Source organism: Latilactobacillus parasakei, assembly GCF_049674265.1.
Lineage (GTDB): Bacteria > Bacillota > Bacilli > Lactobacillales > Lactobacillaceae > Latilactobacillus > Latilactobacillus sakei.
This window is the reverse complement of sequence record NZ_CP186861.1, coordinates 1,958,393-2,073,735: the sequence shown is the minus strand read 5'-3', so window position 1 is coordinate 2,073,735 and position 115,343 is coordinate 1,958,393. Positions and strand designations below refer to the sequence as shown.

Annotated in this window: 116 protein-coding genes, 1 tRNA gene and 1 other annotated feature (1 of these 118 cut by a window edge); of the genes, 42 read left to right on the top strand and 75 right to left on the bottom strand. The window is 39.9% G+C overall.

All coding sequences use genetic code 11. From position 1 onward, the window contains the following. Nucleotides 1-18 precede the first annotated feature (18 nt). On the bottom strand, nt 19-1,197 hold the full coding sequence (locus ACPBEH_RS10300; RefSeq protein WP_424349112.1) for an MFS transporter: 1,179 nt from the start codon (nt 1,195-1,197) through the stop codon (nt 19-21). 149 nt (nt 1,198-1,346) lie between these two features. On the opposite strand from ACPBEH_RS10300, the gene ACPBEH_RS10295 reads away from it, so the two are divergent. Then, nucleotides 1,347-1,721 (top strand): winged helix-turn-helix transcriptional regulator, encoded by a 375-nt coding sequence (locus ACPBEH_RS10295; RefSeq protein WP_424349111.1) that lies wholly within the window; start codon nt 1,347-1,349, stop codon nt 1,719-1,721. A 28-nt stretch (nt 1,722-1,749) separates the two neighbouring features. Here the strand turns inward: ACPBEH_RS10295 and ACPBEH_RS10290 are convergent, their stop codons facing one another. From ACPBEH_RS10290 to ACPBEH_RS10280, 3 genes are all read right to left on the bottom strand, one after another. Further along, nucleotides 1,750-3,102 (bottom strand): amino acid permease, encoded by a 1,353-nt coding sequence (locus tag ACPBEH_RS10290; protein WP_424349110.1) that lies wholly within the window; start codon nt 3,100-3,102, stop codon nt 1,750-1,752. 474 nt (nt 3,103-3,576) lie between these two features. Beyond that, a complete protein-coding gene (gene leuS / locus ACPBEH_RS10285; protein ID WP_424349109.1) occupies nt 3,577-6,000 on the bottom strand; it encodes a leucine--tRNA ligase in 2,424 nt (807 codons plus the stop codon). Between the two features lie 103 nt (nt 6,001-6,103). Continuing rightward, nucleotides 6,104-6,310: a binding site (T-box leader), on the bottom strand. A 23-nt stretch (nt 6,311-6,333) separates the two neighbouring features. Continuing rightward, a complete protein-coding gene (locus tag ACPBEH_RS10280; protein WP_424349108.1) occupies nt 6,334-8,328 on the bottom strand; it encodes a LysM peptidoglycan-binding domain-containing protein in 1,995 nt (664 codons plus the stop codon). A gap of 188 nt (nt 8,329-8,516) precedes the next feature. Between ACPBEH_RS10280 and ACPBEH_RS10275 the strand changes: the two genes are divergently transcribed. Continuing rightward, entirely contained in the window at nt 8,517-9,155 is a 639-nt protein-coding gene (locus ACPBEH_RS10275; RefSeq protein ID WP_424349107.1) for a phosphatase PAP2 family protein, read from the top strand. Between the two features lie 18 nt (nt 9,156-9,173). Continuing rightward, nucleotides 9,174-9,734 carry a class I SAM-dependent methyltransferase gene (locus tag ACPBEH_RS10270; protein WP_424349106.1) on the top strand — a complete coding sequence of 187 codons (561 nt, stop codon included), beginning with the start codon at nt 9,174-9,176 and terminating at the stop codon, nt 9,732-9,734. 62 nt (nt 9,735-9,796) lie between these two features. On the opposite strand, the gene ACPBEH_RS10265 is transcribed toward ACPBEH_RS10270, so the two are convergent. The 5 genes from ACPBEH_RS10265 to ACPBEH_RS10245 all read right to left on the bottom strand — a co-directional run bounded on the left by ACPBEH_RS10265 (nt 9,797) and on the right by ACPBEH_RS10245 (nt 14,033). Further along, nucleotides 9,797-10,426 (bottom strand): copper homeostasis protein CutC, encoded by a 630-nt coding sequence (locus ACPBEH_RS10265; RefSeq protein ID WP_424349105.1) that lies wholly within the window; start codon nt 10,424-10,426, stop codon nt 9,797-9,799. A 248-nt stretch (nt 10,427-10,674) separates the two neighbouring features. Beyond that, on the bottom strand, nt 10,675-11,511 hold the full coding sequence (locus tag ACPBEH_RS10260) for an undecaprenyl-diphosphate phosphatase (RefSeq protein ID WP_424349104.1): 837 nt from the start codon (nt 11,509-11,511) through the stop codon (nt 10,675-10,677). Between the two features lie 134 nt (nt 11,512-11,645). Then, on the bottom strand, nt 11,646-12,566 hold the full coding sequence (locus ACPBEH_RS10255) for an RluA family pseudouridine synthase (RefSeq protein WP_424349103.1): 921 nt from the start codon (nt 12,564-12,566) through the stop codon (nt 11,646-11,648). Beyond that, on the bottom strand, nt 12,556-13,362 hold the full coding sequence (locus tag ACPBEH_RS10250; protein ID WP_011375135.1) for an NAD kinase: 807 nt from the start codon (nt 13,360-13,362) through the stop codon (nt 12,556-12,558). The genes ACPBEH_RS10255 and ACPBEH_RS10250 overlap by 11 nt, the downstream gene beginning before the upstream one ends. Continuing rightward, nucleotides 13,359-14,033 (bottom strand): GTP pyrophosphokinase, encoded by a 675-nt coding sequence (locus tag ACPBEH_RS10245; protein WP_424349102.1) that lies wholly within the window; start codon nt 14,031-14,033, stop codon nt 13,359-13,361. Before ACPBEH_RS10245 ends, ACPBEH_RS10250 begins: the two co-directional genes overlap by 4 nt. A gap of 146 nt (nt 14,034-14,179) precedes the next feature. On the opposite strand from ACPBEH_RS10245, the gene ACPBEH_RS10240 reads away from it, so the two are divergent. Both ACPBEH_RS10240 and ACPBEH_RS10235 read left to right on the top strand, forming a co-directional pair. Next, complete coding sequence (locus ACPBEH_RS10240) at nt 14,180-14,761, top strand: CYTH domain-containing protein (RefSeq protein WP_424349101.1); 582 nt, start codon at nt 14,180-14,182, stop codon at nt 14,759-14,761. A gap of 86 nt (nt 14,762-14,847) precedes the next feature. Next, a complete protein-coding gene (locus ACPBEH_RS10235; RefSeq protein WP_424350070.1) occupies nt 14,848-15,483 on the top strand; it encodes a ClpXP adapter SpxH family protein in 636 nt (211 codons plus the stop codon). Between the two features lie 52 nt (nt 15,484-15,535). Here ACPBEH_RS10235 and ACPBEH_RS10230 read toward each other — a convergent pair whose 3' ends face one another. From ACPBEH_RS10230 to ACPBEH_RS10200, 7 genes are all read right to left on the bottom strand, one after another. Continuing rightward, nucleotides 15,536-16,510, bottom strand: a complete 975-nt coding sequence (locus ACPBEH_RS10230) for a competence protein CoiA (RefSeq protein WP_424349100.1) — start codon at nt 16,508-16,510, stop codon at nt 15,536-15,538. Between the two features lie 63 nt (nt 16,511-16,573). Then, complete coding sequence (locus tag ACPBEH_RS10225; protein WP_035145735.1) at nt 16,574-17,263, bottom strand: adaptor protein MecA; 690 nt, start codon at nt 17,261-17,263, stop codon at nt 16,574-16,576. A 173-nt stretch (nt 17,264-17,436) separates the two neighbouring features. Continuing rightward, nucleotides 17,437-17,835: a transcriptional regulator SpxA gene (gene spxA / locus ACPBEH_RS10220; protein WP_011375141.1), complete on the bottom strand. Its 399-nt coding sequence runs from the start codon at nt 17,833-17,835 to the stop codon at nt 17,437-17,439. Nucleotides 17,836-18,160: 325 nt separating this feature from the next. Continuing rightward, complete coding sequence (locus tag ACPBEH_RS10215; RefSeq protein WP_310572918.1) at nt 18,161-18,901, bottom strand: MBL fold metallo-hydrolase; 741 nt, start codon at nt 18,899-18,901, stop codon at nt 18,161-18,163. A gap of 129 nt (nt 18,902-19,030) precedes the next feature. After that, on the bottom strand, nt 19,031-19,816 hold the full coding sequence (locus ACPBEH_RS10210; protein ID WP_424349099.1) for a DUF975 family protein: 786 nt from the start codon (nt 19,814-19,816) through the stop codon (nt 19,031-19,033). Between the two features lie 17 nt (nt 19,817-19,833). Next, nucleotides 19,834-21,933: an FtsX-like permease family protein gene (locus ACPBEH_RS10205; RefSeq protein WP_424349098.1), complete on the bottom strand. Its 2,100-nt coding sequence runs from the start codon at nt 21,931-21,933 to the stop codon at nt 19,834-19,836. After that, nucleotides 21,911-22,687, bottom strand: coding sequence for an ABC transporter ATP-binding protein (locus ACPBEH_RS10200; RefSeq protein WP_424349097.1), 777 nt, complete (start codon nt 22,685-22,687; stop codon nt 21,911-21,913). The genes ACPBEH_RS10205 and ACPBEH_RS10200 overlap by 23 nt, the downstream gene beginning before the upstream one ends. Before the next feature lie 139 nt (nt 22,688-22,826). On the opposite strand from ACPBEH_RS10200, the gene ACPBEH_RS10195 reads away from it, so the two are divergent. The 3 genes from ACPBEH_RS10195 (at nt 22,827) to ACPBEH_RS10185 (ending at nt 25,854) form a co-directional block, all read left to right on the top strand. Then, a complete protein-coding gene (locus tag ACPBEH_RS10195; RefSeq protein ID WP_011375146.1) occupies nt 22,827-23,501 on the top strand; it encodes a response regulator transcription factor in 675 nt (224 codons plus the stop codon). Nucleotides 23,502-23,510: 9 nt separating this feature from the next. Next, entirely contained in the window at nt 23,511-24,578 is a 1,068-nt protein-coding gene (locus tag ACPBEH_RS10190) for a HAMP domain-containing histidine kinase (protein ID WP_424349096.1), read from the top strand. Nucleotides 24,579-24,687: 109 nt separating this feature from the next. Continuing rightward, the gene (locus tag ACPBEH_RS10185) at nt 24,688-25,854 is read left to right on the top strand and encodes a hypothetical protein (RefSeq protein ID WP_424349095.1); all 1,167 of its coding nucleotides are present in this window, start codon (nt 24,688-24,690) and stop codon (nt 25,852-25,854) included. Nucleotides 25,855-25,887: 33 nt separating this feature from the next. On the opposite strand, the gene ACPBEH_RS10180 is transcribed toward ACPBEH_RS10185, so the two are convergent. From ACPBEH_RS10180 to ACPBEH_RS10145, 8 genes are all read right to left on the bottom strand, one after another. Next, the gene (locus ACPBEH_RS10180) at nt 25,888-27,183 is read right to left on the bottom strand and encodes a PTS sugar transporter subunit IIC (RefSeq protein WP_085391509.1); all 1,296 of its coding nucleotides are present in this window, start codon (nt 27,181-27,183) and stop codon (nt 25,888-25,890) included. Between the two features lie 246 nt (nt 27,184-27,429). Then, nucleotides 27,430-28,011 carry an anaerobic ribonucleoside-triphosphate reductase activating protein gene (nrdG, locus tag ACPBEH_RS10175; RefSeq protein ID WP_104964389.1) on the bottom strand — a complete coding sequence of 194 codons (582 nt, stop codon included), beginning with the start codon at nt 28,009-28,011 and terminating at the stop codon, nt 27,430-27,432. A gap of 27 nt (nt 28,012-28,038) precedes the next feature. After that, nucleotides 28,039-30,255 (bottom strand): anaerobic ribonucleoside-triphosphate reductase, encoded by a 2,217-nt coding sequence (gene nrdD / locus ACPBEH_RS10170; protein WP_424349094.1) that lies wholly within the window; start codon nt 30,253-30,255, stop codon nt 28,039-28,041. A 200-nt stretch (nt 30,256-30,455) separates the two neighbouring features. Next, nucleotides 30,456-32,525 carry a heavy metal translocating P-type ATPase gene (locus tag ACPBEH_RS10165; protein WP_424349093.1) on the bottom strand — a complete coding sequence of 690 codons (2,070 nt, stop codon included), beginning with the start codon at nt 32,523-32,525 and terminating at the stop codon, nt 30,456-30,458. A gap of 2 nt (nt 32,526-32,527) precedes the next feature. Beyond that, the gene (locus tag ACPBEH_RS10160) at nt 32,528-32,968 is read right to left on the bottom strand and encodes a CopY/TcrY family copper transport repressor (protein WP_424349092.1); all 441 of its coding nucleotides are present in this window, start codon (nt 32,966-32,968) and stop codon (nt 32,528-32,530) included. Between the two features lie 149 nt (nt 32,969-33,117). Beyond that, the gene (gene ptsP / locus ACPBEH_RS10155) at nt 33,118-34,842 is read right to left on the bottom strand and encodes a phosphoenolpyruvate--protein phosphotransferase (protein WP_424349091.1); all 1,725 of its coding nucleotides are present in this window, start codon (nt 34,840-34,842) and stop codon (nt 33,118-33,120) included. Then, entirely contained in the window at nt 34,842-35,108 is a 267-nt protein-coding gene (locus tag ACPBEH_RS10150; RefSeq protein ID WP_004265632.1) for a phosphocarrier protein HPr, read from the bottom strand. Before ACPBEH_RS10150 ends, ptsP begins: the two co-directional genes overlap by 1 nt. A 142-nt stretch (nt 35,109-35,250) precedes the next feature. Continuing rightward, on the bottom strand, nt 35,251-35,442 hold the full coding sequence (locus tag ACPBEH_RS10145) for a hypothetical protein (protein WP_424349090.1): 192 nt from the start codon (nt 35,440-35,442) through the stop codon (nt 35,251-35,253). A 233-nt stretch (nt 35,443-35,675) separates the two neighbouring features. Between ACPBEH_RS10145 and ACPBEH_RS10140 the strand changes: the two genes are divergently transcribed. The 4 genes from ACPBEH_RS10140 to ACPBEH_RS10125 all read left to right on the top strand — a co-directional run bounded on the left by ACPBEH_RS10140 (nt 35,676) and on the right by ACPBEH_RS10125 (nt 40,096). Then, complete coding sequence (locus tag ACPBEH_RS10140; RefSeq protein ID WP_424349089.1) at nt 35,676-37,844, top strand: AAA family ATPase; 2,169 nt, start codon at nt 35,676-35,678, stop codon at nt 37,842-37,844. 107 nt (nt 37,845-37,951) lie between these two features. Next, entirely contained in the window at nt 37,952-38,248 is a 297-nt protein-coding gene (locus ACPBEH_RS10135) for a DUF1827 family protein (RefSeq protein WP_011375157.1), read from the top strand. 124 nt (nt 38,249-38,372) lie between these two features. After that, complete coding sequence (locus ACPBEH_RS10130) at nt 38,373-38,795, top strand: PPC domain-containing DNA-binding protein (RefSeq protein WP_076645404.1); 423 nt, start codon at nt 38,373-38,375, stop codon at nt 38,793-38,795. A gap of 215 nt (nt 38,796-39,010) precedes the next feature. Next, nucleotides 39,011-40,096, top strand: coding sequence for a MucBP domain-containing protein (locus ACPBEH_RS10125; RefSeq protein ID WP_424349088.1), 1,086 nt, complete (start codon nt 39,011-39,013; stop codon nt 40,094-40,096). A 110-nt stretch (nt 40,097-40,206) separates the two neighbouring features. Here ACPBEH_RS10125 and ACPBEH_RS10120 read toward each other — a convergent pair whose 3' ends face one another. From ACPBEH_RS10120 to ACPBEH_RS10110, 3 genes are all read right to left on the bottom strand, one after another. Continuing rightward, the gene (locus ACPBEH_RS10120; protein ID WP_424349087.1) at nt 40,207-41,784 is read right to left on the bottom strand and encodes a peptide chain release factor 3; all 1,578 of its coding nucleotides are present in this window, start codon (nt 41,782-41,784) and stop codon (nt 40,207-40,209) included. A 30-nt stretch (nt 41,785-41,814) separates the two neighbouring features. Next, complete coding sequence (locus ACPBEH_RS10115) at nt 41,815-43,155, bottom strand: hemolysin family protein (protein ID WP_424349086.1); 1,341 nt, start codon at nt 43,153-43,155, stop codon at nt 41,815-41,817. Between the two features lie 138 nt (nt 43,156-43,293). Next, on the bottom strand, nt 43,294-44,400 hold the full coding sequence (locus ACPBEH_RS10110; RefSeq protein WP_424349085.1) for an AI-2E family transporter: 1,107 nt from the start codon (nt 44,398-44,400) through the stop codon (nt 43,294-43,296). Nucleotides 44,401-44,527: 127 nt separating this feature from the next. Here ACPBEH_RS10110 and ACPBEH_RS10105 point away from each other — a divergent pair, with 127 nt between their 5' ends. From ACPBEH_RS10105 to ACPBEH_RS10095, 3 genes are all read left to right on the top strand, one after another. Next, complete coding sequence (locus tag ACPBEH_RS10105) at nt 44,528-44,959, top strand: GNAT family N-acetyltransferase (protein ID WP_424349084.1); 432 nt, start codon at nt 44,528-44,530, stop codon at nt 44,957-44,959. 75 nt (nt 44,960-45,034) lie between these two features. Next, nucleotides 45,035-45,508 carry a hypothetical protein gene (locus ACPBEH_RS10100; protein ID WP_424349083.1) on the top strand — a complete coding sequence of 158 codons (474 nt, stop codon included), beginning with the start codon at nt 45,035-45,037 and terminating at the stop codon, nt 45,506-45,508. Between the two features lie 163 nt (nt 45,509-45,671). Continuing rightward, nucleotides 45,672-47,372, top strand: a complete 1,701-nt coding sequence (locus ACPBEH_RS10095; protein WP_424349082.1) for a glycosyltransferase — start codon at nt 45,672-45,674, stop codon at nt 47,370-47,372. Nucleotides 47,373-47,438: 66 nt separating this feature from the next. On the opposite strand, the gene ntdP is transcribed toward ACPBEH_RS10095, so the two are convergent. The 4 genes from ntdP to ACPBEH_RS10075 all read right to left on the bottom strand — a co-directional run bounded on the left by ntdP (nt 47,439) and on the right by ACPBEH_RS10075 (nt 50,139). Continuing rightward, on the bottom strand, nt 47,439-47,975 hold the full coding sequence (gene ntdP, locus ACPBEH_RS10090; protein ID WP_011375166.1) for a nucleoside tri-diphosphate phosphatase: 537 nt from the start codon (nt 47,973-47,975) through the stop codon (nt 47,439-47,441). Between the two features lie 86 nt (nt 47,976-48,061). After that, nucleotides 48,062-49,165, bottom strand: coding sequence for an A/G-specific adenine glycosylase (gene mutY / locus ACPBEH_RS10085; RefSeq protein WP_424350069.1), 1,104 nt, complete (start codon nt 49,163-49,165; stop codon nt 48,062-48,064). Beyond that, nucleotides 49,152-49,958, bottom strand: a complete 807-nt coding sequence (recX, locus tag ACPBEH_RS10080; protein ID WP_016265510.1) for a recombination regulator RecX — start codon at nt 49,956-49,958, stop codon at nt 49,152-49,154. Before recX ends, mutY begins: the two co-directional genes overlap by 14 nt. A 1-nt stretch (nt 49,959) precedes the next feature. Next, nucleotides 49,960-50,139, bottom strand: coding sequence for a hypothetical protein (locus tag ACPBEH_RS10075; protein WP_104964406.1), 180 nt, complete (start codon nt 50,137-50,139; stop codon nt 49,960-49,962). 264 nt (nt 50,140-50,403) lie between these two features. Here ACPBEH_RS10075 and rlmD point away from each other — a divergent pair, with 264 nt between their 5' ends. Beyond that, nucleotides 50,404-51,795: a 23S rRNA (uracil(1939)-C(5))-methyltransferase RlmD gene (gene rlmD, locus ACPBEH_RS10070; protein ID WP_099713074.1), complete on the top strand. Its 1,392-nt coding sequence runs from the start codon at nt 50,404-50,406 to the stop codon at nt 51,793-51,795. Nucleotides 51,796-52,167: 372 nt separating this feature from the next. Here the strand turns inward: rlmD and ACPBEH_RS10065 are convergent, their stop codons facing one another. Together ACPBEH_RS10065 and galE are read right to left on the bottom strand one after the other, a co-directional pair. Then, nucleotides 52,168-52,929, bottom strand: coding sequence for a DUF4931 domain-containing protein (locus ACPBEH_RS10065; RefSeq protein WP_424349081.1), 762 nt, complete (start codon nt 52,927-52,929; stop codon nt 52,168-52,170). A gap of 29 nt (nt 52,930-52,958) precedes the next feature. Beyond that, nucleotides 52,959-53,951 carry a UDP-glucose 4-epimerase GalE gene (gene galE / locus ACPBEH_RS10060; RefSeq protein ID WP_424349080.1) on the bottom strand — a complete coding sequence of 331 codons (993 nt, stop codon included), beginning with the start codon at nt 53,949-53,951 and terminating at the stop codon, nt 52,959-52,961. Nucleotides 53,952-54,064: 113 nt separating this feature from the next. Here galE and ACPBEH_RS10055 point away from each other — a divergent pair, with 113 nt between their 5' ends. After that, nucleotides 54,065-55,021 carry a helix-turn-helix domain-containing protein gene (locus ACPBEH_RS10055; RefSeq protein WP_424349079.1) on the top strand — a complete coding sequence of 319 codons (957 nt, stop codon included), beginning with the start codon at nt 54,065-54,067 and terminating at the stop codon, nt 55,019-55,021. A 46-nt stretch (nt 55,022-55,067) separates the two neighbouring features. Here the strand turns inward: ACPBEH_RS10055 and ACPBEH_RS10050 are convergent, their stop codons facing one another. Further along, nucleotides 55,068-55,598, bottom strand: coding sequence for a DUF805 domain-containing protein (locus ACPBEH_RS10050; protein ID WP_424349078.1), 531 nt, complete (start codon nt 55,596-55,598; stop codon nt 55,068-55,070). Nucleotides 55,599-55,689: 91 nt separating this feature from the next. Between ACPBEH_RS10050 and ACPBEH_RS10045 the strand changes: the two genes are divergently transcribed. After that, nucleotides 55,690-56,160: a nucleoside 2-deoxyribosyltransferase gene (locus tag ACPBEH_RS10045; RefSeq protein WP_424349077.1), complete on the top strand. Its 471-nt coding sequence runs from the start codon at nt 55,690-55,692 to the stop codon at nt 56,158-56,160. Between the two features lie 86 nt (nt 56,161-56,246). Here ACPBEH_RS10045 and ACPBEH_RS10040 read toward each other — a convergent pair whose 3' ends face one another. Next, nucleotides 56,247-57,200 (bottom strand): alpha/beta hydrolase, encoded by a 954-nt coding sequence (locus ACPBEH_RS10040; RefSeq protein ID WP_424349076.1) that lies wholly within the window; start codon nt 57,198-57,200, stop codon nt 56,247-56,249. Between the two features lie 133 nt (nt 57,201-57,333). Between ACPBEH_RS10040 and ACPBEH_RS10035 the strand changes: the two genes are divergently transcribed. Together ACPBEH_RS10035 and ACPBEH_RS10030 are read left to right on the top strand one after the other, a co-directional pair. Beyond that, nucleotides 57,334-57,768, top strand: a complete 435-nt coding sequence (locus ACPBEH_RS10035; RefSeq protein ID WP_424349075.1) for a MarR family winged helix-turn-helix transcriptional regulator — start codon at nt 57,334-57,336, stop codon at nt 57,766-57,768. A 178-nt stretch (nt 57,769-57,946) separates the two neighbouring features. Next, nucleotides 57,947-58,189, top strand: coding sequence for a hypothetical protein (locus tag ACPBEH_RS10030; RefSeq protein WP_424349074.1), 243 nt, complete (start codon nt 57,947-57,949; stop codon nt 58,187-58,189). 769 nt (nt 58,190-58,958) lie between these two features. Here the strand turns inward: ACPBEH_RS10030 and ACPBEH_RS10025 are convergent. From ACPBEH_RS10025 to ACPBEH_RS10015, 3 genes are read right to left on the bottom strand one after another with little or no spacing between them, the layout of a single operon-like run. After that, nucleotides 58,959-60,128, bottom strand: coding sequence for a hydroxymethylglutaryl-CoA synthase (locus ACPBEH_RS10025; protein ID WP_424349073.1), 1,170 nt, complete (start codon nt 60,126-60,128; stop codon nt 58,959-58,961). A gap of 14 nt (nt 60,129-60,142) precedes the next feature. Beyond that, nucleotides 60,143-61,411 (bottom strand): hydroxymethylglutaryl-CoA reductase, degradative, encoded by a 1,269-nt coding sequence (locus ACPBEH_RS10020; protein ID WP_424349072.1) that lies wholly within the window; start codon nt 61,409-61,411, stop codon nt 60,143-60,145. Further along, a complete protein-coding gene (locus ACPBEH_RS10015) occupies nt 61,404-62,600 on the bottom strand; it encodes an acetyl-CoA C-acetyltransferase (protein ID WP_424349071.1) in 1,197 nt (398 codons plus the stop codon). Before ACPBEH_RS10015 ends, ACPBEH_RS10020 begins: the two co-directional genes overlap by 8 nt. Nucleotides 62,601-62,797: 197 nt before the next feature. Here ACPBEH_RS10015 and ACPBEH_RS10010 point away from each other — a divergent pair, with 197 nt between their 5' ends. From ACPBEH_RS10010 to ACPBEH_RS09995, 4 genes are all read left to right on the top strand, one after another. Continuing rightward, nucleotides 62,798-63,010: a hypothetical protein gene (locus ACPBEH_RS10010; RefSeq protein ID WP_424349070.1), complete on the top strand. Its 213-nt coding sequence runs from the start codon at nt 62,798-62,800 to the stop codon at nt 63,008-63,010. A 32-nt stretch (nt 63,011-63,042) separates the two neighbouring features. Further along, a complete protein-coding gene (locus ACPBEH_RS10005) occupies nt 63,043-63,264 on the top strand; it encodes a DUF2922 domain-containing protein (protein WP_112205987.1) in 222 nt (73 codons plus the stop codon). Between the two features lie 195 nt (nt 63,265-63,459). After that, nucleotides 63,460-64,284 carry a hypothetical protein gene (locus ACPBEH_RS10000; protein ID WP_424349069.1) on the top strand — a complete coding sequence of 275 codons (825 nt, stop codon included), beginning with the start codon at nt 63,460-63,462 and terminating at the stop codon, nt 64,282-64,284. Then, the gene (locus ACPBEH_RS09995; protein WP_085391513.1) at nt 64,271-64,570 is read left to right on the top strand and encodes a hypothetical protein; all 300 of its coding nucleotides are present in this window, start codon (nt 64,271-64,273) and stop codon (nt 64,568-64,570) included. The genes ACPBEH_RS10000 and ACPBEH_RS09995 overlap by 14 nt, the downstream gene beginning before the upstream one ends. Here the strand turns inward: ACPBEH_RS09995 and ACPBEH_RS09990 are convergent. Then, nucleotides 64,567-65,385, bottom strand: coding sequence for a sugar phosphate isomerase/epimerase family protein (locus ACPBEH_RS09990; RefSeq protein ID WP_424349068.1), 819 nt, complete (start codon nt 65,383-65,385; stop codon nt 64,567-64,569). The genes ACPBEH_RS09995 and ACPBEH_RS09990 overlap by 4 nt on opposite strands. 204 nt (nt 65,386-65,589) lie before the next feature. Here ACPBEH_RS09990 and ACPBEH_RS09985 point away from each other — a divergent pair, with 204 nt between their 5' ends. Beyond that, nucleotides 65,590-66,531: a diacylglycerol/lipid kinase family protein gene (locus ACPBEH_RS09985; protein ID WP_424349067.1), complete on the top strand. Its 942-nt coding sequence runs from the start codon at nt 65,590-65,592 to the stop codon at nt 66,529-66,531. 54 nt (nt 66,532-66,585) lie between these two features. On the opposite strand, the gene ACPBEH_RS09980 is transcribed toward ACPBEH_RS09985, so the two are convergent. The 3 genes from ACPBEH_RS09980 to ACPBEH_RS09970 all read right to left on the bottom strand — a co-directional run bounded on the left by ACPBEH_RS09980 (nt 66,586) and on the right by ACPBEH_RS09970 (nt 69,477). Further along, nucleotides 66,586-67,482, bottom strand: coding sequence for a DUF975 family protein (locus tag ACPBEH_RS09980; RefSeq protein WP_424349066.1), 897 nt, complete (start codon nt 67,480-67,482; stop codon nt 66,586-66,588). 98 nt (nt 67,483-67,580) lie between these two features. Then, a complete protein-coding gene (gene rfbB, locus ACPBEH_RS09975; RefSeq protein WP_424349065.1) occupies nt 67,581-68,588 on the bottom strand; it encodes a dTDP-glucose 4,6-dehydratase in 1,008 nt (335 codons plus the stop codon). Between the two features lie 55 nt (nt 68,589-68,643). Then, a complete protein-coding gene (locus tag ACPBEH_RS09970) occupies nt 68,644-69,477 on the bottom strand; it encodes an AraC family transcriptional regulator (protein ID WP_424349064.1) in 834 nt (277 codons plus the stop codon). A 144-nt stretch (nt 69,478-69,621) separates the two neighbouring features. Here ACPBEH_RS09970 and ACPBEH_RS09965 point away from each other — a divergent pair, with 144 nt between their 5' ends. Together ACPBEH_RS09965 and ebgA are read left to right on the top strand one after the other, a co-directional pair. After that, nucleotides 69,622-71,091, top strand: a complete 1,470-nt coding sequence (locus tag ACPBEH_RS09965) for an amino acid permease (protein ID WP_280102715.1) — start codon at nt 69,622-69,624, stop codon at nt 71,089-71,091. Continuing rightward, nucleotides 71,091-74,153: a beta-galactosidase subunit alpha gene (gene ebgA / locus ACPBEH_RS09960; RefSeq protein WP_424349063.1), complete on the top strand. Its 3,063-nt coding sequence runs from the start codon at nt 71,091-71,093 to the stop codon at nt 74,151-74,153. The genes ACPBEH_RS09965 and ebgA overlap by 1 nt, the downstream gene beginning before the upstream one ends. Nucleotides 74,154-74,229: 76 nt before the next feature. Here the strand turns inward: ebgA and ACPBEH_RS09955 are convergent, their stop codons facing one another. The 3 genes from ACPBEH_RS09955 to ACPBEH_RS09945 form a co-directional block, all read right to left on the bottom strand. Continuing rightward, the gene (locus ACPBEH_RS09955; protein ID WP_424349062.1) at nt 74,230-74,964 is read right to left on the bottom strand and encodes an amino acid ABC transporter ATP-binding protein; all 735 of its coding nucleotides are present in this window, start codon (nt 74,962-74,964) and stop codon (nt 74,230-74,232) included. Further along, nucleotides 74,964-76,400: an amino acid ABC transporter substrate-binding protein/permease gene (locus ACPBEH_RS09950; protein ID WP_424349061.1), complete on the bottom strand. Its 1,437-nt coding sequence runs from the start codon at nt 76,398-76,400 to the stop codon at nt 74,964-74,966. Before ACPBEH_RS09950 ends, ACPBEH_RS09955 begins: the two co-directional genes overlap by 1 nt. 205 nt (nt 76,401-76,605) lie before the next feature. Continuing rightward, nucleotides 76,606-77,040, bottom strand: coding sequence for a hypothetical protein (locus tag ACPBEH_RS09945; protein WP_424349060.1), 435 nt, complete (start codon nt 77,038-77,040; stop codon nt 76,606-76,608). A gap of 374 nt (nt 77,041-77,414) precedes the next feature. Here ACPBEH_RS09945 and ACPBEH_RS09940 point away from each other — a divergent pair, with 374 nt between their 5' ends. The 5 genes from ACPBEH_RS09940 (at nt 77,415) to ACPBEH_RS09920 (ending at nt 80,939) form a co-directional block, all read left to right on the top strand. Next, nucleotides 77,415-77,825: a peptide deformylase gene (locus ACPBEH_RS09940; protein WP_424349059.1), complete on the top strand. Its 411-nt coding sequence runs from the start codon at nt 77,415-77,417 to the stop codon at nt 77,823-77,825. A gap of 360 nt (nt 77,826-78,185) precedes the next feature. Further along, nucleotides 78,186-78,917, top strand: a complete 732-nt coding sequence (locus ACPBEH_RS09935; protein WP_424349058.1) for a LytR/AlgR family response regulator transcription factor — start codon at nt 78,186-78,188, stop codon at nt 78,915-78,917. Then, nucleotides 78,910-80,238 (top strand): sensor histidine kinase, encoded by a 1,329-nt coding sequence (locus ACPBEH_RS09930; RefSeq protein WP_424349057.1) that lies wholly within the window; start codon nt 78,910-78,912, stop codon nt 80,236-80,238. Before ACPBEH_RS09935 ends, ACPBEH_RS09930 begins: the two co-directional genes overlap by 8 nt. Before the next feature lie 16 nt (nt 80,239-80,254). Then, the gene (locus ACPBEH_RS09925) at nt 80,255-80,827 is read left to right on the top strand and encodes an accessory gene regulator B family protein (RefSeq protein ID WP_424349056.1); all 573 of its coding nucleotides are present in this window, start codon (nt 80,255-80,257) and stop codon (nt 80,825-80,827) included. After that, nucleotides 80,802-80,939: a hypothetical protein gene (locus ACPBEH_RS09920; RefSeq protein WP_158666984.1), complete on the top strand. Its 138-nt coding sequence runs from the start codon at nt 80,802-80,804 to the stop codon at nt 80,937-80,939. Before ACPBEH_RS09925 ends, ACPBEH_RS09920 begins: the two co-directional genes overlap by 26 nt. Before the next feature lie 76 nt (nt 80,940-81,015). Here ACPBEH_RS09920 and galU read toward each other — a convergent pair whose 3' ends face one another. After that, the gene (gene galU / locus ACPBEH_RS09915) at nt 81,016-81,918 is read right to left on the bottom strand and encodes a UTP--glucose-1-phosphate uridylyltransferase GalU (RefSeq protein ID WP_016265524.1); all 903 of its coding nucleotides are present in this window, start codon (nt 81,916-81,918) and stop codon (nt 81,016-81,018) included. Between the two features lie 192 nt (nt 81,919-82,110). On the opposite strand from galU, the gene ACPBEH_RS09910 reads away from it, so the two are divergent. Then, entirely contained in the window at nt 82,111-82,932 is an 822-nt protein-coding gene (locus tag ACPBEH_RS09910) for a hypothetical protein (RefSeq protein ID WP_424349055.1), read from the top strand. 204 nt (nt 82,933-83,136) lie between these two features. Continuing rightward, nucleotides 83,137-83,685, top strand: coding sequence for a sigma-70 family RNA polymerase sigma factor (locus ACPBEH_RS09905; protein ID WP_424349054.1), 549 nt, complete (start codon nt 83,137-83,139; stop codon nt 83,683-83,685). Nucleotides 83,686-83,965: 280 nt separating this feature from the next. Here ACPBEH_RS09905 and ACPBEH_RS09900 read toward each other — a convergent pair whose 3' ends face one another. From ACPBEH_RS09900 to map, 18 genes are all read right to left on the bottom strand, one after another. Next, a complete protein-coding gene (locus tag ACPBEH_RS09900) occupies nt 83,966-84,691 on the bottom strand; it encodes an acyltransferase family protein (protein WP_424349053.1) in 726 nt (241 codons plus the stop codon). A 112-nt stretch (nt 84,692-84,803) separates the two neighbouring features. Further along, complete coding sequence (gene tmk, locus ACPBEH_RS09895; protein WP_104964437.1) at nt 84,804-85,436, bottom strand: dTMP kinase; 633 nt, start codon at nt 85,434-85,436, stop codon at nt 84,804-84,806. Nucleotides 85,437-85,454: 18 nt separating this feature from the next. Further along, nucleotides 85,455-86,300, bottom strand: a complete 846-nt coding sequence (gene rfbD, locus ACPBEH_RS09890; protein ID WP_424349052.1) for a dTDP-4-dehydrorhamnose reductase — start codon at nt 86,298-86,300, stop codon at nt 85,455-85,457. Nucleotides 86,301-86,356: 56 nt separating this feature from the next. Further along, entirely contained in the window at nt 86,357-87,385 is a 1,029-nt protein-coding gene (gene rfbB / locus ACPBEH_RS09885; protein WP_424349051.1) for a dTDP-glucose 4,6-dehydratase, read from the bottom strand. Between the two features lie 14 nt (nt 87,386-87,399). Continuing rightward, entirely contained in the window at nt 87,400-87,981 is a 582-nt protein-coding gene (gene rfbC / locus ACPBEH_RS09880) for a dTDP-4-dehydrorhamnose 3,5-epimerase (RefSeq protein ID WP_076647911.1), read from the bottom strand. Nucleotides 87,982-87,993: 12 nt separating this feature from the next. Continuing rightward, nucleotides 87,994-88,863, bottom strand: a complete 870-nt coding sequence (gene rfbA / locus ACPBEH_RS09875; protein WP_424349050.1) for a glucose-1-phosphate thymidylyltransferase RfbA — start codon at nt 88,861-88,863, stop codon at nt 87,994-87,996. Beyond that, nucleotides 88,860-90,392 carry a lipopolysaccharide biosynthesis protein gene (locus tag ACPBEH_RS09870; protein WP_424349049.1) on the bottom strand — a complete coding sequence of 511 codons (1,533 nt, stop codon included), beginning with the start codon at nt 90,390-90,392 and terminating at the stop codon, nt 88,860-88,862. Before ACPBEH_RS09870 ends, rfbA begins: the two co-directional genes overlap by 4 nt. After that, nucleotides 90,382-91,452: a glycosyltransferase family 4 protein gene (locus tag ACPBEH_RS09865; protein ID WP_424349048.1), complete on the bottom strand. Its 1,071-nt coding sequence runs from the start codon at nt 91,450-91,452 to the stop codon at nt 90,382-90,384. The genes ACPBEH_RS09870 and ACPBEH_RS09865 overlap by 11 nt, the downstream gene beginning before the upstream one ends. Then, nucleotides 91,442-92,386 (bottom strand): glycosyltransferase family 2 protein, encoded by a 945-nt coding sequence (locus ACPBEH_RS09860; protein ID WP_424349047.1) that lies wholly within the window; start codon nt 92,384-92,386, stop codon nt 91,442-91,444. Before ACPBEH_RS09860 ends, ACPBEH_RS09865 begins: the two co-directional genes overlap by 11 nt. 4 nt (nt 92,387-92,390) lie before the next feature. Then, a complete protein-coding gene (locus tag ACPBEH_RS09855) occupies nt 92,391-93,497 on the bottom strand; it encodes an EpsG family protein (protein WP_424349046.1) in 1,107 nt (368 codons plus the stop codon). Between the two features lie 11 nt (nt 93,498-93,508). Then, nucleotides 93,509-94,351: a LicD family protein gene (locus tag ACPBEH_RS09850; protein WP_424349045.1), complete on the bottom strand. Its 843-nt coding sequence runs from the start codon at nt 94,349-94,351 to the stop codon at nt 93,509-93,511. A 9-nt stretch (nt 94,352-94,360) separates the two neighbouring features. Further along, nucleotides 94,361-95,227 (bottom strand): glycosyltransferase, encoded by an 867-nt coding sequence (locus ACPBEH_RS09845; protein ID WP_158666986.1) that lies wholly within the window; start codon nt 95,225-95,227, stop codon nt 94,361-94,363. A gap of 16 nt (nt 95,228-95,243) precedes the next feature. Next, on the bottom strand, nt 95,244-95,882 hold the full coding sequence (locus tag ACPBEH_RS09840) for a sugar transferase (RefSeq protein WP_424350068.1): 639 nt from the start codon (nt 95,880-95,882) through the stop codon (nt 95,244-95,246). Between the two features lie 79 nt (nt 95,883-95,961). Then, entirely contained in the window at nt 95,962-96,708 is a 747-nt protein-coding gene (locus ACPBEH_RS09835; RefSeq protein ID WP_011375206.1) for a CpsD/CapB family tyrosine-protein kinase, read from the bottom strand. Nucleotides 96,709-96,714: 6 nt separating this feature from the next. Further along, on the bottom strand, nt 96,715-97,455 hold the full coding sequence (locus ACPBEH_RS09830) for a YveK family protein (RefSeq protein ID WP_424349044.1): 741 nt from the start codon (nt 97,453-97,455) through the stop codon (nt 96,715-96,717). A gap of 85 nt (nt 97,456-97,540) precedes the next feature. Next, nucleotides 97,541-98,512, bottom strand: coding sequence for an LCP family protein (locus ACPBEH_RS09825; RefSeq protein WP_424349043.1), 972 nt, complete (start codon nt 98,510-98,512; stop codon nt 97,541-97,543). 146 nt (nt 98,513-98,658) lie between these two features. After that, complete coding sequence (locus ACPBEH_RS09820; protein WP_424349042.1) at nt 98,659-99,585, bottom strand: YihY/virulence factor BrkB family protein; 927 nt, start codon at nt 99,583-99,585, stop codon at nt 98,659-98,661. A 343-nt stretch (nt 99,586-99,928) separates the two neighbouring features. After that, nucleotides 99,929-100,726, bottom strand: coding sequence for a type I methionyl aminopeptidase (map, locus tag ACPBEH_RS09815; protein WP_089535148.1), 798 nt, complete (start codon nt 100,724-100,726; stop codon nt 99,929-99,931). A gap of 262 nt (nt 100,727-100,988) precedes the next feature. Here map and ACPBEH_RS09810 point away from each other — a divergent pair, with 262 nt between their 5' ends. The 4 genes from ACPBEH_RS09810 to ACPBEH_RS09795 all read left to right on the top strand — a co-directional run bounded on the left by ACPBEH_RS09810 (nt 100,989) and on the right by ACPBEH_RS09795 (nt 103,673). Then, the gene (locus ACPBEH_RS09810) at nt 100,989-101,441 is read left to right on the top strand and encodes a flavodoxin (protein ID WP_424349041.1); all 453 of its coding nucleotides are present in this window, start codon (nt 100,989-100,991) and stop codon (nt 101,439-101,441) included. A 400-nt stretch (nt 101,442-101,841) separates the two neighbouring features. Then, nucleotides 101,842-102,324 (top strand): GtrA family protein, encoded by a 483-nt coding sequence (locus ACPBEH_RS09805; protein ID WP_424349040.1) that lies wholly within the window; start codon nt 101,842-101,844, stop codon nt 102,322-102,324. After that, nucleotides 102,317-102,739 (top strand): GtrA family protein, encoded by a 423-nt coding sequence (locus ACPBEH_RS09800; protein WP_280102742.1) that lies wholly within the window; start codon nt 102,317-102,319, stop codon nt 102,737-102,739. The genes ACPBEH_RS09805 and ACPBEH_RS09800 overlap by 8 nt, the downstream gene beginning before the upstream one ends. Nucleotide 102,740: 1 nt before the next feature. Further along, nucleotides 102,741-103,673 carry a glycosyltransferase family 2 protein gene (locus ACPBEH_RS09795; protein ID WP_424349039.1) on the top strand — a complete coding sequence of 311 codons (933 nt, stop codon included), beginning with the start codon at nt 102,741-102,743 and terminating at the stop codon, nt 103,671-103,673. Nucleotides 103,674-103,718: 45 nt separating this feature from the next. Here ACPBEH_RS09795 and ACPBEH_RS09790 read toward each other — a convergent pair whose 3' ends face one another. Beyond that, nucleotides 103,719-104,276: a TetR/AcrR family transcriptional regulator gene (locus ACPBEH_RS09790; protein ID WP_424349038.1), complete on the bottom strand. Its 558-nt coding sequence runs from the start codon at nt 104,274-104,276 to the stop codon at nt 103,719-103,721. Nucleotides 104,277-104,440: 164 nt separating this feature from the next. Between ACPBEH_RS09790 and ACPBEH_RS09785 the strand changes: the two genes are divergently transcribed. The 4 genes from ACPBEH_RS09785 to ACPBEH_RS09770 all read left to right on the top strand — a co-directional run bounded on the left by ACPBEH_RS09785 (nt 104,441) and on the right by ACPBEH_RS09770 (nt 107,246). After that, nucleotides 104,441-105,673: an aminopeptidase gene (locus ACPBEH_RS09785; protein ID WP_424349037.1), complete on the top strand. Its 1,233-nt coding sequence runs from the start codon at nt 104,441-104,443 to the stop codon at nt 105,671-105,673. Next, nucleotides 105,673-105,864, top strand: a complete 192-nt coding sequence (locus ACPBEH_RS09780) for a hypothetical protein (RefSeq protein WP_424349036.1) — start codon at nt 105,673-105,675, stop codon at nt 105,862-105,864. Before ACPBEH_RS09785 ends, ACPBEH_RS09780 begins: the two co-directional genes overlap by 1 nt. A 209-nt stretch (nt 105,865-106,073) precedes the next feature. Next, nucleotides 106,074-106,784, top strand: a complete 711-nt coding sequence (locus ACPBEH_RS09775) for a VIT1/CCC1 transporter family protein (protein WP_025016249.1) — start codon at nt 106,074-106,076, stop codon at nt 106,782-106,784. 141 nt (nt 106,785-106,925) lie between these two features. Beyond that, nucleotides 106,926-107,246, top strand: a complete 321-nt coding sequence (locus ACPBEH_RS09770) for a DMT family transporter (protein WP_424349035.1) — start codon at nt 106,926-106,928, stop codon at nt 107,244-107,246. Nucleotides 107,247-107,277: 31 nt separating this feature from the next. On the opposite strand, the gene ACPBEH_RS09765 is transcribed toward ACPBEH_RS09770, so the two are convergent. The 10 genes from ACPBEH_RS09765 to ACPBEH_RS09720 all read right to left on the bottom strand — a co-directional run. Next, nucleotides 107,278-107,622: an iron chaperone gene (locus tag ACPBEH_RS09765; RefSeq protein ID WP_424349034.1), complete on the bottom strand. Its 345-nt coding sequence runs from the start codon at nt 107,620-107,622 to the stop codon at nt 107,278-107,280. 101 nt (nt 107,623-107,723) lie between these two features. Next, nucleotides 107,724-108,587, bottom strand: coding sequence for a class II fructose-1,6-bisphosphate aldolase (gene fba / locus ACPBEH_RS09760; RefSeq protein ID WP_011375222.1), 864 nt, complete (start codon nt 108,585-108,587; stop codon nt 107,724-107,726). A 349-nt stretch (nt 108,588-108,936) separates the two neighbouring features. Next, nucleotides 108,937-109,010, bottom strand: a tRNA-Arg gene (locus ACPBEH_RS09755). Nucleotides 109,011-109,066: 56 nt separating this feature from the next. Then, nucleotides 109,067-110,263, bottom strand: coding sequence for an MFS transporter (locus tag ACPBEH_RS09750; RefSeq protein WP_424349033.1), 1,197 nt, complete (start codon nt 110,261-110,263; stop codon nt 109,067-109,069). Between the two features lie 72 nt (nt 110,264-110,335). Continuing rightward, nucleotides 110,336-110,863 (bottom strand): transcription repressor NadR, encoded by a 528-nt coding sequence (locus ACPBEH_RS09745; protein ID WP_076645485.1) that lies wholly within the window; start codon nt 110,861-110,863, stop codon nt 110,336-110,338. 90 nt (nt 110,864-110,953) lie between these two features. Next, nucleotides 110,954-112,402: a glycoside hydrolase family 1 protein gene (locus ACPBEH_RS09740; protein ID WP_424349032.1), complete on the bottom strand. Its 1,449-nt coding sequence runs from the start codon at nt 112,400-112,402 to the stop codon at nt 110,954-110,956. Nucleotides 112,403-112,417: 15 nt separating this feature from the next. After that, nucleotides 112,418-112,840: a DUF3284 domain-containing protein gene (locus tag ACPBEH_RS09735; RefSeq protein ID WP_424349031.1), complete on the bottom strand. Its 423-nt coding sequence runs from the start codon at nt 112,838-112,840 to the stop codon at nt 112,418-112,420. Between the two features lie 26 nt (nt 112,841-112,866). Then, nucleotides 112,867-113,202, bottom strand: coding sequence for a PTS lactose/cellobiose transporter subunit IIA (locus ACPBEH_RS09730; RefSeq protein WP_016265558.1), 336 nt, complete (start codon nt 113,200-113,202; stop codon nt 112,867-112,869). 303 nt (nt 113,203-113,505) lie between these two features. Further along, complete coding sequence (locus ACPBEH_RS09725; protein ID WP_254681460.1) at nt 113,506-114,852, bottom strand: DEAD/DEAH box helicase; 1,347 nt, start codon at nt 114,850-114,852, stop codon at nt 113,506-113,508. Nucleotides 114,853-114,864: 12 nt separating this feature from the next. Beyond that, a protein-coding gene (locus ACPBEH_RS09720) for a Gfo/Idh/MocA family protein (protein WP_129584070.1) crosses the window boundary here: on the bottom strand, nt 114,865-115,343 show its end. It continues 520 nt past the right edge of the window; 479 of the gene's 999 nt are visible here — the last part of the coding sequence; its start codon lies off the right edge, out of view; it ends in the stop codon at nt 114,865-114,867.

Here is a 115,343-nt window from a genome sequence, read left to right as displayed (position 1 = left end):
ACTTATGCCACACTCTGTTTATTTTGTTTTCGTTGTTTGTTTAATCAAGTACCATGTTAATAAGATACTGATGAACACCATGATGCTCCCAAAAATTGGTGTACTCCCCAATCCCCAAGCGGCAGAAGCTTGACCGCCGACCAATGAGCCAATCGTAATCCCAATGTTAAAGGCTGAGATATTCAAAGCCGATGCCAAGGGAATATCGTTTGGTGTGAACTTTTCAGCCAGTTGGACAATGTAAAGTTGCAAACCAGGCACGTTCATGAAGGCGAAAAAGCCCATCAATAAGACGTTCATTAAACCAAACCAATGTGAATTCAATGTTAGCATGAACAACATGAGGGTCACTAGTAATCCAATAAACATTCTCAATAATGCCAACAAAGGTTTGTGGTTAGACCACTTACCACCTAATGTATTCCCTACGGCAACCATTAAGCCATAAATAACTAAGATAATAACCACCGCACTTGGTGACCAGCCCATCTTCGTTTGTAAGATTGGTGTCACGAAAGTATAAACGGTGAATGTGCCACCATAGCCAAGGGCTGTAATTAATAAGGCAATCACGATTGCTTTATTTTTGAAGACCCGAATAATCCCACTAAATTGGCTTGGTTGACCCAATGGTAAATCGTTTGGGACCAAGAACCAGTTAGCGATTAAGCCCAAGACACCAATGCCCGCAATGAAAATAAACGACATGTGCCATGTTGAAATTTGACCGATGAAAGTCCCCAGCGGTACCCCAGTAACCGTTGCGACGGTTAAACCAGTGAACATCACGGCAATCGCACTTGCCCGGCGTTCGGGTTCCACAACATCCGCCGCAATCACTGATGCGATTGACATAAAGATCCCGTGTGATAACGCTGAAATAATCCGACCGATTAAAACAACTGAGAAAACTGGGGCAAAGGCCACCGTTAAGTTCCCAATGATAAAGACAATCATAATCCCCAACAATAAATTTTTCCGGGGCCAACGACTAGTTAAGATGGCCAAAATGGGCGCACCAATCGTAATCCCCAAGGCGTACATTGAAACGGTTAAGCCGGCTTGGCTCATTGTAATCCCAAAATCTTTAATCATCAACGGCATTAAGCCAACACTGATGAATTCTGTTGAACCAATCGCAAAGGCACTAATCGCCAATGCTAATAAAGTTAAGTTCGCACGTTGCTTTTTACTCATTTTCCCACACTCCTAATAGACTTTTTAACTGATGTACTATATTATTCAATAGAAGCGTCATTTTCACAATCACGCACTTTTTAGTCAGTAGGTTACTGAAAAGTAATAATTGAGTCTTATCACAATGAAAAGGTGAATCAAAATTAAAAATGAATGAGAAAACTTATAACATTGGTGTTGAAGCCACGATGGAAATCATCGGTGGTAAATGGAAACCCGTCATTTTATGCCACTTACGGAATCAACCACTCCGCTCAAGTGAACTCTTACAAAATATCCCTAAGATCTCTCAAAAAGTTTTAACGCAACAATTGCGCGAACTCGAAGCCGACGGGATTATCAATCGGAAGATCTATCAAGAAATTCCGCCGCGGGTTGAATACAGCCTCTCTGACTACGGCCAATCACTCAATAAGATTTTGAACCTACTCTGCTTATGGGGTGAAGATAATATCGACCGCCGCCAATCAGCCGGTGAATCGATCAACGTCTTGCACCGTGATCAAATTAATCCAATCTACTAAAAAAGCAGCCCAAATCGGCTGCTTTTTTTTATTGTTTTTGACGCCCAAACTTTATGAAATAAATAACAATCATCAGGACTAAAAAGATTAATCCGACAATTAATGAGATCCGTGTTTCTGGGTTAATAAACATGAATACTAGTGTTAAGCACAACATTGCCAACGTAATGTAATTAGAATATGGTGACCATGGCATTTTAAACGGATGGGTCGCCATCTTTTCGGCGTGTTGTTTTCTAAAAGCGATTTGACTAATTAAAATCACAAACCAAGGTACCATTCCTGGTAAAACACTTGAACTATAAACAAGCACGAAAATATTGCCGGCTTGTGGATAAACTAATGGTAAAATGGCATTTAAAATCACACCGATTAAAATCCCTAATGAAATCGCACCAACCGCGTAAAATGGCACGCCATGTCGGTTGAGTTTCAAGAAACGTTTTGGTAATTGACCGTTAGTCGCCAATGTAAACGTCATTCGGCTCGCACTGTAAATCCCAGAGTTAGCGCCTGATAGAGCCGCTGTAATGACAACGAAATTGATAATTGAAGCCGCCGCAGTGATGCCAATTTTAGCGAAGGTTTGAACGAATGGTGACCCCACTTGGCTGAGTTCATTCCAAGGATAAATACTTAAAATAACGAAAATAGCACCAATGTAGAAAATGAGGATCCGAGCAACGGTCGATTGAATCGCTTTAACTAATGTTTCTTGCGGATTTTCAGCTTCCCCAGCCGTAATCCCGATTAATTCAATCCCTTGATAAGAAGCCAGGACAATCGCAAGTGCGAAGACAAAGCCTTTGAACCCACCCGTGAAGAAACCATGAGTCCACAAATTACTAATCCCAACTGGATGCATGTGATTCCCAATCCCAAAGATAATTAATCCGAGACCAGCGACAATCATTAACACAATTGTCACTACTTTAATCAGCGCAAACCAAAATTCTAGTTCACCAAACATGCTGACCGATATGAGATTAGCAGCACATAAGAACGTAATCGCGACTAACCCTGGGACCCAACCTGGCAGATTCGGCCACCAAAATTCTAGATAGCCACCGATTGCAATCATTTCACTCATCCCAACGACCACAAATTGGAAAACGTTACTCCAAGCTGTCAAATAGCCAAAAATGGGGTGCATATATTCCGTTGCAAATTTCGCAAACGAACCTGTATCTGGATCAACGTACAACATTTCCCCCAAAGCACGCATGATTAAATACAATAATAACCCGGCAATGCCATAGGCGATTAAGACAGAAGGTCCTGTCCATTTAATCGTTGTATTGGCCCCCATAAACAAACCGACCCCGATTGTCCCACCTAATGCAATCATCTGCATCTGGCGGGCATTTAAATTTCGTTTCATTCTCCTCAAACCCTTCTATCTAGGCATCCCCGTTGTTGGTTAACCCGACAATCTAAATTTACTTATCATCGTATAATAAAAAAAGAGGAAAATCAATATCTTTTCTCATCTTTTTATCATTTTAAAATGTTGATAAACAAGGTTTTGAAGGTCAATAGTATTTGTTAGGTTCCTAACTATTAACTTTAGATAAGAAAAAGGACAGACAAAATTGAATTTGTCTGTCCTTTTTGAAACGTGCTTTTTCAGGTATATCGTTGTGGTTAGCTACGTCCCGCAAATAATCGACTTTGTCGATTATCCACGAGCCTAGGCTAATCCTCACGATATAACCACCTGAAACACACTCTTTTTTGAAACGTGCTTTTTGGTTGCAACAACTTCCGCTTAATCTAAAATTGCAAATAATCCTAAAACCTGGATTATTTGCAATTTTTTATTAATGCTCAGTTGCTGACCGCAACCAAACGCACTCTAATTTGCGACAATATTTACCAATTTGTTTGGAATGGCAATCACTTTGCGGACTGTCTTGTCTGCGATAAATTCAGCTACTTTTTCGTTTGCCTTTGCCATCGCTTCTAATTCTTCCTTCGGTGTATCTTTCGCCACTGTTACTTTGGCCTTTAATTTGCCGTTAACTTGGAAGATAACTTCCACTTCATTAGCAACCAATGCTGCTGGGTCAAATGTTGGCCAATCAACATAGCTGATTGAATCATCATGACCAAGCATTGCCCATAATTCTTCCATCATATGTGGTGCGATTGGGGCTAATAATTTCACAAAACCTTCAGCATATTCACGTGGGAATGTATCTGCTTTATAAGCATCGTTGATAAAGACCATCAATTGTGAAATCGCCACGTTAAAGTGCATGCTTTCAAAATCTTCTGTCACTTTCTTAACGGTTTCGTTATAAACTTTCTTCAATTGATCGTTGTTGTCAGCGACAATCTTGCTTGAAAGTTGGTCGTTTTCGTCGGTATCTTCTTCTGTGTATAAACGCCATACACGATCCAAGAATTTACGAGCGCCAGCTAAGCCCTTTTCACTCCATGAAATTGAAGCATCTAATGGACCCATAAACATTTCGTATAGACGTAATGTATCAGCACCAAAACGATCAACAACATCATCAGGGTTAACAACGTTCCCTTTTGATTTAGACATTTTTTCGTGGTTATCGCCTAAAATCATCCCTTGATTGTATAGGTGTTGGAATGGTTCCTTCGTTGGGACGACACCGATATCATACAAGAATTTGTGCCAGAAACGAACATATAGTAAATGAAGAACAGCATGTTCTGCACCACCGATATACATGTCAACTGGTAACCAGTCTTTCAACTTGTCAAAGTCAGCCAATTTATCGGGATTCTTAGGATCAATATAACGGAGATAATACCATGAGCTACCAGCCCATTGTGGCATTGTATTTGTTTCACGACGGCCTTTACGACCATTTTCGTCCGTCACGTTTAACCAGTCCGTTAAGTTCGCAAGTGGACTTTCACCAGTACCAGAAGGTTTGATATCGCTTGTTAATGGTAATTCAAGTGGTAATTGCTCTTCTGGAACGACAGATGTTGTGCCATCTTCCCAATGAATAATTGGAATTGGTTCACCCCAGTAGCGTTGACGTGAGAATAACCAGTCACGTAATTTATAACTGATTTGTTCATGACCCACTTTGTGTTCAACCAACCATGGAATCATCTTGTCGATAGCAGCTTGCTTGTCTAAGCCATCTAAGAAATCCGAATTAATCATTACACCAGGTTCTGTGTGAACAGCTTCTTCAGGGTTACCGCCTGAAACAACTGGTTTCAATGGTAAACCGAATTTCTTGGCAAATTCCCAATCGCGAGGGTCATGTGCAGGAACGGCCATGACAGCACCAGTCCCGTATGACGCTAAAACGTAATCTGAAATCCAGATTGGTAAACGTTCGCCGTTCACCGGATTGATGGCATAAGCACCCGTAAAGGCACCTGTTTTGTCCTTCGCCAAATCAGTCCGTTCAAGATCACTCTTGTGTTCAATTTCTTTTAAATAAGCTTCAACAGCAGCTTTTTGTTCAGGCGTTGTGATGTCGGCCACTAATTTATGTTCTGGGGCCATCACGATGTAACTAACACCAAACATTGTATCGGCACGCGTTGTGAAGACATCGACCTTAGCGTCGTGGTTTTCAACAGCAAATGAAACTTCGGCACCTTTTGAGCGACCAATCCAGTTACGTTGCATATCTTTGACACTTTCAGGCCAATCAACCAGGTCTAAGTCATCGATTAAACGATCAGCATAAGCCGTAATCTTCAACATCCATTGACGCATTGGTTTCCGGTAAACAGGGTAACCACCACGTTCAGTTTTACCGTCGATCACTTCTTCGTTGGCCACAACTGTCCCTAAATCTGGGCTCCAGTTAACAGCAACTTCGGCTTCATAAGCCAAGCCTTTTTCGTACATTTTTTCAAAAATCCATTGGGTCCATTTGTAAAAATCAGGATCCGTTGTATTCACTTCGCGATCCCAATCGTATGAGAAGCCTAATGAATTGATTTGACGTTTGAAAGTGTTGATATTTTTTTGCGTGAAATCAGCAGGGTTATTCCCCGTATCTAACGCATATTGTTCAGCAGGTAAGCCGAATGCATCCCAACCCATTGGGTGCAACACGTTGAAGCCTTGCATCCGTTTCATCCGGGCCAAGATATCAGTTGCCGTATAGCCTTCAGGATGGCCAACGTGCAACCCTTGTCCTGATGGGTATGGGAACATATCTAATGCGTAGAAATTTTTCTTATCTTTATCTTCTGTTGTTTTAAAAGATTTATGTGATTGCCAGTAGGCTTGCCACTTTTGTTCAACTGCGCGATGATCGTAAGTCATATCAAACACTCCTTATTTTTAGCGTACTTTCAAAAGTATAGACACTTTTGACGCACTCTTTTTTAATCCACTTAACGTCAAAAAAAGTCCTATGGTATAAATACCATAGGACGAATTGACCGCGATGCCACCTAAGTTCTGCCCAGTTCAAACTGAGCAACTCTCTGGCCGTAACGTGGCTGACGTTTCTATCTACTTGATTTCAATAGAAAACTCAAAGGTGAGTTCGCTAAGTTCAACGACGTGTTCGCACTAACCACACGCTCTCTGGACGTTTCACTTAACTACTAATCCCTCTCAACGTTAAATAATTGTTCTTAGCATACCAAACTCTTACTTCAATTTCAAGACTTGGCCAACTAAGATTAAATCTGAGCGTAAATTATTGGCAGTCTTCAATTGGCTAATTGTCGTGCCATTTTTTTGAGCGATTGACCATAGGCTATCACCTGATTTAACGGTATAAGACTTTGTTTTATTAGGCGTCGTTTGATTGTTATTGTTAGTTGTTGTTTTACCAGCACTGACTTTTAACACTTGACCTGGATAAATAAAATTATTTTTAATGTTATTTAAACGAACCAATTCAGCCATTGAGATTCCTGATTGTTGTGAAATCCGCCATACTGAATCACCAGCTTTGACCTTGTAGGTTTTAGCGGTTGTCGTTGTTGAGCCATTGTTATTATTACTACTGCTATTGTTGTTGTTATTTGTTGGAGGTGTTGTTTGTCCCGTTGATTTTTGACCAACAATTAATTTTTGACCAGGATAGATGAAGTTATTACGGATATTATTCCACTTCACCAAGTTCGCCATTGAAACACCATAACGGTTTGAGATTGCCCAAACTGAATCGCCAGACTTAACCGTGTAAGTTTGGTTATTCGCCGGTGTTGTTGGGTTCGTTGGATTTGTCGGTTTAGTTGGATTCGTTGGTGTTGTTGGGTTTGTTGTTTGTTTAGCAGAAACAATCAACACATCGCCCGGGTGGATCATGTTATTTTTAATGTTATTCCAGCTAATTAACGTATTCATTGAAATACCGTAACGCTTAGCAATGCCGTAAACTGAATCGCCGGCTTTAACTGTGTATTTTTCACCATTTGTTGGTTTAGTTGGATTGGTTGGTGTCGTCGGATTCGTTGGTGTTGTTGGTTTGTTAGCCGAAACAATTAAGACATCACCAGGATGAATCATGTTATTTTTAATGTTATTCCAACTGATTAAAGTACTCATTGAAATTCCATAACGTTTAGCAATGCCGTAAACTGAATCGCCGGCTTTAACCGTGTATTTTTCGCCATTTGTTGGTTTGGTTGGCGTTGTTGGATTGGTTGGGGTTGTCACTGTCCCGCCACCATTGTTACCACTTGTCGCAGGTGTGTCATATTGTGTTAAATTATATTGTTGGATCAGACGATTTAAACTAGCCGCATAGTTCGTAGCTGTTGCATAGCGACCTTGAAGATATTGTGTCGCGTTTTGGTAGCTTGTTGTGTGACTCTTAAAGGCGCCTTGATAATAAGGTGTTGATCCAAAAGAAGTATTCTTCAAAACATGCACGTAATCTTGTAGTGATTGGTAGTATGAAGGATATTTACGGAAAGCAGCGTTGATTTGGTAAAGATTACCATGACCATCATCTTCGTTTGTTAGCATGTAGACAGAGCTACCGTTGTAACTCCCTTTAACACCGAATAAGTTGTAGTTAGGGGCTTTGCCTAAAGCACTATTCCCGAAACCTGATTCAAGAGACGCTTGGGCAATCATCACTGAAGCATACAAATCATTTTCACTTGCCAATTGACGTGCTGAGCTAGCAATTGAATTGATGAAAGTTGATGCACTGGTTGATGAATAAGCCATAATCGCTTGGGCTGTTGCGATATTAGCACCCGTATTTTGTGTGCCAACAACTGGTTGTGCTTGTGTTGGTTTAGGTTGAGCTGTGGCAGCTTTATTGGCATCATTTTCAGTCACTTGCGGCTTCACAACTGGTTGTGATTGGCTTTGACTACTACTTGTCGTTTGGCTTGATTGACTCTGACTACTACTTGTTACTTCAGTTGTACTGCTTGTCGTGCTATTAGCAACACTACTTGTACTTGTTGTTGCTGTATTAAGGTTTGTTTCACTAGCGCTGACTGTCGCAACAGCCGCCTTCGCTTTACCGCTTACGAGACTAGGTGCAACCGCAGATCCCATCAAGAAACTAGCCCCTGCAAAAGTCGTCATATGCCGTACTTTCTTATTCCGTAGTTCCTTTTTTTGACGGTTCAAAATTCTTTTTTGGATCGCGATTCTTTGTTTTCTAGTCTCTTTCAACGTAAAAACCTCCATATAATTTTTTCTAAAGTAATAGCTTTCTTTATTAAGTTTATCTAAAATATATTATAATATTAATAATCCTATAAAACAACGTATATGTTACAAGTGGTTAATAATCGTTTTAAAAACATTTCAAGAATAGCGAACATTAACGTTGTCATTATAGACTTTGAAAGGGGTTCACTATGTCTCATCAAAAGCAACAACTCACGTCAGTGATAGTGGGCTTTTCACTATTTACAATTATTTTAGTCGGTCTACTAAACCATGCAGCTTGGATTAACATTGTCGACAGCACTATCAGCCAGATGGTCCGCAGTGTCGCATCACCACTAACAACCACCCTCGCAGTCGCAGTCACAAGCATAGGTAATCCTTATAGTATGCTGGGATTAACAGTCGTAGCAACACTCACACTACTCTTCATCCGCCAAACAAACGCCGCCCTCTTTTTATTAGTCAATATGGCGGTTTTCAGCAGTTTAAACCACATCATTAAAGAATGGGTTGCTCGACCCAGACCTAACGCACATCATTTGGTCGTCGCCAACGGTTTTAGTTTTCCCAGCGGGCATTCTTCCGGCGCGCTATTATTTTTTGGCTCATTGAGCATTATCGCCACCTACCTGATAAAAAAACGCTATTGGCGGTACCTGTTAATTAGTGTTTGCTTAATATTCACGTTACTAATTGGCGTTAGTCGCATCTACGTTCAAGTGCACTACCCAACCGATGTCTTTGCGGGGTTCATGCTTGCCCTAATCGGATTAGGTCTTTCGTGGTATTATTTTGATAGCTACCATCTATTGCAGCGAAAATCGTAATTAAAGGGGATTTTTATCATGCTACTTGATCAGCCAAGTTCTTTTGCCCATTTTCTATTGGACCAAGCCGTTCGACCAGGCGATGTTGTGATTGACGCCACCGTAGGTCATGGTGATGACACTTTATTTTTAGCAGAAAAGGTTGCCGATTACGGCCATGTTTATGGTTTTGATATCCAAAAAGAAGCACTCGCTACTTGTCAAAAACGATTAACCACTGCCAATCTCAATCAGCAAGTTTCCCTCATCAATCAAGGTCACGAGCGAATCATCACCGCTCTCCCCGCTGATTTAAAAGTGCAAGCGGCCATCTTCAGTCTTGGCTCGCTCCGATCGGAAACACCTCAAAGTGTCACGCTACCCAATACGACAATTTCGGCCTATCACCAAGTCTTGTCTCGCCTCAATCGAGGTGGGATGTTACTATTTATCATCGATAATCGTTTCTTTCAATCAGAAGAAGAAATCCACTATTTGGTCGCAGATTTAACGCGATTGAACCCTGAACGCTATGCCGTTCGTCATTTCCAAGGGGTCAACCAAGATGTCGGTCAATTACTGACCGTAATCAAAAAATAAAAAGGTTTCCGGATAAAAGTTATTTTTATCCGGAAACCTTTTTTGATTGCGCAATTTTTTATTTAACCAACGATTTTAGTGCCGTGTGCTTCTGTCACGTTTAATCGTTCAGTAATACCTGCGACGTTTTCAGCTGTAATACCACCGCCTGGTAAAATACCTAAGCGACCATCAGCTAAGCGCACAAGTTCTTGAAGCCGTTCTTCATTTAACGGTGCCGTTAATGGGCCACCATGCGTTAAAATGCGTTTAACGTCGTGTTCAACTAGCCAGTCGATTGCTTCGGCTTGGTCAGCTGCTGCTAATTCGTCAAAAGCCATATGGAAAACAACTTGCATCCCATTGGCAGCCCCAATTAGCATTTCCATTGCTTCATCATCAATCTTATTGTCAGGCGTTAAACAACCCACGACAATCCCGTCGGCGCCTAATTCTTGTGCTGAAAAAATATCAGCTTCCATGATTTTTAATTCTTGATCATTATAGACAAAGTTGCCACCACGAGGGCGAATCATGACCATTACTGGCACATCATGTTCATGTGCGTAACGTACTGATTCAGCCATAACACCACGACTAACCGTGGTACCACCAACAGCTAAGTTGTCATTTAATTCAATTCGTTTGGCACCATTACGAATGGCAGCCGGAATTTCGGTGAAATTTTCGACACAAACTTCTTTGATTAACATGGGAAAACCTCCAATTTTTATTTTAAACGTGCTTTTTGGGTTGCAACAACTTCCGCTTAATCTAAAATTTCTATTAATGCTCAGTTGCTAAGCGCACCCAAAAGCACTCATATCCAAACGTACTTTTTATTGGCAACTTTCTGTGCCTAGTTCTATCCGTCAAATCACCGACGCTGTCGGTAATTCGCCGGATTGACTAGTGCTCAGAGTCAAACCGCTTTAAACGCACTTTGCACTCAAACGCGCTCTTATAAGAACATTGCACCTAATACCAATACCCCTAGGATAATCCGGTACCAACCGAAGACCTTGAAGTCGTTTTTCTTGATGTAACCCATCAAGAACTTGATTGAGATAATTGAAATGATGAATGAAACGACCATCCCGACCAATAAAATGATTGATTGATCCCCGGTAAAGGTATTACCTTGATAGAAGAACTTACCAATCTTCAAGATGCTGACCCCAATCATCGTTGGAATTGCCATGAAGAATGAGAATTCAGCCCCAACAAAACGTGATGTCCCAATTAAAATCGCCCCTAAAATCGTTGCTCCTGAACGTGATGTCCCAGGAATAATTGATAAGGCTTGGAAACAGCCAATCCAAAAGGCAGTTAACCAAGGTAACGTATTTAAATCTGCAAATTTGGGTGTGCGTTGTTTATTGCGGTTTTCAATAATGATAAATAAAATACCATATAAAATTAACATACTTGCGACAACCCAGTTTTGCATTAAATGTTCGTCCATCCAATCATTCAATGGGAAGCCAATAATCACTGACGGAATAACCGCCAAAATAACCTTAAACCATAAAGTCCATGTTTGCTTTTGCTCTAATTGATTCTTCTGCGGTGAAAATGGGTTCAATTTATGGAAGTATAAAACGACAACGGCCAAAATAGCCCCAAATTGAATGACGTAATTAAACATATCCATAAAGGCTTTTGATTCGCCCATTTTTAAAACACTACCTACTAAGACTAAATGGCCCGTTGAACTAATCGGTAACCATTCCGTAAAACCTTCGACAACCCCTAAAATAATTGCCTTAATCACATTTAAAGTTAACACAATCTCCATCCCTCCATGAAACGTAGTCGTTCTCTAGTATACTAATTTCAAATCTAGAATGCGACTTAAATTAGAAGTTTAAGGTTTTTTTATTAAAATTAAACACAAAAAAAGACCGCTAAATCACGGCCTTTTGCTTATTTTTAGAGTGTTGTTTCATCAAAATCAAACTGACGTTGCGCTAAAACAGCACTAAAATCAGCTGGCACTGGGCTTTTCACCGTAATTGTTCGTTCTTCAAATGGATGATAAAACGTCAATTGGCGGCAATGAAGCGCTTGGCGTGGCAATAAATCATCAGATTCACCGTAGAGGTTATCGCCAATTAGCGAATGCCCTATCGACGCAAAATGAACTCGAATCTGATGCGTCCGGCCTGTTAGTAACTTTAATTTAACGAGTGTCGCACCATCACCGTGAGCGGCTTGCCAATATTCGGTCAATGACCGCTTACCACCTTCACCGACCACCCGGCGCATATAGAATTCTTCCGAGCGTTTAATCGGACGATCAATCCACGCATGTTGCGGTAAATCCTCGCGCATATCACCACTGGCAATTGCGATATACGTTTTTTGTAATTCTTTCGACTGTAACTGCCGATCCAACAAACTATGTGCAAACCCATGCTTAGTGAACATCATCAAGCCGCTCGTATCACGGTCCAAACGCGTGACGACATGGACCGCGAGGCTTTCAGCTTGTTCATCAATTAAATACTGCTTCACAAAGTTAGCCATCGTATTATTCGGATGGTTGGGTGCTGGCAGCGAAGCCACAAAAGCCGGTTTATCAACAATCAAGAAGTGATCATCTTCATAGGCAATTTTTAAATCACCCTTGACAGGGATCACGTGTTCCACCGCAACCTCTGGCGCTAGATAAACCGTCACCACATCATTTTGAACTAGTCTAATATTGGTATGGGCTTCCTGACCGTTCACCAGAATCTGCCCACCTGAGAACTTAATCTTCGATAGCTGACTTCGAGAAATCTCATGTCGTCTTAAAAAATTGCGTAAAATGCAGCCTTCGCTGTCTGTGTATTGCCACTCAAATTTCATGTTTTGACCCAATAAATGCATCTTCGACGCGATCCCAGAAATGGGTGTGTCGGTAACGTGCAAATTGTATTCTTTCTTTTGCAATTTTAAATTGCATTGATTCAATTGGTCGATCCTTAAACGTAAACTGATCAATCGTCACAACGTAATCGCTGGTGCGTGAAGGTTTTAAAAGTAACCACTCATCAGAAGGCAACACAATTGGTGCGGCCAGTGTTCTGTAAACACGATTATTAATCGACGCAATTTCAGTTAATTGCATCGCTTCTAAGCGTGGATGCAAGACCGCCCCACCAATTGATTTGCCGTAAGCCGTTGAGCCAGTTGGTGTCGAAACACATAGCCCATCGCCCCGGAAGCTTTCAAAAAAGTTCTCTTTGATATAAACATCAGTCCGCAAAGTTGCCGCATAACGCCGCAACGTCACTTCGTTCAACGCCAAGAAGTGTTGGACTTCATTGGTATCAGCATAGGTAATCTTAACTTCGAGTAACGGATAACTAATACTCTGACCCAAATCTTCTTGTAAAGCGACTACTAAATCATCAACTTCAAAATCCCGCCAATCCGTATAAAAACCCAGATGCCCTGTATGGACCCCGATAAAGCGGATTTGATCTAGCGCATCAGCATAGCGGTGAAAAGCAGATAGTAACGTCCCATCGCCACCAACTGAAATCACCACTTCTGGTGTTTGTGCGTCCATCGTAAAACCGTTGTTAATTAACTTATTGGTTAGTTTATCAGCCACTTGTCGAGAAGAGCTGCCGTCATTGCTATATACCGTTATTCTCAATCTGGGGCATCTCCTTCAGACTCATTTTCAGTCGCTTTTTCTAAAGCACTCTGCCACTTACCGTATGAAAAGAGCTGTTGTGCTTCTTGAATTTCTTCGCGAATTTCAGACATTTCTTTATCTAACATAAATGATGCTTCGGCTGCCCGTTTTAAACGTGCCTTCAATGTTTCAGGGAATTCCCCTTGATATTTATAATTGAGTGAATGTTCAATCGTTGCCCAGAAATTCATCGACATTGTCCGAATCTGAATTTCTGCCAAGATTAATTTTTCACCGCTGATCAGTTGCACTGGGTATTCAACCACAATATGATATGAGCGATAACCGCTGGGTTTAACGTTTGAAACGTAGTCGCGTTCCTCGATAATCTTCATATCGGTTCGTTGGTGTAATAAGCCCACAATTTCGTGGATATCTTCTACGAACTGACACATAATCCGTAACCCAGCGATATCTTGCATATCTTGTTCCAATAAATCCTCTGTGATATACCGCCGCTGCATTTTTTCTTTGATACTATCTATCGGTTTGACCCGGCCCGTTACAAATTCGATTGGGGCGTGTTCATTATTTTGTTGATATTGTTTACGCATACCACGTAATTTTATTTTCAATTCACTAACGGCTTGTTCATAAGGCATCAGGAATTTTTTCCAATTTTCGACCATAATAACCCCTCATTCAATCTGTCACATACAGCATTATTTTAACATATATTGGAAAAGAATAGATAGGATTCCTCCCAAATCAAATACAATTACAACTTTTCAAATTTATGCTAGGATAGTCTTATTCTCAAAAGGCAGGTTATTAAATGACACAGACCATTGAACGTGAATTTAAAGTCAGTCTCACTGAACAACAATTCAATCAACTGCGGGCCGCCTATTCATGGCCGACACCTTTTACCCAGACCAACTATTACTACGAGCTACCGCAAAATGGTTTGTACCAACGCCATATGGGGTTACGTACGCGCCTCTACCAAGAACAGGCAGAACAGACCTTAAAAGTACCCCAGACTGGTGCGACACGCACCTTGCTGGAAATCACCGATACAATGCCGTTAGCCAGCGCACAGCATTTGATTGATCAACAAACTATTCAGCCTAATCAGCAAATTGCTAAGTACCTAGAAGCAATCGGGATTGATTGGTCAGCCCTTTTCATCTGGGGACAAGCGACTACCAATCGGCAAGTTTTAACACTGCCTAGTGGTCGCTTGACATTAGATCAAACAACCTACCCGGATCAGACAGCTGACTATGAATTAGAACTGGAATTTGACGACGCGACACTCGCCCAACCTTTCTTCCAAGGCATCGTTTCGCGTTTTAAATTAACACAAACGACACCACTCAACAAGATTCAACGTGCTAAAAATCATCAAAGCTAATTAATTGCAAATCCAAAAAAATTTGTTAAAGTAAGACAAGAGCTTTCAATACGAGACTTAAGTTTGGGGGAACCATTTTGTTAGAAGTGTTTTTATATATTAACCCGATCGGCCAACGTTGCTTACACTCCGAAAAGGCACTTTTAAAAATTATCGACGAGGCTGATATGAACATCCATTTCAAGTTCATACCCGTCCTCAACCTACAAAACGTTGAACGTTACATGCAATTTCAAAATTTAAATCGCCGTGACTTAGATTTAAGAAACCACGTCTTTAGTACGATCTATGAAGCAGTCCTAGCTTATAAAGCAGCGACCTTCCAAGGAAGTAAGAAGAGCCAAGCCTTTTTAATGGAACTTCAACAAGTTTTCCAACAACCAGATACCACGCTTGATACTAAATTGGTTTTATCAATTGCTGAAAAAGTTCATCTAGACACCGAAATGTTACTTGAAGATTGGCACAGCGATTTAACCAAACAGGTTTTTGATTCCGATCAACAATTAGCGTGTGAAATGAATATTAAAATGACACCTTCTGCAGTTGCCTTTGACTATTCTAAAGATGACTCAGAAGCGGGCCTATTGATTGAAAATTGTGATTCTTACGACCTCTTGAAAGAGGTTTGTTCTCAGGGAGTGAGTCCTGAAGACACGTACCAAAAATTACAAAAACATAAAGCTAATGTGACTAAAATCGCCTTTCGCGTACTGTCGTAATCCGTCATTCAGCACTTAATAAGCGCCCAAGATTTTAAACAGTCTTGAACGCTTATTTTTTAGCTCGCAAAGCCTGTTGCAGCCTGCAGGTTGGCCAATCTCGAAAAGCTTGTTGGCCAATTAACGGTTGATTTAAGGTGGGACAAAACTGCGAAAATGTTGTTACGGGTTGCTCAGCCAGCCACCACTTTAAGCGACTTTCAAACTGATTCTGCTGATAAAGTGGTGGCACTACCGATTGATAAAAACACCAATCAGGGGCTTTTTGGAGTAACGTTCCTTGTTGGTAACAAAACTGTTGCAAGCGGACAAAGCGCTCATCACGTAGATTTAGTCGTTGCATCAGCCGCGCTCGTTGCCAATTAATCGGCATATTCTGAATATTGTTCGGTTTTAACAAATGATTTTTATTTAAAAATGCGACTAGTTGATGTGATTTAAAGTATTGTGTTTGCCACTGATAGCCTTGAAATTCAAGCGCAACGACGTGATGTTGCAAGACCCAACGGTGCAATTGCGTGCTGTAACAAAATAGATAAAAGCCCCATGCCGGGCAATAATTTAAAAAAGCCAATTGTTGCCGACTAAGATGGCGGGATTTAAAACGGAACCGATCACCAACTATCCAAGTGACCGCCAAACCACTTGCATGATACCCCTGCGTTCGTTTTAACAATTGCGCCGGCGTCAACGGACTACATTGATACTCAATCACTTGTGACTCACAACTGGGCTTTGTTAAATAAACATCGGCCCTCTGCTCAGGATTAACAACCAACTCAAAATCCGCCTGCCACCCCAGCGCATTAGCAAGTGCTGCAATCGCCACCTTACCAGTTTGATGGGCGTCACTTTCACCGCCGCCACCCACCGCTTTGGTTTGATGCGCAAAATAAGGAACAGTCTGCTGACCGCCTTTGAGTTGAACTGGCTTTTGGCACCGCGGGCAAAAATACTGACCGCTTCCAAGTAAGAAGGCATCTCCAGCAGACACCAACTGACCAGCAAGATTCAAAGCCACTTTCATCAAAACACCCCAAGAAAAAATACGCAAAAAAGCCAGTTGATTATTCATCAACTGGCTTTTTAATTAATCTTTAAAATAGTAACGTGTTAATTCCAATGCGCTATTTTCCATTACTCTCTGACCATATTCACTTAAGAAATCAGCAGTGTAATTTGTTTTATGACCAAATTCATTAGCGACCGCTAAATCATCTTGGACAAATGTTTCCGTTGTATTTTCTAAAAAGAAAACTAGTTGTGCATAATATTGATGTTTGTAGACAAAAAGGTTCGAAACACCGCTTTCGATATGCAACTGTTGCGCAAGTGCAATCCAATCTTCAAACGTATCAAATCCTAAAACAACTTGTTTGGTTGGATTATCGGCTTGATTTAAATAAGATTCGATTTCGTCTTCTTCTTCGTCGTCTTCAGAAGATGCCGTATCCCGTTTTAATAGTTGATCCTTAATATATTCCGTAATGCCGTCTTTACCTTGAACCATTTCTGATTGTGCTTTGTTCAAATCGAGATTAGATAAATTCTTACTAATTAATAATTCTAACCCCTGTTCATTAGGTAATACTTGGAAAGTAACCGCGTCATTATTGGCAAAGACGTGATCTTGATCAACTTCTTCTAGAATTGAGTAAAAGAAGCGCTCGATTTTCTTATGATTACTCAATAAATCAAGTCCAGTAATACCCCGTTCTTCTAGATCATCATTTTCCAATAAAACACGAATTGTGTTTTCATCGATTTTTTCCATTCTCATGGGACAACGCCCCTTTCTCTTAGACTATATAGATAGCCTACACAGTATCCTACTCTTTGCTTTACCATACCAGTATCGGACACAACATTCAAGTATCAAACCATTTCCATTCAAAAAAAGATAAGGATTTCGTTTGCTACTAAAAAAGTCGAGGTATCCACCTCGACTTTTCGTTAGAATCCTGCCATTAATTGTGCTTGTTGTAATTCAAGTGCCCGTACTTCGCGTGGTAAGAAACGACGAATTTCATCTTCATTGTAACCAACTTGAAGTCGTTTTTCATCCAAGATAATTGGTCGTCTTAATAGACCAGGATTTTCTTGAACAAGATCTAATAATTCATTAACAGATAAATCATCAATTTTAATATTTAGTTGTTGGAAAATCTTAGAACGTGTTGAAATGATTTCTTCAGTGCCGTCCTCAGTCATTCGCAAAATGGTTTTAATTTCATTTTTATTGAGAGGCTCCGAAAAAATATTGCGTTCTTTAAATGGAATGTTATGTTCCTTTAACCACGCACGAGCTTTACGACAAGATGTACAACTTGGTGAAGTATATAATGTAACCATATGTCTCTCTCCTTTACCTTTTATGAAAGCGGCGATGAATAACTCATCTCCGTCTCATTCTCTCTCTTACAAGAACTTATTATACGCGAAACGACTACTAAAAACTAGTTAATTTCCTTAATTTCTAATTAAATATTAATAATCCCTATTAGACTAATAGTTCTATAATGTACAATAAAAGCGTTTCACTCCGCTCATATCACACTTTACACCTATTACCTCTTTTTTAAAATTATCTTTACCATTTAAAAAAAATTATATTAGCATATTGTTCTCATGATATTTAACTTATTTTTTGTAAGCTAACAACATGACCTATTCTAACCTAGTCTATTTTAATTGTCAAACCCTGTTCGGCAATTGTGATCGGAATTGTCGTTATCACTGTTTTAGCTTGCGCCAATAAAGTCTCTGGTGAGACAGCTTGTGGTAAATGTGTTAGCAATAATTGCTTAACGCCACTGATCTGTGCCAGGTTTGCTGATTGCGTCGTCGTCATGTGCGCCATCTTCCCTTTACGATCGGCCAAGAAGTTAGTGTCAGTCATCAATAAATCCGCACCCTGACAGAACTCAGCTAATCCTGGGAAGTAGGCTGTATCCGCTGTGAAGACCAAGACCTTACCTGTTGTTTCTTCTTCAATTCGAACAGCAAAGGCTGGTACTGGATGTTCAGTCCGCTTAAACGTCACCTTCAAAGGCCCGAGTTGTAGTGTCGTATCTTCCTGATAACCAAACCCCTGCGTTACATTTGGTAAGGTTAAGCTACCAAAGTGCAGTGGGTCTTGTAAATGCCCATAGATTGGCAAGATGGGTTCTTTCTTTTGACCTGCTTGTAGTTGCCAGTAATATTGTAAAACCCCGACATCTGCAATGTGATCATGGTGATAATGCGTCAATAAGACGGCATCTAATTGGAGTGGATCGAGTTCTTTTTCGAGTGCCAAGAGTGCGCCGCTCCCGCAATCGAGTAATAAATGATAATCGCCACTCGTTAAGAGATAACTACTTGTGCCGACCCCCGCGTATGGATAACCGCCATAATAACCTAAAACTGTTAATTCCATTTTAATGAACCACCTTTCTATCTTCCTCTATAGTAGCTCACTAGCCAATTATATTGCACCCTTGTTTTTAAATATTTAGCGTTTTTTAAGCAGCAAAAAAGGATTGGCATGTTAGCCAATCCTTTTTTGCTATTGAATAATTTGAATGCGTTGTTGCTTGATATCTTGGTAAAAGGCCGTCACACTGACGATTAAATATGGATAGAACCAGATAAACCCAATGCCAGCCGTCAAGTAGACCAACAATTCCCAGCCAATAAATGATAACCCTAATCCTAATAATTTCAGCCAGTGGCCTTTTAAAATCAGGACTGACAAGGATAGTAGCATCCGCATTGAAACCTGTGGAAAATCAAATTTAATTAGCACTAAGATTTGATAATACATCAAAATTAATGGTTGCAAGAATGTGATTGCTAGAATCACCAACAAGAATGCTAGCACAGCCGTATATTGTTTTGGATTCTGACTAATCTGCATAATATAAGGTGCCATTGACGTGATGCCATTATACGTGTAACGGAAAACCCTCTGCCAGCCGATTAACTGGTGAAACGGTGCTAGGCCAATCAGTGTTAAGGCCCAATTAAGTAACTGTTGAATGAAATTCAAAATCACTAGATGCGTATAAAACGGTGGTCGGAACAATACGAATGTATCACTGAGACGCGTTTCTTTTTTAATCGTTAATTTATAAGCCGCTAAAAAGACGGCGTTTAAAAAGATAAAATAGAATAAATAGTTGGCAAACGTGTTTAACATTTGATAACCAAATGAATTGGTCTCGAATAAGCCTTGTAACAATGCATCGGTTCCCATTTCGACTAATAGCCAGATGATTACTAAAGTGGCCATCATCTGCCAGTGGCCTTTTAATAGTTGCCGCGCAGTTGCACGATAAGTTCTCAATTGCAAAAAATTTTCCTCCGAGCTTAATATAGTGCATCGTCATTTAACGGTATGTTGACGATACGATTGTAGATTTCAGCAGTCACAAGATAGAATACAAAATAAATCATGATAAAAATGCCACACACAATATAGACTAATTGTAACCCAGGATTATCCAAAAACAAACTCAATAATCGAATCGCAAAAACTGCGTGCAAGGTCCCCAGAATAATGGGTAGTAAAAAGATAATCAGGATTTGGAAATAAATCGTCCGCTTAATTTCCGAATAGGTCATCCCAATTCGTTTTAAAGTCTTATACTGTAAAATCTCCTCCTGAGCTTCTGATAACTGCTTCAGCATGATAATACTTCCGGTCGCCAGCATAAATGTCAACGCAATAAATAAGGCAATATACATATAAAACCCAAAGTTGGCATTCGCACGGTCCTGATTAGGTTTGCGTAATAATAAATCAGCTCGCTCAATGCCATTTGAACCTGCTTTTGTTGTCACCCGGTAGCGTTTGAAGCCATTTTCATTTCTAGTAGTTGTCAGATAACTCTGTTTTTTAGTGTCGTGCGATAAATTAAAAAAGGCACGCATCAATTGCTTATTCCGCCGCTGTTTAGGTGTTAAGTCTATTGCATAAACTTTATCAATCGCCGCTGGCTTAATTTGTTCATAGTATTGATCCGGGACAACTGCCATGTTTAATGCGCCGTAAAAATTGACCGGTACCCCATTAGGATATAGGCGTCGGATATGAATAATTCGCAATTGCGGTATCTCTGGCTGTTTAATTTGAAGTGGAATCCCTTGTTGACTTGCAGATGCCAACCGGTTTCGATGCGGCATCTTAATCATCGTTAAGGGTAAATCAATCATCGCAACAGCCTCGTTAGGCCGCAATTGCGTTGCTGGTAACTTGAATTGGCGCGCCATCAACATATTATACCGCGATAGTGGTAAGACACCGGTCGCACCAGCTTGCATGACCGAATCATTTATCCACGGTGTTGCGACTTCGAATTGTGCGTCGACAATCTTATACGTCGTCGTTGTTATTCGTTTTGGTGTTACTTTTTGCTCACGTAAAATCTGTTCAACATCTGCTTTTTGAAATCTAGAATAAATAATATCCGCAGGAATATTTTCACGTATCGTCTTCTGATTAAAGGTGTAGATCATGGCAGCACTCCCCAGTGCCGTGATGGTAACAGCGCTCAAAATGGTAATCATCCACAGTGTCTTCGCATTTTTCTTAAAGCGGTAACTCAAATTCGTGACACTTAATAAGTGTGTTCCCCGGTAATAGAGTCGCTTCCACCGGCGTTCAAGACGGAGCCAAATCTGCGTATAGGCTTGAAAAAAGGCTAACGTGCCAATAATTTCAAACCACAGGATCATGCCTAGATAGGCAAAATCAATCCCATAACCATAACGCTTTTCAAAATAGGGCATCAAAGTCAAAATATGCTCCGCTAGATAATAACCACTAACAATCAGCGCAACACCTATCAAACCCCAAATCGTCGTCAACCAATTAGGTCTGCGCGTCTTGCGGCTAAATTCGGTAGGGTGTAATAAATTGACCAGTTGATAGCGAAAAATTAAACTACTATTTAATAGGCCAGTTAATAAGAACAGCAAACCAAAAGTAATCGTCGTCTGCTTAATGGCTCCCCAAGAAATCAAAAACGGGATTGCGACGCTGATGCCCATCATCCGTAATAGCAACATCCCAAATAACTTCGATAAAAAGATTCCGAAAAACAGACCAATCAACAATGCAATCGTCCCGATTACTAAACTTTCGGCGAAAAATATCACACTTATTTGTAGCCGCGTAACCCCCATCACGCTGAGCATTCCGACTTCCCGCCGCCTTTTTTTCATAAAAAACAAGTTCGCATACGCCAGAAAAAAGGCTGCAAATAAAATGATAATGATGCTCGCAATTTGAATCGTCCCACCAAAAATTAAACGTTCGCCCGCCGATTTTAGTTTGGACAACACCGGATCAGTTTTGATAGCTGTAAAACAAAAGTAAACAACAATCGCCATAATACAGGCCATCAAGTACGCAGCGTAATCGCGGGCCCGATTAATCGTACTTCTAACGAGGAGTCGTAACAGCATTGTAGCGACCTCCCCCACCAATTGTCGCCTGCATATCAATGATTTGGTTGAAGAATTGTTGTCGATCACCACTGCGGACAATCTCAGAAAAGAGTTGGCCGTCCTTGATGAAAAGAATCCGCCGACAATAACTAGCCGTAAATGCATCATGCGTTACTAATAAAATCGTCGTTTTTTCCTGATGATTAATTTCCGTTAAATACCGTAAAAGTTCGGTTGCTGATTTTGAATCCAAACTCCCCGTCGGTTCATCAGCCAACAATAAAGTCGGATTGGTAATCATCGCCCGACCACACGCAACCCGTTGCCGTTGCCCAATTGAGATTTCATCTGGATAGCGGTCTAATAAACCACCAATTCCAAGAACTTGTGTCACTTGCGCGAGACGTTTTTCAATTAAAGCCACGCTCATTTTATCCAGCGCTAACGGCAATAAAATATTTTCTCTGACCGTCAATGAATCCAATAAATTAAAATCTTGAAAAATAAAGCCTAAGTCATGACGTCTAAAATTAGCTAACTTAGCTTCACGCATTTTCGTCACGACTTGATCCTTAATCATCACCTGCCCATGAGTCGGGCGATCAATCGTTGCAATCATATTTAAAAGCGTCGTCTTACCAGCCCCTGAAGGTCCCATAATACCGACGAATTCCCCTTCTTCAATTTCAAAGGAAATATTATTTAATGCATTCACCAGATTAAACCGATGGCCATAAACTTTAGAAACTTGTTGAACGGCTACCACTGTCATTTTGTCACACTCCCGGATTAACTTGCTTTACATTTTAGCAGAGTTTTACCAAAAAACCCATTTAATCAGACCTTAGTTGGTTGTCTTTTAACTTAAAAATCGGTACTATGAACATAATTATGTCTGAGGAGCGCTTATTATGTTTGAAATTATGATTGTTGAAGATGATCCTACAATTGCTAACTTGATTGCTGAAAACTTAGAGAAATGGCAGTTAAAAGCCATTATCCCCGATGATTTCGATACTATTTTTGATCGTTTTTTAACGGACAAACCCCACTTAGTCCTACTAGATATTAATTTGCCCGTCTATGACGGTTTTTATTGGTGTCGTAAAATTCGTGAAGTTTCTAAAGTGCCTATTATTTTCATCTCTAGCCGTAGCACTAATATGGATATGGTGATGTCGATGAACATGGGCGGGGATGATTTCGTTAACAAGCCCTTTTCAATGGAAGTCTTAATCGCTAAAATCAATGCGCTTTTGCGCCGGACCTACAACTATGTCGATCAAAATACCGACGTTATCGAGCATAACGGCCTCTTGATTAACTTACAAAGTGGTGGGGCACAAGTTGGTGACACTGTCGTTGATCTTTCTAAAAATGAATATAAGTTACTCCAATTTTTGATGCGCCAACACGGTCAAATTGTCAGTCGTGAAAAACTCCTACGGGCGTTATGGGACGACGAACGTTTTGTCGATGACAATACATTAACCGTCAATATCAATCGGCTGCGTAAGAAAATCGAACAAGCTGGTCTAGAAGACTATATTCAAACTAAAATCGGCCAAGGCTACATCATCCCATAAGGAGTAATTATGACCTTTAAAAAATTCATCCGCGATCACCTATTTCACATCGTTTTCTTCTTTGGCGGCATGTTCGTCTTGGACCTTGTCTTATGGCTAGATCCTCACATGCGGCTGGCCAAAGAAACGCTGATGTACCTCGATTTCCTATTAACAATTTTCTTTTGCGCCTTTTTAATTGGCCTTTATCTCTACCATCGCAAATGGTTTCGAACAATCCAGATGCGCCTCAACGCTAAAGAAGAGGCACTCAACTGGCCACTAACCGGCGCTACCTCAGCTGAAAAACAATACTTTCAAAAATACGTTAATTCACTGTTGGACTACCATCAACAAAGCATCGAACGTTTGATGCACGCTCAACAAGACCAAAAAGACTTCATTGACGGCTGGGTTCATGAAAGCAAAGTGCCACTTGCCGCAACGCAATTGTTGGTTGAATCGATTGAAGATCAAATTCCAGAGGAGAAATTTAATCAACTGACAGACGAACTCGTTCAAATCGAACACTATGTCGAACAAGTTCTCTATTACTCTCGGCTCGATAGTTTCTCAAAGGATTATCTAGTTCAAGAATATGCCTTGAAACCGCTCGTCAACCAAACCATCCGCCAAAATCGGAACTACTTTATCCAAAACCGGATTCAATTCAAATTAACCGGTGAGGAGCAAACCGTACTGACAGATGCAAAATGGTTAGTCTTCATCCTGAATCAAATCGTCTCCAATGCTTTGAAATACACGCCTCAAAATGGGCAAATTACAATTGATTTGGCGCATGATGAACAAGGTGTCTGGCTTAGTGTCAGCGATTCTGGTATCGGTATTCCCGCTGAAGATTTACCGCGCGTCTTCGATAAAGGCTTCACTGGCCAAAATGGGCGTCAATCCAATCAGCGCTCAACTGGCCTAGGCCTCTATCTCGCTAAATCGCTAAGTAACAAGCTTGGCCACGAACTTTATGCCAGCTCAACGCCCGGAAATGGTGCAACTTTCAAATTACTCTTTCCCTTTTTAAGTTACTATAATGATCCAGATGGTGAACGTTTGATGGGCAAAGAAAATCATTTTAGATAAATATAATCGGCTGGTTCCCCTTTTTGAAGGTGGTACTAGCCGATTTTTTTATTCACTGACTCGCGCAACTGTTATAATAAGCACATTAACCAGCGAAAGGAACCAACGCATGCGCAAAACAATCATCTTAACACTCACTTCACTACTCCTGCTTACCGGCTGTGGTGTTCAAGCTAAAAAAACGACCCAGTCAACCAAAAGTACGAAACAAGCAACCATCACTAACGTCAAACCAACCACAGAAAAAATTGTCCAAGGTGCCACTCAAACTTGGACCTTCAGCAAAAGGGTTGGTTCACAACAAACAACCAAAGGTGTGTCTGAGCAATTAACCATCTCGCCAACCACCAGAAGCGATGCCCAAATTAACTGGACAACCGGCCAAGGTCAAATTTCTGGTAATACAGTGGTCTACAATCAAGTATCGTTTAAAACCTGGTCTCGGAAAACACGACAAAGTGTTACTAAAGAAGGTCAAGATGATCTTCATTTCATGTCGGTTACCCAAATTAACCAGACACTCAAAAAATTAGGCGCCAACTTCAAAATCGGTAGTTTAAATGATCTTATTTATCTAGAAACAAAGACTAAAACGATGGTTCTTCCTGAAGCAGTCATTGCCAAAGACGACCACCTATACACTATTAATATCGAATACATTACGACTGATCACACCCAAACCCTAGAACGTGGTGAAGTCTTCAATAGTACCGCAACCCAACAAAAAACAACGCAAGTCCCCTTAACGCAGTTAAATGGTACTTGGACTGCAGCCGGCACAACGGCCAGCGCTAACGATAGCGGCAAAGTACTCGTCAAAGACGGCTACCTCTATCAACAACGCTATGACAGTTATGAACGCTCCGCAATTCAATCGCTGGCTTCCGAATCGGCCGCCGCCCTTAGAAAAAGCGCGATGTTCACCGATCAGCAAAGTTCTGCAGCCAAAGCTGGCTACCAACTCACTGGTAAATCAGTTGCCAGTGGCGATAGTATCGGGTACCTCTACCTCTTTGTTAACAATCAAAAATTAGTTCGCATTGGCGAAGGTCTTGCGACCGACTACCAAAAAACAAGCGACCAAGTCTCTGAAAAAGAGTTACCGCAACAAAGTATCACGATTTTCAAGCAAATGGATGCCAAATATCCTGGCGAGGTTGCTTCAACAATCACCACTAAAGCAGATGCTCCAATCGTCGGTATGAGCGCTAGTATCAACTATTTGACGGATGTTACTGCCGGTCAAATTACGGAAAATAAATCAGTTACAAACTAAAAAAAGGAAGACGCTTAGCGTCTTCCTTTTTTATTAGGCAGCTTCTTGTTGTTCGCGAGCAGCTTCTTCTTTTAATGCCATTGATGTGGCAATCTTGATAAATGGCAAGTAGATAATCGTTGAAACGAGTAAGTTAACTGCGGCTAAAACCCCGCCTTGCCAACTAACAGTTGCCATAATCCCGCCGATAATTGGTGGTGTTACCCAAGGTGGCATGATGGTTGCTGCTGGCACTAACCCTGTGCTCGTTGCAAAGTAAGCAATTGTCACTAAGACCATTGGTGTCACAATATATGGAATGAATAGAATTGGATTTAACACAATTGGTAAGCCGAATGTTAATGGTTCGTTGATATTGAAAACGCCAGGTGCGGCACTTAAGTTACCAACAATCATGTATTGTTTGTTCTTGCGACCAACTAACCAGATTGCGAAAATCAAACCTAATGTTGCGCCTGTACCACCTAAGTTAACAAATGAATCAAAGAATGGTTTGTTAACGATATAAGGGGCCACTTTACCTGCTTTGATTGCTGTGATGTTAGCTGTAATAGCAGGTGCATTGATGGTTTGCATGAATGGTTCGATCATATTGGCACCGTGTAACCCGAAGAACCACAAGAATGGTGTAATGAATGCTAATAATAAAGCTGAAGGATAGCTGTTTGCAAGCCCTTGGAATGGTTCTTGAACGGCTTTGTAGAATGATGTCACGATATTTTCGATACCAAAACCTAATAAAATTGTTGCGAATAATGCAAAAATAGAAATTGTAATCATTGATGGTAATAAAGCAGCGAATGATTTAGCAACTGCAGGTGGTACCCCATCAGGCATCTTGATCACTAAGTGTTTGTTACCTAATAAGCGTCTGAGGATTTCAGTTGAAATCATTGCGACAATTAAGGCCACGAATAAGCCCATTGAATCCATGCCAGCCAAGCCACCAACAGCAAAGAAAGAACCTAATGCTGTGACACCTGATGCTAGTGGATTAACATCGTAAGACTTACCTAAGTTATAGGCAACTAGGAAAACGATGAAGACTGACAAGATAGCAAATGTCCCGCTCCAAGCGTTCCCCCCAAATTTAGTCCAAATATAAGCTTTGTCCGCGCCGGTACCAACTGTCTTTGAGAAAACACTATTCATGAAATTGGTATATGCCGGAATTGGTAAGTTATTGAGTAAGGTCGCAAAGGCACCTAAGATCATCAACGGCATTGTTGTCACAAAGGCATCCCGAATGGCAATTAGGTGTCTTTGGTTCCCAACTTTAGCGGCAACTGGTAAGAATCGTTTCTCCATGAAACTGATAAATGAATCCATAAATCTCACTCCCTGTCCTGTTATTTAAAAGCCTGTATAATTGCTATTACAAGTATTATCATAACGGCTTATGTAAGCGTTGTCAAATAATAACCATACTAAAAAGCTTAAATTAGAAAGGTTTTCACTAATAACCAAAAGAAGCACCAACTCACTTAAATCCTGAGTTGATGCTTCTTTTTTAATTTATACGGTATATACCATTCTCTTAAAATAAAATGTTATTTTTTTATTAGTGATGCATCGTTAACGGACTAATTTATCCCAAATAACGGGCTTACCAGCAACCAATGATTTCGGTACATCGATAATACGTTGGTTACTGCTGCCTCTAAACTGTAAGGTTAAATCCATCTTATCTTGCATAAAACGACCGTCCACTAGAATATCGATTTGCGATAACAATTCCAGTTTATCGGGTGACTCGAGCATTAATTCTTCCCAAGTATAACCAGTCCACGACCAAATATCCTTGGTTTGACCGTACGTCTCATGAATACGGTCAACCAATGATAAACACGTTTTTGTATTTAAGAAAGGTTCGCCCCCCAGTAACGTCAACCCTTGAACATACGGTTGACCAAGATCGTCAATGATTTGGTCTTCCAACTCTTTGGTATAGGGCCGACCGTATTTAAAATTCTGGGCGATTCGGTTGTAACACCCTGGGCAGGCAAATAAGCAGCCACTGACATACAAACTACAACGGACACCTTCACCATCAACAAAATTAAATGGTTTGTAATCCGCAATATAATCCTGACTTAGTTCTTCAGATAACCATTCTTGTGGTGCTGGGTTCTTAGGCCCGCGTTTCGTATTTCCCATTGAACAAACTCCTCAACTCAAAACCGTTTATTGTCTTGCAACGTTATTATTATCATTACCAATCGTGATGTGCATATGTTTGACACGACTTGAGATTTCCTTATGACGACCGTGAACCATTGGCCGTTGTTGTGGGTTCCCTAAATAACCGCAGGTCCGTTTAACAACGTCACACGTTGCTGGATCCGTGTTACCACATTGTGGGCATTGGAAGCCCCGTTCAGTTGGCTTAAAGTCGCCCTTGAAACCACACTTGAAACATTGATCAATTGGTGTGTTAGTCCCTAAATAGCCAACACGATCATAAGCATAATCCCAAACGGCTTCTAGGGCCTTAGGATTTTGACGTAGATTTGGGTATTCACAATAGTGAATAAAACCACCGGCACAATATTTAGGATAATCTTTTTCAAAGTCTAACTTTTCAAATGGGGTTGGTGCCTTACGAACATCATAATGGAAACTATTCGTGTAGTATTCCTTATCCGTAATGTTTTCGACAATCCCAAATTTTTGCGTGTCTTTTTGGCAGAAAGTATTCGTTAAACTTTCAGCAGGTGTACTATAAACTGAGAAGTGATACCCGTATTCCTTTTCCCAATCGACACAGTGGTTATAGAGGTCCTTAACCACGTCTAACGTAAATTGCTTAGCAGTTGCATCCTTTTCCCAATCTGGGCCGAAGAAGGCTGCACCGACTTCGTAGAGGCCAATATAGCCCAATGAAACTGTTGCGCGTGAATTCTTGAAGACTTCATCAACACTGTCCGTTTTCTTCAAGCGTTTGCCAAAAGCACCGTAACGATAAAGAATTGGGGCGTTTTCAGGTTTAGCTTCCTTAGCACGTTCCACTTTGAAGACAAGGGCTTCCTTGCAGACCTTCAAGCGTTGTTCTAGGATTTCCCAGAACTTAGCTTGATCGCCAGCCGCTTCAAGCGCAATCCGTGGCAAGTTAACTGTTACAACACCCAAGTTCATACGGCCACTGTTGACCTCTTGTCCTTGTTCGTTCTTCCAGCCTTGTAAGAAACTCCGACACCCCATTGGTGCCTTAAATGAACCTGTTAATTCAACTAACTTGTCGTACATTAAAACATCAGGGTACATCCGTTTAGTTGCACATTCAACAGCTAGTTGTTTAATATCATAGTTTGGATCAGTTGGGGCTAAGTTTAAACCACGTTTAACAGCAAAAACGAGTTTAGGGAAAATAGCCGTTCTCTTTTCCTTACCTAAACCTTCAATCCGAATTTCTAAGATTGCTTTTTGAATGGCACGTTCCATCCAACTTGTCCCTAAACCAAAGCCAAGTGTTGTGAATGGTGTTTGGCCTTGTGATGAATATAAAGTATTAATTTCATATTCCAATGCTTGCATCGCATCATAAATATCTTTTTCAGTCTTAGTTTGGGCGTACGCTGTTTGTTTGGCTTCGCCATCAATCCAGTTTTGAGCATCTGCTAAATGCTTGTCATAGTTCTTCTGTGCAAAAGGTGCCAATAATTCATCAACTCGATCAGCTGAACAGCCACCATATTGACTAGAAGCAACGTTGGCAATGATTTGTGACATTTGGGCCGTAGCTGTTTGGATTGAATGTGGGGCTTCAACTTCGGCATTCCCAATTTTAAAGCCATGATTCAACATTTCTTTAAAATCAATTAAACAACAGTTGGTCATTGGGCTGTAGGGTTGGTAATCCAAATCGTGCCAGTGAATTTCACCTTTTAGATGTGCATTGGCAACCTTAGGTGGTAACATCTTAAGCCCCATTGCCTTAGCAACAGTGCCAGCCGTTAAGTCCCGTTGTGTATTGAATACTTGGCTATCCTTATTGGCATTTTCATTGACCACGGTTTGATCCTTAGCCAATAATTTTTGAATCGTAAAATTGATATCAGTTGCCTTATTGCGGGCAAAATCCCGTTGCGTCCGATAATTAATATATTCCTGGGCAATGTCATATTGATGATGTTCTAATAGTTTATGTTCAACAATATTTTGGATTTCATAGATTTTAACGTCTTTATCAAACCGCGCACCGACTTCACTCACGACATCGGTTGCCACTGAATTTAAAATTTGATAATCAAGTGGTTCTAATTCAGTTTTAACGTTTTTAGCTGCTTTGATAACCGCTTGTTCAATTTTATCCGCTGAAAAGGGTAAAATACGTCCATCTCGTTTGACGACTTTAATCTCTAAAGCCATTTTTGGTTCTTGTTCTTCACGTATTTCCAACATTGCACCAGTCTCCTTTAAAAAATCACTATCCCCATCATAGACGAATTTAAGATGCCAATCAACTATATATAGTGTATTGGACATTAAAAAAGGCGTACACCAACTGTATGTTGTATACGCCAATTGCGCACAACTTTTTCTTTCCCGCGCCCTTATCAGGATTAGCCTGACCGGGTTAAAAAAAGGATTGACAAGTTTGCTTAGTTTTTTAATTTTAATGTCATCGCATTAATCGCTACGACAATTGTTGAAAGCGACATCAAGATGGCGCCAATGGCTGGACTTAAAATTAAGCCCCAAGCGGCAAATAAACCACCCGCCAATGGAATCGCTAAAATGTTGTAGCCAGCTCCCCACCAAAGATTTTGCGTCATCTTCCGACTAGTAGCATGCGCTAAATTCAAGAAGTGCATAATATCATTTGGGTTACTCTTGACCAAGATTACATCTGCGGAATCAATTGCGACATCCGTGCCCGCACCAATCGCAATCCCAATATCAGCTCGCGTCAAACTTGGCGCGTCGTTGACACCATCACCAACCATTAGGACCACTTCGCCCTTTGCTTGATAATCTTTAACTAGCGCTTCCTTATCTTCTGGCTTCAAATTGGCTTGAACCATCATGCCACCTAATTGTTGCGCTACCTTTTCGGCAACCTGCTGATTATCACCCGTCAACATTACCGGTTGAATATGCCGTTTTTTCAACGCCTTGATGAAAGTCAGTGCTTCTGGTTTCAACTGATCACCTTGCGCGACCAATCCTAAGACAGTTTGGCCTTGAATTAAATAACTAATGGAATTACCCTTAGCCGCTAACGTTTCAAAGGCTGCCATATCAAATACGATTTGCTTTTCTTGCAGATAATCGGCCGTAACAATTTGATAGGATTGGCCTTCAATTTCGCCCGTCAGCCCGACCCCTTGAATCGTTTGTACGTTTTCAGCTTGAGGCATCGTAATTTTTTCAGCGTCATTATAAGCCAAAATTCCGGTTGCCAATGGATGACTTGAATGTCGTTCCAAAGCACCCATATAAGCCATCAATTGGTTTTTTGACATCTCGCCAGTTGGTTGAACTGCATTGACCTTAAAAGCCCCTTGCGTCAACGTTCCTGTTTTATCCATTAAGACCATCGTAATTTGATCCGCAACTTCAATGGCTTGACGGTTACGAATTAATAAGCCGTTAGTGGCTGCAATCGCTGTACTCCGAGCAACAACTAATGGAATCGCTAAACCAAGTGCATGCGGACAAGCGATGATGAAGACCGTCACCATTCGTTCAAACGCAGTATTTAAATCAGCTAAGAAAAACCAACTGATAAAAGCAATAATACCAGCCACTAACGCTGCGTAGAAAAGATATTTAGCAACCTTGTCAGCTAAGCCTTCGACTTTTGATTTTTCTTGTTGCGCCTGTTTGATCAACTTCATCACTTGGGCTAAATAACCACTCTCACCAGTCCCCGTGACTTTAACGGTTAATGTCCCGTCGCCATTGACTGTCCCACCAATCACTTGGTCGCCAGTCTTTTTAGCGACTGCTTTGGCTTCACCAGTCACCAATGATTCGTTCACCTGACTTTGACCATTCACCACAAGACCATCTGCTGGGACTTTTTCGCCTGCTGCCACCAACACGGTTTGGCCTTCTTGTAAATCCTTCAAATCAACAGCGTGCTGCTGGCCATCTTGGTCAAGGACTTGGGCTTGACCGGGTAATAAGGCGGCCATCTTCTCCATCGCACTCCCAGCGCTCATGACGGCGTTCATTTCAATCCAGTGACCTAACAACATGATAACGATTAACGTTGCCAGTTCCCAGAAGAAATCCATCACGTGCGTTTGTGGTGCCAAGAAATGGTTGGCAATAAAGGCGTATAAACTATAGCCATACGATACCGTAATCCCCATCGCAATCAACGTCATCATCGCTGGGTTCTTCTCGGCCAATTCGCCCTTTGCGCCTTTTAAGAAGGGTGCCCCACCATAAAAGAATAGGAAGGTTGCTAATAAGAGGACTAACCAATCCGAACCAGGGAACGTGGTTTGAAATGGTAATTTAATCCCCATAAAAGGCGATAATATAATAATCGGAATTGTTGCGACTAATGAGACCCAGAACTTCTGTTTCAAATTACCCATGTGCATCATATGTCCACCATGCATCATCATATCGCCGTGATCATGATCCATATCATGCATATCGTGCATGTCCATTTCCCCCATCTCATGATCGTGCATCTCCATATCATCGTGTTTCATCGCTATTCCTCCTTTTCACAGTCACATTTATTTGGCAAACAGTCGCAAGCCACTTTTTCTGGTGCAGTAGCTGCTTTGGCTGTTAGTAGTTCTTGTAATTGTAAAATATCCGTCTGACTCAAAGTCGTTTGTTCAATTAGAGCGGCTAACGTCTGCCCTTTTTTCATACCACACAAGTGTTCAAAAAGGCTCTGCGTCGCATTGTCCATCGCTTCAATTTCAGGAACGGTTGCCGTGTAATTAAAACGTCGCCCTTCCTTTTCTGTCTTTAAGAAGCCCTTTTTAACCAAACGGCCAATCAATGTTTTGATGGTTGAATCTTGCCAATCACGCTTTTGTTGAAGTAAATCAATTAAATCACGACTATTGACTTGCCCAAGTGACCAGACAATGCGCATCACTTCCCATTCGGAAGTCGTAATTTCATTTGTATTTTCTGCCATCTCGTTCACATTCTTTCGTTTACATTTGTAATCATGAATTCAGTTTACAATCCAGAAACACTTCTGTCAATCATTAATACTTTTGGCTATCAAAAAAGGGTGTTAAGACAAAAGTAATTTTGTCTTAACACCCTTTAAAAAGTTTAAGCCTAACGATCTTTCATAAAATCTTCGACTAATTTTTGATTTTCTTCGTTGCTTGTATTGACGTTAACAGCTGTTTCAACTAAATCAGTTAATTCAGTTGTGTCTAAACGTTTCATCAAACTACGAACTCGTAACACAGAAGTTGCGCTCATTGAGAATTCATCTAAGCCCATCCCGACAAGGAGTGGTGCCATGATTGAATCTCCGGCAGCTTCCCCACACATACCAGTCCACTTACCTTCTTTATGAGAAGCGTCAATGACGTTCTTAATAAGACGTAAGATTGCTGGATTATAAGGTTGGTAAAGGTATGAAACACGTTCGTTCATCCGATCAGCAGCCATTGTGTATTGAATCAAGTCGTTCGTCCCGATACTGAAGAAATCAACTTCTTTAGCAAATTGGTTAGCCAATACGGCGCTGGCTGGAATTTCAACCATCATCCCAACTTGTAAATCGTCAGATACAGTTTGACCTGCAGCAATTAATTGTGCTTTTTCATCTTCGAGAATCCCTTTAGCTTGACGGAATTCAGCAACAGTTGCGATCATTGGGAACATGATCCGTAACTTACCATAGTTAGAAGCACGTAATAAGGCGCGCAATTGTGTTCTGAAAATGTCATCACGATCTAAACTAATCCGAATTGCTCGGTAGCCTAAGAACGGATTCATTTCTTCTGGTAATGGTAAGTAAGGTAATTTCTTATCCCCACCGATATCCATTGTCCGCACAACAACTGGTTTGCCGTCCATACCTTCTAGAACTGATTTATAAGCTTCGAACTGGTCATCTTCACTAGGTAACTCAGCTGAATCCATATATAAGAATTCTGTCCGATATAAACCGATTGCTTCAGAGCCATTTTCAAGAACACCAGCTAAATCTTTAGGTGTTCCGATATTAGCAGCAACCGTGAATGTTTTGCCGTCTTTAGTAACGGACTTTTCATTCTTTAGTTTTTCCCATTCTGCCTTTTGATCAGCAAAGGCTTGGGCCTTCACATCATATTCAGCAATATCAGCATCTGTCGGATCTAAAACAACATCACCGTTAATACCATCGACAATTAATAAGTCGCCAGCTTTAACATCTTGTGTGACTGTTTCAGTCCCAACAATTGCAGGAATTTCTAAAGAACGTGCCATAATGGCAGAATGTGACGTCCGACCACCAACATCAGTTACAAAAGCCTTAACGAATTTACCGTTTAATTGGGCTGTGTCACTAGGTGTCAAGTCATGAGCAATCACAATTACTTCTTCATCAATTAATGCTGGGTTAGGGAGTGTTACCCCTAATAAATGACTGAGAACTCGCTTCGTAACATCTTTGATGTCAGCAGCACGTTCTTGCATGTATGCGTTATCAGTCATAGCCTCAAAAGTGGCCACGAATAAATCCGCGACCTCTTTCAACGCTTGCTCAGCATTAACCTTGTCATCATTGATTTTACCTTCGATAGCGCCGGTAAATTCTGGGTCTGCTAAAATCATCATGTGAGCGTCAAAAACTTGTGCTTCTTCTTCTCCTAATGATTCAGCAGCAATCTTCCGAATGGTCTCTAGATCACTCGTAGAATCTTGTAAGGCCTTATGCAAACGATTAATCTCTTTTTCTGAATCTGAAATAGTTGATTTCGAAAATGACAAATCGGGTTGCACTAACATGTAGGCTTTCGCAGTAGCGATACCATCACTGGCAGCAATCCCTCTTAGTTTAGTCATTATTCAGATAAACCTTCCTTTTTCATTGTTTCTTCAATTGCGTTGATTGCGTCTGCTTCATCAGCACCTTCAGCAGAAATTGTAACGTCTGCGCCTTGGCCAACACCAAGTGACATAACGCCCATGATTGATTTCAAGTTTACAGATTTACCTTTGTATTCTAAGTTGACATCTGAGTTAAATTTGCTTGCTGTTTGTACCAATAATGTAGCTGGACGTGCGTGGATACCTGTGTCTGCTACTACGTGAAAATCGCGTTTTTCCATGTTAATCGATCCCCTTTTATCTAATTATAGATTTATTTTGGCCGAAATAAGTAGTCACTGATGGTGTCTACCCTTTCGAATATTAAGATTACCATTTTTTGAAAAATACTACAACAGTTTCGCTAACAAAATTAATGGTAGTCTACACTATACCGCTTTCAGCACAGCGGTAAATCACCTGCCCATTTCGTTGGGCAGCGCCTACAATTTCTTTTCGATGGTTGTAATTGACCCATACTTTCTGAAAGTCTAAAAACTCATCGTGTTCAACAACGATAGTTTCTTTTTCGTGATTTAACAAGGCATCCATCTCTGCTAAAAAATCTCTTGCCATCTGAATCACTCCTTTATCACGTCTCGATAATTATTTTTAGTGACCCTCTTTTCATTTATTAAGTGGCGTCACTGCTTCCAATTGTACGCAATTTTGACCCACAAATAAAGTTTTATTTTCGAGTTCGATTACTTGCAACTTTTTTTAGAGATGATTATAATTTATTTAAGGTCAAAGATAGTCAAACAAACTTTGACGTTACATTTAATAGGCGAAAGGTTGTGACAGATTAAATGCTTTGTCAAAATTGTCAAAAAAATCCAGCAACAATCCATCTCTACACCAGTGTCAATGGTCAAAACCAAGCCATTAACCTTTGTCAAAACTGTTATCAAGCACTAAAACAACAAGGAATGAGTGGTCAATACAACGATCCATTTGGTTTTAGTAATCTTGATGAACTCTTCAATGCCATCAATAACCCAAATGCTGAACGTCAATCAGCTGCCAACCAAGGCCCCCAAACACAAGGCGGTCGTAATGGCGGCGGTAATAACGGTCAAAATGGTGAAAGCTTACTCAGCCAATTTGGGGTGAACCTCACCAACCTCGCTAAAGGTGGTCAAATTGATCCGGTCATTGGCCGCGACAAGGAAATCGCACGTGTCATTGAAATTCTCAATCGGCGTACCAAGAACAATCCGGTCTTAATTGGTGAAGCCGGTGTTGGTAAAACAGCTGTTGTCGAAGGTTTAGCACAAAAAATTGCCGACGGCGACGTTCCTGCTAAATTGAAAGACCGCCAAGTCATTCGCTTGGATGTCGTTTCATTAGTACAAGGGACTGGTATTCGCGGTCAATTTGAGGAACGGATGCAACAGTTGATCACTGAACTCAAACAAAATAAGCAGATTATCCTCTTTATCGATGAAATTCACGAAATTGTAGGGGCTGGCAACGCTGAAGGCGGCATGGACGCCGGAAACGTGTTGAAACCCGCCCTTGCGCGTGGCGAACTACAACTTGTTGGTGCCACAACTAATAATGAATTCCGTCAGATTGAAAAAGACGCAGCCCTTGCACGTCGTCTTCAACCGGTCGCAGTCAACGAACCATCTGTTGACGAAACCGTTCTAATTCTCAAAGGGCTTCAAGATAAATACGAAAGTTATCACCACGTTCACTATACGGATGAGGCGCTTAAAGCAGCAGCGGCGCTTTCCAGTCGTTACATCCAAGATCGTTACTTGCCTGACAAGGCTATCGACCTTTTGGATGAAGCAGGTTCTAAGAAAAACTTGACGATTACCTTGATGGATCCTAAGGAATTAGAAGCCAAGATTAAAACTGCAGAAACGCAAAAACAAGAAGCCCTCAAACAAGAAGATTACGAAAAAGCAGCTACCTATCGTGACCAAGTCACACAGCTCTCCGAAATGAAGGCTAATAATTCAGTTGAAAAATCCCAAGAACCAACAATTACCGAAAAGGATATGGAAAAAATCGTCGAAGAAAAAACCCATATTCCAGTTGGTGAATTGAAGGCTCAGGAACAAGCACAACTTAAAAATTTGGCCCAAGATCTCGAATCACGTGTCATTGGTCAAGATACCGCAGTTGATAAAGTCGCTCGTTCAATTCGTCGTAGTCGGATTGGTTTCAATAAATCCGGCCGACCAATTGGTTCCTTCCTCTTTGTTGGCCCAACTGGGGTTGGTAAAACAGAATTAGCCAAACAAATTGCCAAAGAACTATTTGGTAGCACTGATGCGATGATTCGTTTCGATATGAGTGAATACATGGAAAAATTCAGTGTGTCGAAATTGATTGGTTCACCTCCTGGCTACGTTGGTTATGAAGAAGCCGGGCAATTAACGGAACAAGTTCGTCGTAACCCTTATAGTTTGATTCTTTTGGATGAAATCGAAAAGGCTCACCCTGACGTTATGCATATGTTCTTACAAATTCTAGATGACGGTCGTCTAACCGATTCACAAGGTCGGACTGTCAGCTTCAAAGACACAATCATTATCATGACGTCTAACGCTGGGCAAACTGATGCTGAGGCTAACGTTGGTTTCGGTGCAGCTGTCGCTGGCCAAACCCATTCAATTCTCGATCAGTTAACGAACTACTTTAAACCAGAATTCTTAAATCGTTTCGACGATATTATTGAATTCCAACCATTAAGTAAAGATAATCTATTGAAGATTGTCAGCTTAATGCTTGATCAAACTAACGCGATGATTGCCGACCAAGGCCTCCATATCGCTGTGACGGATGACGCTAAATCTAAATTAGTTGATTTGGGCTACAACCCTGAAATGGGCGCTCGGCCACTACGCCGTGTTATTCAAGAACAAATTGAAGATCGCGTTGCCGATTATTATTTAGATCATCCAGAACATAAGCAATTAAAAGCGCAGTTAATTGATGATCAGATTCAAATTGTGCAAGGATAATAGCAAATATTAAGATTTATTATCATATTTTAAGATTAAATCCGTGTTATATAAACCGCTTTCAGTTATACTATTAGTAGGACTTAAATGATTAGGGAGTGATTAGTATGAGACTCATTAATATTACAAATTCTTATCACCGTTTAGTAACACAACAATTAGCAACCACTAAAGCCGACTATGTGAGCGTCTATTCGCTTGGCAAAACAACAGTCCTTTTCACCCGCTCATCTAAAACGCGTGAAATTCTTCTAAAAAATGACAAGCGACATATTCAACAAGCTGAAATTGATTTTGTACTCAAGGAATTAGTCGATATTGATTCAACCGACGATGTTGAAATCCTAAACGATGGCTCATTAGTTGAGATTACCATTCCAACCCCTTCTACTACCGCCTCTTAGACGGTTGAAAGCAGGCCACTACCGATAACTTTGGTAGTGGCTTTTTGTGTGCAATCAAAATAATAGCAATTCGATATGCCGTATCGTATAATACCCATTAAGCTTATTGAGGGAGGATTTTACGATGCAAACTGTTCAAAAAGGGCAACAAATTATTTGTCGTTTAGAAGTTGGCGATGAACTCATCACCGAATTGAAATATTTAGCCGCTACTTTACCGGACCAATTAGGTGCCATCTCAGGAATTGGTGCCTGCAATGATGTCACTGTCAGTGTTTACTCACCAGACAGCGACAGCTACGTTGAAACGCGTAGCCAAGAACAGGTCGAACTCTTATCACTGAGTGGTAACGTTGAAAATGCGGATGGTAAGATTTCAACTCACTTGCACGCCAGTTTTGCCCGCTTAGACACAAGCGTTTTTGGCGGCCATCTTGAACGCGCCGTCATTTCCAGAACTGGTGAACTCGTCATCTCAATCGTCCCCCTTGCTGTTGGGCGTATCTTGCATCAACCAACCCAATTACAAGTACTCGATTTATCATAAAAGATGATTAAAAGGGATTAAAAGGGATTAAGGCAAATAAAATTTTTGCCCTAATCCCTTTTTTTGCTAGCCAAATTAGTCAGCGGATAATAATGTCCTCTAGGTGTACGCTTTTTATTTAAAATTCTAGTCAAATTAGTGACGATTATAAACCACTCTTTTTCTAATTTATGATAGACTAGTATTAAGTAAATAACGTTCCACAAGGAGTCCGTATGAATTTTATTAACCTGATTCAATCGTTATTTAGACGGCGGCCAAAGCCCCCAACCATTCAACCAGAGACGCACTTTAATCAAGCTACTCCTGAACCAGAAAACACAAATCAATTCTTCGAGACAGCTGATCAATTTGAAAAAGAACCCCAAGCGCAGCAAACTGAACATTTGGTTACGACACCTGTCCAACCACGAAAAAGTTCAGTAACAATCCACTACCTCAACCAAAATCGAATTCCACTGCGACCTTCGATTACACTTTCTGGGGTAGTTGGCGCTACGCTTGATTTACCGTGGTTAAAATTTCCTGGCTACTATTTAGCCGAAATTACAAATTTAAAACAACATTTCCATGAAGACCCCACTAACATTTGGCTTTTTTATAAACCCCAACTAGCGGCACCAGTCATGGTGCTTCATCAGGATTTAGAGGGTGGTTTGCTAATTAAACCCCAATTTTTACTTGGTGCTTTGAATGAACATTATCAAGCTAATCCGTTAGAAGGCGGTGTGAACTTTATCTATCGCACTTCTAGTAATCAAACGGGACGCTTCAGTGCTGAAACGCAGCTAGTACGGTTCCAATATGATCCACTCAATCTAAAATACAGCGATGCTCCTGATAAACCGTTCATCGAGTTAACCGCATCTGTTGATACTTATAAACGACCAACAGAAGAAGCACTAACAACCACCCGATTGCCAAAATATGCGATTTGGAAGATTTATAGTTGTGCTACCGCAACTTCTGGGCAACAGTGGTTTAACCTTGGTAGTTTCTGGATTTCACCCAAGCATTATGAACTCCATGCAACTAATCCTAAGGCAACAGCCGACTATCAAGTGCCCAAGTTTACCAATCAATATACCGTGATTGAAACCACACCCCTTAATTTAGATGCCACTTTGAATAATACAACGGCAACGTTATGGGCCGCCCCTTACGAAAAACCGGCTACCTATCGTCTTACTTTGAAGACTCGCGTGCACGTCAAGCAAGTGATTGCGCTCGACAATCTCAGTCGTTGGTGTGAACTTGAAGGGGGCCAATGGCTATTAGAATCACTACTAACTTTTGACTAAAAAAACATTTTTCATCGCCGCATAAAAAGAGGTCTTCTGACAAAATCGATTTTGTCAGAAGACCTCTTTTTGATTGTTTAAACGTGCTTTGCCACTAAGAATGCACGCTCTTATAATTTAGCTGTTAATTTAACTTCTGGATACTTATCTTGGAACCAGCGTTCTGCAAATTTATTTTCAAATAAGAAGAGTGGTTGGTCGTGAATATCTTTTACAAGTAAGTTCCGTGATGATGACATACTTTGATCTAATTTTTCAGGATCGATCCAACGGGCTGTTCGTGAGCCGATTGGTTCCATGATCACTTCAGAATTATATTCATGTTGCATCCGATATTGGAAAACTTCAAATTGCAATTGACCAACAGCGCCTAAAATATAGTCGCTTGTTGTGTATGTCTTGTACAATTGGATGGCCCCTTCTTGAACCAATTGTTGAATCCCTTTATGGAATGATTTTTGCTTCATCACATTTTTAGCAGTGACGCGCATAAATAATTCTGGTGTAAATTGAGGTAATTTTTCAAATGAGATTGCTTCTTTACCAGTATGAATCGTATCACCGATTTGGAAGTTCCCCGTATCATATAGCCCAACAATATCACCGGCAACCGCACTCGTTACTTGTTCACGAGCATCGGCCATAAATTCAGTTGAGTTATTCAAACGCATCTTCTTACCAGTCCGAGTTAACGTCACATCAATTCCACGTTGGAATTCGCCTGAACAAACCCGTACAAAGGCGATTCGATCACGATGGGCTGGATTCATATTAGCTTGAATCTTGAAGATGAAACCTGAGAAATCTTCATTTGTTGGTTCAACTTGTGTTTCTTCTTGTGTTTGATGCGCTTCTGGTGCTGGTGCCATATCAACAAAGGCTTCTAAGAAAGTCTTAACCCCAAAGTTCGTTAAGGCTGAACCAAAAAAGATTGGTGTTTGATCACCGGTAGCAATTTTAGCAGGATCATAAGCATTACCCGCTTCACCGATCAATTCAATATCATCTAGTGCTTGTGTGTAAACAGAATCTTCCTTCAAAGGATTATCGCCAGCAATCTCACCATTTTCATCTAAAGCAAGATAAGGATTGGCTTCATCTTCTGGGCGATACATTTCAATTCGTTTGTTAGCAATATCGTATAGGCCCCGTAAATCTTTACCCATCCCGATTGGCCAGTTCATAGCACAACCTTCGATATCCAATAATTCTTCCAATTCAGCGATTAAATCGAGTGGTTCGCGACCATCACGATCTAATTTATTCATAAATGTGAAAATAGGAATGCCACGCATCTTGCAGACTTTGAATAATTTCTTAGTTTGAGGTTCAATCCCTTTAGCGGAATCAATCACCATGACAGCGGCATCCACCGCCATCAATGTCCGGTAAGTATCTTCTGAGAAATCTTCATGCCCAGGCGTATCCAAGATATTAATCCGTTTGCCAGCATAATCAAATTGCATCACAGAACTCGTAACAGAAATCCCACGTTGCTTTTCAATATCCATCCAGTCAGATTTCGCAAACTGGCCACTCTTTTTCCCCTTAACGGTTCCGGCTTGACGAATGACGCCCCCGAATAATAAGAGTTGTTCAGTGATTGTTGTTTTCCCAGCATCCGGATGGGAAATAATTGCAAAAGTCCGCCGGCGTTCAACAGCCGTTTTTAATTCAGTTGGTGTCATTGTTAAATCCTCTCTTTAGTGCCAAAGTCATTAGGCCTCAGACGCATCATCTTTGGTAGCGACCGTCGTTGGTAATGTTAGTTTCAAATCTAATAAACGTGAACCGACCACCGAACCAGTTGTTAAAACAATGCCGTTCGGTAAATCAATTGATTCTGGATGACCACTGACAGGAATTGCACCAATCTCAGTAATCATAAACCCAGCAATCGTATCAACATCAGCGATTTGAATATCTGTCTGAAAGGCATCGTTGAATTCATTAATTGGCATCCGGCCCATTACCTTGTAGTGGGTCTCGTCAATCTTCTGATACAACACATCCGCCTTATCGGATTCATCTTCAATCTCGCCAACAATTTCTTCTAATAAATCTTCAATTGTCACTAGCCCAACAACCCCACCATATTCATCCAACAAAATGGCCATCTGGAGTTGGGTACGTTTCATTTCAAATAATAAGTCATCAATCACGATTGTTTCAGGCACAAACAAGGGTTCTTTCATGACCGTTTCCAATTGTGTTTCTGAAAAACCCTTCACACGCGCTTCTCTTAGTAGGTTTTTGATGTGGACAATCCCTACAATTTGATCTTTATCATCCCGATAGACTGGGATTCGTGAAAATGGTTGTGCCAAGATAGCATCGATATTTTGATCATTGTCCGCACAGATATCCACCATAAAGGCGTCCGTTCTGGGAACCATGACCTCTCTGGCCATCTTCTTATTAAGGGTGATAATCCCTTCTAACATTTCGTACTCATCAGATTCTAAGACCCCTGCACTTTTCCCGGATTCAATCATATGAACCATCTCTTCACGGGTTAGTTTGGGTTCCGTCTCAGAAAAATCAATTGGCGTTAACTTCATCAAAACTGTCGTTGACGCTGATAGCAACCAAACAAACGGCCGCAATAAAACGCCAATGAAGCGAATCGGTTGAACTGCCGCCTTGGCAATCGCTTCTGAGCGATGCAAGGCAACTTGCTTAGGATATAATTCCCCAAAAACAAGTGAGATATAGGATAAGACAATCGTCACAATTAATACGGCTGCTTCCTTTGTCCAAGCCGCATTTCCTAAAAGGGGTGCTAATCTACCCGCAATGGTTGTGGCAGCACTCGCTGAAGATAAGAAACCAGCAAATGTGATGGCTACTTGAATCGTTGCTAAGAAATTATTGGAGTGACTTAAAACCTCCACTAATACGCGCGCCTTCTTATCGCCATTTTCTGCTTGGTTCTCCATCTTCGTGCGACTCAGTGATACTAGCGCAATTTCTGCCGCGGCAAAAAAAGCATTCACTAAGGTTAAAATTAAAATCAACAGTAACTGTCCCCACACCGGACTTCCAGGGTCAGGATTCATCGTCACATCCACTACCTTTCATCTTATAAATTATCGTATTGAGCCGATTAAGACCTACTATGCAGTATAGCATAGTCAAAAATGGAAATTCAACCCAGTAAGAGTCGTTAAAATCGCCTTCAAATCAGTCTTGTGCGATTATAATTTAGTCGCTTTATCGACTTTGGTGCGTAAGGCTTGAATATCGTACAAATAAACGACAACCGTTTTGGTAACGGCGTAAAACGGAATTGCTAAAATCATCCCCAAAATACCGTAGATATTACCGGCAACTAACAAGATAATGATAATCGTTAATGGGTGAATATCTAGGGAACGACCAATCACATTAGGGTAAATCAAGTTACCGTCAATTTGTTGCACAATGATGACCACGACAATCACCATGATTGTTTTCGGAATTGAAATCGATAAACTAATAATTAAAGCAGGCGCAATCCCAATATAAGGGCCCAGATATGGAATAATGTTGGAAACACCGGCGATAAAGCCCAATAAGTAGGCATATGGCATCCCAATAATCAGGTAACCAATAAATGTAAACACACCGACGAATAAACATTCTAGCGCTTGCCCGCCGATATAAGCTGAAATGGTTGCGCCCATCTTACGTAATAAATCAGCGACTTGGTCGTTATAACGATCTGGTAACATTTTTTGGATATTTGGAATGAGTCGATGACCGTCTTTTAACATATAAAAGAGCATGATTGGTACTGTAAAGACACCAATTGTCACACTCGTCACGGCACCAATCATGCTGCCAAAACCACTAGTAAAGCTCTTCATGATGTTTTCAGCAATCTTAGAAGGTTTTAGGTCTAGTTGGTTAACGTATTTATTAACATCAATATTCTTTAAATGCGGATTCGATGAAATTTTATCAATCATGTCCTGCAAGCGATGCACGTAATCTGGTAGATTCGTGACCACTTGTGTCACTTGGTGGATTAATTGTGGAATCGCTAAGGCCACAATGAAGATAATCCCGCCGAAAAAGACGATGAAAATAATCGCAATTGCCCATTTCCGCGATATTTTTAGCTTACCTAGTAAATTAATCAATGGATTAAATAGGTAGAATAATAATCCTGCCCCAATGATTGGTCCAAATAAGGTTGAAATAAAGGTTCCTATTGGATCAAATAAGAAACTAATTTTAGTACAAACAAAAATCAAAACGGCTAAAATTAATAGTTCAATTGACCAAAACAACAATTTTGATTGACGCAAACGCTCAAACATAAACATTCCTCCACTTGACTTCATCGAAAATAACGCCTATTTGTGCTATTATAAACGCAAAGATTATTTTTATTGTACCAAATTTCATTGTAAAGCTACATAAATTCAAACGATTGGTGGTTTTTTCATGCAAATTAAACAAACTCGTGATTTAACAAGTCCTTACTATCAAGACGGTCTCGCTATTCGACAAGCTGTTTTTGTTGATGAACAAAAGGTGCCTGCTGAATTAGAAATCGATGAATTTGAAGACCAAGCACTCTACTTCACAGGTTATTTAGATGAACAACCTGTTGCCACATTACGCGTATTGACCGAAGGCAACTTCTACCACGTGCAACGCGTTGCTACCATGAAAGCCTACCGGTACCGAGGACTGGGGTTAGAACTAATGCAAGCAGCTGAAGAATCCGCCAAAAAAGCCGGTCATAAAGGCCTCATTTTAAATGCTCAAGTCACAGCCGTCCCATTTTATGAACGCTTAGGCTACCAAGCAACTGATAAGGAACGTTTCTTGGATGCCGGTATTTTACACCAAGAAATGATTAAGATCCTATAAACCGTTGGCATTCTAAGAACCTTTAACCTATAATAAATATTAAAGTCTGACCATGTTTGCAAAGAGAGGTTTATTATGTCTAAACAAAAAACATTTTTCGTTAATCTATTTTTCTTCGTTATCCCTTATTTACTAGTCGTTACAATTGCTGCCATTGCTTATGACAGTTTGGTTGTCCACAGTGCTACTTGGGATCGCACGATTTTTGGCGGGCTCGTTGGCGCAACACTGATTTCCTTTACAAAAGTGCCACTTGAACGCCCACTCACCATCATGGCCGAGCAAACTAAGAATCCTATTATGCACGCTGTTTTGAACTTCTTCATTATTAGTCGTTCAACTACTTATAAAATTGGCAACTTTGTTTTAGACTTCGCACTCTTTTGCCTAGCAACTTATTTACTAAGAAATTTCCTTTCATTATCGTTTATTGCTGGTAGCTTACTCGGCTGGTGTGTCATCGCAATTTTAATCTCGATTAGCATTGCAACGGCCCTCGGTTTCAAGACACTAACAATCCAACAAGACACATCGGTAGAAAATGATTAGAGTGCTAGTCAAAGTGCTTTGACTTTGAGCATTAAAATCGTATTAAACCTAATTTTATCAGTCATCCTGTTCCTTGAGGATGGCTTTTTTTATGCGCTAATCAGCTAATTTTACAAGGCTTTTAGCAACTTGTTACACTTACTTATAAAGAGTGATGAAGGAGATGAGTGCCATCAAAACAATTGCTATTATGGTAGCTGCTGACGAGCAATACACCGATCAACTGCTATTAACGCTTAAATCAATTCGAGAACATTGTGCTTTAGAAACCGCTGTTGATTTATTTGTTTTGAGTAGTCACCTTTCCCAAACGACTAAATCTGCAGTTAACCGGTTAATGACGCTGCCCCACCACGTTTTATTTATCGCCATCAATCCTCGCCGTATTAAAAATTTCCCAGGAAATAATCATTTCGACCAAACCGCGTATTATCGAATTCTCGCCCCACAGATTCTCTTAGCTAGAAATATTGAACGAGTACTTTATCTCGATCTTGACACACTTATCCGAACCGATTTAACGCCTTTATACGACAGCGATTTAGAAGGCAATATTATCGGTGCGGTCATCGATCCCGGTAAAGCACTGACCTTAAAAGGCCTCGGTGTGCCTCAATCACAAGCCAATAATATTTATTTTAATGCCGGCGTTATTCTGATTGATACCGTTCTTTGGGAAACGCACCACATCAGCCAGAAGATTCTTGCAATGATGGTGCCTTACCCCGGTCGCCGCATTAATGATATCCAAGATACATTGAATGTTATTCTAGCGGGACGCACTAAACTGTTAGCCCCTCAGTGGAATGTGCAAAATGCGATTTTATTTAAATCGTATGAGCCAATTAATAACGAGTACGCTCAGCTCTTTAAACAAGCTATCAAAGCCCCCAAAATCATCCACTTCACCACTGAAAAGAAACCATGGGAGGTCTTCTTAGATCATCCTTACATGCCTGAATATCAAACCTATCTTGCACAATTACCTGCTGACAAACGTGATCAAATCAATATTGTTTCTGCGGCTAATTCTAATTTCGTTGAACCACTTGCCATTTTATACGCTTCAATCCTGAATAATAACGATGATAACCGCCATTATGCTTTTTTTGTTTTAAGCGATCAGCTCACCGCTCGTGACCGAGCAACCATACGCCAAATCACTGAAAGTTTTAATGCCGAGTTAACGTTTATTGAAGTCGACGAAGACCCACTAGCAGCGGCCATTCAAGATGACCAAGTTTTAAAAACTACCTATTATCGACTATTAATTCCCGATTTACTTCCCGAAATTGAACGCGTTCTTTACTTAGATTGCGATACACTGTGCCTCGAAAATCTCGCACGCTTGTGGGACGTCGAACTGGGTAACACGCCAGTGGCCGCTGTTGAAGATGCCGGCTTCCATAATCGGTTGGCACAAATGAAAATTGACTACAAGAGTATTCGCTACTTCAATGCCGGTGTTTTATTAATGAATCTGACCATCTGGCGCCAACAAAAACTAACGGCAAAAATGCTGGCCTTTATTAAAGAATACCCTCAAAAATTACGATTTCACGACCAAGATGTCTTAAATGCGATTTTACATGATCGTTGGATTCACTTGCACCCCAAGTGGAACGTTCAAACCAGCGTTCTAATGGACTTTATTATTGCACCAACCGAACGGATTAACCGTCAATTCCTAAGTGCGCAAAAAGAACCGGGACTCATCCATTTTTGCGGCGCCGAAAAACCTTGGGATAAAACCTCAACGCATCCTTATACACCTCAATATCGCTTTTACAAAAGCCGATTCCTTGAAAATAACGATCCGGTGCCTTTTAAACCAAGCACCACTTATGGTGAATATCACTCTTAAAAAGCATCAAAAAAAGAAGGCCACACAATGTGTGGCCTTCTTTCGTTATTAAGACTAAATAGTGTTCTAACGGTGGTGAGCCAATTCTTGATAGCGGTTATACCAGATATCAATATATTCCTTCGAAAATGGCCCTTTGCCATTGTTGATCCAATCTACCAAAACTTTGACATTGGCTTTCAATATCCGATCAGTTTCGGCAGAATAGTGCCACTTCGCACTATGCGCTTCATATTCATCGACGTCTAGTAGGCGTTTCTCCCCATTTGGAAAGACTTTTACGTCCAAATCATAGTCGATATACTTCAACGCTTCTTGATCCATAACGTGTGGCGATGCCAAATTGCAATAATATGAAACGCCACCTTCGCGAATCATGGCCACAACGTTAAACCAATACTTCTTATGGAAATAAATAAGTGCCGGCTCCCTCGTGACCCACTTTCTGCCGTCTGATTCTGTAACTAAGGTATGATCGTTACAACCAATGACTGCGTTCTCGCTGGTTTTCAAAACCATCGTGTCGCGCCAAGTTCGGTGTAAACTCCCATCGTGTTTATAACTTTGAATCGCTATATAGTCGCCTTCTTTAGGTGCATTCATCGACCTACCTGGCTTTCCAAGGTTATTATTCATAATCACCTATCATTATAGCAAAGACTCTCAAAATTACCTAAAACTTTCTACCGCTAAAGTGAGTCAAATCGTTGCGCCATTTTCTTTTGAACCGTTGGCATCGCAATTTCTGCTAGAGCCGCTTTTGAATACCATTCACCTGGGAAAAAGGCCAAGTCACTGTCCGCCGCAATCGTCGCCGATAACAACGTAATCGTCCACTTCAAATGGGTGAAGACGTGCGTCACCGGTTTGACAGGAACCGGTTTTAAATGCGCTAACGTTAAACCGTACGCTTCTTTGAAGTAGGCTTCAATTCGAGTCATTTGCTCTTCTGGCGTTAATAACTCAGACTCATCATCCTGTAAATCTTCTGCCATCACCAAAGGATAGGTCGTCAAATTTGCTAGCAAACCCGCGCTAGGCCGTTTTTGAAATAAAAAACCTTTTTCGGATTCTATCACGACCGCAAAGAGCGCGACTGGTTTGGGTTTGGCCTTCTTCGTTTTAACCGGATAATCCAACAATGTTCCATCTTGATAACTTCTGAAAAATGGGGCTAATTCGGTGTCCCCAACTGTTGGATTTTTAGCTGTACAAACTTGCGAGCCAAAATCCATGACAGCCTGGTTGAAATCGCCAGGTCTGTCTTTGGGAATTAACGGTAAAATAGCGTCGTAAAAAATGATACGATTCTTCGGATTCGCAATATCAGCGTCAATTTTTAATAACCGACTGAAGACCCGAAAAGCATTCCCGTCGATTGCGGGAACCACTTCGCCAAAACAGATACTGGCGATGGCGCCTGCTGTATACGGGCCGATGCCGGCTAATTTTTCTAACTCAGCAGATGTTTGCGGCCATTTGCCCTGATAGTCATCAACTACTTGCTTAGCCGCTTTTTGTAAATTACGCGCCCGTGAATAATAGCCTAGTCCTTCCCAAGTTTTCAAGAGCAACTCTTCTGGGGCAGCTGCTAGGTCTTCAACAGTTGGGAAAGTCGCTAAAAAGCGTTCGTAATACGGAATCACCGTTTGAACTTGCGTTTGTTGGAGCATAATTTCAGACAACCAGACCCGGTAAGGTTCTTGATTTTGACGCCAAGGTAAATCGCGACGATGTTCGTCGTACCATGCCATAAAAGCAGTCTGAAACGCATCACGTTCACTCGGTGTCATCTGATACTTCTTGGTCGTCGATGAAACGGTTGATTGCATCAATATTAAATCCTTTCCGGTAAAGTGCTTGTTGCATCTTCATCCGCCGCTCGCGCGGTTCTAATAGGCGATAGCGGCGCCATTTTTTTTCGCCAAGGGCTGCCAATGCATCTGCTTCACTATCACTGTCTTCTTCAAGCGCTAATTCGTCAATAATCCGACTTAAATTATCGCCACCAAAGCCCTTTTGCATCAAGCCTTGTTTAATCTTTTGTTGTTGTTCGAAGAACGAACTGTGGCGGTACTTCTTCGCTAGCTTTTGGGCAGTTGCTAAGCCGACTGTCACTTGTTCTTCATCTGTATATAGCGTCAACGCTTGATCGATATGATTAGCACTAACCCCTTTTTGAATCAATTTTTGTCGAACCACTTTAGGCCCCTTATCTGAAGTATTAATCACCGTTCTAACATAACTGTCCGCGTAATCCTGATCATCCAAATAATGTAGTTCGCGTAATTTTGTCAAACTGGTTTCAATGCCTTCTGGCGTAATTTCATGATCACGCAAGTATTGTGTTAATTCTTTTTCCGTTCGTAATTGGTGACTTAAATAATTCAAGGCCAGTTGATAGGCCTTGGCATTGTCGTCTTCTTTTTGAATGTCGCGTTGTAAGCTACTATCGATTTCGAGCCCTTTTGCAAGCCGAAACTTGATTAAGACACTTTCAGTCACCCCAAAGGCAAACTGCTCGTCGATAAAAATGTTATAGCGCCCTTTTTGTTTTTGTGAGGTAATTTTAGTAATCTGTGGCATCTTATTTTCTCCCGTTGCGTGTCGCTTTGACGTTCAGATAAATCTTAAAGCCAATCACGACCACCGCTAAAATCAGGGTGCCAATGATTAATGGCAAACTCTTCGCTTGAAAAGCGTAGATCCCAATTACAAGGACTACCACCATCGCAATTAAAAATTGATTTCGTTCCCAAAAGTTCATCGTTATTCGCTCCTTCATGGGGAGTTAGTACTAATCCCCGGCTACTGACATACTTCTTATTTAAATGCATTTCATCAATTATATCCTCAGGACATAACCGACTTGCATCACACTCTATAGAGTAGCATAAATCACAACGCGCAACAAAATCGAACGCTGTTAGTTTCCGATTAGAATATCCGCTTTTTCTAACTCGGTTCTGTTATAATAGGGTACAGCAAATTTCGTGCTATTTACAATTTTAACAATATAGGAGTTAATTAAATGCCAGAACAAACAACTACTAATGAAGTCGAAGTCGGCCAACGTTTCCCACTGACCATCAAGCGAATTGGGATTAACGGTGAAGGGATTGGTTATTACAAACGCAAAATTGTTTTCATCCCCGGTGCCCTCCCTGAAGAAGTCGTGATTGCCGAAGTCACAACTGTTGCCCCCCGCTTCATCGAAGCTAAGGTCCACAAGATTCGTCAAGAATCACCACAAAGGGTCACACCTAGAGATGCCACTTACGGTCAAGTTGGTGGCATCGAATTGGAACATCTCAGTTATCCTGGCCAACTCGCCTTTAAAAAGGATATGATGATCCAAGCCTTAGAAAAATTCAAACCCCACGGCTATAATGGCTATCAAGTCACTGAAACCGTTGGCATGGAAAATCCATGGCATTACCGGAATAAGGCGCAATTCCAAGTACGTCAATTAGGCGATCATTTAGGCGCTGGGTTATACGCCCCAAGCAGCCATACTTTGATTGACCTTCCAGAATTCGCAACCCAAACCGATTTAACAATGCGGATTATCCGGACTGTTTTAAAATTGGTTGAAGACCTTGGCATCCCCGTCTTCGATGAAGAAAAGAACGCCGGTATCTTAAAAACAATCGTTGTGCGTGAATCTTTCTCAACCGGTGAAGCACAACTCACCTTCATCACCAATTCACCCAAACTACCAAAGAAATACGCGCTAATCACCGCCATTCAAGCTGAATTACCCGAAGTGGTCTCAATTATGCAAAACGTCAACAAGGGAAAAAACGTCTTGGTATGGGGCGACCAAACAATGCACCTTGCCGGTCAAGAAACGATTATGGAAAACCTCAACGGCGTTCAATTTGAATTGACTGCTCGCGCCTTTTTCCAACTCAATCCAATTCAAACCGCTAAGATGTATAACTTGGTTAAAGAAGCACTCGATTTAACCCCTGAAGATCGCTTAGTTGATGCTTACTGTGGTGTCGGCACTATCGGATTAAGTCTTGCCAACCAAGTTGCTGAAGTGCGCGGTATGGATACAATTGCCGACTCAATCGAAGCCGCTAAACATAACGCAGAAATCAACGGCATCGACAATGTGGACTATGCCGTTGGTGCGGCTGAAGACCTCTTACCGGAATGGCTAGATAACGGCTTTGTCCCAACAGCCCTTGTCGTTGATCCACCACGGACTGGTCTTGATCCAAAATTAATCGACGCAATTCTCGACAGCCGGCCCCTTAAATTCGTTTATGTTTCATGTAACCCTTCAACGCTCGCACGGGATCTTAAGACATTGGTTCACACCTACCAAGTTGAAAAAATCCAACCGTTAGACATGTTCCCACAAACGGCTAGAGTAGAAGCAATTGTCACAATGAGATTAAAAAGAAATCTATAAAAAATGAGTGCTATTCATAGCGGTTATACTCTGAGGACTAGCCTAATCAGGCGAATAACCGATGCAATCGGTTGTTTGACTGATGTCGCTAGCCACAAGAGTATGCTATGAATAGCACGTTATGATCCGAGTGCTTTCAAAGGCGATTTACTACCGAGCACTAGCATAGTGTCGTGAATAAGCGACGCCAGTCGATTATTTGCGATACGGCGCTAGGCACAGGGAGTTACCTTTAAAAGCACGTTATGTATCCGAGTACTTTCAAAGCACGATATCAGCCAAGTTTCATCCCTAATCTAAACACAAAAAAACACCCTCAGAAGACTTCAATTCTAAGGGTGTTATTTTTTTACGCTATAATCCAGAACAAATTTACCGATTATTACAATAAGCAAGATACTCCTGTTTAATAAATGCCACGTAATCCGCATTAAAGGTTTGTGCTATTTTATAACCTACAAAATACGGCGATGCGGTAAATCTCGGTACAATTTTGCAAATATATCGCGCATCGCTTTTATAAAAAAAGAGATTGTAGGACTGACAGCGTCCTTGATAATATTGATTCAATAGATAACTAACGACGTTTTGAATTTCTTCAGCCGCAATCCGCAATTGATTATCGGTACGCCATATAACGTTAATTTCAAGAAATCCCATGATTGGAAATTTCGATATGTTAACTGTCACACCACTCTGTGCCGCCAACTTGATTCCTATAAAATTTTTCTTTCGAATTTCAGTATAACCAGCTATGTTTTTTAAACCAATCAGCTGCATATGCGGATGTTCCTGAGACCCACCTGACTCTGGTCCAAAGTTTTTATATAGCAAAACACTTCTATACGCCTTTGATTTCAATAACGCTTCCCAGTTATCAATAGCGTATTGGAGAATCGCAACCCATTCTTGCTTTCCATAGTTTGAAACATCCCCATCATGGCGATCCGATTCAATTAATACTAACTGCTCCGTATTCTCCAACGTTGTATATTTATTCTTTAATAAAATCTTTTCACCCTGCGAATCGATAACATCCCTCAAATCAGCAACGTTACAGAACGGACACCTCTGCCTGATTTTAGCTTTTTGAAGACCAATTGTTGCAATAAAAGATAAGCCATTTTCTACCATCTAAGCACCTCAATCACTCATGACAATCCTTATTCTCGATAGCCATTAGGTTTATTTTGCTGCCATTGCCAAGCAGTTTGAATGATGTCATTGACGCTCTCATATTGTGGTTGCCAGCCGAGTATCTCTCTAGCTTTGGTGCTGTCTGCCACTAATATATCTGGATCGCCGGGACGCCGAGGGGCTACAACTGTTGGGATAGGCATTTTAGTTACCGCTCTCGTTGCCGCCAGAATTTCTTTAACAGAGTAGCCATGATTCGAGCCTAAATTAAACGCGGTACTTGGCTTCCCAGCCTTCATATAATCCAGCGCTAAAATATGGGCTTCTGCTAAATCTAAGATATGAACATAATCTCTAACGTTAGTACCGTCCGGCGTTTGATAATCATCGCCATATATATGAAACTTAAGGCTATCATCAGCGGCGACCTTTAAAATATTAGGGATTAAATGTGTCTCGTTACGATGCGCTTCCCCAATTAGGCCATTTGGATGAGCGCCGGCTGCATTAAAGTACCTGAGCGCAACATATTTAATCCCATCTGCCTGATCCACCCAATGCATAATTCGCTCCATCATCAATTTACTATCACCATATGGATTAATCGGCTGTTTAGCGCTCACTTCTTTTACATATTCAGCTTCAGGAATACCGTAAACCGCCGCAGTAGTTGAAAATACAATTCGGTTAATCCCATATTCCTTCATTACTTCTAGTAGTGAAATCACACCGCCAACGTTATTATCAAAATACTTTAATGGTTCTGCAACTGATTCTGGCACAATCGAATACGCATCCATATGGATGACCGCATCAATCTTTTCTTTGCTAAATAAGGCGGTTAAGAAAGTTTTATCCCTAGTATCACCTTGGTAGAAGCGCGCTTTTGGGTGAATTGCCTCTCTAAAACCGGTAGAAAGATTATCGGCAACCACCACGTCAAATCCTTTATCGATTAAATGATATACCATATGTGAGCCTATATAACCAGCTCCACCAGCAACTAATATTATTTCCATACTAATTCTCCAATCCCATAATTGTACTCGCATAACAAATGATTCACATAACGAGTATAATTAACTGGTAAGCATTCATCATATTACAATCGTCATAATCTAGGAGCATCTATATGAATATCGGTGAAATTATTAGTTTCTATCGGAAATATCAAAATTTAACACAGAGCGAATTAGCCGACGGTATTTGTACCCAAGGTAATATTAGCTTAATTGAAAAAGGATTACGGATTCCTTCAGTTGAAATTGTCACAATGATCAGTAATAAACTGGGTATTTCTCTCGACGTCTTTGAGAAAAATAACTTTTACGAGGAACAAGAACGCTACGTCACAACGATTTTAAATCAACTAGAGGCGTTCGTTAATTATCGGCAATACGCACAAATGTCATCATTATTATCAGACGATATTTTAAACAAATATTGCAATAACCCAATTACTAAACAACAATTTTTATGTTATAAAGGCATCTACGTCAATTACTATGAAAAAAAGCCGCGTAAGGCACTTGAAATCTATCGACAGGCCTTACAAGAAACCAACGTTACGGCATTCAACACTATTTTTGACTTACCCAAACATAAGAAACAGTTTTCTAAAATTGAAACGCTCTTACTCTCAGGTGCCGCCAGTTGCTATTATCTAACCGCTAAATTTGAAAAAGCAGCTATTTTATTTGATATTGCACGCCGTAATATAGCGCACATCAAACTACAGCTCTCAACGCAAACCCTGGGCACAATTTACTACAATGCTTGTAAAAATTTGAAAGCCTTAAAACGCTATGATGAGGCCATCGAAATTGCTCAAAAAGGCCTTTTATTTGAAACCAGTCGTAAAACAATCTACCGTTCAGCAGAAATCTTCTTCGAACTAGGCGAAATATTAACCTTGCAAGGTAATTTGGCCCAAGCTGAAAAATATTATATTCGTTCGATGTACTTATCACTTACAACAAACAACAATCATTTTTTACGATTACTACTAATCGCCTTAAAACAAAAGCAAAACTTGCGACTACTGCAAGAAAATATCACGATGCTTGAGAAATCTTTTAATAACATCTAAAAAAATAAGCAATCAGAAATATATTCTGACTGCTTATTTTTTAGCTTTAATCCTTTTTCACTTTAGCTCTCAAAAAGAACGTAACAAGTGGATTATCACTGTTTGTTTCTAACTGATTTGTTTTTAATAATGCCGTAATCAACAATGCTAACCCAATAACAGCCGAAATGAAGGCCCAACCGCGCGATTGTTGGCTATAACTGGATGCAAGCCCGTTTATAATCCAAAGCGTAACGGCGCCCCGACCATTTAATCCCGCATCTCGGTATCGACGAATCGTCAGTGCTAACGTTGGTATAAATAGTGCTAGCGCAATAATAACAACTAAATATGAAAAGCCTAATCCTAATTGACCTGATTGCGCCACAGCCGTCCCCACTTGCCCCGCTACCTTCGCCATCAAAAATTGACCAAGTAAAATGAATCCAGGTATAAATAGAAATAACATCACAATGATCATTACCCACCAATAACCTGCACGCGTACTTCGGCCCATAAAATCAAAATAACCTTTAAAGTAATCCCGAAACGCTGTCTTAATTGTCACTTTACCAGGTACTTCTTGAATTTCACGCATTCTTTTTTCCTCCAGTTAACTACTATTCATTAATTGTACCGCATTTAGACTACAATTTGATACAATAGTAAAAACACATTGGAGGCTCATTATGAAAATTTATTTTGCAAATGCACTCTTCTCACAAGCTGATTTTGATTACAATATGCGCGTTATCGCTGCGCTACGCCAAGCAATGCCAACTTTAGATATCTATTTGCCTCAAGAAAACGCAGCGATCAACGATAAAGAAGCCTACGCTAATTCTGAAATGATTGCCCAAGCCGACACAGAACAACTTGTCGCTAGCGACTTGGTGATTGCAGTCTTAGACGGTCCAACAATTGATGTTGGTGTTGCCAGTGAAATTGGTGTCGCATATGCCCGCAACATCCCAATTATCGGGCTTTACACAGATAGTCGGCAACAAGGCGCCACGAATTCACAAAAAGTAGCCGCTTTGCAAAACATTGCTGAAAATCAATTCCATTACCTCAATCTCTATACGGTGGGCTTAATTAAATTAAATGGCACAATCGTTAACTCAATCGAGACTTTAATCGAAACTGTTCAAAAATACTAAAAAATAGCGGCCACTAGTGCCGCTATTTTTTTGGATTAAATTTCAAATGATTAATAAGATTATCAGTATCTCTGTTTGATGACGTATTATTTGTTATTTTTTTGCATAATCCAAGCCGTCGATAAGTCCATTGCTGCTCTTGTTGCATGAGTCTTGTCTAAGGCGTTAACCATTACAAAATCATGGATCATCCCTTGGAAGCGTACCTGCTTTACATCAACGCCTGCTTCTCGTAACTTGTTAGCATATGCTTCACCTTCGTCACGTAGAACGTCAGCTTCACCGTTTAATATCATTGCATCTGGAAGGTCTTTCAAATCCTCTAGGCTTGCTCGTAATGGTGAAGCCGTGATTTGAGCACGTTCTTGCGGATCAGTTGTGTATTGGTCCCAGAACCATTGCATCCCTTCTTTTGTGAGGTAGTAGTTATCTGCAAACTGATTGTATGACGGTGTATCAAAGTTAGCATCTGTTACTGGGTAGTAAAGTAATTGTTGATTGATATGGATACCTTGACGTTGCTTGGTCATTAACGTCATTACGGTTGCCATGTTACCCCCAACGGAATCGCCAGCAACGGTCAAACGATTAATATCAAGGTTCTCACTAGCAGCTAATTTCGGTAATTGTTGTAATGCTGCATAATTTTGTTCAATGGCAGTTGGGTATTTAGCTTCAGGTGAAAGCGTGTATTCCGGAAAAACAACAACGGAATTTGTGCGTACAGCTAATTCTCGTACCAATTTATCATGGGTGTGAGCACTACCAAAGACCCAACCAGCACCATGAATATAAAAGATAACGGGTAATTTAGCATAATTACCTGCTGGCCGAATGATGCGCACATTAATTGCTCCCCATTTGCCAGTATCAGTAAGCTTATCTTTAATATCTACATTATATTTTTCAATTGATGAAGATTGAACCTTTTCCAATAAATCTCTTCCTTCAGATGGTTTTAATTCATAAATCCGAGGATGTGGTGCATTTGCTTCACTGAAATTTTTGGCTGCTGATTCTAAAGTAATTTTATCTGACATACTAAACACTCCTATATTTATGTTATAATTCAACAAGTAAATCGTGCACAACTTACTTGATGTGATTATTATATCGCACACGATATTGTTGTCAACGATTAATTTTTATTTTTTCAGAAGGGTTATGAATTTAATGTCAGCAGAAAACATGCGTACTTTAGAAGACCATTTTTGTTTTTCAGTTTATGCTACGTCCCATGCCATTCAACGATTATATAAATCAGAACTGGTAAATCATGATTTAACTTACCCCCAATACCTTGTCCTCGTTGTTTTATATGGACAAGAAGGCATGTCAGTAAAGAAAATTGGCCAACAGTTAAACCTAGGGACTGGGACCATCACACCATTACTCAAGCGAATGGAAAAACTGGATTTAGTGATTAGAAAAAGAAATCCTGATGACGAACGTGGCACACTAGTTGCATTAACCTCAAAAGGAAACCATGAACGGCTTGCATTAGAAAAGCTTCCCAGTTTATTAGTCGATAGCACTACGCTAACAGATCAAGAATGGAACCAACTAACAACTTTAACAAATAAGTTGATGAATGAACTTATTCCCTGAAACCAGGACTATTGTGCTAGTGACCAAAAACTTTATAGTCTGTTAAAGATGCTAGCGCATTTTATATCAAAAGTTTTACTCAAAATGACCGTTAACTAGCTAAAGTCGAAACGGTCTTTTTGGGGTTCCTATTTTTAAATAAAGGCGTATGCTAGTCATCAAAAGGAGCTGATTTAATATGTATGATCAATCAACCAAAGAATATCGCTGTAATATTTGTCAACAAACAATCGCTGTCAACGAGCACTGTTGGACCAATATCCAATTACCACCGAGTCGTTTCATGAACGGCTATATGGACATTCGCGAAACTTTGAAAAATACTAATGCGTCGATTATTTGCCAAAGTTGTGCCCAACTTATCAACAAGTCAATCGATTTAGATCAGATTCGAGCTCAAGCCTTAGAGACTAAATCATGACAATCAAAAAAGGATTCAAAGTTAATTACTTTGAATCCCCTCTATGTCGAGGTAGATAGCTTGGTTGATGCTTGCTGATTCTGTTGTTTACTCTGGATAATGTTACACCTCAATACTATATTCAATTGTGATTAATCGTTTATTCTAACCTACTGCTTATCGTATTACTCGATCTAGTTTAGTCGTTTCTTGGTGATTGACTCTGCGTGCAGCTTCAGCGATAACGATTAACTTTGCGTTTGTTACTGCTACGATATTCTTTAACAGACATCAGCCTCCGATATACTCGCACTTATACGCTTTGGTCTTGCAATTAAGTTGTCATTGGACCCACTTCCTAGCAATCACTTAGTGTACTTTTACCAATCTTATCTTGCGATGTGTTGTTGTTATTTGGTTCTAAAGCTTTAACGATTTGTAACGCTTAATACTTAGTACCTGACAAATACGGTGGTGCCTAACAAATGTGGTTCACTTGGTTTTATTCTACCAAGCTATCTTTCCTCACCATTAATATACCACCTTATGTAATCGGTTACAACTAAAACACCTCGAAATTTTGAATTAATTTTAAAAAGTTTTAAAACGTTGATATATCAGCATTTTAACTCAAAATAAAAAGGCGATTCGGATAAGATTAACTTATCGGAATCGCCTTTTTGAAACGTGCTATTCCAAGCAACTTCTTCCGTTTAGCCACATCAGCCCAACAACCGATTAAATCGGTCATTGAGCTGATTAAGCTATACTCAGAAGTTAAACGCTTGGCCTAGCACTCTCTATCTTCATATATTCTTTCATGGTCCTTCACGCCTTTTAGGATAATTGGGGCGTTATCCATTGTAAGGTCAATTTCGTATTCACTACCATCTTCTGGTAGTTCCGTTTGGAATTGTGTTTCGTATTCAACCATCGTGAGTTGGCGACGGTTGGCCAATAGATCAGCATGTTTTTGCTTTGCTAATTGTTTTTCGAAACCTGGTTGTAAAATCCCCGTGAAAAATTCGCTAATGGCACCTGATCCGTAACTGAAAAGACCAATTCGATCGCCAGCTTCTAGATTAGTTGAGTGTTCCAATAATGAGAGGAGGCCTAAGTATAGTGCACCCGTATAGATATTCCCGATTTGACGACTGTACAAGGTACTTTCGGCATACCGTTCTAAGAGTTGTGCTTGTTGTGCCTCGCTGCCTTCATCTAGAATCGTCCGCAATGCTTTTAGCCCCATCTTAGTATAAGGTAAGTGGAAAGCTAAAGCCTTGAAATCAGCGATTGTCCGGCCCGTTTTAGCACGGTAATCAGCCCATGTCTTTTGGAAGAATTCGATGTATTGTTCTGTTGAATATTTGCCTCGTGCAAAGGCTTCTTTAGAATAGTTTGGTCGCCAGAAATCTTGAATGTCTTCACTGTGGACACTTGTTTCTGGTTCAAGAACCATCAAACGTGGTTGGGCACTGACCAACATGGCAACGGCACCGGCACCTTGTGTCACTTCACCCGGTGTTTCTAAACCATAGCGCGCAATATCAGAACCAATCACCAATGCCTTTTGATCAGGATGAGCCGCAACATAATCATAGGCTGTCATTAAACCAGCTGTTGCACCGTAACAAGCTTCCTTAATTTCAAAAGTCCGTGCATTACTGAGGCCTAATAAGCGTTGAATATAGATAGCGCCAGCTTTAGATTGGTCAATGCCTGATTCAGTGCCTAAAATTAACAATGAAATATTGTCGCGTGATTCGCCTTCTAATAAATCCAAAGCAGCATTAGCGCCCATTGTGACACTGTCTTGGCTTAATGGCGCAATCGCCATTTGATCTTGGCCAATCCCAATTGTAAATTTATCAGGGTCAACACCACGCGCGTTTGCTAACATTACAAGATCTAAATAAGTATTTGGGGTAAAAAGACCCAATTTATCAATTCCAATTTGCATAATAAACTTCCAATCTATCTGTTTTCAGCACGGATTTGACTTAATAAAGTCGTCGCTGTTTCAGTATTTAAGTGTGGTGCTTTTAATAATTGCGGTAATAAAGTGGTTAACTCGCTAGCTGTTGCGCCAACTGCAATTGCGAGTGATTTAGCTTGGAGTGCCATGTGACCTTTTTGAATCCCGTCTGAAACGAGGGCTTTCAAGGCCGCTAAATTCTGACCTAACCCGATGGCCGCAATCACACCAGCTAATTCTTCGGCCGTTTCGATGGTCAGTAAACGCTGGGCAACTTGAACTGTCGGTAAAATACCGATTGAACCACCGACAATGCCGACTGGCAATGGGACCGCAATTTGCCCGCGCAGTTGATGATCAGTGGTCCATGACCACTCCGTTAAAGGTTGATAGTGTCCGGTGCGTGCGGCATAACTATGCGCACCAGCTTCAATCGCCCGCCAGTCATTACCAGTTGCCATAATCACAGCATCAATCCCGTTCATAATGCCTTTATTGTGCGTTGCGGCCCGAGCTACATCAAACTGAGCAAACTGAGTCGCATCAATTAGCCGTTGTGCTACTGCGTCACCCGTTAAGGTTGCCGTTGCTAAAGTCGCCGGATTAAGCGTCACTGATGCTTTAACAACGGAACCAAAGGCAGCGTTCGTCAAAACGCTCAACAAAATAGTCCCACCTAAAGTCGATTGAACAGCATGGGCAATCGACTCACAAATGGTGTTTACAATATTAGCGCCCATCGCAGCCTTGGTATCAATTTCAAGATTTAATTTCAGAAAACGATTTTCAACGATTGTCGTTGTGATTTTCTGCAAACCGCCACCTCGTTTTACAATTGACGGATGTGCTTTTTGAGCAACCTCTTGCAAAATAGCAAAATGGTTATCCACCCATTTTACAGCATCTGCTAGCTGAGGTAAATCGATTAAAACGACTTCACCAAACATCACACGTTGACTATTTTCGATTGTGACACCGCAATTTAGGCGCATCATCTTTGCTGCGTTATTAGCCGCGGCAATCACTGATGGTTCTTCGATTGCCATCGGTACTTGATAAACCTTGCCAGCTACCATAACATCTTGCACAATGCCTAATGGTAAGTGATATTGTCCGATATAATTTTCAATCATACTATCGGCTAATTCATCTGCTAAAGGTTGCCCTTGTGCTAAAAATTGTGCGTCTTTTTCTGAAAGTTGATTAGCGTTAACCAAACGTGCTAACCGTTCTGATTTTGACAGTTGGTAAAACTTTGGACTAGTCATTTAGCCACGCCTCGTTTAGTTGGATTTCATAAGCAATCCCTAAGCCGCCACCAATACACAATGAGGCAACCCCAGTTGTTTGGTTGGTCCGTTTTAATTGGTGCAATAAGGTCGTCATAATTCGTGTGCCCGAAGCCCCGATTGGATGCCCTAAAGCAACCGCACCACCAGCAACGTTCACTTTGGCAGTGTCTAACGCTAAGCCGTTTTGAACAGCCACGCTGGAGGACGCAAAAGCTTCGTTGATTTCAAATAAATCAATATCAGCGAGGGTTTGAGCTTGCTTAGCCAATAATTGTTGAATAGCAGGTACTGGTGTGTACCCCATGTAATTAGGATCCATCCCAACTTCTTGATAACCAACCAATGTTGCTTGATAAACAAGACCGAGTGCTTCTGCTTTTTCTTTAGACATCACGATCATTGCCGACGCACCATCGTTGATTCCTGAAGCATTGGCCGCTGTAACGGTGCCGTCTGCTTGGAAGGCTGGTCGTAATTTACCCATTGTTTCAAGCGTTGTATCTGGACGAATCCCTTCGTCTTGACTCACTTCAAAAGTTGCGCGTCGTTGTTTCACAGTTACAGGCACGATTTCAGCATCAAACCAGCCGGCTTGTGTTGCATTAGCCGCTTTTTGATGTGATTCTAATGCGAATGTATCTTGCATCAAACGTGTGATGCCGTATTTAGCAGCCACATTTTCAGCCGTAATCCCCATTGGTTTATTGGTGAAGGCATCATTTAAGCCTTCACTACTGATACTATCGACAACGGTTTGATCACCAAACTTGCTGCCAAAACGCATCCCTTTATTCAAATAAGGCGCTTGTGACATGCTTTCAGTTCCACCAACTAAAACAACATCAGCATCGCCCATCACAATCGCACTTTGTGCAAGACGGATGGCCTTCAAACCAGAACCACAAACTTCATTCACGGTCATCGCAACACTCGTTTGTGCTAAACCGCTATTTAATGCGATTTGACGAGCAACGTTTTGCCCTGAACCAGCTTGTAAGACATTGCCAAAAATAGCTTGATCAATTTGGTCAGCTTCAATACCAGCTGCTTGAATGGCTGCTTTAGCCGCGATTGTCCCCAAATCGACTGCGGTTAAACTGGCTAATTGACCGCCAAACTTCCCGATTGGTGTTCGTTTGGCACTCATAATAACTACTTCTTTCATAATATCCCTCTTCACTTATAAGTCTAATTATTACTATAACTAAAAATCTGGTGATTGTATGCTTAATTTACTTTTCTTTAACTAATTTTTAGGATTAATCTAAAAATAAATTACCATTTTAACGGCCAATTGGTTTACTCATTAACGTAAGCGATTCACCGGTGACCTTACAATTAAAAAACTTGGAGGTTTTCAATATGCAAACAACATGGTTAACATCAACAATTGCGTTCGAATTACAAAACGAGGCTTATGAAGACGATCATCTCATGCGGCGTTTAAGCGCAGTAAAAGAAAACGTACAAGCTGACGAAATCCAAGCAGTCGGCGAAGCCCTTGCTAGCCTACATGACAACGATCAATTCATCATGGCAGAACTAACAACTAAATCAGTTTATAACGCTAAGTAAAAAACATACCAATTCTTTAGGAGGAATTCAAGATGAAAGAACTTAATTTAGAATTTAAAACGAGTATTAATAAGAGCAAAACATTACGCCTACGCCAAGTTAACGAATCCTTAACCCCTGAAGTGGTTAAAGCAGCGATGACTAAAATCGCTAACGCCAATCTCTTCGAAAAAGATGACGTTCAACTCTACAAAACACCAGTCGCAGCCAAGTACGTTGAACGAATTGAAACACCAATTTTTTCGGATAAATAAGTCTGTGTATCAGTTGGGGATATCCTGAGGATTCACAAAAGTTCGACTATAAAAAAAGCGTCCGGGACAAATTCAAATTTGTCCTGGGCGCTTTTTTTGTCTTTAGATGTTCTTTAAATTTTAAGTTGTTCGCTTGTCACCATCCTTGACTTAGGTGTACGATGACCCTTATTAAGTTATTAAGGTAGGTTTAGCATGTCACTTTCAAATACACTAACCATTGACTGGCAACAACTACTGATTGCCATTATGCGCAACTGCGCACTATTAATTTTAATGCCACTGGGCTTTGCCGCCTTATTGACGGTGATCAACCGCTCCACGAAAACGCGCTTAGCACGTTGGTGGCCCCGCTCACAGATTGTAATAGGTGGCCTCGGCACCATTATTCATGAACTGAGCCACGCATTATTTTGTCTGATCTTCAACCATCAAATTACTGATATGCAACTACTCAATCGCAACTTAAATGATCCTAACGACCACTCCCTTGGGCACGTCGAACACCGCTACCGTTCTGGCCGTCTGTGGCCAACAATTGGTAACTTCTGGATTGGCCTAGCACCTATTTTTGGTTGTTCAGCCGCTATCTTGGGCCTCACTTGGCTACTAGCCCGCAACACCTTTCAAACCTGGCTGACATTTGCCGGAGAACCAACTTGGCAATGGCAGGCAATCAAACCCTTATTCAGTCAACTCTTGATGACTACTAAACCGAGCTTCCTATTTATCTGGTTGATCCTCTGTGGCATGATTGCTATCGGTGGTTTTGACTTATCAAAGGCTGACTATAAAGGGATGATTCCCGGGATTATCGCCACCCTGATCGTTATTATCGGGGGCACTTTCATCGCTAGTTTATTCAATCAAACTACCGGTGGGACCAGTTGGCTACTAACTATTCTGACACCATTAATGGTCATTTTAACAATCGTCGTCTTACTCTCATTGATTAGTTGGCTGATTGTCGCCGCACTACTTAAATTGACGCAAAGGAGTCGATATCATGCGCGTCATTGATTTATTACAATTACTCGCCGATACACCGCGCAACGCACTCATTTTTTTCGAAGGCTCTGATCAAAATTGGCCGATTGCCGACTTTGAACAAGATATTCACAATGAACAACCGCGTCTGTTATTACAGACGGTTGCCAAGAAACCGCATCCCCTCAAGCAATGGGAATTCAGCCTCCTCTTAAATCATCGCGAATACTATCAACACTATGTCTACGTTAATCAGGATGATCAAGCTTACCCACTATTCGGCTTCCGCGTGGCCCAGAATAAAATTCTGCTCGGTTAATGCTGCCGGTCAGCCGCCAAAGCGGTTAAATACTGGTGACTTGCAACCATTTCCCGCGCATTATTTTGATCAGCCAACTGAACTTCATAGATGTTCGTCGCTGCCGAATTTAAAACCGGCACAACCCGGCGCCAATCAATGCGGCCGGTCCCGAGTTCTAACCCATCATGTTTAAGTCCTAACGAATCCACCAGATGGTAATGGGCAATCGCTGGTTTTAGCGTCTGTAAGCTCTGAACTAACACGTCATTATCGCCATGGTACTTAATAAAACAGTGACTCGTATCAAAAGCTAACCGATAGCCCTTCGCTAAAATGGCTTGGTCCAAATCTGGATTACCGTAATAAAAGAGTGGCGAAATCGAATTTTCGAAGAATAGATGATCATGACCAATCTTGTTAAGATAGTCCATCCGCTTAAAGAGCACCTCAGCCGCTTCAGCGAGATTGCGATAACCAACTGTCAATTGCTCGACTGGTTCATCATACGAACCGTGGACTAACAACTGAACGTTTTCCGCTTGGGCCAGTTGCAATAAGTCCAACGTTGACTGCCACAAAAAGCGATAGCGGGCTGGTGCACTGGCCTCACTCATCGACAGCTCAAGATGGCCGCCTTCAAAATTCATCGGATGATGTAGGACAATGTGCTGCACCCCTTGGCTACGGACAAACTGAATCTTATCGCGCAGTCTTTTTAAGCCAGCACCCGAGACATCTTCCTCCGTAAGGTGAAATTCAAATACGCTGGGATGATATTGTAAACGATCCATAATTTGACGGTCATTCACACCCGCCTTTAATCCTAGTTGCATAGCCTGACCTACTTTCATAATTGCCGTTAACCTTATTTTAACACTTACAAAAGCCGCTAATCAGTTATCAGCTTATCAAAAAAAACAAAGTCTCGTGGCTTTGTCTTTTTTTGATACTCAGCCGCCCCCACACCAGTTCGTTTTCAATGCTTATTCATGGGATTCTTGCTATGCTTAGGTTAATTAATAAAGGAGGTCTTTTTTATGGATCGTTATGCCATTATTTATAATCCTCATTCTGGCCAAGATCACGGCGAGTCAGTTGGTCAAAAAATTGAACAAGCCCTTGTTGAAAAACAACAAACGGTTGAACTAATGCCCACGAAAGGCCCCAAAGATGCGACGCGCTTAGCTAAAAAAGCGGCTCAAGCACAGTTCGATATCGTGGTGGCCGTCGGCGGCGATGGGACCATTAACGAAGTCGTCAGTGGTCTAGCGCCTTTGGAGCAGCCACCCCATTTAGGAATTGTTCCGGCTGGTACCGTCAATAATTTGGCGCGGGTTCTACAAATCCCATTAGATATTGACGACGCGATTGCCAATCTCCTGCAGGGTCATCTTCAACCACTAGACGTCGGTCAAGTTAACGACGATTATTTAATCAGTACCATGACACTTGGGATTTTAGCCGATGCTGCTTTAAACGTTACCCAAAGCGAAAAGCAAAAGTGGGGCCCACTCGCGTTCTTAAACGAAGGCGTCCACGCACTAGCCAAGCACCAACATTATCCCCTAACAATTGAAACACCCCATCGCCACTGGCAAAAAGATACGCAGTTTTTACTCGTCACACTCACTAATTCCGTTGGTGGTTTTACAAACTTCAATCCCGAAGCCAAACCCGACGATGGTTACTTCCACGTCTTCGTTGCCCCCAAGATGTCATTGGCTCGCTCTGTGCGCTTTTTCCCATATTTTCTAACGGGTAACTTTAAGAAAATTCCGGGGATGACCTACTTTAAAGCTAGTGAAATCAACATTACCACCGATAATCACCAAAGTGTACAAACTCGTATTGATGGTGATCCAAGTACCAAATCTCCCTTAAAAATGCGGTTGTTAGCACACAAATTACAAGTCATCACCCCTAATCCTGACACGACGAAAAGCCCCTTAGAACAATTAAAAGCGCAACTTGATTTATAAGCCTATTTTGACAAGCCATAAAAAAAGACAAAGTCTGGCGACTTTGTCTTTTTTCTATTTCGTTTCGTTTTCTTGATAACGTTGGTAAAGTGATTCTAAGAATTGGATCTCAGTCACATTTTGATAAGGGAGCACGTAGAAATTAGCGAGACCATAAGTCACACCAACCAATAATTGCCAGAAATAAAATGAATATTGCATGATTAAGAATTCCAATTTATAGCCGTGCATGATTTTACGACTCATGTTAATCGCTTCGCTAGCAGTCATTTCAGGATTCTTTTCTAATAGGACATTGGTCATTGCATATGAGGCCCCCTTGACAACCCCCGGAATAACGAATAATAACGACCAACAGAATTGATAGAACGTGGTTAAAACGTTTGCTTTTAACACCCGGTTCTTTTGCGCTTTTACTAAGTAGTTAAAAATCTTCAACCCATCAGCGCGTTGTCCCCGTAAGGTAACGATTGCGCACCATTGTAAAACGGGTTTGCGTAAACAAACGATTAAGAACAGCGCTATTAAGAAAATAATAACCACTAAAAACCATAAAAATGCCGTAAAGCCTGTCGGACCTTGGTCAGAGTAAAGGTTCCCCAAAATCGTCATTTCAATGGCCGCCATCATTCTACCAAAACTCATTGCCAAAAAGAATGTGACAACAATCATCCCAATGACCAACCACAAGATGGTCTTCATCCATTCGCCATAACGCCCTGATAATTTACGTTGAGCTTCCTTTTTGATGTCAGCCCGCGTCATATTTAACCCCTCGACTTGGTCTAACTGGAGTGCCATTTCTTCATCCGTTTTTAATTTTTCAAAACGGCTCTTCATACTGTCGCCTGTGGCGTTTGGATTGGTCATTTGTTCGATGTTAAAACCACATTTAGGGCAAAACTTAGCCCCCTCCTTGATCTCCGAACCACAATTTGGACAAAACTTCATGATTATCTTCCCCCCACTACTTAATATTAACTCTCTTTTATACTACTATTATTAACTTCTTTTGAACAGGAGGTTAATTAAAATCACATATTATTCGATTATTGTTTATTGCGCGCATATTTTGCTTCTACCTTGGCTTTATCCGCTTGCCACCATTTCTCATGATGCCGATACCAATTGATTGTCTGTTGTAACCCAACTTTAAAATCGGTTAATTGCGGTTGCCACCCGAGTTCCTCTTGGAGCTTGCTCGCGTCGATGGCGTACCGCAAATCATGCCCTGGTCGATCCTGAACTTGATCATATGCATCCTTGGGTTGCCCCATCAATGTTAAAATCATTTCCAAAACAGCTTGATTAGTGCGTTGTCCATCAGCACCAATCAAATAGGTCTCGCCAATTCGGCCACGTGTCAATATTGTCCAAACAGCGCTAGAGTGGTCATCCGTATGAATCCAATCACGAATATTTTGGCCAGTGCCATATAACTTAGGGCGCCTACCACTTAAAATATTAGTAATCTGACGTGGGATAAATTTTTCGATATGCTGATATGGGCCATAATTATTCGAACAATTTGAAATCGTTGCGCGTAGGCCAAATGACCGCACCCATGCCCGCACTAATAAATCAGAACTCGCCTTAGAAGCGGAGTATGGGCTGCTAGGATTGTATCTTGTTTCAGATGTAAATTTCGCATCACCTACTAACGGTAAATCACCGTAAACCTCATCTGTAGAAACATGATGATACCGCACATGATATTGTCGACAGGCTTCAATTAACGTATAGGAACCCATAATATTAGTTTGAATAAACGGCGTTGAATCCTGCAGCGAATTATCATTATGACTTTCAGCTGCATAGTGCACCACCGCATCCACCTTTTGAACTAATTGTTGAACCAATGGTGCATCACAAATATCACCAACTACCAACGTCACTCGCTCTGCTGGTAAACCGGCTAAATTAGCGCGATCGCCAGCATACGTTAACTTATCCAAAACAGTTACATGGACTTCTGGGTGTTGCTCAACCACATAGCGAACAAAATTAGAACCGATAAAACCGGCACCACCGGTTACAAGAATATGACGCACACTCATTTCCTCCTCAAACATTATTCATAATAGCATCTTACAACTTTATCCCGTCACTGCGCTATCCTTTTATCACAAACCGATTGCGATACTGAATTGGTTTCATCCCCATATTACTTTGAAAGAATTTTGAAAAATATGAAGATGATGTAAAGCCACATTCATAACTAATATCCGTAATCGATAACGAACTTTTTCTGAGTAATGAACACGCCTTTTGTAGTTTTAAATTTTGAATATAGTGACTTGGCGTTGTTTTCTTATACTTCTGGAATAACTTAAAAAGATATGAACGATCAATATTATGGGCCATCGCAACTTCAGTTACTGACAAGTTTTCCGAAAAATGCTTCTTAATATAGCTGATGATCGTCACTAGTAATGCTTCATTTGGATTAATCTTCTGTGTAAGCGAATCCTTAGTCGTTAAATATTCTAGCAACTCAAATGTTGCCCCTAAGGTCCCAAATAACCGACCACTCTTTGATTGCTGGTATATCTCTGTAAATAGTTGATCGAGCAACTGATCGTAGGCATCATGAATCACAAATTCACTCACTGATAACTGACATTTAGCTAACAACGATTGCACTACCGCCCCTGATATACCAACCCATCGATACGACCAAGGATTATTTCGTTTGGGATAGTAACGATTACCATGGTGTGCCGGAATCATAAATATATCACCAGCCTGAATATGTTCTTCTGGTGTTCCCGTTAGCGAAAAATAGCCTTCACCGCTGATACAATAATGAATCACCCAGTAATCAATTGGCACATATTCAACCGGTTTAGTATCGCGGCAATGCTCAAAACCCACCTCACAAACATGAAAATCAGACGAAATCAGATCATTATTTACTAAAATATCTGCTTCTTCAGTTTGACCCATTCCAGCACATCCTCTCATCAGATTAATGTAAACGTTATCACATAATCAACATAATTACAAAAAAGTGGCAACATCTTGTATGTAATCAATTACTAATAAGGCTTATATTTAGGTTGTTAAATACAAGTACAGGAGATGAATATCATGGCTGAATCAAAATCGCGTGAACGAATTGGCTCTGTTGCTTTAATGTTGATGACCTTCTCGGCAGTGTTTGCTTTTCCAAGTATTGTCAACAACAGCATCCAAATCGGTCTCGCCACTATCCCCGGTTATATTTTCGGAACCGTCTTTTATTTTTTACCGTTTATCCTGATGATTGCGGAATTTGCATCTGCAAATTCAACAAAGGAATCCGGTGTTCATAGTTGGTTAGAAAGTGTCCTAGGTCCCAAGTGGGCCTTTCTAGGCGCTTGGTCGTATTTCTTCGTTAATCTCTTTTTCTTTTGTTCATTACTACCGAATACCTTAATCTATGGTTCTTATGCATTCTTTGGGCAAAATTTGTTCGAAAGTGCAAACGGTACAAAAGTGATCGCTATTATTTCAATTTTACTTTTTTGGATTATGACTTGGGTTTGTATTAAAGGTGTTTCCTGGATTTCAACTGTTACAAGTCTAGCTGGTAGTGCCCGCTTATTCATGGGCGTCATTTTCGTTGTACTAGCCTTCGTCGTTGTTTTTATCTTTGGCAAAGCACCTGCACAAGAATTTTCAGTTGCAACAATCAAACCTAATTTCAATTGGACTTTCTTCATGACAATGGCGTGGATTTTACAAGCTGTCGGTGGTGGTGAAAGTATCGGTGTTTATATTAAAGATGTTAAAGGTGGCAATAAAACCTTCGTTAAAACGATGATTGGTGCGACTTTAATTGTTGGCCTAATGTATATTCTCGGCGCGATTGCCGTTGGTTTAGTTGTCCCAGAAGCTGTCTTAAAAGGAAATTACTCTAACGGTATTTTTGATATTTTCAAGATTCTGGGCACTCACTTCCACATTCCTGGCGGTGTTATGTCTCGTCTAGTTGGCGTCATTTTATTCTTAGGGAGTCTTGGTTCTCTTGCACTATGGACCGCAGCCCCTGTTAAAGTTTTCTTCTCTGAAATTCCAGAAGGTGTATTTGGCAAATGGCTCGTCAAAACTAATGACGAAGGTAATCCTACCAACGCACTGATGGTACAAGGGATTATCGTAACAGTACTCTTAATCATCCCTGCACTTGGCATTGGTGATATGAATAGCTTCCTTGAAACCTTAATTAACATGACTGCTTCAACATCCCTCTTACCAGTCTTATTCTTATTAATTGCTTATATCGGATTACGTTTGAAAAAAGACGATATGCCCCGCGATTTTAAGTTTGGTAATCGTACTTTCGGTTTAATCGCAGGTATCGTATTGCTCTTAGTTTTCATCTTCGTCTTCTTCATGTCGACCGTCCCAGATCCAAAACTGATTGTAGCTGAATTACACGGCACATTGCCAAAAGGAACTGCTAGTCCGATTGGTATGTTGATTTACAACGTTTTAGGTTTAATTATCTTTATGGGATTTGCTTGGATATTCTGGGCACGTTACGAAAAAAAACAAAAAAAGGTGGCTGAATCATAATGAAATTATGGGAAAATTATCAACTCGATAGCATTAATCGTGAACCAGCGCGTGCACACTTTTTAACATTTCCATCTAAAGAAGCGGCGCAACTCAATCAAAATAAGTACACACATGCTTTCAAAAATCTTAATGGCAATTGGCAATTCTTATTCTTACAGGCCCCTGAATATAGCCCTAACAACTTCTTCAAACCTGACTTTGATACTTCAGGAATGACAACTATTACCGTTCCGGGCTCATGGCAAGTGCAAGGATTTGGTAAGATGCACTATTCTGATTTGTGGTATAACTTCCCCATCAATCCGCCTTTTGTACCAACGATTAACCCAACCGGCATTTACAAACGGTCTTTTACAATTGATGAATCCTTCAACAATCAAAAAATCATTTTGCGTTTTAATGGCGTTGATTCAGCCTTTGAGGTCTGGGTTAATGGCGAATCGGTTGGTTATAGTAAAGGTGCCCGCAATGAGGCAGAGTTTGATATCACTGATTTTGCTAAAATCAATCAAACAAACGACGTTACTGTCCGCGTTTATCAATGGTCTGATGGTACTTATTTGGAAGATCAAGATATGTGGTGGCTCAGTGGTATTTATCGGGATGTTGAATTACTAGGTGTCCCTCAAAACGGTATCAACGATCTAAGTGTCGTTGCTGATTTAGATGCTAATTATCAAAATGGCTTATTATCTGTAGAAACGACATTCCGTCAACAAGCCAATCAAACTGTTACTTTTGAACTTCGGAATCCTGCTGGTAAAGTCGTTTTAGAGGCTAGCCAACAAGTTACTAATGCAAAAGCGACCCTCGCTGCTACTATTAATGTCGTTGATGCCTGGACTGCTGAAACTCCAAATTGTTATGATTTAACGATTAGTGTTTATCAAGCTGATCAATTAATTGAAGTCATCCCACAAACAGTTGGCTTTAGAAATATTCATGTCGAAGGTGAAACATTCCTAGTCAACGGTGTCGCTATTAAATTCAAAGGTGTTAACCGCCATGACTATAATCCACATAATGGCCGTGTCGTTTCTAAGGAAGAAATTGAACAAGATATTATTCTCATGAAGCAATTTAATATCAATGCAATTCGTACTAGCCACTACCCTAATGCCTATTACCTCTATGATTTATGCGACCAATATGGCATGTATCTGATTGCTGAAGCTGATGTTGAGTGTCATGGTTTTGAGTTAACTCAAAAATACGATTGGATCACTGATGATCCAAAATGGGAAACAGCTTATGTATCCCGTTTAACACGGATGATTAACCGTGAAAAAAATCATCCTTCAATTCTATTCTGGTCACTTGGAAATGAATCAGATTTTGGTCATAATTTTAAAAGAATGGCCGCTGTCGCAAAAGAAATGGACCCAACTCGCTTAGTGCATTATGAAGGCGATTTTGAAGCTGAAGTTGTTGATGTGTATTCCACAATGTATACCTGGCTTGAACATCCTACTAAAAAGCCGCTCATGAAAGACGTCATCGAAAATAGTAAAAAACCTCATCTCTTATGTGAATACGCCCATGCAATGGGCAATGGTCCTGGTAACTTAAAGGATTATCAAGATTTATTCTACGCTCACGATAAACTCCAAGGCGGTTTTATCTGGGAATGGTTCGATCACGGTATTGAGACGCAGACTGCATCTGGTGAGACCTATTACCGCTATGGTGGTGATTTTGGTGATGACCCAAGCAATCGTGACTTCTGTATTGATGGGCTCCTAATGCCTGATAGAACCCCATCTCCTGGCTTATATGAATACAAAAAAGTCATTGAACCTATCAATACATCTGTTATTAATTTAGATGCTGGAGAATTCGAGTTGCTTAGTCGATTTGATTTTGCTAACCTCAATCAATTCCAACTCGTTTATACTGTGATGGCAGATGATACCGTTCTTCAAAGTGGCACCTTAGCACTCCCATCAATCCCAGCCCGCCAAAAAGCAACAATTCAAGTACCAATTGATCTCGACTTTACTGCTCATCCTGGCACCACCTACCTATTGAATTTCTCTTATCAATTAGCAAGCAATACCCCTTACGCACCAGCTGGTCACGAAGTTGCAACGGCTCAATTTGAACTACCAATTCATCAAATCGGACTTTCTGTTAAACCAGTTGGAACACTCACAACTCAGGAAGATGGTGCATTTCTTCAAGTAGCTGGGGCCAACTTCACGCTCACTTTTGATAAGGTACTGGGGGCCATTACGAGCTTAACGCGCGACGGTATCGAACTCATGTCAAAAGGACCACACTTCACTTTCTGGCGAGCTCCAATCAGTAATGATATGGAAATCGTGGATGAGATGAAGAAAAAGCAATTCCTTCACTTAGAACACGAAACCGTTCAAAATTTTGACTACCATCAAAATGGCCAACAACTGATCGTAACGGTTGAGACGTTAAATGGGACAACCAATAGCGCTTGGCATTATGATTGTCGTTATCAATACACCATCTATCCAAGCGGCGATATTCAATTCAATCTAAGTGGCACACCAGGTGGGAAATTAAACATGGCACCTGAAATGCTTCCAAGATTAGGTGTTGTCTTAAATCTGAACCAATCACTCGAACAAGTTCGCTACTTCGGCCGGGGGCCTCATGAAAACTACGCTGATTCAAAAGAAGCTGGTTTATTAGGTGTCTACACTAACACCGTCGATAATCTCTTTACAAACTATGTTGTCCCACAAGCTAACGGCAATCACATGGATACAAAATGGACTGCTTTTACTGATGATCGTGGCCAAGGGGTTGTTATTTCAACAGACCAATCATTTAACTTTAGCACCTCATTCTACGATGAAAAAACAATTGATAAGGCACTACACACAACAGACTTAGTGAAAGCTGATCATATTGTCGTTAATGTTGACTACAGTCAAAATGCAATTGGTAGCTTCTCATGCGGACAGTGGCAACTCGATAAATATCGAACAAAAGTCACACCATTTGAACTCTCATTCAGATTGACACCGTTTAATAGCAAAGAAGCTGTTGATAAAGAAATTGCCCACGAAAGACTAATTTAATACACTAGCAAAAAGGCCCTAAGACAAAAATGATTTTTGTCTTAGGGCCTTTTTATATAGTTCAAACGTGCTTTTTCTAAACATTCAATACCTTATTCAAGAAGTCCTTTGTTCTGTCATTTTGTGGGTTGCCGAAGACTTCTTCTGGGGCACCTTGTTCGACAATATGTCCGTCTGCCATGAAGATGACACGATCGGCCACTTCTTTGGCGAAGCCCATTTCATGGGTAACAACGACCATCGTCATCCCTTCTTTGGCCAAGCGCTTCATTACTTCGAGCACGTCGCCGACCATTTCTGGATCCAACGCTGATGTTGGTTCATCGAATAACAGAATATCGGGTTTCATCGCCAAGGCGCGCGCAATGGCGACCCGCTGCTTTTGACCACCTGACAGTGACCCCGGTTTGGCATCGTACTTATCCGATAAGCCAACTGTTTCCAAAAGATGTTTGGCGGTTTCTTTGGCTTCTTCCTGCGTCATTTTACCCAGTTCAACAGGTGCCAACATAATATTTTCCGCAACAGTGAGATTTTTAAAGAGGTTAAAGTGTTGGAAGACCATCCCAATTTTTTCCCGAATCTGATTCAAGTCGCTCTTACGATCATTAAGATTATAACCATCGACGATGATTTCACCGCTCGTTGGTTCTTCCAAACGGTTCAAACAGCGGAGAAAAGTACTCTTCCCAGAACCGGAGGGCCCAATCATAACAACCACTTCATTGTTGCCAACGGTTAAATCCAAATCCTTCAAAACTTCATTGCTACCATAATTTTTAATGAGGTGGGACACTTCAATTCTATTCATTAGTTATTCATTCTCCTCTCGATGTACTTCGATAACCATGTCAATAATGTAATCACAATCAAGTAAATCAACGCGATCATTCCCCAGATTTTGAAGCCTTCTAGGTTTCTGGCGATGATAATCTTGCCGGCTTGCGTTAATTCAACAATGCCGATAATTGATAAGATTGATGTATCCTTCAATGTGATGATGAATTGGTTAATAAAAGATGGCACCATAATCCGAATCCCTTGTGGTAAGATAACGCGACGCATTGCTTTGCCATATGGTAAGCCTAAACTGCGGGCTGCTTCCATTTGACCAGCGCTGACGGCCCCAATCCCACCTTTCACGAAGGCGGCTGTATAGGCCCCTTCATTGAACATCAGCGTAATCACACCAGCGACCATTGCGGGGATCTTTTGCCCCGTCAAACTTGGAATCCCAGTGTAGATGAATAAGGCTAAGACTAACAGTGGTAAGCCCCGGAAGATATAAATGACTGTATCCGAAACGCCCCGTGCAAATTTATTCGGTAGCACGCCGAGTAATCCGAAGAAGACACCGAAGATGGTTGCGAAGAAAATCGCGATGACCGTTAATAGTAATGTTTGGCCTAAGCCATCTAAGATTGCACCCTTATTTTCTTTTAATAACCCGAAGAAACTGTGATCAGCTTCTTTTTTGCTAGTTGCTTTAGTGTTTAAATATTTTGCTTGAATTTTGGCGTATTCACCACTGTCTTTTAACTTCTTCAAGCCCTTGTTAAATTTTGCGACTAACTCTGGGTTAGCCCCCTTCTTAACAGCGAAACCATAGTCGCCGCCTTGTGCTGGCTTGGTGACAATCTTCAAGTTCAAACCAGTCTTAATCCCGTATTGCATCACTGGTTGATCTTCGAAACAGGCCACTGAATTGCCGTTGACAACATCATTGTACATATTGTCAGAATCATCAAAAGTGACTGTCGTAAAGCCGTATTCTTTGGCCTTTGATTTTGCATAATCACCTGCGGCCGTCCCGGTCTTAATCGCAACGCGCTGGCCCTTTAACCCTTTTAAACCGGTAATCTTGCTGTCTTTTTTAACCGCCATAACAACCCCGGTGTGATAATAAGGATCCGCAAAATCAAATTTTGCTTTCCGTTCATCCGTAATTGTCATCCCGGCAATCACACCATCAATCTGTCCTGATTGAACCGCTTGAACGGCGGCATTAAAGCCGAGAGGTTGGATATTCACTTTGAAACCTTCTGATTTTGCGATGGCCTTCATGATATCAATATCAATGCCGACATACTTATTATCCTTATTCGCAAATTCAAACGGTGGATAAGTGACATCAGTTCCGATTTCATAAGTCTTCTCAGCCGCTTGTACTGACTGCACCTGTTGGCTGCCAAATACAAACAGTCCTAGTAACAACAAACTACTCAAAAACAACGTTATTTTCTTCATTGTGAATCCTCCTCTATACCCTCTTACCGGTCATTAAAATTAGAACTTAATAAGCTTCGTTATAATGCTATACTCATAATTATAATCAAAAGCTCATACTTTGTCGAATTTTTATTCATTTTATGTCCAAAAGATAAAATTTTTATTTGTTCTAAATGCTAAAAAAGGCCATTAACCTTTTCGGTTAACGGCCTTTTTTTAAGGACTAGCCTAGTTTAACGACATCTGCTAGAGCCTCATTAATTTGATGACAATAATCCTTTTGATTTTGTCGAATTTCTTTTAATTTTTCTAATATCAATGAGTCATTCTCTGTTTCAATGATCGATAACATTTTTTCAACACTACCAACATATCCTCTGAAAGCCTCTTTTAATCGCTGGTTAGTTTCAGCAAAATAACTTGGTGGATTGATGCTTTCAATCAATTGCACAAAATGTAGTAAATTAACTAAATTCTTCTGGAAATACTTTTTCAAGGAATGCAGATTCTCATTAACTAAACATCTGCCCAATACAATATTGCGGCAGGTTTGGGTATATTCATTAAAGACCGTATCAAATACTAATAATTTTTCAATGACTTGATTGCAGCGCATGATATAAGTAACCGACGACAACGTTTCTGTTTGACTTAACATTTTATTATTTCTCCCCTCTATTGTTATAGCACTTAAAGTCTTCTAAATTCTAATAGTTACCATTATATATAATACGAGATTACGCTTATTAGCAATGTTAATTGCTTTCTTTTTTCTAATTGATAACAATATAGACCATTAAGTCTATTTATACGACCACTCGGTGTCATAGTTTGTTTGTACAACTTAAATTGCTAGACCGCTTTAGGATTCATTTGCCAATTAAAAAAGCTGGCTCATTCTAAGCAAGCCAGCTTTTATAAATAAATTTGTATCCGAGCACATTATATTGTTCCGGTTTGGGCAGGTTATGAATCACTTTGGGCAACTTGACTCTGTTATAATAGAATTATTAACTTTTGAGGAGTTTTTTTATGATTAAGCCAATTATGCATGATACTAAATTTTTAAAACAAGTGGCCCTACCCGCTACATCCGCAGATAGTGCTGTTATCACCGATTTAATTGATACCTTGCAAGCTAACACTGAGCGTTGTGTCGGCATGGCTGCTAATATGATTGGCGTTAATAAGCGGATCATTATCGTTCAAATGGGTATTCTACCCGTTATTATGGTCAATCCCAAGATTATCCGTCAGAGCAACCCTTATCAAACCGAAGAAGGCTGCCTCTCTCTGACTGGGCAACGTCCGACACAACGTTACGACACAATCGAAGTACGCTATCAAGACCGCCAATTTAAAGCACAGCAGCAAGCTTTTTCTGGCTGGGTAGCTCAAATTATCCAACATGAAATAGATCATTGTGAGGGCATCCTCATTTAATGCGCCATCACACAGCCACTAGTCCTATTTTGTCTAGTGGCTTTTTATATCACTAAAAATTTTTTTAATTAATTTAAATTAATTAAAAAAATAAATTCGGGCATTATACTATTTCCTATATAAAAAATCAGCTTATCATTCGCAATAAACTCATTTTGTAATTAAAATAACCGTTGCGTCATTTATATTGACCACTTAAGTCATTAACGTTTATAACAATCGTCTTTTAATGTCATATTAATGACCCAAAAAGGCATTATAACGGCATTTTTTGACAAAAACACGACAGGTTAAAGATGCTATTTTATTAAGAATAGTGATAGAATATTAAATAATCAAGTCATACAAGGAGCATTTTTGATGTTAAATATTGCATTTTGTGACGACAATCAGTGTTTTCTAAAAAAAATCACACAAGAGATTGATCGCTCATTAGCCATCAAAGCAACTTATCAGACCTTTACAAATGCAACTGACCTACTCGATGCCTTCAAACCTGGTGTATTCGACGCCCTTTTTATCGACATTTATATGCCAAAAATTAATGGGAAAATGTTAGCCCACAAAATTCGCAATCTAGATAAGCGGGTTAAAATTATTTTCGTCACCCGCTATGAACAAGAAATTCTGAACACCTTGCAATATGATATCTATGATTTTCTACCTAAGGACCATCTCAGTGAGCGCATTGATAACTTATTAGCACGGCTGAGTCGCTCGGTTGCTTTTGAAAACAGCAAATATCTCCGGCTAAAGCTCCGCGAAACGACCGGTGAGGAACTCTATAAGAAAGTCTATCTCGATGATATTATTTACGTTCAATCACTCAACAGAAAGGTCTATCTTCACCTAGCCAACCAAACGCAATTTGAACTTGTTGGTTATGCCTTTCAAGAAATAACGGATTCACTAGTTGAAAAGGGCTTTTTGAGGACCCATCGCAAGTTCACGGTCAATCCAATCTTTATCAACGAAATTAAAAACACCAGTATTCTAATGGATAATGGTGAAGAACTAGATTTAAGCCGACGACGAAAAAAAGAAGTTCAAGAAGCATTTATATGCGGTATACGGGGGATTCTCAGTGACTAATCTAATTATCTACGTCGCACCGACTGTGATTGAAGTAACCATTCTTTATGTTTTATTGATTTTATTTTTAAATACGCGTTTTACACGCTATAGCCAGATAATCGGTACTTTGTTAGTTTTGATTGCCATAGATACGACTATCATTCTCGCAATTGCCAATTTCACTAACCTTGCTCACTCCCTATTGATGATCACCGGCATTAGTATTTCTGCTCTATTATTATTCAAGGACAAATTTATCAAAATTTTTTATTTTGTTTCGCTTGGTTACTACTTCATCTATTTCTCAGATATTTCTTCTGGTATTATCCTAGCAAATATCTTTCATGAACCAATTCCAATTATCATAGATACCGGTAAAGCTTATGGTATTTTGTTTTATATCATTACTAAATTAACGATGTTACTTCTCATATATAGTTACTACAAACTTTTTCACAATATTAATTTGGATATCTCAAAACATTATTTAATCATCATCAATTGCATTTTAGTGATGGGTACAATGCTCATTACTAACTTTATGAACATGCTAAGCAGTAATTTAAAAGCTGAGCATGCTGAACAACTATCAGCTAAAATTTTAGTTATGGTTATTCTACTGAATGCGACTATCTTTCTAACAATCTACCTATTTTCCCAACTAAGTCTCTACTATCAAAATCGTGAATTTGAGCTCAATCTACAAGCGGCTTCTACCGTCTTGAAAAATGAAATTAAAATTCAAAATAAAAAAGAACTTGAACTAAGCCATATGCGGCATGACTTTAAGGAAAATATCATGTCAATCAAATATATGATTGAAAATGAGCTTGATACCGAAGCCATCAATTATATCAACCAGATTACGGGGCAATTGGAGAAAGTTAAAGCCCAGGTTTTAACCGGCAATGTGTATATTGACGCTGTTTTAAACAACAATATCCGCCTGTGTGCCTCTAATGATATCGAACTCTCGCTTAAAGTAGATCAAGTTCAGACTGAGTCATTAGAACCCGTTTCTCTTTCCAACATCCTGATCAACTTATTGAAAAATGCCGTTGCCGCAACAGAAAAACTACCGCCCGAAAAAAGAAAAATCAGCGTCAAAATTTTTGAATATAAACATAAACTGGTATTAATTGTTAATAACTCTCATGCCGAAACTCATTTAGGCAACAAAATTAATCTTTCTAACAAAGGTTGGTTTAAACATGAGCCACATGGCTTAGGCATTAATATTATTAAGAAGAGTATTGATCGACTCCATGGTGACTATAAAATAGCCTATGACGAAACACACTTTGATATGCTCGTTTTATTACCAATTGATCAAGACTAATAATGGAGGTATTGGCTTGGAAAACCTTACAAAAATGATTACGAATCTACTCGTTAGAAAACAAGTTATCTCAGCAGACGAACAAGTCTTTTACAATTATGGCGTCGAGCTAACAATTAATGAGTTTTTGATTACGGCCTCCATCTTAATCTTTGGTCTTATCACCCATCAATTTTGGTTCACTGTCGGTTATGTGATTCTCTTTAGAATCATTCATACACAAACTGGTGGCTACCACTGTCGGACCTATTTAAATTGTTATCTGACATCCGTTTCTCTGGCTATTGTCGCTATCTATCTCGCGCAATGGCTATTATTCAATACCACTATCGCGATTATTTTCTCGCTTCTATCAGCTCTTGCTTTCTGGTTTGGAACACCGCTTGTTGAGGATAAACGTATTAAAAATGAAAAGTTTAAGCGTAACCGGATCACGATTATTGCTTTTAGCTTATTCTCAGTTTTGTGTCTGTTCTTCAATTTCTTAGCCGTTCCAATTAGCGCCGCAACGCTGGCAACCTTAATACTAGTTACAATATCCCATTTAAAGGAGGTGATATCTCATGAAGAAAGTCTTAAACTACATTAAAGAAGCCATCGTATTAAAGATGCGCTTAAACTCACTAACCGTTTCATCAGCTTGGAGCTACGAAGTTAAAAAACCAGCTGAATTAGACAAATACCTAAAGAGTATTGACTAATTCATTACACAAAAAAGATCCCGTCAATTGACGGGATCTTTTTTGTGCTTAACTACTAACCGCGATGGTCAGCACTCTATTTGTTTTCTTTCTTTTCGCTTTGCTTTAATTCTTCACCCAATTTGATGATGTATTTCTTCAAATCATCTTTAACTTCTGGGTGTTTCAAACCGTATTCGATACTTGTTTCTAAGTAACCGAACTTGTTACCAACATCGTAACGACGGCCCTTGAATTCGTGGGCGAAGACGCGTTGTGTCTTGTTCAATTCGTCGATCGCATCTGTTAATTGAATTTCGCCACCAAGACCTGGTTTTTGATTTTCTAGGACATCAAAAATTTCTGGTGTTAACAAGTAACGACCAATAATGGCCAAATCACTAGGTGCCTTATCAACATCTGGTTTTTCAACGAAGTTCTTAACGTTGTATAAGTCGTCCTTAACCTTATTTTCAGGGTTAATGACACCATATTTATCAACTTCGTTATGTGGTACTTTCATGACAGCCAATTGTGAAGCGTGTGTTTCTTCATATTCATTAATTAATTGCTTGCTCAATGGCACTTCGTCTTCCATCAAGTCATCACCTAACATGACAACAAAAGGTTCGTCCGCAACGAAAGATTTTGCAAGACGGACCGCATCCCCTAAACCGTTAGGATGTGATTGGCGAATGAAATAGAGGTTAACGCCCATATCGGTTGTTTCATTAACCATCTTCAACATCTTCGTCTTGTTCTTAGCTTTCAAATTTTGTTCCAATTCGGGTGCTGAATCGAAGTGATCTTCGATCGGGCGTTTCCCCTTACCAGTGATAATTAAAATATCTTCGATACCTGAAGCTTTTGCTTCTTCAACGATAAATTGAATTGTTGGTTTATCAACAATGGGCAACATTTCCTTGGCCATTGCTTTGGTAGCTGGTAAGAAACGTGTTCCTAGGCCAGCTGCTGGAATAACTGCTTTGCGTACTTTCATTTATTGGATCCCCCATTAATCATAGTCTAATCATAGTATGCCATACCCTAGCCGATTTGTGACCCCTAAACGCTTAAAAATGAGGAAAATATTAATATCTTAACATCTATTTGTTGATAAAATCACATTTACATTGTAAGCGTTTGTTAATATTTGCTATCCTCAAATAAATCGTTTACTTAGGAGGATCCTATGTTACTACTGCATACTCATACCGTCCCGCTCCAACATACCGTTTGTCCAGACTGCTTACCGTTAATTAAAACGGTTGATTACGATTTGCGCTTTCGAGAAACGGTTAACTGCTCGTATATCAATCATTACCATGTTAATTCGGACACAATGCTACTCGCGGCCAATAAGCACCGTAGTTTGATCATTAGTCGCAATAATGGCCTGCAAGCCACACCGCTTTCGACCCGTAAATTGATGCGCCAGTACAATCGCCAGCAACTCATTGATTTCTCACAAATGCGGCACATCTATCATAACTTTGGCCAACTGCGGAAACTACCGCAGATCAACGGTGAATATCAATTCCTACCACTCAGCGGCACCGCCCATCAAAATGCAAGTTGGTTAGCACTGCACTACGTTAAATATTATGAGCAAGCTGGCGATCATCTCCGGATTACCTTTTTGAACGAAACGAGTTGCGAACTCCTCTATAAAGGTAGACAGCTAGAAGCTGAAATTCATCAATGTGCCGCAATCGGGCGCATTCTACGCATGAGCCTCGGGATTTGTGCAACTAACTTCGGCTATACGATCGAACTCCAATCTTGCTTTAACAGCAGTATTATCCATAGCTATGACTACTGTCATTGCCAATTATGCAGTATGGTGCCTGATAACCCACAACAATTAATTCGCCTCTTAGACGACTTAGAAGTTCACAAATCAAATTACATCTACCAAGCAGCCATTCAAGAATACAAAGAATATCCGATTCATGAATTTGGCTGGTATTTACAAGGAGTGCCCAGCTTTATCAGAAAATTACGCGATTTATAAAACAACCGAAATATCGACTTTTCAGCGATTTTCAAGGTTAAATAACACTTGTTTCAGAAATTACTACTTACGAATTCCTATAAAACCAACGTTTCACTCTGATTAATCATCAAAAACGGTCGTTATTCTTTTGATCGCCAAGTCGTTATAGTGAACTTACCGGGAAAATTTACTGCGAGCTCGCGGCCTAAAGGATGAGATACAATGACCAAATCTAACCAAGCCGCTTTCAACCTCTTACTTCAAGACGATAACTTTATTTACGGTGCCCTCAAATCGCTCCATATTAATCGTTATCACGAGAATTTCGATGATCTCTACCAAGAAGCCATCCTGACCTTCATCGATGCCTATCAGCGCTTTCCAGGCGATCCTGATACCCAGGAGCACGAATTCATCGTCTACGCCTACCAAGCGATTAAATGGGCCACGATGCGGCACTTCAGACAAGAAAACGGCCGAAACAAACAAATTGGCTTCGTTAATCGTTTATCTGAAGACGATGCCCTAATGGACTACCTCGACCAGATCAGTGATCCCCACTGCGCCCCAGATAATGCCGTCATCTATAACGACCTCTTCGAAAAACTCTACCAGGTCTGCGACCCGCGTGAACGTCGCTTCCTAGTCCTACGCTACTTTGCCAACGCCAGCCTAAAAGAAATCGCCGCGGACTTAAACATCACACGGCGAACAGCTAATAATATTAAATTTAGGGTGCAGAAAAAGTTTAGTAATCTATTAGTAGATTAAAAAAATGCCTAGTCATTAGCAATAGACTAGGCATTTTTTTAATTTCCATTAGTTTTAAATCCTCTAACAAAATTGCGCATTAGTTTAAAAATATATACTCGAACGTATTCCATTAATAAAAATAAGGCAAACATTAGAATTGAAATTATAAAGAATATGATTAATCCATAAACTAGATTTAAACTTGTTAAATTTCGAAAAGCATCTTGTATTACGTAATTAAATATTATTGGATGAGTATCAATCAAATAGACAGCAAATGATAATGGCGAAATTACTATTAATATTTTTTTATCTTATCATTTTTTATGTTTATTCTTGTTAGCAAAATAAATAGGCAAATAGAAGAAACTGTAACCATTGGAGATAGGTAACTTAACCAGCGTTCCTCTCCACCTATAAATTTAATTGATACATATTCTGCTCCCACAGATATTAGCGAACAGAGTAGATACAGAATCAGTAACCAAGTATTTTTTAATCTTTTAATTCGTGGACTTACTTTTATATAGGCCCCAATTAGATACAGAATCATTAGCCAAATACCAGAATAACCCTCTAGCTCAAATAAATGCCCAACAAAACCAATAGTTACAGAAAGTACTACCAAACAAAAGACAATTTTTTCAAATACTAAAAAATCGATAGCTTTTATTCCAGCGTTTAAAAATGGAATAAAGAGAACTAAAATTAAATAAGCATTGAAATACCAGTAACTATTCATGATGGTTGGAAAAAAAGAAGTTATTATATCATGCATTTTCAACGGATAACCCCAAAAATAAAATACAATAAATATAAATATTGACCAAAATATTACTATTTTCCAAAGTTCAATAACTCTTTTATATGAAAATCGTTTTCCTGTCATCAAATAACCTGTAATTATTGCAAATATATTCACTGCAATGATTGAGCAGTTTTCTATGAACCAATAGATCATACTCATTGGATTACTATTAATATCTAAATTTCTTAAAATTCCACCATTTAATAGATTATGCAAAAAAAACAACCATCAGCATAGCTAATATTCTAGCAATATCTATCCCAAAATTTCTCTCACTATTACTACTCATTACAAAATCTCCTTATATGAGGTTTTCAACCGACTATTACTAATTGTCTAAGAACTTTAATAATTCTCTCATACAATTATCAACTACCTCAGAGAATGGCTGAGTTGCATCAATCATTTTTATTCTGTCAGTATTGTTTCTCATCAAGTTTTGATAAGACTTTCTAACTTTCTTATGGAAGTCTAATTTTTCATGGTCTAATCTATCATATTGATTCTGTCTATTCTTTTGAATTCGTTCCAAACCAACTTCAGATGGAACATCAAGATATATAGTCAAATCAGGAGTTAATCCATCCGTTGCAAATAAATTCATATCGGAAATAAGTTTTTCTCCAATACTTCTTCCAGCACCTTGATACGCTATTGAACTATCAACGAATCTATCGCATATAACAATCGCTTTTCTATTTAATGCTGGTTGTATTCTTTCAACTATATGTTGACGTCTAGCGGCGGCATACAACAACGCTTCTGTTCTTGAATCCATTTCACTATTATCAATGTCTAGAATCAAGTTTCTAATAGATTCTGAAATATTATTTCCACCAGGCTCACGAGTAACAACTATTTCTTGTTCTATAAGTGAGCTTATTTTAGGTACTATCGCTTCCAAAACACTAGTTTTTCCAGCTCCATCAGGTCCTTCAAACGTGATAAAATTTCCATCCATTATAAATACCTCACATTATTAGTCTTCTACACTACTAATGAATTTCTGTAATGCATCTTGCCATGTTGGTACTTCAAAACCGGTTGCTTTAATCTTCGTCAAGTCCATAATTGAGTGTCTTGGACGGAAAGCTTTTTGTGGATATTCATCTGACGTAACGGGGCTCACTTCTACATCCTTATCCTTCAAGATTTCGCTCGCAAATTCATACCAAGTACATGAATTATCATTTGAAAGTTGGTATAAACCATAAGGGACGTCGTTTTTAACGGAATATAACATGAATTCAGCCAATGTCCGGGTCCAAGTTGGCCGGCCAACTTGATCACTAACAACCGTTAAATGATCGTGTGTCTTAGAAAGGTTCAACATGGTGTAAACAAAATTCTTACCATATTCACCAAAGACCCATGATGTCCGGATGATGTAATATTTGCTCATCGTATTAGCAACAGCTTCTTCACCTGCTAATTTTGTCCGACCATATTCGTTTTTAGGTGCTGCTGGTGTCTCTTCTGTATACATTTGGTCATTAGTGCCATCGAATACATAATCTGTACTGATGTAAACTAATGTTGCTCCAACTGCTTCTGCAGCATTAGCAATATTTTGTGTCCCAACGACATTTACTTTGTAGTTGATTGACTTGCCCGGTTCTTCTTCGGCTGCATCAACGGCTGTATAAGCAGCACAGTGATAAACTAATTCTGGTTTGTTAGTTTCAAAATAAGCATTAACTGCTTCTGCATTCGTGATATCCAATTCAGCAGCATCTGTTCCTATATATTCGATTTGATTTTCATCTAATAAATGACGTAATTCGGTTCCTAATTGACCATTGGCACCAGTAATTAAAATTTTCATTGTTAACTCTTCTCCTTAAAAAAAGTAGGCACTCGCCTACTTCCATTTAGTTATATTTATTGACCATTTTTAGCATAGTTGGCTTCAACTGCTGCTTTTTCTGCTTGCCACCAGTTTTCGTTATCACGATACCAGTCAATCGTATGTTGTAATCCTGATTTGAAATCAGTAAATTCTGGTTGCCAGCCCAATTCTTCACGTAGTTTGCTTGAATCGATTGCATAACGTAAGTCATGTCCTGGACGATCTTTAACTTGATCATAAGCATCTTTAGGTTGTCCCATTAATTCTAAAAGTAGTTCCAAGACATCCTTGTTGTTTTGTTCGCCATCAGCACCGATTAAATAAGTTTCACCGATTTTACCTTTAGTTAAGATTGCCCAAACAGCGCTTGAGTGGTCATTAGTATGAATCCAATCACGAACGTTTTGACCTGAACCGTAAAGCTTAGGGCGAATGCCACTTAACACGTTAGTAATTTGACGTGGAATAAATTTTTCGATGTGTTGATAAGGGCCATAGTTATTAGAACAATTTGAAATAGTCGCTTGTAAGCCAAACGAGCGGACCCAAGCACGCACTAATAAGTCCGAACTAGCTTTTGATGATGAGTAAGGGCTACTTGGATTGTAACGTGTTTCAGGTGTGAATTTTTCACCAGCACCTTCACCATGACCTGGTAAATCCTCGCGTAGTGGTAAATCACCATAAACTTCATCCGTTGAAACATGATGGTAACGAACATTATATTTACGACAAGCTTCAATTAAGGTATATGAACCAATAATATTAGTTTGAATGAAAGGTGATGGATCTTTTAAGGAGTTATCGTTGTGACTTTCTGCAGCATAGTGCACAACCGCATCAGTATTTTGAACCAAATTATTAACTAATTCTGCATCACAGATGTCGCCAACCACTAATTCCACACGGTCTTCTGGTAAACCAGCTAAATTAGCACGATTTCCCGCATAAGTTAACTTATCCAAAACCGTTACATGAACTTCTGGATGGTTGTTAACAACATAGTGGACAAAGTTAGAACCGATAAAACCGGCGCCGCCGGTAACAATAATATTTTTCATAAGTTAGAGTCTCCTTAAATTTCACCGTAAACAAATGGGTTATCTTTTTCAAATTCTGTAAATGTTGGTTGCTTAGCATCTTTTTCTGATGTAATCGCTTGGTCAAAATCAATTGGCCAGTCAATATTTAATTCTGGGGTTTTAAATGAAATCCCACCATCGGCTTCTGCATCATAATAACCATCACATTTATATAAGAAGTTAACATTATCGGTTAACGTCACAAATCCATGGGCGAAGCCCTTTGGTACTAATAGTTGACGGTGATTACTTGCTGAAAGAATATAACCTTCCCATTGTTTGTAAGTTGGTGAGCCTGCACGTACATCCACGATGACGTCTAAAACAGCACCCGTCACAACCCGGATTAATTTCGTTTGAGCGGCTTTGCCACGTTGGAAGTGCAATCCGCGTAAAACGCCGGCTTGCGTTGAAAGTGAATGGTTATCTTGAATAAAATCGATATCAATTCCGGCTTCTTTAAAGTCACGGTCTGAATATGATTCTGTAAAGAATCCTCGGTGATCGCCAAAAACAGCTGGTTCAATGATTTTAACATCTTGTAATTTAGTTGTTGTTACTTTTAATTTTCCCATAATTACTTACCCCTAATCTTCGTTTACTAATCTTAATAAATATTGGCCATAATCATTTTTCTTAAGCGGTTGTGCCAATTCAATCACTTTTGATTTATCGATATAGTTCATTCGGTAAGCAATTTCTTCTAAACAAGCAACCTTCAAGTTTTGACGCTTTTGAACGGTTGCAATAAAACTGCTGGCCTCATGTAATGAATCGTGAGTCCCAGTATCTAACCAAGCAAAGCCCCGGCCCATTAGTTCAACATCTAACTGACCCTTTTCAAGATAAGCCTTGTTAATATCTGTAATTTCAAGTTCACCACGTGGTGATGGTTTGATATTTTTAGCAATCTCAACAACTTGATTGTCATAGAAGTACAAGCCAGTCACTGCGTAGTTGCTTGCTGGATGTTCTGGTTTTTCGATAATTGATTTGGCATGCATATTTTCATCAAAATCAACGACCCCAAAACGTTCTGGGTCATTAACATGGTAACCAAAGACCGTCGCACCAATTTCTTTTTGGGCTGTTCTTTGTAGCATTTCTGATAGCCCACCACCATAATAGATGTTATCACCTAAAATTAAACAAACTGAATCATCACCGATAAAATCGGCCCCAATAATAAATGCTTCAGCCAAACCGTTTGGTTTATCCTGAACAGCATATTCAATGTTTAAACCTAGATCATGACCATCACCAAATAATTCTTCGAAACGTGGTGTATCAGTTGGTGTTGAAATAATCATAATATCCTGTATCCCTGCTAACATTAAAGCTGACATTGGATAATAAATCATCGGTTTATCATAAACCGGGATAAGTTGCTTTGAAACTGCTTTTGTAATTGGATATAAACGTGTTCCTGATCCACCTGCTAGAATGATACCTTTCATCTTGAAGCTCCCCCTTTATATATCCTTTTCGGTATTTGAATTTTAATACCTAAGATCCAAATAACAGAAACTATTACGCCGATAGAAATAATAATTGCTACGCTCGTAAATAGTACTGCAAATAATATATTACTAATTTGATACCCAATAAACAATACCCCTTCTAGAACTAATCCACCAGTTATAATTAATACATAATATTGGAACAAAAACCTAGTAACCTTTTGTTGGAATCCATATTTAAACACAACGTACGGTTCCCACCAAAGATTAACTAAAATATTACTTGCTATTGTTCCTATTAAAACGGCCGATAATCCTAAACCAGTATACTTAATTAGGATTATAGAAACTAATAGGTTAAGCACTGATTCAAATATTGGCTTATATCTTTGTTGCCAGTAAAGCCCATAGGAATTAGCATAGGTAATTACAGATTGTCTAACAGCTTGTATAAAAAAGTTCAGCGAAATTAAGAAAACCGTTAGACGGGATAGCACATACCCCTCACCAATCCATAATGTTACAAATGCCGTTGAAAATGCGGCTATTCCTACAGCCATTATCAAACTAACAATTATTGTGATCGAAAAATATTGATTAAATACTCGGACTTCTTTCTCTTTACTATCATTTTTAGAGACTGCTAAATTACCAACTGAAGCAGATACCGCAGACACTGCCTGTGTCAGTATTGCGGTAAGTCCTGTTGTTATCAAAGTATAATTTGCATATTTACCAACGGTAGCTAATCCCAAGAAAAACGAAATCACCAAATTATCAGTACCATTTACAACAACTCCACCTAATTTAGCAGAAATCATTCCAGTTACATTCTTTTTAAAATATTTTAAAACATCTTTATCAACAGAAATATTAAAATCTTTCAAATATGGATATTTTTTATCAACTAATCTTGAGATATTAATATTTGAAAAAAGATTTGCCAACAACTGAATAATCAAATAAATATAAAAATTAGGATATACAATTAAAAATACAATTTGAATAATCTGTTGTCCAACGCTAAATCCCACTGTATTAATGGTATTAATATAACCTTCCTGGTTTGCAATTAATAACGTCCTTTTATAGCTTAATAGGTATGTTGAAATCGTCCCCATCAACGCTAGGAAGAAAAACAACCACAATTGCATATCGCTAAATACCGGCTTATGAATTAGATTAGGGATAAATGGCATAAGAACCACGCCACCTAATAAAACGATGATAGCGATCATTCTATACCATTTTTTTAATAATCTCATGATTGCAGATACTTGTGCCTTATTATTATCAGCTAAAGGCTTAAATAACGAAAACGTTATCGCGTTTCCAATGCCCAGTTCTGCTAAATTTAACATGCTTAATAAATTTACAAAAAGTCCATTTAATCCTAGATATTCGCTACCCAAAGTTTTTATAAAAATTGTTCTTGATACAAATTGTGCCAATATTAATACCACTTGCGCTATAGTTGCTACCGATGAATTAACTAATGCAGCCTTGCTTCTCGATTTATTCATCATTGCCTCCACCTAATACACTTATAAATTTATCTCCTGATTTAGTTAAAGAAAATTTATTAGCGACATCTATTCCATTATTAACAAGCAACTGTCTATATTTTTTATCTTCTAATAGTTTTATAATACCTTGATACATTGCTTCTTTATTATTCTCAACGATAACAGCAGACTGTCCATTTGTAGCGTATTCTGTAATACCACCATTATTCACCGATACTACTGCTGCTCCATGATACATAGCCTCTAGGCCTGTCAATCCCCAACCTTCACTACTACTTGGCATAAAATAAATAGCAGACTTCCCATAAATATTATTTGATAAGCATTCTGAATCTGCATTTAAGTAACTCTCAGAAATTATACTTTCGCCTGAATTTGCAGCTCCAAATTCAATAATTTTCAAATCAGGAAATACATCTTTAACCTTTTTTAATACTTCTAATCCAATCGAAGATTGCTTGTCTGGATTAGTATGCCATAAAAAAGATACTATATTTTCTCTTTGATTATTAGGTAGTAAATTAGTTATATTAAATTCATTATGATCAATGAAATTAGTTATTAAAGTTGCTTTAACATCTAATTCTCTTGCTTTTTTTTGTAACCATTTTGAAATTACAATATTATTTAGCCCTAGTCTCCATGTATCTTCAATATCTTTTTTAGTTGCTGAGGGGTCAAACGACTCAAACGCCTGGATAAAATAGAATTTGTGTTTTTCTTTAACGTTAGATGCCAATACCAAGCGGGCAGTTGACCAATGGGTTGCTATTACAGTTCCATGATTTATATTCCTAATAGTATTACTGGAAACATCAAAATGCACATGAATATTGCTCCGTAAATTAAACCACGAAATGTGTCTATAAATATTTTGTTTTAGAACTAATCCACTAATTTTTGCGCGCCATAAATTTAGACTATTAATTTTAGCATTAATCACAAAGTAAATATGTACATCATGTCCTTTATCACTAAAATAATTAGCATATTGAAACACTACTTTATATCCTCCCATAGGAGTATTAGTAGATCTAGGCAACACAAAATTAATTCTCATTTTTAGTTCTCCTGTTATTCAGGCTTTGTCTAAATTCCTTGAATTTTATATCATCCTCTGGTCGATACTTAATCCCGTCTACAATGCCCTTCCAGGCCGATATCAATTTCTTAACTCTAGGTCCTGAATACACTAAAATTCTTCTAGACTGAATCATACTAACAATTACCTGATACTTGTGACGTCTAAATTCCGGATATCGCTTAGAATATATAATAGTATTACGTTGAATATAATATTCCCGAAATGCGGAATGGTCTGAAAAAATAGCTTTTTTAGGAAATAACAAAAGCCTTGATAACATAGGTTTTTGAATAACATCCCCAACCGCATGATCCATAACTACATTATTAACCTGCCAAATTTTGTAACCTGCTAACAATAGTTTAGCATTAAAATCAAAATCAACTTGATCAATAAACATCCATTCATCATAGCCTTGTACAGCTTTCCATGCTTTAATATTGACTAAATTTCCAGAGGCGATTACCATTTTTTTCTGCACAACTTGGTCATATCGTTCATCTAATTTGTTTTTTCTTTGTTCTTCTGTCCACTTGGAATCATTATATTGCGCTGCTAATATTCCAGTATCTTTGTCTTCATATTGACTAGTTGCTTTTAGTTTTTGAATAGATTTCTCTGCCATTTCAGAGTCTTGATCAAGTGTAACTACCCAATTAAATCCTAAATCATCTAAACTTGAAATCGCTCTATTCTGTGCAGCTGCAATACCTAAATTTTGTCCAAGATCAATTATATCTACATTCATTTTCAATACTTGTAACAATTCTTTTATATCATCTAAATTATTCGATCCATTATCTACAATTACAACTCTATCAACCTGATTATAAATCGCATTAATATTTCTTTTTAATCCATTTATATCTGGATTAAAAGTAACTATAATTGCGCCAACTTCATTACTCAATTTTTTATCCCCTAATAATAATATTTTGATTAATAATTCTCATTATATACGGTAATTGATCGCCAATTTTATAAATACCAAAAACTTGAATGACCATTATTACAATACCTATAATTGACGCTGCTGCAACATTAAAATATCGAGTAGTCACGGGAATTTTTTCGTTATTAAAAATAATTACAGTCCAAATAAAATAAAATAAACTAACATTTCTAATTAATCTAATATAATCAACTGTTACAGTCATCAATAGAATAGATAATGCAGCTAAAATTAACATCCATAATAGCGGACGATATTCAACTTTTAAGATTTCATTTTCTACAATCGACTTCTTATTAAAAACTGGGAAAAGAGATATGATAATCGCTAATACTAACATTGCAATCCAAACTTTATTAACAGCTGAGTTGGAATAGACATTAGTTAAATTATTAGCTAGTGATTCTCTTCCACTAAATAATTTTGTTATCAATACAGATAAAGAGATTAATATTCCCTTCCCAAATGCTACAAATATTATGCTCAAGCCATAAATAATTAATGAAGCATGTTTATAATAAGTAAATTCCCTATTTCTAAATACATAAGTAAATATTGGAATGACAATAAATATCAATCCCAAACTATGGAATAGTGATGATATCCAGACAATTATAATTGCAACAAAGTATCGCCAATTGTCATCTTTTTTCAAAACTACAACCATCCATGTAATTATAGCAATCATTAATGTGTTTCTTACTTGGATAGACTCTAGCGGATACATTGAAATACCATATAGAAAAGATACTAAGGCAACATTTTCAGTCAACTTAACAATGCCCATGAATAGAATGAAATACGTAATTAAACAGAACGCTAATCTAAAATTCTCATAAGTAACACCGTAATTTTTAGCCGTCTGGGCAAAGTACGTGTATCCCTGTTCAAAATTACTCCATTTCATATCGAAACTCGCCAAATATAATTTATAGTCAGCATTATGTCTAATATCTGCTATCCCACTGTAAAACCCAAGTGTCATAAAAGTTAGCAAACCACTTGTTCTCTGAAATTTTTTTAAAAGTCCAAAGATTAAACTCTGTGCTAATATCAATATAATAATCATTCTATAATCCTTTAATTATTAGATTTTAAAATATAGTGTCTGGCGCTAAATGCTTCTTCTTCAGATAACTCTCTAAAACCACCATAAACAGTCTTTATATAGCATTCCGTATTTTCTGGTCCATTTACTTCTATTTCTCTAAATGGATACTTCTTTAGCGATCCCCAAATTTCCGTCGGAATCATTTCTTTATCTTTATACGCTCCCATGTAAGTTCCTGCAAATAAACTATTTTCAATTGAATATTTTGAAAGGTTATTATCAATTTTATACTTAATAGTCTGTGGATTTAGTTTACTTCCGAATGGCTTTGACAGCTTCAATACTTTAATAAGGAATTTTTGACCAATACTTCGTTGCTTTAACATATTTATAGAGCTAGCATAATGCCATGATAAAAGACTTCTGTAAAAAAGAAGTTTATAAAAAAAGACTTTTCTTAAAAAAGGATTATTAGGTGTTCCATCCAATGGTGCTATATCAATTGACGGATGAGAAATTTTTTGTTCTGGATCACTAACTTCCACAATATCGATTGATGTATTCTCAACTCTAATAATTGTATACTTAAACTCTTCGTCTAAAGTATAGTGTTTCACTCTATATTCTGCTGGCATTTCCGTATATATGCTATTCAAAAATCTAGTGTAATCTTCTCTAGGCATACTCAAGTCAATATCGTCATCATATGGGATGAAGTCTTTATAATAGTTAGCTCCAAGAACGGTTCCACCCGTTATAGTATAATTTAAATTGTTCTTTTCAAATACTTTCAATAATTCAATTAATACTTCATATTCTTTATCTTGAATATCTTTTAAACCTACTCTACGACTATCAGAATTACAGTCCATTTTCCCCTCCTAATTTTTCCCTTTACGTGTTCCTGACTTATACCCTAAATACTTAACGCCTGTTCTCATAATTGAATAGGGAATTTTAAGTGGTTTATTATTTCTAATTAAATATTTCCATTCTGAAAAAACAGATTTTAAACCTTCTTTCTCGTTTGTACCAAATTCTTCTTGTATCCATTTATTTTGTCCATGGAACTCACCTATACTTTGGTACCTTCTAAACTGATCTTTGAGCGTATAGCTATGTGAATGTATTACAATTGCTTTAGAGCAATATCCAACTGTATAACCAGCCTTCACGACTTTCGCTGCCATATACATATCTTCTGAAAAATTTAATTTTTCTGGAAAATTATTTACTTCTAATAAAACAGCTCTTCTATAGATTGCAAAAGCATCAGATGAAAAAACAGTTTTGATTCCAAGCTGCTCTTTATCGGCATAAGATTTTTCCATATCATAATCAGGATAATTGAAGCTTCTATCTTTTTTTTCAAAAATATCGGTTTTATTCATATCAACAGACTGTTTTCCATACGCAATAGCCATAATAGGATGTTCCGCTATATATTTCACTAAATTCTCTAATGCCGTAGGTTCAACATAAACATCTTGAGTCATATAAATAATATAATCACAATCAGATAATATCTCAGATATTTTTTTTCTAACTAACCCATGCGTAAATGTTTTCTGCTGTATACTGTATATTTCAAAGTTTTTATCTTTCGCAATTGCGACTGTCTGATCCTTGGATTCAGAATCAACAATTATTTTTCTGTCAATATTTATACTTGATTTAACTATCTTTTCTAATACATCATTCAAATTTGTTCCTGCATTATAAGTAGGAATTGCTAATCCAATTTTCATTTCTATTCTCTCCAACTCAGTACGCATCATTTGGCATAATCATAATTTTGACTGTTCTGAAGAGAATACCCAAATCATAAACCAAACTACTTTTTCTAATATATTTTAAATCCAATTCAACCATCTCATGGAACCCAATACTATTACGACCACTTACCTGCCACAACCCGGTACAACCAGGCTTAACCATTAATCGTTGCCAGTCATAATCGGTATATTCTTTAATTTCTCGTTCCAATGGAGGTCGTGGTCCAACAAGTGTCATATCACCAACTAAGACGTTCCACAATTGCGGCAATTCGTCAATACTGTATTTACGAATAAAATGCCCAACTTTCGTAATCCTGGGATCTTCTTTCATCTTAAACATAGCACCTTCAACCTCATTATATTTAAGAAGGTCTTTTAATTTTTGATCAGCATCGCTGCACATTGATCTAAACTTATACATTTTAAATTTCTTTTGTTTTAAACCTAAACGAGTCTGTGAGTAAAAAACACCACCCGCTGAATCATCAACTTTAATCCAAATCGCAAGTACCAAAAATAGCGGGCTTAATAAAATTAACCCCGCCAAACTAGCAACAATATCGAATAAACGTTTTAAACCGCGATAAATATACCGCTGATCTAACACAGCCTGATTAAAAAGCATTACTTGGCGTGTATTCTCAATAGACGCCCGACTAGTGTCCTGCTTTTGTATCTCCATGCTTTATTTCCCCCAATTCAAACTATTTCTTAGATTCTTCTGCACCATAGTAGCCACCATAATAGCCGCCATAGTAACCACCTGTATTTTCTGGTTTCACGCGATTCATGATCGTCCCCAAGATCCGTGCGTGAACTACATCTAATAGTTCCTTAGATTTAATAACAGAGCGTTTATCAGCAATCCCTTGTGGTGCTACTAATATCGTCCCATCCACTTTACTTGCTAAAATTTGTGCATCTGTCACTGAAATTACGGGCGGTGCATCAAAAATGACAAGATCAAAGTGCTTTGTTAATTCAACAATTAACTTATCCATCTTTTTCGTATTTAACAATTCTGATGGATTAGGTGGTACAACGCCACAAGGTAAGACGAATAAATGTTCTACCGGTGTTTTTTGAATCGTCGTGTTAAAGTCAAATTCATCTTCGGTTAACAAAGATGTTAAGCCTTTTTTGTTAGGCACCTGGAAAGTTTGATGAATTGTTGGACGACGCATATCAGCATCGACTAGTAACACATTGACCCCTTGATCGGCCCAAGTAACCGCTACATTGGCACTGATCGTTGATTTGCCTTGTGAAGGGCCTGATGATGTAAAGACGATACTTCTTAATTTTTGATCAATTGATGAGAATTGGATGTTTGTCCGAATGGTCCGGAATTGTTCAGCAATCACTGAAGTTGGTGAGGTTAAAGTAATTAACCCAACCCCTTCTTTCATACTGTCTTGATCTAACTTCTTTTCTTTTCTAAATAATCCCATGAATTCTTACCCTCTTCTCGATAATGTACTTGTACGCATAATGGCTTTTTTGATTAGATCTTTAGGGGCGATATTATTAATAACACCTAAACTAGTCAGACCGAGTTCATCAGTTAAGAAACTTTCGTCCTTAACTGTTTTATCCATTAATTCGCGAATAAATGCGACGGCGACACCAATTAATAAACCGATGATAAACCCAATTAGAACATTTAGTTTATTTTTAGGGGAAACGGGAGTCAAGTTAGGTTTTGCTTTCGAAATAATCGAAACATTATCCGTCCCACTCATAATCTTGGGTGCTTTCTTTTGAAAAGTAGTAGCTGTCATATTAGCAATATCGGCAGCAGTGTAGGCATTATCAGCTTTAGCTGTTACTGAGAAGACCTGTGAATTCTGGTTATTTGCGATACTAATCATTGAAGCAATTTGATCATCACTCAACTTTTCGGCTTTACCATCATTAATTTTCTTAGCGACTGAATCCATAATAACTGGCTTCGTAATCAAATCCTTATAAGTATTAATCATCTGTACATCTGTCTGTACCTGATTGTATTGCATATTTGCATCTGTATTTTGTTTACGATTAACCAATAATTCTGTTGATGCACTATATTGGGGTGTAATAACAAAAAACGTTAAAATTCCAGCCAACAATGTAAAAGTGATTGTTGAACCTGCAATAAGCCTTCTATATTTCCGTAAAACCCCTAAAATCTGTTCAATATTAATTGTTTGTTCCATAATATCCTCCAAAGGTTGATTACGCAGTGATGCTAGACCACATACGAAAAGAAGTTAACCATTACTGATTAGCTCCTTACTGGTATTACTTCAAATCTAATTGCTCTCTGAGTAGTGTTGACATGTTTGAAACTTCATCAGGTGACATCACTTGGAAGGATTGGCCATCAATCATCTGACCGGTTCCTTTCAATTGTTTTGTCTTGAAGTTCATCGCATCCCCATAATTATGTTGAATGTTCAAGACATCCTTTAAGGTCATATTGGTTTGCATGTTATTTTCTAAAATCTGTAAGAACTTATTATACTGGGTTACTAAGTTCAATGAAGTAGCCTTCTTCAAGACCGCTTGAATAATTGCTTGTTGCCGAAGTTGACGCCCAAAATCACCCCGGGGATCATCGTAACGCATCCGTGAAAATTTCAACGCTGTCTCACCATCTAAAGTGACTGAACCCTTTTCGAAATGGTGACCTTCATAAGTGAAGTCCAGGTCATTATCGACCGTGACTCCACCAACTGCATCAACCAATTGTTCTAAGCCCTTCATATTCATCATGACGTAGTAATCAACCGGCACATTCAAGAATGATTGCACGGTATTAATGGCCATTGGAATACCGCCGTATGAATAAGCGGCATTAATTTTAGCTTTTTGGCCGTAACCAGTAATTGTGACCCGTGAATCACGCGCAATACTTAACATATTAGTTTGTTTCGTCTGCGGATTGACAGTCGCTAGAATCATTGTATCCGTCCGTCCTTTTTCCGTACGACCTAACTCACCAGTATCTGTTCCTAATAATAAAATTGAAAATGGCGTTTTTTTGTTAAGCTTAACCGTTTGATTAGCTTTACGTTTATTCTGTGTTTTACCTTTAGCCTTGTAAACAGTCTTCGCCGTTTGATCAACATCATAGTAGACCTTCGCAGCGAAAGCACCGCCCGCCAAAACCAAGATACCTAAGACCAGTAGAATGATTTTCCATAAGGTCCATGTTTTCTTATGGTGTTTATGGTGATGGTGACGATGTAGTTCTGGTTCGTCTGAATTCATGTCTAACTTTCCTCCTCAAGGTGTACGATACGAGAATAATAATTATATTATAGGTTAATCAATGTTAAAAAGAAATCACTTTTTTGTTACCGTCATGTTACAACACTACTTGCGGCCCTAATTATTAATGGGTTTTATGATTAAGTCTATCCCTTACGACGCTCAATGAAGTCGTAAACTTTCCCCCGACTGGCGTCGACGCGACCGTATCCGGCCTCTTCAATCACCACGTTTAAAACGGCACCGAACATCAAAACCATCGCCGAATAATTAAGCCATAACAAGAGTACAATAAAAGCACCGATTGTCCCGTAACTATTCCAAGAAGTGCCAAAATAACGCATATATAATGAGAAGGCTTGCGCTAATATCAACCAGCCAACCGTCGTTAAGAAGGCCCCAGGCAATACGCTGCGCAATTGCATCTTAACGTTTGGAATGAAGAAGTAAACGAAGATTAAAACCACGAATAAGACGATACTGGTAATCGGCCATTTTAATTGACCGAAAACATTGATGTAGTCTTCAGGTATTTTGAAGATGGGTGCGATTAGTTCCAACACTTGTTGCCCGAATGTAAAGACGACAATCAAACTAACTAACAGTAGTAATAAGACTAATGTGGTCCCTAATGAAATGAGTCGCTTTAATAGGAAGTTTTGCATTTTTTCGACTCGGTAAGCCCGATTAATACTGTTCTTCATGGCATTGATCCCCATGCTTGCTGCCCATAAGGTCCCCAAAATCCCGACAGACAATAACCCGTTGTTGCGCTTATGTAGTAATGATTGTAAAACGGGCATAATGCGATTGAAGATGGTTGGTGGCACCGCCGTTCGAACGTAATCAGCAACGCTCATCACATCTAATTTAAAATATGGCAAAATGTTCCCGATAACGATTAGAAGTGGAAAGAATGATAATAATGCGTAATAGGCAATAATCTTAGCATTATCGCTGATGTTAGCCTCTGACGATCGCCGAATCATCAGCTTAATGAAGGCAATCAGTTTCTGCTTACCGGAAATATCGCGTTTGAAAACCGGCAATTGACTCTGTTCGTCTGATTTCATATTTTTCCTCATAAATTCTTAGTATACGCGTCTTGGCCGACATTCAACAAGAGCGCTAAATGTTATAAAATTAACTATTTGTGTATATTATACATGATTAAGCAACTAGCATATAGGTTTCTGAAAACAAAAAAAGAAACCTTCTCATTTTTTTGAGAAGATTTCTTGAGGTGGTGCTTGTTTTAGATACGTTCAAAATATAACCGTCGGCTTACGCACTTTTATTAAACGTGCTTTTTGAAACATACTTCTGCGCTTAACTAAATTTGTCAAACCGGCGATTTCATCGCCAATTCGCCAAATTCTGTTAATGCTCAAAGTATAACCGTTTCAAACGCACTTCTTACAATAAATATTTCGCGTCCATTTCTGCGTCTTGTGATGTTAAGATTTTTGGACCGTCTTTTGTGATAGCAATTGTGTGTTCGTATTGTGCACAGGCTGTACCGTCTGCTGAGACATAGTATTCCCAATCGTCACCAGGGACTGTCTTAGCCTTGATATGCCATGTGCCACCTAAGATGACCATCGGTTCGATTGTGATGGTCATCCCTTCTTTAAGGCGTAATCCCTTACCTGCTTCACCGTATGAAGGCACGTTAGGTTGTTCGTGCATTGTTGGTTGGATACCGTGACCGATTAATTCGCGGACATCACCGTAGTTGTTTTCAACTTCAGTGTATTGTTGGATGGCATGGCCGATATCACCTAAGCGATTGCCAACGACTGCTTGATCAATCCCAAGGTATAAAGCCTTGCGAGTATCATCCATTAATTTTTGTAATTCTGGTGCGATTTCGCCAACCGCATAAGTCCAGCAAGAATCACTTTCGTAACCGTCTAAGTTAACAGTCATATCAACAGTGACAATATCGCCTTCTTTTAAAATCAAGTTTTTGCGAGGAACAGCATGTGCGACTTCATCGTTAACACAGACGCAAGTGGCATACTTATAACCTTCAAAACCTTTTTCAGATGCCTTAGCACCTTGTTTTTCGATATAGTCATTTGCAAATTCTTCGATAACCCAGCTTGAAATACCAGGTTTGATAATATCGCGTAGGCCGCGATGAACACCAGCGATGACGGCGCCAGAAGCTGCCATGCCTTTAATTTCTCGTTCAGATTTTAATGTAATCAAAATGAAACCTCCAATAATTGTTACCAATTCGCTATTCGTTAGAACGGTAAATCGACAGCGTTAACCCGCTGTCTATCTTCAATTTCATATTATACGCTATCTGACTCAAAATTGTACGGCCGACCGCTTTTTAATTAAGATTAAACACAACGCCTTTTCTTAGTTCTAGGCATTTGCTATAATCCTTATAGCAGAATCTTTATTTTGGTCCGTCAGTTGCGGGCCATCATACCATTGCACACGTGAAAGGATGTTCCTAATAATGGCAACAGCAAAAGTAGTTTACGCAAGTATGACCGGTAATAACGAGGAAATTGCCGATATCGTAGAAGAAGCCCTCGAAAACTTAGACGTCTCTGTTGAAACGTCAGAAATCTCACAAGCAGATCCTTCTGATTTTGAAGACACAGACATCTGCATCGTCTGCAGCTACACTTATGGCGACGACGGTGATTTACCAGACGAAGCCGTTGACTTCTATGAAGACTTAAAAGAAATGGATTTAACCGGTAAAGTTTACGGCGTCTGTGGTTCAGGCGATACCTTCTATGATGAATTCTGTAAAGTAGTCGACGATTTCGCCGGCGTCTTCGAACAAACCGGTGCAACAAAAGGCTCAGACGTGGTCAAGGTTGACCTCGCCCCAGAAGCAGAAGACATTGAACACTTAGAACAATTCGTAGCAGAAATAGTAGCAAAACAGAGTGCTCTCTAAGCTGGTCAGCATCTGAGCACTAGCCTAGGCTGGTGAATAGTCAACTTTGTTGCCTATTTGCTAGACGTAGCTAGGCACAAGATGCTAGCTTAGAAAGCACGTTTCAAATCAGAGTGCTCTATAAAGCGGTTTGACTCCGAGCATTAGCTTAACTTGGCGAATTAGCGATGCAATTGCTAGTTTGACAAGTGTCGCTAAGCGAAAGAGTCAGCTTTAGAAAGCACGTTTCAAGTCAGAGTGCCCTCTAAACCGAGGTGACTCCCCTCAAAGCTAGATACTTTGAGCAACATCTTCACCAATTCAACATTTCCCCACTGGGTCTAGGGCAATTCCCTTTTGCTTTGGGCCCAGTTTTCTTATTTTAGTTTTACATTCTATTATTAATTTAGGGGCTCTTTTTATGGCTTTTATTAAGCGGCTATTATTTAAATACCGAGATTTATTGACCTACACCGTTTTTGGTTTTCTAGCATCCCTGGTCAACATCTTCACTTACTGGGTCTTTCGCCATACAATCGTTTGGCCTTACTTATTAGCAAACACGATTGCTTGGTTACTGGCGAACCTATTTGGCTTTTTCACCAATAAGTCCTTAGTGTTCCAATCGAAATACACAACTTTCAAGGCGCTCTTTGGCGAAGTGATTTCCTTTTTCTTCTTCCGCGGCGTTTCCTTTTTCTTAGATAATGGTCTGATGATTGTTGCCATCTCATTTTTAGGCTGGCAAAGTATGACAGCCAAGATTGTCGACCAATTAATCGTCGGCATCGTCAATTACATTACGACCAGCTACACCTTTAAGAAAAGTGAGCGGCAGATGGCCTTACGTGGTCGTATTCTGCGCCATTATCATACTATTTTAAAACGAGGCGATCATGATTAAAACAATTCAAAATCTCATTCATAAATATTGGGAACAATTAATGTATCTGGTCTTTGGTGTATTAACCACCGCCGTCAACATGGTGGTTTTCTATCTTTTAGATCACTATACCGGCATGTATTACTTACTCAGCAATACCATCGCTTGGTTTTTATCCGTCCTCTTTGCTTTTTTCACCAATAAAACCTGGGTTTTTCAGTCAAAATACACGACTTTTAGAGATTTTTCACGTGAAATGGCTAGTTTCTTTTTCTTCCGTGGTATATCCTATATAATGGATACTGCGATAATGTTTGTCGGGATTTCAATGCTCCATGGTCCAAACATGGTGGTCAAGATTATCGATCAATTTGTGATTATCCTGGCAAACTACATCTTCAGTAAATGGATTTTCAATAAGTCAACGGAGGCTTAACATGAGCAAAACGATTTCAATTATTGTCCCCTGTTTTAATGAGCAAGAATCAGTCCCACTATTTTATGTAGCAGTTGAAAAAGTTGCGGCTCAATTACCAGATCATGCTATCGAATACTTATTTATTAACGATGGTTCTGCTGATCAAACTTTACCAGCAATGCGGACATTACAAGCACAAGATCCTGAACACGTGCATTACATCTCATTTTCGAGAAATTTTGGTAAAGAAGCGGCATTATATGCTGGTTTACAAGCCGCTACTGGCGATTATGTGGCCGTCATGGATGTCGATCTCCAAGACCCACCCGCTTTATTACCTGAAATGATTCAAGGTATCGAAGTTGAGGGGTACGATTGTGTTGGAACCCGCCGGACAACTCGTGCTGGCGAACCACCCGTGCGTTCATTCTTCGCGAAAAAATTCTATCAAATTATCAATCATATTTCTCAAACTAAAATTGTGGACGGTGCACGTGATTACCGTTTAATGACCCGTCAAATGGTCGATGCCATTCTTGAAATGACTGAATACAATCGTTTTTCAAAAGGTATCTTCAGTTGGGTGGGCTTCGATACTAAATATCTTGAATATCAAAATCAAGATCGTGTTGCCGGCACAACTAGCTGGTCTTTCTGGGGACTTTTCAAGTACTCACTTGATGGGATTGTCACCTTCTCAGAAACACCGCTAGCAATTGCCTCATTTATCGGTTTCTTCTCATTTATTATTGCCTCAATCGCCTTAATTTTCATCGTTATTCGTGCGATTATCTTCGGTGATCCAACGAGCGGTTGGCCATCTCTCATCTCAGTTGTTCTGATGGTTGGTGGCTTACAACTCCTTTGTTTAGGGATTGTCGGTAAATACATCGGTAAGATTTATTTAGAAGTTAAAAATCGTCCTGTTTATATTGTTAAAGAGAAGAAATAAAAAGTTGGTTATCGATTTAAAATCGATAACCAACTTTTTTTATTTTTAGACCCGTTCCAGTTCAAAACAGCGCATTAACATCACACCGATTTGTGTTGAGGCGGATTCTTCATCAAATTGTATCAAATGTGCATTGATTAACGTCGCAAAGCCCGTCATTGTAATCCAAATTTCATTAACCACTTGTTGTTGCTGTTCTTTTGTCAGGCGTTGGAGTGGCTGATAATCGTGGAGCCGAATATCAGTCACTTGGTTAACAAAAGCGCGTGTTTCTGCAGCACCAAAATGGTTATCAATAAATAACGCCCGGTAGAGTTCTGGTTCAACCGTCGCAAAACGAATATAACCCACACCCAAGTTCACAAGTGCGTCGTCATGATGCTGTTCTTCACTGACATACCAAATTAACCGCGCCTTAGCTTGTTCTAAGACGGCCTGTTTCAATTCAGACATACTGCCAAATTCAAGGTAAATCGGCTGTGTTGAGCAGTCCAAAGCAGTTGCTAATTTACGGGCTGTGATTGATTTCAAACCATCCTTCAAAACAATTTCATATGCTTTATCGAGAATTTGTTCCGCTTTTATTCTTTTTTTACGTGCCATTTTACCAGCACCTCCCACCTCATTATTGACTTAAAACAGATTCATTAATGTCACTCTAACACAAAATTAAATAACATGAAAACGTTTTTATGGTTAAGGCGAGTTTTTTTAATCATCCTATGCTATGATATTGGTATCAAATAGGCTTTAAGGAGGATTTTTTTATGACAACTTTCCAACATAATCTTGAAAAATACGCAGCATTAATCGCGAAAACGGGGATCAATGTCCAAGACGGCGATACCGTTGTCATTCAAATCGCAGTTGGCCAAGCCGAATTCGCCCGCGACATTACGGCTGCTTGTTACGATTTAGGCGCTGCCGAAGTAATCATCAAGTGGCAAGACGATGCTATTGATCGCATCAACATGCAACACAAAGCCCAAGACCGCTTGGTTGACGTGCCAGACTTCCAAAAACAAGAATACGACTACTGGTTAGCAAACAATGCTAAACGAATTTCAGTGATGTCTAGTGACCCTGATAACTTGAAGGGCTTAGATGGCGATCGCGTTGCCGCTGCCCAACTTGCCAATGGCAAAGCAATGCTCAAGGTCCGCCAAGCCACACAAGCCAACAAGAATAGTTGGATCGTTGTAGCAGCTGCTAGTCCTGCTTGGGCCCACAAAGTCTTCCCTGATTTAGAAGCGCAAGAAGCGACTGATAAATTATGGACTGAAATCTTCAAAACAACTCGTGTGGACCAACCAGATCCAATTTTAGCCTGGGAAGAACACGGCAAGAAATTACAAGCTAAAGCAGCCGAATTAAACGCTGCCCAATTCAAAGCCCTCCACTATACTGCTCCTGGTACTGATTTAACAATCGGCTTACCTGAAAACCATATTTGGATTGGTGGTCCTAACCAAAGTAGCGATGGTCGCCCATTTGTTGCCAACATGCCAACTGAAGAAGTCTTCTCAGCGGCTGATGCCAACCATATTGACGGTTATATCTCATCCACTAAACCATTGAGCTATGCTGGTAACACTTTGAATCACATGCAATTCACCTTCGAAAACGGTCGCGTGATTAAAGCCACTGCTGAAGAAGGCAACGATGTCCTTCAAAAACTATTACAAACAGACGAAGGCGTTAAGAGTTTAGGTGAAGTGGCCTTAGTACCAGACCCCTCACCAATCTCACAATCAAAGATCACCTTCTACAATACGTTATTCGACGAAAATGCGTCAAATCATTTGGCTTTAGGCTCAGCTTACGCCTTTTCAATTGAAGGTGGCACTGACATGACACAGGAAGAATTAAAAGCAGCTGGCTTAAATCGTAGCCAAGCACACGTTGATTTCATGGTTGGTTCAAGTGATATGAACATCGATGGTTTAACACATGATGGTCAAATCGTCCCAGTCTTCAGAAACGGTGACTGGGCTGACTAATGCTAACTTTTTGGCTCATGCTGTTGGGTATTTCAATTTGCCTGACCACCTTTTTTGTCGGTTTAACCGGCTACTACTATTTTCAAAAACAGGCCACTAAATTATTAGTGGTCATCTCGTTATTTGGGATTGTCTGTACAGTCGTCACTTATTACTACTTCCATCAGGCCCTATTAACACCCGCTTTATAATTAAACAAGGATTGGTCCCAAATTCATATTTGGCCCCAATCCTTTTTATTTTCTTTAATAACACTTGCACTTAATAACCATTCGAATCTAACCTAGCAATTGATTTGACACGATTCTTTTGTTGTGAAGGATTTCCCAAAAGACATTGATAATCTTTCTCAATTAGCTATAATGAGGTTAAATCAGTCAATACTAAGGAGATCTCGCTCATGAAGGCTATCACGACCACCAACGCGCAACCACTAGAACATCACTTTCATCTATCAGAACGACTCAACATCATTCGGGCCGGTGTTCTAGGTGCCAATGATGGTATTATTTCGGTTGCTGGGATTGTGGTTGGCGTCGCTAGTGCACACCAAAGCCAATATACCCTCTTTTTAGCTGGGATTTCTGGCATGTTAGCGGGCGCCTTTTCAATGGGCGGCGGTGAATACGTTTCGGTCAGCACACAACGTGATACGCAAAAATCAATGATGCGCCTCCAAAAAGAAGCGATTCAAAACGAATATGATGCTGAAGTAGCTAGTTTACAACGGACCTACGAGTCAAAAGGCTTACCGACACCGCTCGCTAACCAAGTTGCCACAGCTTTCATGCAAAAGGATAGTCTTGATATTACGCTCCGCGAAAAATATAACATTGAACTACACCACTATTTTAATCCCTGGCACGCGGCTTTTTCATCCTTCTTCTCGTTCATCTTAGGCTCGCTCTTACCAATCCTCACGATTCTAGCGATTCCTTATCCTTACAAAGTCAGTGGGACGGTAGCATCCATTGTTGTTGCCTTAATCATTACCGGCTACACAAGTGCCACGCTAGGTCATGCCAACCGCTTCAAGGGTATTTTGCGTAACGTCTTAACCGGCGTTTTAACAATGGTCGTCACCTACTTAATTGGCGGTTCAATCGGTTAGGCTTTTCTTTGTTCACTAAATTTGCTATGATAGGTTTAATTTAATCGTTGCCACCGGGCAGTTAATCACTTCTATAGGTCATAGAAGAAGTGATTGGCTGCCCTTTTTTTATGGCGCGACAACATTAGGAGGCTTTATATTATGGCATGGTTTGATTTATTAATCGCAGGATTAGCAGAGGTTTGGTGGGCAACTACCATGAAGATGAGTAGCGGTTTTACCAAGCTCAACTACACGTTATTAACAATTGTCGGGATGATCGTTAGCTTTGGCTTTTTGATTCGTGCAACTAAAGGCTTACCGCTCAGTATCGCTTACCCCGTTTGGACTGGGATTGGTGCCGTTGGGGCGATTTTAGTCGGTGTGATTTTATTCAATGAACATCTTAGTTTGTTAACTTGGTTATTCGTGATTTTACTCGTGATTGGGATTATCGGGATTAAAGTGACGAGCGGTCATTAAACAAAAATAAGCTTACCCGCTATGGGTAAGCTTATTTTTGTGCTTGCGCTAACTGCCAACGTGCAATGTTTTGGATGAGCTCAACTGGAAATGCCGCACTGTCCTTTTTAAATTGCAGCGTTCCTTTACCCGTTTGATAAGGCGCGACTTTTTTTGCAAAATGAGCCATCGGTTGATTCGTTGGATAGAAACCAACATGGCGCTTGTTAATGCCAAAATAACAAAGTGCCTTAGGTTGGTAATAGCCAACTAACCCGTAAGCCAATTTAACTTCGGCATCCGGCAACGCCGTACAAATAATCTTGTGCATTGACAGTGCAAGTTCACGATCATTATCATTTTCTAAACCAGCCAAGTATTGTGCCACATTGTCCATTTTAGCCCCACCTTTATTTTGCTATTATCTTAACACAAGCCTTCAAAAAAATGCCAATAAAAAAAGCCCAACCGAAGTTGGACTTTTTTGATAAATAATAATTATTTAACAGCTGGTGTACCGAACCATTCGATACGTGATTCAACTGTGTCTTTGATTGCTTTTGTACCAGGTGCAAGAACTTTACGAGGATCAAAGCCTTTTTCAGCTTCGTCTTTGTCTGCAGCGTAGTATGCTTTAACAGCTTTTGACCATGCAATTTGTTGTTCTGTATTAACGTTAACCTTAGCAATACCCATGTCGATTGCTTTAAGGATTTGTTCCTTAGGAATACCTGAACCACCGTGTAATACAAGAGGAATCTTGATTTCAGCAGCTAATTCTTCTAAACGGTCAAAGCTTAAACCTTGCCAGTTTTCAGGGTATACACCATGAATGTTACCAATACCAACAGCTAAGTAGTCAGGACCAGCAGCTGCTAATTGTTTAGCTTCTTCAACATCAGCTAATTCACCAGCACCAACGATACCGTCTTCTTCGCCACCAATTGAACCAACTTCGGCTTCAACTGAGATACCTTTAGCATGTGCTAAAGCAACGATTTCTTTTGTCTTTGCTAAGTTTTCTTCGAATGGTAAATCATGACCATCGAACATAACTGAGTTGTAACCAACTTCGATACATTCTTTAGCAGCTTCGTAGTTACCGTGATCTAAATGCATGATAACAGGAACAGTGATGTTCATTGACTTGATTGTTTGTTCAACCAAGTTCTTGCATAATTCGTAACCACCCATATATTTAGCAGCACCCATTGATGTTTGGATCAAGATTGGTGTGTTAGTTTCTTGAGCAGCACCTAAGATAGCACGTGTCCATTCAAGGTTGTTTGTGTTGAAAGCACCAACAGCGTAATGACCTTCACGAGCAGCTTTAAAGATTTCTGTACCATTAACTAATGACATGAAAAAGCCTCCAGATTAATTGCAACTTTTTAGTTGCGATTTTTGAATACGAGTCTATTTTACCATATTTTTACTGAATATGAATCACCTTTGACAACTTTCTGAAAATGAAAACGAATTCAATCTCACGAGCTAATTCAGACCGGCTTTGCGCCTAATTCTCAAATAAAAAAATAAACCAAGGCAATAATAATCCCCCACAGCAATAGTGATATTGGAAGCCCATAAACTAGCCCTTTAAACAATAATTTGCCCTCTTAGCGTCCGTATTTACGCAAAAAGAAGAAAATTTAGCGTTATTAACGCTAAACTTTCTTCTTTTATTTTGTTGTTGCTTATTTACTTAAGATGCCCCCGGCGAGAATCGAACTCGCAACCTATCGCTTAGGAGGCGATTGCTCTATCCAGTTGAGCCACGAGAGCCTATAACTCTCATTATCGCATCTCGTGAATTAACTGTAAAGTTGATTTAGCAATATTCAGTCGACATCTGTCATTTTTTGATGCATCGTTTCAACTCCGAATAAGAGGACGGCTCCGGCTGCCATTAAAATCGCAACTGTGAAGATCGTAAAAATCACTGTGATTGAGACTTTTTGATTGATGAGATAGCCGACTAAAAACGGTCCGACAATCCCACCAATCCGCCCAACTGCAGCGGCTAACCCACTTCCGCTGCCACGAATAATGGCCGGATATTGTTCTGGTGTGTAGGCGTACAACGCGCCCCACGCACCCAAATTGAAAAAGGATAACAAGGCGCCGGCACTAATTAATAGAACGACTGATTGGGCGGTACCAAAGAAATAGGCGCTGATCGCCGTTCCGATTAAGAAACTGCCGAGAACCCATTTACGGCCCCACTTTTCGATTAACCAAGCTGCCGAGAAATAACCTGGTAGCTGCGCCAAAGTCATGATTAAGACGTACCCAAAACTGTTGACCAAACTAAAGCCTTTGAGCACCATCACACTTGGTAACCAGAGGAACATTCCGTAATAAGAAAAGACGACTAAGAACCACACAAACCACAATAAGGCTGTTTTTTGGCGGTAAGCTGGTTGCCACAATTTCGTAACGCGTTGCATAAAGGGCAATGGCTTTTGAATCGTAGTTGGTTCGTGGCTATCCTTGACGTGCTCCCGAAGAACTAACGTGTAAATTGCAGGGAGCGACGTAATCAATAAGACAACGCGCCAACCCCAATTAGGAATCACAAAATATGCCAGTAAACTAGCGGCTAACCAACCGGCTGCCCAGAAACTCTCTAGTAAGACGACTGCCCGACCGCGTGTTGAGTCCGGTGTATTCTCTGAAATTAACGTCGAAGCAACTGGTAACTCGCCACCCAACCCAATCCCCACTAATAACCGTAAGGCCATGAAGACGATTAATGATGGGCTAAGCGCTGATAAGCCATTTCCAATTGAAAAAAGTAATAGCGAGAACAGTAAGCTATTCCGCCGCCCAATTTTATCGGCCAAAGCACCGAAGAAGACGGCCCCAATCGCCATCCCGATTGACCCAACACTACCAATTAAACCCATTTGACCACTGTTAAGGTGCCATTCTTTAGCGAGGGCCGCGATTACAAATGATAGTAAGCCCACGTCCATCGCATCAAACAGCCAGGCCCCACCAGCTGCCCATAATAGTTTGTGATGTTCTTTTGTCATCTCAAATCCGCCTCCAAAGTTGATAATAATTGTGTTTATCATACTTCTTAGGTTTACAGGTGTCAAGACACCCTAATTGTTAACGTAGAGAATATCAAGTGCTGACAAGGCCGCTTTAATCCGTTCAAAATCCTGTTCGGAAGCGCATTCGATGGTATGTAGGTGAATCCCCCCAGTAAGTGTTGAGAGTAGTTTTTGTTCGGGATATTTTTTAATTTTCTGCATAAATCCTTTGACATCTGTCAAGTTGTTGATGCCTAGTTGCCCCGTTATTTCGCCGTAGACTTGATGATCAACTGTGACGTCAATCACTCGCCCACCATTTTGAACAATGGCGGTTAATTCAGCGCGCGTCTTGGCTTGTGTGTGCTGGCACACCAATTGTGCGCGATAACCGGTAATTTGTTGAGTTGTTGTTTGGTAATAATAGCCACTGACCGTCGCAATAATATTGACACCCTGCGCTCGAATTAGCGCAATATCGCCCACGATTGTCTGGCGACTTACATGATAGGTTTGGGCTAGTTGCTTGGCACTAATCGGTTGATCACTGTCTTTAATCGCCGCTAAAATGGCGTCTCTTCTTTGTTGGGTTGTCATTGCCGCACCTCGTTTTATCTAATACAGCTATTTTAAGCGTAATTGCACAAAAAAGGAAGTTCCCGTTTTGACAGGAACTTCCTTTATTTTTTAATTTAATTGTTGCCCGTTGCTTCGAATGACGCGTTGGTACCAATAAAAGCTGTCCTTAGGATAGCGATTAAGTTCCTTTTCATCAGTTTCATCCCGATCGACGTAGACAAAACCGTAGCGCTTCTGATAACCATTCGTCCAACTCAATAAATCCGTAAAACTCCAAGTTGTGTAACCAATAACGGTCACGCCATCTGTAATAGCTTCTTGAATTGCTTGAATGTGGGCCTTTAAAAAGGTAATTCGGTAATCATCGTGCACTTCACCGGCGCCATCGAGGCGATCATAAGCACCCAAACCGTTTTCGGTAATTAAGACCGGTAAGCTATAACGACTCTCAATGCGCCGTAATGCCATTCTAAGACCTTCTGGGTCAATATTCCAATCCCAGTCGGTTTGTTGCATATACGGGTTGTCAGCCGTCTTGAAAAGCCCTGGCACACCGCTCGCTTGACTCGTTCCTTTTTTACCGGAAGTGTTTTGTTTGGTTAACCCAACGCCACCGACCAACGGATTAGCCGTCACGGTTGTCGTTTGATAATAGTTGAGTCCCATGAAATCAGGCCGGGCTAATGGGTCTTGTAGTAATGCTTGGTCTGCTGCCGTGATATCTGGCAGCAACCCTTCGCGCGCCCAATAATTTAGAATTAACTTCGGATAGCGACCCCAAGCATAAACATCCAACCATAAATCAGCGTTCAATTGCTCAGCATCATCAGCCGCAATCTGGTTCGCTGGATCAGCATCTAAGGCATAGGTTGGACTATAGGCAAAGCTAGGGCCAATTCCACCTTGATAACCTTTTTCATGGAACAACTTAATCACACTCGCATTGGCTAAGTTCGCCATATGGTTGGCTTGATAAGTCCGTTTGGCATCCATCACTGCTGGTGGGTGTTCTGCGGTTAAGTAGCCGTGCGTAATGAAAATATTTTGTTCGTTCAAGGTTACCCAATGACGAACACGATCGCCAAAACGTTCGAATAGTAAGGCTGCATAAGCTGTAAAATCCGGAATAATCTGCCGAGATTCCCAACCACCATATTCATCTTGCAAGGCTTGGGGTAAATCCCAATGATAAATTGTGACAATCGGTTCGATCTGATTAGCAATTAATTCATCAATTAAACGATCATAAAAAGCTAAGCCTTCTTCATTCACAGTGCCTCGCCCATCAGGCAATACCCGTGGCCACGAAATTGAGAAGCGATAGGCTTTTAAACCCGCCCGCGCCATCAACGCCACGTCTTCTCGATAACGATGATAGTGATCAACCGCGACATCCCCGTTAGTTTCCTTATAGGTCTTCCCAGGAATCCGGACAAACTGATCCCAGACAGACTGGCCCTTGCCCGCTCCTTGATAAGCCCCTTCAATCTGATAGGCCGCCGAAGCTGAACCCCATAGAAAATCTTGTGGGAATGGTGCTAATTGTTGATATTCCATGATCAAACTCTCTCCTTATCCCGCTAGATATGACTTTTCGATTTGCTTCAACATTTTTTTGAAGCCCCGTTTTCTCATAAAGCCTAAAACAGCACCCATCAATAAATCATTCGTTTGTTGTAGTTTACTGTTTGCCTTGGCCTGTTCCCGATAAATCACTTGGATTGCTTGGGGGCCATTGGCAAAAATATCATAACTCGATTGGTAAGTTCCCCGTGAAGAGGTTGTTTCGTAATGATAGCTCTGATCCTTGATCAACTGAGTGACCTTCAAGGTTGCTTTACCGCGATTACCAAACGATTTTTGATACGAATAATTAGCAAGTTGCGCTTCGGTAATTTTTTCGCCGGTTTGTTGTTTGATATCAAATAAAACAGACGTAATAATCTTCTGATAGAAATCACTCGCAGGCATACTCAAATTTTGTTTAATCTCCATAACGCAATCACGCTCTTTCTCTAAATTTAGTACGTTTCAACAGGTAAGCCAGCCATCTTACGATAAACATCGACCACTTCGCCGGCAAGGTCTCTGAACGTAATGGCGTTCATTAAATGGTCTTGAGAATGAACGGTTAATAAAGTGACATCAATATGGTCGCCACTTGCTTCCTTAGTTAACATCCCGGTTTGGACATTATGTGCTTCTGATAACGCAGCATCTGATTCTTGTAACTTAGCAGCAGCTTGGTCAAAGTCACCCTTCTTAGCGGCCTGAATTGCTTCCATTGCACTGCTCTTGGCGTTCCCACCATTAATAATCAATCCCATGATTGTTTCTAAGTTTTGTTCATCTGCCATTGTCGGCACCTCCTAAAATTTAGCTCGTCACTGACTTTCACGCTTGCCTCTTAGTTGTCCCAAGGCCGTTAGCGATAACTGAGGTCTAACGTGGTCTTGTCCAATTTAGATAAAAGGCTTACAAATTAAAAATCAACTCCCAGCGAGTCCGTTCGCTCAAGTGTCCGTCAAACGAAATAAAACCCTTACTTATATTGTAAACGCTTAACTAGAATTGTCAATAAATAGCTTGCCCACTCCCTCACAATACCGCCCAAATAAAAAAGAAACCTCAATTAAATTAAGGTTTCTTCTCTGTTTGGGCTAGACCGTTAAATCTTTGTTTTTCTTGTGATAGCCCTTATTCTTTTGATCGCGTTTACGATTTTTCTTACGTTTTGGCTTTAATGGTTCAGCAGGTTGGCGAGTTGGCACTGGTTTCTTAGCCACTTTTGCCTTACTTCGTTCACCCATTGGTTTGTCATCAGCAACCGGTGTTTTCGTTGGTTGTTGCGTTGGTGTGGCAGCGGCTTTTTGAACCGGTGCGGCTTCCTTCACAACTGCTGGTTTTGTTTCTTCCAAATGATCGCCGACCAAATAACGGGTCACTAAATCATATTCTGGTGCTAACAATTTCCGCAAGTTACGGCCATCATGTTGGTTACCCAACGTTAATACCGTTCCTTCGCGACCCATCCGACCAGTCCGACCAGCCCGATGAATATAGGTAATCTTAGCGTTAGGCACGTCAAAGTTAATGACGTATGGTAAGTCAGTAATATCTAAGCCCCGTCCAGCAACATCCGTCGCTAAAAGCAGTTGAATCTTACCTTCACGGAAGTCTTTTAACGCCTTTTGACGTTCTGTTTGGCGTCCCTGGCCAGATAAAGCAGCATACGTTACCTTTTGGTGTTTCAAGGTTTGAGCCGCTTGTAGTAATTGAGCAGACTGGTTAAAGATCACCAAACCTCTAAAGTTCTTTTGATGCGCTAAATGCCGTAAGACATTGACTTTTTGCGCATTACCAGTTGGAATAAAGGCGTGTAGGACATCCCCACCAGTCTTATCGATTGACCGCACATCAATTGTTTCAATTGGGACACCAAACCAAGTTTCAAGATCGGTTAGTGTATCCGTTGAAGTTGCTGAAAAAAAGCCCAATTGCACATCAGCTGGTGATTCTTGCACAATGTGGCGCGTTTCTGATAAGCCGCTGTCGGTTAGTAATTCGTCCGCTTCGTCCATAATGATGGCTTGAAGCGTATGGAATTTTACCTTGCGTTGTTCACTGAGTTCCAATAAACGCCCAGTGGTTGCAACGATAATTTCTGGTTTCGCCTTGAGCCGTTCGATTTGGCGCTTCACGTTGGCTTTACCAGTAATCGCTTGGACGTTACAATCGATTGCTTTTGCGTAAGGTTGAATCACGTCTCGTGTTTGAATCACGAGTTCTTGTGAAGGGGCCAAAATGAGGACTTGGAGACCTTCACCGGGCATAATTTTTTCTAATAAAGGTAGTGAAAACGCAAGTGTCTTCCCTGAACCAGTTGGGGCTAAGCCCAAAATTGATTTATCCTGTTTTAAAGGTTGGTAAACTGCTTCTTGAATTGGGGAAAGGTCCTTAAACCCTTGTTCATCCCATAGTGCTTGAAATAATGGTGAAACGCTCATGTATTGCCTCCGTTAATGTTGATCTGCATCAAACTGGATCCCGGCCGATTGTCTTAATTGATATAAAACGGCATTGACCGATTGACTTAGTTGTAATAATTCATGATACCGTTTTGTGTCGTGATTAGCAATAATGGTTGCAAAAGTTGCCGCTTCAGCCATCATTGGATTAGCAAGTGATTGTTCGCCGAGGGATGTTATTTTTTGGCCACCTTCTTCATATAAATCGACTTGGCCAATTGTGCCCGCATTATCTAAAACGATTGTGCTTTGGCCGCCATAAATTTCTGATGTTAAGTATGAGTCTACTGTCTTACCAAAGATTAAAGTCACATCGTAGTCTGGGTAATGAAGGGTTGCGACCCCTTTACCGTCTACCTTAGTTGGTAGCATTTCAGCTTGGTAATCAACCGTGATTGGTTGGCCAAACCAGCTGAGTGCATCGTAAACAACATAAACGCCTAAATCTTGTAAGGCACCACCTGAAAAAT

Coding starts and splice junctions, on each gene's coding strand:
- ACPBEH_RS10005 (WP_112205987.1), top strand. CDS start 63,043: ATGAAAGAACTTAATTTAGAATTTAAAACGAGTATTAATAAGAGCAAA.
- ACPBEH_RS10135 (WP_011375157.1), top strand. CDS start 37,952: ATGAGACTCATTAATATTACAAATTCTTATCACCGTTTAGTAACACAA.
- ACPBEH_RS10230 (WP_424349100.1), bottom strand. CDS start 16,510: ATGAAAGTGGCTTTGAATCTTGCTGGTCAGTTGGTGTCTGCTGGAGAT.
- ACPBEH_RS10025 (WP_424349073.1), bottom strand. CDS start 60,128: ATGCAAATTGGAATTGATAAATTGGGTCTTTTTACCCCAAATACTTAT.
- ACPBEH_RS10095 (WP_424349082.1), top strand. CDS start 45,672: ATGAGTGCCATCAAAACAATTGCTATTATGGTAGCTGCTGACGAGCAA.
- ACPBEH_RS10255 (WP_424349103.1), bottom strand. CDS start 12,566: ATGAAATTTGAGTGGCAATACACAGACAGCGAAGGCTGCATTTTACGC.
- ACPBEH_RS10010 (WP_424349070.1), top strand. CDS start 62,798: ATGCAAACAACATGGTTAACATCAACAATTGCGTTCGAATTACAAAAC.
- ACPBEH_RS09955 (WP_424349062.1), bottom strand. CDS start 74,964: ATGAATAGAATTGAAGTGTCCCACCTCATTAAAAATTATGGTAGCAAT.
- ACPBEH_RS09910 (WP_424349055.1), top strand. CDS start 82,111: ATGTTACTACTGCATACTCATACCGTCCCGCTCCAACATACCGTTTGT.
- ACPBEH_RS09940 (WP_424349059.1), top strand. CDS start 77,415: ATGATTAAGCCAATTATGCATGATACTAAATTTTTAAAACAAGTGGCC.
- ACPBEH_RS10240 (WP_424349101.1), top strand. CDS start 14,180: ATGACACAGACCATTGAACGTGAATTTAAAGTCAGTCTCACTGAACAA.
- ACPBEH_RS10105 (WP_424349084.1), top strand. CDS start 44,528: ATGCAAATTAAACAAACTCGTGATTTAACAAGTCCTTACTATCAAGAC.
- ACPBEH_RS09985 (WP_424349067.1), top strand. CDS start 65,590: ATGGATCGTTATGCCATTATTTATAATCCTCATTCTGGCCAAGATCAC.
- ACPBEH_RS10245 (WP_424349102.1), bottom strand. CDS start 14,033: ATGGTCGAAAATTGGAAAAAATTCCTGATGCCTTATGAACAAGCCGTT.
- ACPBEH_RS09730 (WP_016265558.1), bottom strand. CDS start 113,202: ATGGCAGATGAACAAAACTTAGAAACAATCATGGGATTGATTATTAAT.
- ACPBEH_RS10120 (WP_424349087.1), bottom strand. CDS start 41,784: ATGACACCAACTGAATTAAAAACGGCTGTTGAACGCCGGCGGACTTTT.
- ACPBEH_RS09990 (WP_424349068.1), bottom strand. CDS start 65,385: ATGCAACTAGGATTAAAGGCGGGTGTGAATGACCGTCAAATTATGGAT.
- ACPBEH_RS10040 (WP_424349076.1), bottom strand. CDS start 57,200: ATGTCAGATAAAATTACTTTAGAATCAGCAGCCAAAAATTTCAGTGAA.
- spxA (WP_011375141.1), bottom strand. CDS start 17,835: ATGGTTACATTATATACTTCACCAAGTTGTACATCTTGTCGTAAAGCT.
- rfbD (WP_424349052.1), bottom strand. CDS start 86,300: ATGAAAATTTTAATTACTGGTGCCAATGGTCAATTAGGAACCGAATTA.
- fba (WP_011375222.1), bottom strand. CDS start 108,587: ATGTCATTAGTTAATGGTACAGAAATCTTTAAAGCTGCTCGTGAAGGT.
- ACPBEH_RS09945 (WP_424349060.1), bottom strand. CDS start 77,040: ATGTTAAGTCAAACAGAAACGTTGTCGTCGGTTACTTATATCATGCGC.
- ACPBEH_RS10140 (WP_424349089.1), top strand. CDS start 35,676: ATGCTTTGTCAAAATTGTCAAAAAAATCCAGCAACAATCCATCTCTAC.
- nrdD (WP_424349094.1), bottom strand. CDS start 30,255: ATGTTGGAAATACGTGAAGAACAAGAACCAAAAATGGCTTTAGAGATT.
- ACPBEH_RS10225 (WP_035145735.1), bottom strand. CDS start 17,263: ATGAGAATGGAAAAAATCGATGAAAACACAATTCGTGTTTTATTGGAA.
- ACPBEH_RS10125 (WP_424349088.1), top strand. CDS start 39,011: ATGAATTTTATTAACCTGATTCAATCGTTATTTAGACGGCGGCCAAAG.
- ACPBEH_RS10205 (WP_424349098.1), bottom strand. CDS start 21,933: ATGCTGTTACGACTCCTCGTTAGAAGTACGATTAATCGGGCCCGCGAT.
- ACPBEH_RS09825 (WP_424349043.1), bottom strand. CDS start 98,512: ATGAATTCAGACGAACCAGAACTACATCGTCACCATCACCATAAACAC.
- ACPBEH_RS09870 (WP_424349049.1), bottom strand. CDS start 90,392: ATGATGAATAAATCGAGAAGCAAGGCTGCATTAGTTAATTCATCGGTA.
- leuS (WP_424349109.1), bottom strand. CDS start 6,000: ATGACTTACGATCATCGCGCAGTTGAACAAAAGTGGCAAGCCTACTGG.
- ACPBEH_RS09805 (WP_424349040.1), top strand. CDS start 101,842: ATGGCTTTTATTAAGCGGCTATTATTTAAATACCGAGATTTATTGACC.
- ACPBEH_RS10075 (WP_104964406.1), bottom strand. CDS start 50,139: ATGAACTTTTGGGAACGAAATCAATTTTTAATTGCGATGGTGGTAGTC.
- ACPBEH_RS09830 (WP_424349044.1), bottom strand. CDS start 97,455: ATGGAACAAACAATTAATATTGAACAGATTTTAGGGGTTTTACGGAAA.
- ACPBEH_RS09780 (WP_424349036.1), top strand. CDS start 105,673: ATGCTAACTTTTTGGCTCATGCTGTTGGGTATTTCAATTTGCCTGACC.
- tmk (WP_104964437.1), bottom strand. CDS start 85,436: ATGGATGGAAATTTTATCACGTTTGAAGGACCTGATGGAGCTGGAAAA.
- ACPBEH_RS10145 (WP_424349090.1), bottom strand. CDS start 35,442: ATGGCAAGAGATTTTTTAGCAGAGATGGATGCCTTGTTAAATCACGAA.
- ACPBEH_RS10295 (WP_424349111.1), top strand. CDS start 1,347: ATGAATGAGAAAACTTATAACATTGGTGTTGAAGCCACGATGGAAATC.
- ACPBEH_RS10290 (WP_424349110.1), bottom strand. CDS start 3,102: ATGAAACGAAATTTAAATGCCCGCCAGATGCAGATGATTGCATTAGGT.
- ACPBEH_RS09765 (WP_424349034.1), bottom strand. CDS start 107,622: ATGGACAATGTGGCACAATACTTGGCTGGTTTAGAAAATGATAATGAT.
- recX (WP_016265510.1), bottom strand. CDS start 49,958: ATGCCACAGATTACTAAAATTACCTCACAAAAACAAAAAGGGCGCTAT.
- ACPBEH_RS09775 (WP_025016249.1), top strand. CDS start 106,074: ATGAAGGCTATCACGACCACCAACGCGCAACCACTAGAACATCACTTT.
- ACPBEH_RS10265 (WP_424349105.1), bottom strand. CDS start 10,426: ATGTTAATCAAAGAAGTTTGTGTCGAAAATTTCACCGAAATTCCGGCT.
- ACPBEH_RS09785 (WP_424349037.1), top strand. CDS start 104,441: ATGACAACTTTCCAACATAATCTTGAAAAATACGCAGCATTAATCGCG.
- ACPBEH_RS09800 (WP_280102742.1), top strand. CDS start 102,317: ATGATTAAAACAATTCAAAATCTCATTCATAAATATTGGGAACAATTA.
- ACPBEH_RS09855 (WP_424349046.1), bottom strand. CDS start 93,497: ATGATTATTATATTGATATTAGCACAGAGTTTAATCTTTGGACTTTTA.
- nrdG (WP_104964389.1), bottom strand. CDS start 28,011: ATGGGAAATACGAAACGCGGGCCTAAGAACCCAGCACCACAAGAATGG.
- ACPBEH_RS09905 (WP_424349054.1), top strand. CDS start 83,137: ATGACCAAATCTAACCAAGCCGCTTTCAACCTCTTACTTCAAGACGAT.
- ACPBEH_RS10215 (WP_310572918.1), bottom strand. CDS start 18,901: ATGGAATTAACAGTTTTAGGTTATTATGGCGGTTATCCATACGCGGGG.
- ACPBEH_RS10110 (WP_424349085.1), bottom strand. CDS start 44,400: ATGTTTGAGCGTTTGCGTCAATCAAAATTGTTGTTTTGGTCAATTGAA.
- ntdP (WP_011375166.1), bottom strand. CDS start 47,975: ATGAATGCACCTAAAGAAGGCGACTATATAGCGATTCAAAGTTATAAA.
- ACPBEH_RS10160 (WP_424349092.1), bottom strand. CDS start 32,968: ATGGCAGAAAATACAAATGAAATTACGACTTCCGAATGGGAAGTGATG.
- mutY (WP_424350069.1), bottom strand. CDS start 49,165: ATGACACCGAGTGAACGTGATGCGTTTCAGACTGCTTTTATGGCATGG.
- ACPBEH_RS09725 (WP_254681460.1), bottom strand. CDS start 114,852: ATGAGCGTTTCACCATTATTTCAAGCACTATGGGATGAACAAGGGTTT.
- ACPBEH_RS10200 (WP_424349097.1), bottom strand. CDS start 22,687: ATGACAGTGGTAGCCGTTCAACAAGTTTCTAAAGTTTATGGCCATCGG.
- ACPBEH_RS10190 (WP_424349096.1), top strand. CDS start 23,511: ATGACCTTTAAAAAATTCATCCGCGATCACCTATTTCACATCGTTTTC.
- ACPBEH_RS09750 (WP_424349033.1), bottom strand. CDS start 110,263: ATGACAAAAGAACATCACAAACTATTATGGGCAGCTGGTGGGGCCTGG.
- ACPBEH_RS09980 (WP_424349066.1), bottom strand. CDS start 67,482: ATGAAGTTTTGTCCAAATTGTGGTTCGGAGATCAAGGAGGGGGCTAAG.
- rfbA (WP_424349050.1), bottom strand. CDS start 88,863: ATGAAAGGTATCATTCTAGCAGGTGGATCAGGAACACGTTTATATCCA.
- ACPBEH_RS10100 (WP_424349083.1), top strand. CDS start 45,035: ATGTCTAAACAAAAAACATTTTTCGTTAATCTATTTTTCTTCGTTATC.
- ACPBEH_RS09770 (WP_424349035.1), top strand. CDS start 106,926: ATGGCATGGTTTGATTTATTAATCGCAGGATTAGCAGAGGTTTGGTGG.
- ACPBEH_RS10055 (WP_424349079.1), top strand. CDS start 54,065: ATGAATATCGGTGAAATTATTAGTTTCTATCGGAAATATCAAAATTTA.
- ACPBEH_RS10015 (WP_424349071.1), bottom strand. CDS start 62,600: ATGAAAGAAGTAGTTATTATGAGTGCCAAACGAACACCAATCGGGAAG.
- rlmD (WP_099713074.1), top strand. CDS start 50,404: ATGCCAGAACAAACAACTACTAATGAAGTCGAAGTCGGCCAACGTTTC.
- ACPBEH_RS09820 (WP_424349042.1), bottom strand. CDS start 99,585: ATGAAATCAGACGAACAGAGTCAATTGCCGGTTTTCAAACGCGATATT.
- rfbB (WP_424349051.1), bottom strand. CDS start 87,385: ATGAAAAATATTATTGTTACCGGCGGCGCCGGTTTTATCGGTTCTAAC.
- galU (WP_016265524.1), bottom strand. CDS start 81,918: ATGAAAGTACGCAAAGCAGTTATTCCAGCAGCTGGCCTAGGAACACGT.
- ACPBEH_RS09995 (WP_085391513.1), top strand. CDS start 64,271: ATGCGCGTCATTGATTTATTACAATTACTCGCCGATACACCGCGCAAC.
- ACPBEH_RS10180 (WP_085391509.1), bottom strand. CDS start 27,183: ATGGATTCATTTATCAGTTTCATGGAGAAACGATTCTTACCAGTTGCC.
- ACPBEH_RS10020 (WP_424349072.1), bottom strand. CDS start 61,411: ATGACTAGTCCAAAGTTTTACCAACTGTCAAAATCAGAACGGTTAGCA.
- ACPBEH_RS10045 (WP_424349077.1), top strand. CDS start 55,690: ATGAAAATTTATTTTGCAAATGCACTCTTCTCACAAGCTGATTTTGAT.
- ACPBEH_RS10270 (WP_424349106.1), top strand. CDS start 9,174: ATGCTACTTGATCAGCCAAGTTCTTTTGCCCATTTTCTATTGGACCAA.
- ACPBEH_RS09840 (WP_424350068.1), bottom strand. CDS start 95,882: ATGCTTTTTAATCAGGCTGTGTTAGATCAGCGGTATATTTATCGCGGT.
- ACPBEH_RS10035 (WP_424349075.1), top strand. CDS start 57,334: ATGTCAGCAGAAAACATGCGTACTTTAGAAGACCATTTTTGTTTTTCA.
- ACPBEH_RS10115 (WP_424349086.1), bottom strand. CDS start 43,155: ATGAATCCTGACCCTGGAAGTCCGGTGTGGGGACAGTTACTGTTGATT.
- galE (WP_424349080.1), bottom strand. CDS start 53,951: ATGGAAATAATATTAGTTGCTGGTGGAGCTGGTTATATAGGCTCACAT.
- ACPBEH_RS09920 (WP_158666984.1), top strand. CDS start 80,802: ATGAAGAAAGTCTTAAACTACATTAAAGAAGCCATCGTATTAAAGATG.
- ACPBEH_RS10030 (WP_424349074.1), top strand. CDS start 57,947: ATGTATGATCAATCAACCAAAGAATATCGCTGTAATATTTGTCAACAA.
- ACPBEH_RS10150 (WP_004265632.1), bottom strand. CDS start 35,108: ATGGAAAAACGCGATTTTCACGTAGTAGCAGACACAGGTATCCACGCA.
- ACPBEH_RS10300 (WP_424349112.1), bottom strand. CDS start 1,197: ATGAGTAAAAAGCAACGTGCGAACTTAACTTTATTAGCATTGGCGATT.
- ACPBEH_RS09845 (WP_158666986.1), bottom strand. CDS start 95,227: ATGAAAATTGGATTAGCAATTCCTACTTATAATGCAGGAACAAATTTG.
- ACPBEH_RS09850 (WP_424349045.1), bottom strand. CDS start 94,351: ATGGACTGTAATTCTGATAGTCGTAGAGTAGGTTTAAAAGATATTCAA.
- ACPBEH_RS10260 (WP_424349104.1), bottom strand. CDS start 11,511: ATGGAGATTGTGTTAACTTTAAATGTGATTAAGGCAATTATTTTAGGG.
- ACPBEH_RS09950 (WP_424349061.1), bottom strand. CDS start 76,400: ATGAAGAAAATAACGTTGTTTTTGAGTAGTTTGTTGTTACTAGGACTG.
- ACPBEH_RS09795 (WP_424349039.1), top strand. CDS start 102,741: ATGAGCAAAACGATTTCAATTATTGTCCCCTGTTTTAATGAGCAAGAA.
- ACPBEH_RS09865 (WP_424349048.1), bottom strand. CDS start 91,452: ATGAGAATTAATTTTGTGTTGCCTAGATCTACTAATACTCCTATGGGA.
- ACPBEH_RS10130 (WP_076645404.1), top strand. CDS start 38,373: ATGCAAACTGTTCAAAAAGGGCAACAAATTATTTGTCGTTTAGAAGTT.
- rfbB (WP_424349065.1), bottom strand. CDS start 68,588: ATGAGTGTGCGTCATATTCTTGTAACCGGTGGTGCCGGTTTTATCGGT.
- ACPBEH_RS10195 (WP_011375146.1), top strand. CDS start 22,827: ATGTTTGAAATTATGATTGTTGAAGATGATCCTACAATTGCTAACTTG.
- ACPBEH_RS10000 (WP_424349069.1), top strand. CDS start 63,460: ATGTCACTTTCAAATACACTAACCATTGACTGGCAACAACTACTGATT.
- ACPBEH_RS09835 (WP_011375206.1), bottom strand. CDS start 96,708: ATGGGATTATTTAGAAAAGAAAAGAAGTTAGATCAAGACAGTATGAAA.
- ACPBEH_RS10185 (WP_424349095.1), top strand. CDS start 24,688: ATGCGCAAAACAATCATCTTAACACTCACTTCACTACTCCTGCTTACC.
- ebgA (WP_424349063.1), top strand. CDS start 71,091: ATGAAATTATGGGAAAATTATCAACTCGATAGCATTAATCGTGAACCA.
- ACPBEH_RS09965 (WP_280102715.1), top strand. CDS start 69,622: ATGGCTGAATCAAAATCGCGTGAACGAATTGGCTCTGTTGCTTTAATG.
- ACPBEH_RS09935 (WP_424349058.1), top strand. CDS start 78,186: ATGTTAAATATTGCATTTTGTGACGACAATCAGTGTTTTCTAAAAAAA.
- ACPBEH_RS09745 (WP_076645485.1), bottom strand. CDS start 110,863: ATGACAACCCAACAAAGAAGAGACGCCATTTTAGCGGCGATTAAAGAC.
- ACPBEH_RS10065 (WP_424349081.1), bottom strand. CDS start 52,929: ATGGTAGAAAATGGCTTATCTTTTATTGCAACAATTGGTCTTCAAAAA.
- ACPBEH_RS09810 (WP_424349041.1), top strand. CDS start 100,989: ATGGCAACAGCAAAAGTAGTTTACGCAAGTATGACCGGTAATAACGAG.
- ACPBEH_RS10050 (WP_424349078.1), bottom strand. CDS start 55,598: ATGCGTGAAATTCAAGAAGTACCTGGTAAAGTGACAATTAAGACAGCG.
- ACPBEH_RS09740 (WP_424349032.1), bottom strand. CDS start 112,402: ATGGAATATCAACAATTAGCACCATTCCCACAAGATTTTCTATGGGGT.
- rfbC (WP_076647911.1), bottom strand. CDS start 87,981: ATGGGAAAATTAAAAGTAACAACAACTAAATTACAAGATGTTAAAATC.
- ACPBEH_RS09970 (WP_424349064.1), bottom strand. CDS start 69,477: ATGGGTCAAACTGAAGAAGCAGATATTTTAGTAAATAATGATCTGATT.
- ACPBEH_RS09790 (WP_424349038.1), bottom strand. CDS start 104,276: ATGGCACGTAAAAAAAGAATAAAAGCGGAACAAATTCTCGATAAAGCA.
- ptsP (WP_424349091.1), bottom strand. CDS start 34,842: ATGACTAAACTAAGAGGGATTGCTGCCAGTGATGGTATCGCTACTGCG.
- ACPBEH_RS10275 (WP_424349107.1), top strand. CDS start 8,517: ATGTCTCATCAAAAGCAACAACTCACGTCAGTGATAGTGGGCTTTTCA.
- ACPBEH_RS10165 (WP_424349093.1), bottom strand. CDS start 32,525: ATGAAACACGATGATATGGAGATGCACGATCATGAGATGGGGGAAATG.
- ACPBEH_RS09735 (WP_424349031.1), bottom strand. CDS start 112,840: ATGGAGATTAAACAAAATTTGAGTATGCCTGCGAGTGATTTCTATCAG.